The organism is Natrarchaeobius halalkaliphilus (genome assembly GCF_003841485.1).
In the GTDB taxonomy this organism is placed as follows: Archaea; Halobacteriota; Halobacteria; order Halobacteriales; family Natrialbaceae; genus Natrarchaeobius; species Natrarchaeobius halalkaliphilus.
The window spans coordinates 55,678-166,133 of the sequence record NZ_REFY01000002.1; the positions used below are offsets into that span (position 1 = coordinate 55,678).

General features: G+C 62.5%; 117 protein-coding genes, 4 tRNA genes and 1 pseudogene (2 of these 122 only partly in view). 65 read left to right on the forward strand and 57 right to left on the reverse strand.

The features are described 5' to 3' along the window. On the reverse strand, positions 1–67 hold the 5' portion of the coding sequence (locus EA462_RS03740) for a hypothetical protein (protein ID WP_124177240.1). The gene continues 365 nt to the left of window position 1, outside the view; only the first 67 of its 432 coding nucleotides appear in the window; its start codon is at positions 65–67; its stop codon lies off the left edge, out of view. A 179-nt stretch (positions 68–246) separates the two neighbouring features. Between EA462_RS03740 and EA462_RS03745 the strand changes: the two genes are divergently transcribed. From EA462_RS03745 to EA462_RS03765, 5 genes are all read left to right on the forward strand, one after another. Further along, positions 247–1,812: an amidohydrolase gene (locus EA462_RS03745; RefSeq protein ID WP_124177241.1), complete on the forward strand. Its 1,566-nt coding sequence runs from the start codon at positions 247–249 to the stop codon at positions 1,810–1,812. Positions 1,813–1,894: 82 nt separating this feature from the next. Continuing rightward, entirely contained in the window at positions 1,895–2,665 is a 771-nt protein-coding gene (locus EA462_RS03750; RefSeq protein WP_124177242.1) for an ABC transporter ATP-binding protein, read from the forward strand. Beyond that, entirely contained in the window at positions 2,662–3,885 is a 1,224-nt protein-coding gene (locus EA462_RS03755) for an ABC transporter permease (RefSeq protein ID WP_124177243.1), read from the forward strand. Before EA462_RS03750 ends, EA462_RS03755 begins: the two co-directional genes overlap by 4 nt. A 39-nt stretch (positions 3,886–3,924) precedes the next feature. Then, on the forward strand, positions 3,925–4,575 hold the full coding sequence (locus EA462_RS03760; protein ID WP_124177244.1) for a helix-turn-helix domain-containing protein: 651 nt from the start codon (positions 3,925–3,927) through the stop codon (positions 4,573–4,575). Between the two features lie 134 nt (positions 4,576–4,709). Next, positions 4,710–5,039 carry a HalOD1 output domain-containing protein gene (locus EA462_RS03765; RefSeq protein ID WP_124177245.1) on the forward strand — a complete coding sequence of 110 codons (330 nt, stop codon included), beginning with the start codon at positions 4,710–4,712 and terminating at the stop codon, positions 5,037–5,039. A 97-nt stretch (positions 5,040–5,136) separates the two neighbouring features. Here the strand turns inward: EA462_RS03765 and EA462_RS17525 are convergent. Next, positions 5,137–5,235: pseudogene (locus EA462_RS17525) on the reverse strand (Gfo/Idh/MocA family oxidoreductase); the annotation flags it as partial. 220 nt (positions 5,236–5,455) lie between these two features. Between EA462_RS17525 and nadA the strand changes: the two are divergent. From nadA to nadC, 3 genes are read left to right on the forward strand one after another with little or no spacing between them, the layout of a single operon-like run. Beyond that, positions 5,456–6,589 (forward strand): quinolinate synthase NadA, encoded by a 1,134-nt coding sequence (nadA, locus tag EA462_RS03775; protein WP_124177247.1) that lies wholly within the window; start codon positions 5,456–5,458, stop codon positions 6,587–6,589. A gap of 5 nt (positions 6,590–6,594) precedes the next feature. Then, positions 6,595–8,139: an L-aspartate oxidase gene (locus tag EA462_RS03780; RefSeq protein ID WP_124177248.1), complete on the forward strand. Its 1,545-nt coding sequence runs from the start codon at positions 6,595–6,597 to the stop codon at positions 8,137–8,139. After that, positions 8,136–8,957 carry a carboxylating nicotinate-nucleotide diphosphorylase gene (nadC, locus tag EA462_RS03785; protein WP_124177249.1) on the forward strand — a complete coding sequence of 274 codons (822 nt, stop codon included), beginning with the start codon at positions 8,136–8,138 and terminating at the stop codon, positions 8,955–8,957. The genes EA462_RS03780 and nadC overlap by 4 nt, the downstream gene beginning before the upstream one ends. A 63-nt stretch (positions 8,958–9,020) precedes the next feature. Here the strand turns inward: nadC and EA462_RS03790 are convergent, their stop codons facing one another. From EA462_RS03790 to EA462_RS03800, 3 genes are all read right to left on the reverse strand, one after another. Next, entirely contained in the window at positions 9,021–9,764 is a 744-nt protein-coding gene (locus tag EA462_RS03790; RefSeq protein WP_124177250.1) for an arylamine N-acetyltransferase family protein, read from the reverse strand. Positions 9,765–9,921: 157 nt separating this feature from the next. Further along, the gene (locus EA462_RS03795) at positions 9,922–10,179 is read right to left on the reverse strand and encodes a DUF7123 family protein (RefSeq protein WP_124177251.1); all 258 of its coding nucleotides are present in this window, start codon (positions 10,177–10,179) and stop codon (positions 9,922–9,924) included. Then, positions 10,176–10,364 carry a hypothetical protein gene (locus EA462_RS03800; protein WP_243641359.1) on the reverse strand — a complete coding sequence of 63 codons (189 nt, stop codon included), beginning with the start codon at positions 10,362–10,364 and terminating at the stop codon, positions 10,176–10,178. Before EA462_RS03800 ends, EA462_RS03795 begins: the two co-directional genes overlap by 4 nt. Before the next feature lie 409 nt (positions 10,365–10,773). Here EA462_RS03800 and EA462_RS03805 point away from each other — a divergent pair, with 409 nt between their 5' ends. Continuing rightward, entirely contained in the window at positions 10,774–11,112 is a 339-nt protein-coding gene (locus EA462_RS03805) for a ferredoxin (protein ID WP_124177253.1), read from the forward strand. 132 nt (positions 11,113–11,244) lie between these two features. Here EA462_RS03805 and icd read toward each other — a convergent pair whose 3' ends face one another. Together icd and EA462_RS03815 are read right to left on the reverse strand one after the other, a co-directional pair. After that, a complete protein-coding gene (icd, locus tag EA462_RS03810; protein WP_124177254.1) occupies positions 11,245–12,507 on the reverse strand; it encodes an isocitrate dehydrogenase (NADP(+)) in 1,263 nt (420 codons plus the stop codon). Positions 12,508–12,629: 122 nt separating this feature from the next. Beyond that, a complete protein-coding gene (locus EA462_RS03815; RefSeq protein ID WP_207891627.1) occupies positions 12,630–12,953 on the reverse strand; it encodes a hypothetical protein in 324 nt (107 codons plus the stop codon). A gap of 344 nt (positions 12,954–13,297) precedes the next feature. Between EA462_RS03815 and map the strand changes: the two genes are divergently transcribed. Then, positions 13,298–14,194, forward strand: a complete 897-nt coding sequence (gene map / locus EA462_RS03820; RefSeq protein WP_124177255.1) for a type II methionyl aminopeptidase — start codon at positions 13,298–13,300, stop codon at positions 14,192–14,194. Between the two features lie 175 nt (positions 14,195–14,369). Here the strand turns inward: map and EA462_RS03825 are convergent, their stop codons facing one another. After that, on the reverse strand, positions 14,370–14,570 hold the full coding sequence (locus EA462_RS03825) for a DUF7835 family putative zinc beta-ribbon protein (RefSeq protein ID WP_124177256.1): 201 nt from the start codon (positions 14,568–14,570) through the stop codon (positions 14,370–14,372). A 234-nt stretch (positions 14,571–14,804) separates the two neighbouring features. Between EA462_RS03825 and EA462_RS03830 the strand changes: the two genes are divergently transcribed. Beyond that, the gene (locus tag EA462_RS03830) at positions 14,805–15,344 is read left to right on the forward strand and encodes an HIT family protein (RefSeq protein ID WP_124177257.1); all 540 of its coding nucleotides are present in this window, start codon (positions 14,805–14,807) and stop codon (positions 15,342–15,344) included. A gap of 68 nt (positions 15,345–15,412) precedes the next feature. On the opposite strand, the gene EA462_RS03835 is transcribed toward EA462_RS03830, so the two are convergent. Together EA462_RS03835 and EA462_RS03840 are read right to left on the reverse strand one after the other, a co-directional pair. Next, positions 15,413–16,666, reverse strand: a complete 1,254-nt coding sequence (locus tag EA462_RS03835; RefSeq protein ID WP_124177258.1) for a tRNA (N(6)-L-threonylcarbamoyladenosine(37)-C(2))-methylthiotransferase — start codon at positions 16,664–16,666, stop codon at positions 15,413–15,415. A 95-nt stretch (positions 16,667–16,761) separates the two neighbouring features. After that, positions 16,762–17,775: an AI-2E family transporter gene (locus EA462_RS03840; protein WP_124177259.1), complete on the reverse strand. Its 1,014-nt coding sequence runs from the start codon at positions 17,773–17,775 to the stop codon at positions 16,762–16,764. A 115-nt stretch (positions 17,776–17,890) separates the two neighbouring features. Here EA462_RS03840 and EA462_RS03845 point away from each other — a divergent pair, with 115 nt between their 5' ends. Continuing rightward, positions 17,891–18,625, forward strand: a complete 735-nt coding sequence (locus tag EA462_RS03845; RefSeq protein WP_124177260.1) for a DUF547 domain-containing protein — start codon at positions 17,891–17,893, stop codon at positions 18,623–18,625. A 47-nt stretch (positions 18,626–18,672) separates the two neighbouring features. Beyond that, positions 18,673–19,479, forward strand: a complete 807-nt coding sequence (locus tag EA462_RS03850; RefSeq protein WP_124177261.1) for an HNH endonuclease — start codon at positions 18,673–18,675, stop codon at positions 19,477–19,479. Positions 19,480–19,561: 82 nt separating this feature from the next. On the opposite strand, the gene EA462_RS17180 is transcribed toward EA462_RS03850, so the two are convergent. Continuing rightward, positions 19,562–19,729 carry a hypothetical protein gene (locus EA462_RS17180; RefSeq protein WP_165872014.1) on the reverse strand — a complete coding sequence of 56 codons (168 nt, stop codon included), beginning with the start codon at positions 19,727–19,729 and terminating at the stop codon, positions 19,562–19,564. 427 nt (positions 19,730–20,156) lie between these two features. On the opposite strand from EA462_RS17180, the gene EA462_RS03855 reads away from it, so the two are divergent. Together EA462_RS03855 and EA462_RS03860 are read left to right on the forward strand one after the other, a co-directional pair. Then, complete coding sequence (locus EA462_RS03855; RefSeq protein WP_124177262.1) at positions 20,157–23,294, forward strand: adenosylcobalamin-dependent ribonucleoside-diphosphate reductase; 3,138 nt, start codon at positions 20,157–20,159, stop codon at positions 23,292–23,294. Between the two features lie 186 nt (positions 23,295–23,480). Next, entirely contained in the window at positions 23,481–23,669 is a 189-nt protein-coding gene (locus EA462_RS03860; protein ID WP_124177263.1) for an HVO_2523 family zinc finger protein, read from the forward strand. A 64-nt stretch (positions 23,670–23,733) separates the two neighbouring features. Here EA462_RS03860 and EA462_RS03865 read toward each other — a convergent pair whose 3' ends face one another. Beyond that, on the reverse strand, positions 23,734–24,465 hold the full coding sequence (locus tag EA462_RS03865; RefSeq protein WP_124177264.1) for a TVP38/TMEM64 family protein: 732 nt from the start codon (positions 24,463–24,465) through the stop codon (positions 23,734–23,736). Between the two features lie 111 nt (positions 24,466–24,576). Here EA462_RS03865 and EA462_RS03870 point away from each other — a divergent pair, with 111 nt between their 5' ends. Next, entirely contained in the window at positions 24,577–24,999 is a 423-nt protein-coding gene (locus EA462_RS03870; RefSeq protein WP_124177265.1) for a DUF5830 family protein, read from the forward strand. Between the two features lie 122 nt (positions 25,000–25,121). Beyond that, the gene (locus tag EA462_RS03875) at positions 25,122–26,189 is read left to right on the forward strand and encodes a M42 family metallopeptidase (RefSeq protein WP_124177266.1); all 1,068 of its coding nucleotides are present in this window, start codon (positions 25,122–25,124) and stop codon (positions 26,187–26,189) included. A 10-nt stretch (positions 26,190–26,199) separates the two neighbouring features. Here the strand turns inward: EA462_RS03875 and EA462_RS03880 are convergent, their stop codons facing one another. The 7 genes from EA462_RS03880 to EA462_RS03910 form a co-directional block, all read right to left on the reverse strand. After that, complete coding sequence (locus EA462_RS03880) at positions 26,200–26,817, reverse strand: HemK2/MTQ2 family protein methyltransferase (protein WP_124177267.1); 618 nt, start codon at positions 26,815–26,817, stop codon at positions 26,200–26,202. Beyond that, positions 26,817–28,019, reverse strand: a complete 1,203-nt coding sequence (locus EA462_RS03885; protein WP_124177268.1) for a mechanosensitive ion channel family protein — start codon at positions 28,017–28,019, stop codon at positions 26,817–26,819. Before EA462_RS03885 ends, EA462_RS03880 begins: the two co-directional genes overlap by 1 nt. A 121-nt stretch (positions 28,020–28,140) precedes the next feature. Beyond that, positions 28,141–29,040, reverse strand: a complete 900-nt coding sequence (locus EA462_RS03890; protein WP_124177269.1) for a 16S ribosomal RNA methyltransferase A — start codon at positions 29,038–29,040, stop codon at positions 28,141–28,143. Between the two features lie 115 nt (positions 29,041–29,155). Further along, positions 29,156–29,566: a GNAT family N-acetyltransferase gene (locus EA462_RS03895; protein ID WP_124177270.1), complete on the reverse strand. Its 411-nt coding sequence runs from the start codon at positions 29,564–29,566 to the stop codon at positions 29,156–29,158. A 74-nt stretch (positions 29,567–29,640) separates the two neighbouring features. Then, positions 29,641–30,240 (reverse strand): DUF655 domain-containing protein, encoded by a 600-nt coding sequence (locus EA462_RS03900; protein WP_124177271.1) that lies wholly within the window; start codon positions 30,238–30,240, stop codon positions 29,641–29,643. A 45-nt stretch (positions 30,241–30,285) separates the two neighbouring features. Further along, a complete protein-coding gene (locus EA462_RS03905; protein ID WP_124177272.1) occupies positions 30,286–30,642 on the reverse strand; it encodes an RNA polymerase Rpb4 family protein in 357 nt (118 codons plus the stop codon). A gap of 17 nt (positions 30,643–30,659) precedes the next feature. Further along, on the reverse strand, positions 30,660–30,968 hold the full coding sequence (locus EA462_RS03910) for a 50S ribosomal protein L21e (RefSeq protein WP_124177273.1): 309 nt from the start codon (positions 30,966–30,968) through the stop codon (positions 30,660–30,662). Between the two features lie 159 nt (positions 30,969–31,127). Between EA462_RS03910 and EA462_RS03915 the strand changes: the two genes are divergently transcribed. After that, entirely contained in the window at positions 31,128–31,556 is a 429-nt protein-coding gene (locus EA462_RS03915; protein ID WP_124177274.1) for a hypothetical protein, read from the forward strand. Between the two features lie 150 nt (positions 31,557–31,706). On the opposite strand, the gene EA462_RS03920 is transcribed toward EA462_RS03915, so the two are convergent. Both EA462_RS03920 and EA462_RS03925 read right to left on the reverse strand, forming a co-directional pair. Beyond that, complete coding sequence (locus tag EA462_RS03920; protein ID WP_124177275.1) at positions 31,707–31,973, reverse strand: elongation factor 1-beta; 267 nt, start codon at positions 31,971–31,973, stop codon at positions 31,707–31,709. Positions 31,974–31,981: 8 nt separating this feature from the next. Continuing rightward, entirely contained in the window at positions 31,982–32,161 is a 180-nt protein-coding gene (locus EA462_RS03925; protein ID WP_124177276.1) for an HVO_2753 family zinc finger protein, read from the reverse strand. A 289-nt stretch (positions 32,162–32,450) separates the two neighbouring features. Here EA462_RS03925 and EA462_RS03930 point away from each other — a divergent pair, with 289 nt between their 5' ends. Both EA462_RS03930 and EA462_RS03935 read left to right on the forward strand, forming a co-directional pair. Further along, the gene (locus EA462_RS03930) at positions 32,451–33,806 is read left to right on the forward strand and encodes an Nre family DNA repair protein (RefSeq protein ID WP_124177277.1); all 1,356 of its coding nucleotides are present in this window, start codon (positions 32,451–32,453) and stop codon (positions 33,804–33,806) included. 99 nt (positions 33,807–33,905) lie between these two features. After that, positions 33,906–34,142, forward strand: coding sequence for a hypothetical protein (locus EA462_RS03935; RefSeq protein WP_124177278.1), 237 nt, complete (start codon positions 33,906–33,908; stop codon positions 34,140–34,142). 12 nt (positions 34,143–34,154) lie between these two features. Here the strand turns inward: EA462_RS03935 and EA462_RS03940 are convergent, their stop codons facing one another. From EA462_RS03940 to EA462_RS03950, 3 genes are all read right to left on the reverse strand, one after another. Then, positions 34,155–35,252 carry an AI-2E family transporter gene (locus EA462_RS03940; RefSeq protein WP_124177279.1) on the reverse strand — a complete coding sequence of 366 codons (1,098 nt, stop codon included), beginning with the start codon at positions 35,250–35,252 and terminating at the stop codon, positions 34,155–34,157. Positions 35,253–35,318: 66 nt separating this feature from the next. Then, a complete protein-coding gene (locus tag EA462_RS03945; protein ID WP_124177280.1) occupies positions 35,319–35,783 on the reverse strand; it encodes a DUF302 domain-containing protein in 465 nt (154 codons plus the stop codon). A 67-nt stretch (positions 35,784–35,850) separates the two neighbouring features. Continuing rightward, on the reverse strand, positions 35,851–37,212 hold the full coding sequence (locus tag EA462_RS03950; protein ID WP_124177281.1) for an adenylosuccinate synthase: 1,362 nt from the start codon (positions 37,210–37,212) through the stop codon (positions 35,851–35,853). A 244-nt stretch (positions 37,213–37,456) separates the two neighbouring features. Here EA462_RS03950 and EA462_RS03955 point away from each other — a divergent pair, with 244 nt between their 5' ends. Next, positions 37,457–37,762, forward strand: a complete 306-nt coding sequence (locus tag EA462_RS03955; RefSeq protein ID WP_124177282.1) for a hypothetical protein — start codon at positions 37,457–37,459, stop codon at positions 37,760–37,762. A gap of 213 nt (positions 37,763–37,975) precedes the next feature. On the opposite strand, the gene EA462_RS03960 is transcribed toward EA462_RS03955, so the two are convergent. From EA462_RS03960 to EA462_RS03980, 5 genes are all read right to left on the reverse strand, one after another. Further along, a complete protein-coding gene (locus EA462_RS03960; RefSeq protein ID WP_124177283.1) occupies positions 37,976–40,498 on the reverse strand; it encodes a DUF7527 domain-containing protein in 2,523 nt (840 codons plus the stop codon). A gap of 37 nt (positions 40,499–40,535) precedes the next feature. Beyond that, positions 40,536–40,814 carry a UPF0058 family protein gene (locus tag EA462_RS03965; protein WP_124177284.1) on the reverse strand — a complete coding sequence of 93 codons (279 nt, stop codon included), beginning with the start codon at positions 40,812–40,814 and terminating at the stop codon, positions 40,536–40,538. 168 nt (positions 40,815–40,982) lie between these two features. After that, positions 40,983–42,143, reverse strand: a complete 1,161-nt coding sequence (locus tag EA462_RS03970; RefSeq protein ID WP_124177285.1) for an ABC transporter ATP-binding protein — start codon at positions 42,141–42,143, stop codon at positions 40,983–40,985. A 160-nt stretch (positions 42,144–42,303) separates the two neighbouring features. Then, positions 42,304–42,774, reverse strand: coding sequence for a DUF5793 family protein (locus EA462_RS03975; RefSeq protein ID WP_124177815.1), 471 nt, complete (start codon positions 42,772–42,774; stop codon positions 42,304–42,306). A gap of 130 nt (positions 42,775–42,904) precedes the next feature. Beyond that, a complete protein-coding gene (locus tag EA462_RS03980; protein ID WP_124177286.1) occupies positions 42,905–43,084 on the reverse strand; it encodes a hypothetical protein in 180 nt (59 codons plus the stop codon). A 135-nt stretch (positions 43,085–43,219) separates the two neighbouring features. Between EA462_RS03980 and EA462_RS03985 the strand changes: the two genes are divergently transcribed. From EA462_RS03985 to EA462_RS04010, 5 genes are all read left to right on the forward strand, one after another. Beyond that, positions 43,220–43,936 carry a class I SAM-dependent methyltransferase gene (locus tag EA462_RS03985; protein ID WP_124177287.1) on the forward strand — a complete coding sequence of 239 codons (717 nt, stop codon included), beginning with the start codon at positions 43,220–43,222 and terminating at the stop codon, positions 43,934–43,936. Positions 43,937–43,986: 50 nt separating this feature from the next. Next, a tRNA-Gly gene (locus EA462_RS03990) sits at positions 43,987–44,057 on the forward strand. Between the two features lie 261 nt (positions 44,058–44,318). Beyond that, complete coding sequence (locus EA462_RS04000) at positions 44,319–44,813, forward strand: DUF7342 family protein (RefSeq protein ID WP_243641360.1); 495 nt, start codon at positions 44,319–44,321, stop codon at positions 44,811–44,813. Further along, a complete protein-coding gene (locus EA462_RS04005) occupies positions 44,814–45,212 on the forward strand; it encodes a hypothetical protein (RefSeq protein WP_243641361.1) in 399 nt (132 codons plus the stop codon). 376 nt (positions 45,213–45,588) lie between these two features. Next, positions 45,589–46,269, forward strand: a complete 681-nt coding sequence (locus EA462_RS04010; protein WP_124177289.1) for a hypothetical protein — start codon at positions 45,589–45,591, stop codon at positions 46,267–46,269. Positions 46,270–46,435: 166 nt separating this feature from the next. Here EA462_RS04010 and EA462_RS04015 read toward each other — a convergent pair whose 3' ends face one another. The 7 genes from EA462_RS04015 to EA462_RS04045 all read right to left on the reverse strand — a co-directional run bounded on the left by EA462_RS04015 (position 46,436) and on the right by EA462_RS04045 (position 54,429). After that, positions 46,436–47,647, reverse strand: coding sequence for an outer membrane protein assembly factor BamB family protein (locus EA462_RS04015; RefSeq protein ID WP_124177290.1), 1,212 nt, complete (start codon positions 47,645–47,647; stop codon positions 46,436–46,438). Positions 47,648–47,720: 73 nt separating this feature from the next. Beyond that, entirely contained in the window at positions 47,721–48,359 is a 639-nt protein-coding gene (locus EA462_RS04020; RefSeq protein ID WP_124177291.1) for a fibrillarin-like rRNA/tRNA 2'-O-methyltransferase, read from the reverse strand. Continuing rightward, positions 48,352–49,269, reverse strand: a complete 918-nt coding sequence (locus EA462_RS04025; RefSeq protein ID WP_124177292.1) for an NOP5/NOP56 family protein — start codon at positions 49,267–49,269, stop codon at positions 48,352–48,354. Before EA462_RS04025 ends, EA462_RS04020 begins: the two co-directional genes overlap by 8 nt. A 167-nt stretch (positions 49,270–49,436) precedes the next feature. Next, complete coding sequence (locus EA462_RS04030; RefSeq protein WP_124177293.1) at positions 49,437–51,749, reverse strand: amino acid permease; 2,313 nt, start codon at positions 51,747–51,749, stop codon at positions 49,437–49,439. 275 nt (positions 51,750–52,024) lie between these two features. After that, on the reverse strand, positions 52,025–53,152 hold the full coding sequence (locus EA462_RS04035) for a DUF63 family protein (RefSeq protein ID WP_124177294.1): 1,128 nt from the start codon (positions 53,150–53,152) through the stop codon (positions 52,025–52,027). Positions 53,153–53,215: 63 nt separating this feature from the next. Next, positions 53,216–54,022, reverse strand: a complete 807-nt coding sequence (locus tag EA462_RS04040) for an inositol monophosphatase family protein (protein WP_124177295.1) — start codon at positions 54,020–54,022, stop codon at positions 53,216–53,218. Between the two features lie 324 nt (positions 54,023–54,346). Next, a tRNA-Leu gene (locus tag EA462_RS04045) sits at positions 54,347–54,429 on the reverse strand. A gap of 364 nt (positions 54,430–54,793) precedes the next feature. On the opposite strand from EA462_RS04045, the gene EA462_RS04050 reads away from it, so the two are divergent. Next, a complete protein-coding gene (locus EA462_RS04050) occupies positions 54,794–55,690 on the forward strand; it encodes a DUF5794 domain-containing protein (protein WP_124177296.1) in 897 nt (298 codons plus the stop codon). 109 nt (positions 55,691–55,799) lie between these two features. On the opposite strand, the gene EA462_RS04055 is transcribed toward EA462_RS04050, so the two are convergent. Continuing rightward, the gene (locus tag EA462_RS04055) at positions 55,800–56,018 is read right to left on the reverse strand and encodes a hypothetical protein (protein ID WP_124177297.1); all 219 of its coding nucleotides are present in this window, start codon (positions 56,016–56,018) and stop codon (positions 55,800–55,802) included. 219 nt (positions 56,019–56,237) lie between these two features. Between EA462_RS04055 and moaA the strand changes: the two genes are divergently transcribed. Beyond that, the gene (moaA, locus tag EA462_RS04060; protein WP_124177298.1) at positions 56,238–57,248 is read left to right on the forward strand and encodes a GTP 3',8-cyclase MoaA; all 1,011 of its coding nucleotides are present in this window, start codon (positions 56,238–56,240) and stop codon (positions 57,246–57,248) included. Between the two features lie 15 nt (positions 57,249–57,263). Here moaA and EA462_RS04065 read toward each other — a convergent pair whose 3' ends face one another. Genes EA462_RS04065 through EA462_RS04075 form a run of 3 tightly spaced genes read right to left on the reverse strand, consistent with a single transcriptional unit; the run spans position 57,264 to position 60,786 of the window. After that, on the reverse strand, positions 57,264–57,800 hold the full coding sequence (locus EA462_RS04065; protein WP_124177299.1) for a DUF7519 family protein: 537 nt from the start codon (positions 57,798–57,800) through the stop codon (positions 57,264–57,266). After that, a complete protein-coding gene (locus tag EA462_RS04070) occupies positions 57,797–59,812 on the reverse strand; it encodes a DUF58 domain-containing protein (protein ID WP_124177300.1) in 2,016 nt (671 codons plus the stop codon). The genes EA462_RS04065 and EA462_RS04070 overlap by 4 nt, the downstream gene beginning before the upstream one ends. Then, complete coding sequence (locus EA462_RS04075; RefSeq protein WP_124177301.1) at positions 59,809–60,786, reverse strand: DUF4129 domain-containing protein; 978 nt, start codon at positions 60,784–60,786, stop codon at positions 59,809–59,811. The genes EA462_RS04070 and EA462_RS04075 overlap by 4 nt, the downstream gene beginning before the upstream one ends. Positions 60,787–61,025: 239 nt before the next feature. Between EA462_RS04075 and EA462_RS04080 the strand changes: the two genes are divergently transcribed. From EA462_RS04080 to EA462_RS04150, 16 genes are all read left to right on the forward strand, one after another. Then, positions 61,026–61,108: transfer RNA gene (locus tag EA462_RS04080), tRNA-Ser, on the forward strand. Between the two features lie 72 nt (positions 61,109–61,180). Then, complete coding sequence (locus EA462_RS04085; protein ID WP_124177302.1) at positions 61,181–61,702, forward strand: 30S ribosomal protein S13; 522 nt, start codon at positions 61,181–61,183, stop codon at positions 61,700–61,702. Then, on the forward strand, positions 61,702–62,223 hold the full coding sequence (locus EA462_RS04090; RefSeq protein ID WP_124177303.1) for a 30S ribosomal protein S4: 522 nt from the start codon (positions 61,702–61,704) through the stop codon (positions 62,221–62,223). The genes EA462_RS04085 and EA462_RS04090 overlap by 1 nt, the downstream gene beginning before the upstream one ends. A gap of 1 nt (position 62,224) precedes the next feature. After that, positions 62,225–62,614: a 30S ribosomal protein S11 gene (locus EA462_RS04095; protein ID WP_124177304.1), complete on the forward strand. Its 390-nt coding sequence runs from the start codon at positions 62,225–62,227 to the stop codon at positions 62,612–62,614. Between the two features lie 4 nt (positions 62,615–62,618). Then, the gene (locus tag EA462_RS04100) at positions 62,619–63,368 is read left to right on the forward strand and encodes a DNA-directed RNA polymerase subunit D (protein ID WP_124177305.1); all 750 of its coding nucleotides are present in this window, start codon (positions 62,619–62,621) and stop codon (positions 63,366–63,368) included. A gap of 136 nt (positions 63,369–63,504) precedes the next feature. After that, positions 63,505–63,589, forward strand: a tRNA-Leu gene (locus EA462_RS04105). A 215-nt stretch (positions 63,590–63,804) separates the two neighbouring features. Next, positions 63,805–64,158 (forward strand): 50S ribosomal protein L18e, encoded by a 354-nt coding sequence (locus EA462_RS04110; protein ID WP_124177306.1) that lies wholly within the window; start codon positions 63,805–63,807, stop codon positions 64,156–64,158. Beyond that, a complete protein-coding gene (locus EA462_RS04115; RefSeq protein WP_124177307.1) occupies positions 64,155–64,598 on the forward strand; it encodes a 50S ribosomal protein L13 in 444 nt (147 codons plus the stop codon). Before EA462_RS04110 ends, EA462_RS04115 begins: the two co-directional genes overlap by 4 nt. Beyond that, positions 64,592–64,990 (forward strand): 30S ribosomal protein S9, encoded by a 399-nt coding sequence (locus EA462_RS04120; RefSeq protein WP_124177308.1) that lies wholly within the window; start codon positions 64,592–64,594, stop codon positions 64,988–64,990. Before EA462_RS04115 ends, EA462_RS04120 begins: the two co-directional genes overlap by 7 nt. Before the next feature lie 12 nt (positions 64,991–65,002). Next, the gene (locus EA462_RS04125; protein ID WP_124177309.1) at positions 65,003–65,197 is read left to right on the forward strand and encodes a DNA-directed RNA polymerase subunit N; all 195 of its coding nucleotides are present in this window, start codon (positions 65,003–65,005) and stop codon (positions 65,195–65,197) included. 3 nt (positions 65,198–65,200) lie between these two features. Next, a complete protein-coding gene (locus EA462_RS04130) occupies positions 65,201–65,386 on the forward strand; it encodes a DNA-directed RNA polymerase subunit K (protein WP_124177310.1) in 186 nt (61 codons plus the stop codon). After that, complete coding sequence (eno, locus tag EA462_RS04135; RefSeq protein WP_124177311.1) at positions 65,383–66,588, forward strand: phosphopyruvate hydratase; 1,206 nt, start codon at positions 65,383–65,385, stop codon at positions 66,586–66,588. Before EA462_RS04130 ends, eno begins: the two co-directional genes overlap by 4 nt. Beyond that, positions 66,585–67,394, forward strand: a complete 810-nt coding sequence (rpsB, locus tag EA462_RS04140; RefSeq protein ID WP_124177312.1) for a 30S ribosomal protein S2 — start codon at positions 66,585–66,587, stop codon at positions 67,392–67,394. Before eno ends, rpsB begins: the two co-directional genes overlap by 4 nt. A 93-nt stretch (positions 67,395–67,487) precedes the next feature. Beyond that, a complete protein-coding gene (locus tag EA462_RS17690; RefSeq protein WP_279387002.1) occupies positions 67,488–67,613 on the forward strand; it encodes a hypothetical protein in 126 nt (41 codons plus the stop codon). A 322-nt stretch (positions 67,614–67,935) separates the two neighbouring features. Continuing rightward, positions 67,936–68,763: a helix-turn-helix transcriptional regulator gene (locus EA462_RS04145; protein ID WP_124177313.1), complete on the forward strand. Its 828-nt coding sequence runs from the start codon at positions 67,936–67,938 to the stop codon at positions 68,761–68,763. Between the two features lie 111 nt (positions 68,764–68,874). Beyond that, positions 68,875–69,714 carry an alpha/beta fold hydrolase gene (locus EA462_RS04150; RefSeq protein WP_124177314.1) on the forward strand — a complete coding sequence of 280 codons (840 nt, stop codon included), beginning with the start codon at positions 68,875–68,877 and terminating at the stop codon, positions 69,712–69,714. Positions 69,715–69,898: 184 nt separating this feature from the next. Here the strand turns inward: EA462_RS04150 and EA462_RS04155 are convergent, their stop codons facing one another. Further along, positions 69,899–70,771 (reverse strand): LolA family protein, encoded by an 873-nt coding sequence (locus EA462_RS04155; RefSeq protein ID WP_124177315.1) that lies wholly within the window; start codon positions 70,769–70,771, stop codon positions 69,899–69,901. A gap of 148 nt (positions 70,772–70,919) precedes the next feature. Beyond that, positions 70,920–71,849, reverse strand: a complete 930-nt coding sequence (locus EA462_RS04160) for a thiamine-phosphate synthase family protein (protein WP_124177816.1) — start codon at positions 71,847–71,849, stop codon at positions 70,920–70,922. A 152-nt stretch (positions 71,850–72,001) separates the two neighbouring features. Between EA462_RS04160 and mvk the strand changes: the two genes are divergently transcribed. The 3 genes from mvk (at position 72,002) to EA462_RS04175 (ending at position 75,113) form a co-directional block, all read left to right on the forward strand. Beyond that, positions 72,002–72,988: a mevalonate kinase gene (gene mvk, locus EA462_RS04165; RefSeq protein ID WP_124177316.1), complete on the forward strand. Its 987-nt coding sequence runs from the start codon at positions 72,002–72,004 to the stop codon at positions 72,986–72,988. Next, positions 72,985–73,737, forward strand: coding sequence for an isopentenyl phosphate kinase (locus tag EA462_RS04170; RefSeq protein WP_124177317.1), 753 nt, complete (start codon positions 72,985–72,987; stop codon positions 73,735–73,737). Before mvk ends, EA462_RS04170 begins: the two co-directional genes overlap by 4 nt. A gap of 77 nt (positions 73,738–73,814) precedes the next feature. Further along, positions 73,815–75,113, forward strand: a complete 1,299-nt coding sequence (locus tag EA462_RS04175) for a hypothetical protein (protein ID WP_124177318.1) — start codon at positions 73,815–73,817, stop codon at positions 75,111–75,113. Between the two features lie 251 nt (positions 75,114–75,364). On the opposite strand, the gene EA462_RS04180 is transcribed toward EA462_RS04175, so the two are convergent. Beyond that, a complete protein-coding gene (locus EA462_RS04180; RefSeq protein WP_124177319.1) occupies positions 75,365–77,683 on the reverse strand; it encodes an APC family permease in 2,319 nt (772 codons plus the stop codon). A 397-nt stretch (positions 77,684–78,080) separates the two neighbouring features. Here EA462_RS04180 and EA462_RS04185 point away from each other — a divergent pair, with 397 nt between their 5' ends. Both EA462_RS04185 and idsA3 read left to right on the forward strand, forming a co-directional pair. Continuing rightward, a complete protein-coding gene (locus tag EA462_RS04185; RefSeq protein WP_124177320.1) occupies positions 78,081–79,433 on the forward strand; it encodes a ribonuclease J in 1,353 nt (450 codons plus the stop codon). A gap of 1 nt (position 79,434) precedes the next feature. Next, on the forward strand, positions 79,435–80,502 hold the full coding sequence (idsA3, locus tag EA462_RS04190; protein ID WP_124177321.1) for a geranylfarnesyl diphosphate synthase: 1,068 nt from the start codon (positions 79,435–79,437) through the stop codon (positions 80,500–80,502). Between the two features lie 784 nt (positions 80,503–81,286). On the opposite strand, the gene EA462_RS04195 is transcribed toward idsA3, so the two are convergent. Next, on the reverse strand, positions 81,287–81,538 hold the full coding sequence (locus EA462_RS04195) for a type II toxin-antitoxin system HicA family toxin (RefSeq protein ID WP_124177322.1): 252 nt from the start codon (positions 81,536–81,538) through the stop codon (positions 81,287–81,289). Then, on the reverse strand, positions 81,539–81,796 hold the full coding sequence (locus tag EA462_RS04200; protein ID WP_124177323.1) for a type II toxin-antitoxin system HicB family antitoxin: 258 nt from the start codon (positions 81,794–81,796) through the stop codon (positions 81,539–81,541). Between the two features lie 120 nt (positions 81,797–81,916). Here EA462_RS04200 and EA462_RS04205 point away from each other — a divergent pair, with 120 nt between their 5' ends. Then, positions 81,917–83,635, forward strand: a complete 1,719-nt coding sequence (locus tag EA462_RS04205) for a glutamate--tRNA ligase (protein ID WP_124177324.1) — start codon at positions 81,917–81,919, stop codon at positions 83,633–83,635. Positions 83,636–83,657: 22 nt separating this feature from the next. Here EA462_RS04205 and EA462_RS04210 read toward each other — a convergent pair whose 3' ends face one another. The 3 genes from EA462_RS04210 to EA462_RS04215 form a co-directional block, all read right to left on the reverse strand. Continuing rightward, positions 83,658–84,566: a carboxypeptidase-like regulatory domain-containing protein gene (locus EA462_RS04210; protein WP_165872015.1), complete on the reverse strand. Its 909-nt coding sequence runs from the start codon at positions 84,564–84,566 to the stop codon at positions 83,658–83,660. A 285-nt stretch (positions 84,567–84,851) separates the two neighbouring features. Next, on the reverse strand, positions 84,852–85,016 hold the full coding sequence (locus EA462_RS17185) for a hypothetical protein (RefSeq protein WP_165872016.1): 165 nt from the start codon (positions 85,014–85,016) through the stop codon (positions 84,852–84,854). A gap of 47 nt (positions 85,017–85,063) precedes the next feature. Further along, a complete protein-coding gene (locus EA462_RS04215; RefSeq protein WP_124177326.1) occupies positions 85,064–85,549 on the reverse strand; it encodes a DUF456 domain-containing protein in 486 nt (161 codons plus the stop codon). 105 nt (positions 85,550–85,654) lie between these two features. Between EA462_RS04215 and EA462_RS04220 the strand changes: the two genes are divergently transcribed. Then, positions 85,655–86,380 carry an SDR family NAD(P)-dependent oxidoreductase gene (locus EA462_RS04220; protein ID WP_124177327.1) on the forward strand — a complete coding sequence of 242 codons (726 nt, stop codon included), beginning with the start codon at positions 85,655–85,657 and terminating at the stop codon, positions 86,378–86,380. A 44-nt stretch (positions 86,381–86,424) separates the two neighbouring features. Here the strand turns inward: EA462_RS04220 and tmcA are convergent, their stop codons facing one another. Beyond that, on the reverse strand, positions 86,425–88,743 hold the full coding sequence (tmcA, locus tag EA462_RS04225) for a tRNA(Met) cytidine acetyltransferase TmcA (protein ID WP_124177328.1): 2,319 nt from the start codon (positions 88,741–88,743) through the stop codon (positions 86,425–86,427). A gap of 275 nt (positions 88,744–89,018) precedes the next feature. Between tmcA and rpl7ae the strand changes: the two genes are divergently transcribed. The 7 genes from rpl7ae to EA462_RS04265 all read left to right on the forward strand — a co-directional run bounded on the left by rpl7ae (position 89,019) and on the right by EA462_RS04265 (position 94,812). Further along, positions 89,019–89,381: a 50S ribosomal protein L7Ae gene (gene rpl7ae, locus EA462_RS04235; protein ID WP_124177329.1), complete on the forward strand. Its 363-nt coding sequence runs from the start codon at positions 89,019–89,021 to the stop codon at positions 89,379–89,381. Positions 89,382–89,392: 11 nt separating this feature from the next. Next, the gene (locus EA462_RS04240) at positions 89,393–89,617 is read left to right on the forward strand and encodes a 30S ribosomal protein S28e (protein ID WP_124177330.1); all 225 of its coding nucleotides are present in this window, start codon (positions 89,393–89,395) and stop codon (positions 89,615–89,617) included. Between the two features lie 4 nt (positions 89,618–89,621). Continuing rightward, a complete protein-coding gene (locus EA462_RS04245; protein ID WP_124177331.1) occupies positions 89,622–90,038 on the forward strand; it encodes a 50S ribosomal protein L24e in 417 nt (138 codons plus the stop codon). Beyond that, positions 90,035–90,499 carry a nucleoside-diphosphate kinase gene (ndk, locus tag EA462_RS04250; RefSeq protein ID WP_124177332.1) on the forward strand — a complete coding sequence of 155 codons (465 nt, stop codon included), beginning with the start codon at positions 90,035–90,037 and terminating at the stop codon, positions 90,497–90,499. The genes EA462_RS04245 and ndk overlap by 4 nt, the downstream gene beginning before the upstream one ends. A 127-nt stretch (positions 90,500–90,626) precedes the next feature. Further along, entirely contained in the window at positions 90,627–91,007 is a 381-nt protein-coding gene (locus EA462_RS04255; protein ID WP_124177333.1) for a DUF7344 domain-containing protein, read from the forward strand. A 280-nt stretch (positions 91,008–91,287) separates the two neighbouring features. Next, on the forward strand, positions 91,288–92,643 hold the full coding sequence (locus EA462_RS04260) for an MFS transporter (RefSeq protein ID WP_124177334.1): 1,356 nt from the start codon (positions 91,288–91,290) through the stop codon (positions 92,641–92,643). 291 nt (positions 92,644–92,934) lie between these two features. Next, positions 92,935–94,812 carry a sensor histidine kinase gene (locus EA462_RS04265; protein WP_124177335.1) on the forward strand — a complete coding sequence of 626 codons (1,878 nt, stop codon included), beginning with the start codon at positions 92,935–92,937 and terminating at the stop codon, positions 94,810–94,812. Between the two features lie 57 nt (positions 94,813–94,869). Here EA462_RS04265 and EA462_RS04270 read toward each other — a convergent pair whose 3' ends face one another. Both EA462_RS04270 and purL read right to left on the reverse strand, forming a co-directional pair. Next, on the reverse strand, positions 94,870–95,469 hold the full coding sequence (locus EA462_RS04270) for a response regulator transcription factor (RefSeq protein ID WP_124177336.1): 600 nt from the start codon (positions 95,467–95,469) through the stop codon (positions 94,870–94,872). 82 nt (positions 95,470–95,551) lie between these two features. Then, positions 95,552–97,774 (reverse strand): phosphoribosylformylglycinamidine synthase subunit PurL, encoded by a 2,223-nt coding sequence (gene purL / locus EA462_RS04275; protein WP_124177337.1) that lies wholly within the window; start codon positions 97,772–97,774, stop codon positions 95,552–95,554. Positions 97,775–97,957: 183 nt separating this feature from the next. On the opposite strand from purL, the gene EA462_RS04280 reads away from it, so the two are divergent. Next, positions 97,958–99,436, forward strand: coding sequence for an ATPase domain-containing protein (locus EA462_RS04280; protein ID WP_124177338.1), 1,479 nt, complete (start codon positions 97,958–97,960; stop codon positions 99,434–99,436). A gap of 18 nt (positions 99,437–99,454) precedes the next feature. Continuing rightward, on the forward strand, positions 99,455–100,489 hold the full coding sequence (locus EA462_RS04285) for a sensor histidine kinase (protein ID WP_124177339.1): 1,035 nt from the start codon (positions 99,455–99,457) through the stop codon (positions 100,487–100,489). Positions 100,490–100,543: 54 nt separating this feature from the next. On the opposite strand, the gene EA462_RS04290 is transcribed toward EA462_RS04285, so the two are convergent. Then, the gene (locus EA462_RS04290; protein ID WP_124177340.1) at positions 100,544–100,942 is read right to left on the reverse strand and encodes a TlpA family protein disulfide reductase; all 399 of its coding nucleotides are present in this window, start codon (positions 100,940–100,942) and stop codon (positions 100,544–100,546) included. A 173-nt stretch (positions 100,943–101,115) separates the two neighbouring features. Between EA462_RS04290 and EA462_RS04295 the strand changes: the two genes are divergently transcribed. Further along, positions 101,116–102,093, forward strand: a complete 978-nt coding sequence (locus EA462_RS04295; RefSeq protein WP_124177341.1) for a PLP-dependent cysteine synthase family protein — start codon at positions 101,116–101,118, stop codon at positions 102,091–102,093. A 124-nt stretch (positions 102,094–102,217) separates the two neighbouring features. On the opposite strand, the gene EA462_RS04300 is transcribed toward EA462_RS04295, so the two are convergent. Together EA462_RS04300 and EA462_RS04305 are read right to left on the reverse strand one after the other, a co-directional pair. Then, positions 102,218–102,790, reverse strand: coding sequence for a DUF5804 family protein (locus EA462_RS04300; protein ID WP_124177342.1), 573 nt, complete (start codon positions 102,788–102,790; stop codon positions 102,218–102,220). A 52-nt stretch (positions 102,791–102,842) separates the two neighbouring features. Further along, complete coding sequence (locus EA462_RS04305) at positions 102,843–104,021, reverse strand: tRNA sulfurtransferase (protein ID WP_124177343.1); 1,179 nt, start codon at positions 104,019–104,021, stop codon at positions 102,843–102,845. Between the two features lie 200 nt (positions 104,022–104,221). Between EA462_RS04305 and EA462_RS04310 the strand changes: the two genes are divergently transcribed. Continuing rightward, a complete protein-coding gene (locus tag EA462_RS04310) occupies positions 104,222–104,905 on the forward strand; it encodes a DUF4336 domain-containing protein (protein WP_124177344.1) in 684 nt (227 codons plus the stop codon). Between the two features lie 193 nt (positions 104,906–105,098). Here the strand turns inward: EA462_RS04310 and EA462_RS04315 are convergent, their stop codons facing one another. Then, on the reverse strand, positions 105,099–106,304 hold the full coding sequence (locus EA462_RS04315) for a methionine adenosyltransferase (protein ID WP_124177345.1): 1,206 nt from the start codon (positions 106,302–106,304) through the stop codon (positions 105,099–105,101). A gap of 187 nt (positions 106,305–106,491) precedes the next feature. Further along, a complete protein-coding gene (gene cyaB, locus EA462_RS04320; protein WP_124177346.1) occupies positions 106,492–107,109 on the reverse strand; it encodes a class IV adenylate cyclase in 618 nt (205 codons plus the stop codon). An 88-nt stretch (positions 107,110–107,197) separates the two neighbouring features. Between cyaB and EA462_RS04325 the strand changes: the two genes are divergently transcribed. After that, positions 107,198–108,190 (forward strand): FKBP-type peptidyl-prolyl cis-trans isomerase, encoded by a 993-nt coding sequence (locus EA462_RS04325; protein WP_124177347.1) that lies wholly within the window; start codon positions 107,198–107,200, stop codon positions 108,188–108,190. 146 nt (positions 108,191–108,336) lie between these two features. Here the strand turns inward: EA462_RS04325 and EA462_RS04330 are convergent, their stop codons facing one another. After that, positions 108,337–108,963, reverse strand: a complete 627-nt coding sequence (locus tag EA462_RS04330; RefSeq protein ID WP_124177348.1) for an RAD55 family ATPase — start codon at positions 108,961–108,963, stop codon at positions 108,337–108,339. A 179-nt stretch (positions 108,964–109,142) separates the two neighbouring features. Here EA462_RS04330 and pyrB point away from each other — a divergent pair, with 179 nt between their 5' ends. Next, entirely contained in the window at positions 109,143–110,078 is a 936-nt protein-coding gene (gene pyrB, locus EA462_RS04335; RefSeq protein ID WP_124177349.1) for an aspartate carbamoyltransferase, read from the forward strand. Continuing rightward, positions 110,071–110,456, forward strand: the 5' portion of a protein-coding gene (gene pyrI / locus EA462_RS04340) for an aspartate carbamoyltransferase regulatory subunit (RefSeq protein WP_243641362.1). Its footprint extends 76 nt past the window's final position; only the first 386 of its 462 coding nucleotides appear in the window; it begins with the start codon at positions 110,071–110,073; the stop codon falls past the right edge of the window. Before pyrB ends, pyrI begins: the two co-directional genes overlap by 8 nt.

A 110,456-nucleotide genomic window follows, 5' to 3' on the forward strand; every position in this document is an offset into this window, starting at 1 on the left:
TTCCCGCGAGAGCGAGAACGAGGAGAACGAACGAGCTGACGATGACGAGGTTTTCACGAGAGACCATGTGAATCGGTACGTGTCGAGATACCTAACCGTTTCCAGTCGGTAAGCGATTTCGGATGCCGGAAAGAGACGATCTGTACCGGCATCAGCATCCACGAACCGGCCGTCGATGCAGACCACGCGCCGGACGCCGCCGTTTCTCCCACAACCGTTTTTGCACTCGCCAGTGGGTTCTCCGACATGACCGAGGCAGCCGACCGGGTATTCACGAACGCGGCGGTCCACACGCTCACGGAACCGGACGAGGAACACGAGGCCGTCGCCGTTCGTGACGGGGAGATCGTTCGACTGGACCGAGACGACGAGATCCGGTTTCTCGAGGGCGTCGAAACCGAAGTGATCGACTGTGCGGGACGAGTCGTTCTGCCGGGATTTATCGACGCACACACCCATATCGAGAACGCCGGTCGGTTTCTCGTTCACGCGGACCTCAGCGATGCGACCGGCTCCGAGGAGTGTCTCGACCGACTTTCAGAGCGAGCCAGTGAAACCGACGACGAGTGGATTCAGGGCTTTGGTTACGACGAGAGCGACTGGGAGGAAACCGATCGTGGCTATCTCACGCGGACCCACCTCGACCGGGTGAGCACCGACCGTCCCGTCGTTGCGCTCCGGATCGACATGCACGCCGCGTCGCTGAACTCGGTCGCCCTCGAGCGCCTGGCCGACGATATTTCCGAAGACGACCTCCGTCGATCGGACGTGACGGGCGAGCCAACCGGGGTGGTCGTCGAAGACGCCGCCGAACTCGTCCGCTCACGGATCGCGCCCGGCTACGACGAAACTCGCGAACTCGTGACGGCGGGACTCGAGTACGCGGCTCGGAAGGGAGTGACTACGGTCCACGACATGGTTCGGCACTCGCGGTCGCCGCGGATCTACCGCGAACTCGAGGCGGCCGACGAGCTTCCAGCTCGCGTGCGGGTCAACTACTGGACGGATCACGCCGACAGCGCGATCGAGGTCGGACTAGTAACGAACACCGGCGGCGAACGCGTCGAGACGGGTGCGATCAAGACCTACACCGACGGCAGTATCGGTGCCCGGACCGCAAAGCTGTCAGAGCCATACGAGCCGGCTGACGAGAGTGAGTCCGATTCGGACGGCGAGTGGGTCGTCACCCCGAACGACCTCCGAGATATCGTCGAGAAGGCCGACGACGGCGGGTTTCAGGTCGCCGTCCACGCCATTGGCGACGAGGCGGTCGAGGCGGCGCTGTCGGCGCTCGAAGCGACGGCGAATCCCGCTTGCTCGCGCCACCGAATCGAGCACGCCGAACTCGCGACGGACGACCAGCTAGAGCGGATGGCCGACGCCGGCATCGTCGCCTCGATGCAGCCGAACTTCCACCGGTGGGCGGACGACGGCGGCCTGTACGACCAGCGTCTCGGCACCTCGCGCAGGCGACGAACGAACCGGTTCCGACGGCTGGCAGAGACCGGCGTATCGCTCGCGTTCGGCTCCGATTGCATGCCTCTCGATCCGCTGTTTGGAGTCCACCACGCCGTCACCGCACCGACCCACGCCCAGCGACTCTCCGTGACCGAAGCGCTTCGGGCCTATACTATCGGCGGGGCGTACGCCGGATTCGACGATAACCGCCTCGGAACGCTCGAGGTCGGAAAGCGGGCGGATCTCGTCGTACTCGAGGAGTCGCCGTGGGACCGTCCCGATCGCATCGACGGGATCGACGTGGCGATGACGGTCGTCGACGGCGAGATCGTTTTCGACGGTGCCACCGCGTAGTGACGGATCATTGGGCGTGACATACACCGATTTGTTCAATTCTCAACCATTATGGGGAAGATCGGTGTAGTGGCCGCACACGATGGCCACGGAACCGGAATCAGGCTCGGCGGCGGTCGCCGCCGACGCCGTTCGTCGAACGTACCGTCTCGCGGAGCCGGTCCACGCGGTCGACGGCGTCTCGCTTTCACTGGGTAAGGGATCGTTTACCGCCGTCATGGGGCCGAGCGGATCGGGAAAGAGTACGTTAATGAACCTGATCGGCTGTCTCGATACACCAGACGAGGGGAGGCTCGAGGTCGGCGGTCGTTCGGTCAGTCAGCTCTCGTCGGCAGATCGGGCCCGGCTTCGCGGAACCGAGATCGGTTTCGTCTTTCAGACGTTCAACCTGATGGCGCGACTCACCGCAGCCGAGAACGTGACGCTGCCGATCGTTTTTCACGATGCGATCGACGAAAATCGAAAAGAGCGGGCGCGAACGCTTCTCGACCGCGTCGGCCTCGGTGACAGGCTCGATCATCGGCCGAGCGAACTCTCGGGCGGACAGCGCCAGCGGGTCGCCATCGCTCGGGCACTCGCGAACGATCCGACGCTCGTCTTGGCCGACGAACCGACGGGAAACCTCGATTCGGAGACGGGTGCGGAGGTCATGGATCGCTTTGTCGAACTCAACCGGCAGGGAACGACCATCGTGCTTGTGACTCACGAGCGAGCGATCGCAGAGTACGCCGATCACGTGGTCCACCTGGTGGACGGGCGAATCGAGGAACTGGAACACCTCGGGACGTCTCGAGACGTGACAGTAACCGCCGGCGAGGAGTCGACGATCAGGGGGAACGTAGACCGACGATGAATCTCCGAGAGAGCCTCCGGATCAGTTGGCGGTCGATCCGCTCGCACAAACTTCGATCGACGCTGACGACGCTCGGCGTGATAATCGGCGTCGCCGCGGTGATCACGTTCATGGTGCTCGGATCGGGATTCTCCCAGAGCATCGTTGGAGACATCGAGGCCGATCAGGAGCCGGTGATGACCGTCCACACGCAAACCGAACCCGAAGATGGCTTCGGTATCATGCCGGTCGATACGCCGATCTACACCGAGACTGATATCGAGGAACTCGAGGAGGTCGACGGCATCGAGTTCGTCGCGCCCGACGGATCGCTCGATCTGGTACAGACCTCGGCTGACGACGAGCAGGTGACGGGCGTTATCGACGCCCACGCGACGACTGCAGATCGATTCGAACACGGCTCGCTCGTCGACGGAGAAACCTTCAGCGGCGACGACGAGGTCGTCATCAACGAGCAAACGAGCCAGCTGTTCGAGGAGAACCTCTCGACCGATGACGAACTCACGCTGACCTTCGAGGACGGGGAGTCTACGACCGTCACCGTCTCGGGCGTCGTCGAAGCCGAACTCGGGGATCAGATGCCGCCCCAGCTGTTCCTCCCCGTCGATCCGTACTACACGACGACCGTCGAAACGCCGGACGGCGACGAGGAGCGTGCCTATCCCTCGCTCGAGATGCGCGCCGAGAGCATCGACGACGTCGACGATGCCCAGAACTCGGTGATCGACTACCTCGAATCGGACTCCCACGCGGCCGAACTCAAGCAATCGGACGACGAAATTCAGGTACAGACCGTCGAGGACGCGATCGATCAGTTCATGGACCTCGTCGATCAGCTCACGGTGTTCATCGGTGCCGTTGCCGGAATCGCACTCGTCGTGGGCTCGATCGGCATCGCCAACATCATGATCGTCAGCGTCACCGAACGAACGCGCGAGATCGGGATCATGAAAGCCGTCGGTGCGACGAAACGAGACGTCATGCAGCTCTTTCTCGTCGAATCCGTTATTCTGGGGATGATCGGCGCACTCGTCGGGGTGGGACTCGGTCTCGCCATCGGCTATCTCGGCGTGAATTTCCTCGAGTGGCCGATGGCGTATCCGATCGACTGGATCGGGATCGCGATCGCCATGGGTGTCGGAGTCGGCGTCGTCTCGGGACTCTATCCCGCCTGGCGGGCCGCTCGCGTCGATCCGATCGAGGCACTGCGTCACGAATGAGCGACCACGTTTCATTGCGATCGGCCTCGAAGAACGAGTATGAGCGACTCGAGGGTCATCGCTGAACTCACGCTCGTCCACCCTGAACTCGTGTTGACGCCGACGATAGAAGCCGTTCCGGAGATGACCATCGAACTCGAGTACCAGGCGATCGCGAGCCCGGAATCGTACTTTCTCTTTTTCGAGGTCTGTGGCAATCATCTCGATCGGTTCGATCGCGCGATCGAGAGCGATCGAACGGTATCGGAACCGACCGCCCTCATCGACGACGACGAGTGTCGGATTTACCGAGTGCGAGTGTCCTCTCTCGACCGACTCGTCCTGCCTCGAGCGGCGGAACTGGGGATTCGCGTCCTCCGTACCGAAGCGGGAAGCGGTGGATGGATACCGACGCTCGAAATCCCCGAACTCGAGGCGTTACAGGAGTTCCGTGCCTACTGTGAACGACGGGAGATCTCGTTTAGCGTCGATCGGCTCTATCACGCCGAGAAGGGCGAACGAGCCGGTGAGTTCGGTCTGACGCCGATCCAGCGAGAGACGTTGCTCGTGGCGTACGAGGAGGGCTACTTCGACGATCCGCGCGGAACGTCGATGGCGGATCTCGCGGAGACGCTCGGCGTTTCCTCCTCGGCAGTCAGCGGTCGTCTTCGGCGGGGGATGGAAACGTTGATCGAGAATACCATACAATAGCTATTTAAGAACACTAGATAAGATCTAACTACAAACATCCTAATCGAATTTAGTACGACAGAACTCGGAACCGGATATAAAACCCGAAATATGCCATCCATCGACTCAACCCGCCGACGAGTGTACACGAATACATGGGGAGCCTCTTGACCCAACACGACCATCGCCCCGTTCACCGGGCCCATTTCGATCCGCTCTCTTCGAACCAGCTCTCGAGTACGATTATCGAAGCGATCTCCACCGTCGAGGACGAGTCACCGCTCGAACTGACCCCGCTGTACGAAACGATCGATCTGGAAGCACTGGAACAACTCCTCACTCATTCGGTTTCAGCCGAATCGAGCGACGATTTCGTCGTCGAGTTCAGCGTCGATAACTGGGACGTGACCGTTATCGGTGACGGCCAGGTACTTATTCACGACAACCCGACTGATTCCGAAACGGCTCGCGAACACGATCGGTGACACGGACGAGAGTCGAGCCGTGCACGACGCGGTCGTCCCTGTCGGGAACTCGAGTTGGAACGTGACGTGTTCGTCGACGTCGTCGAACGGGACGCCACTCGGGTGGCTTCTCGCAGATGACGTGCTTTCCACGTTCGGCGGCCGCGATCGCACAGTTTTTGTGAAACGCGTTAGGTGTCGCGACGTAAATACCTTCTCGGGAGTCGTGGGCGTTGTAGGACCCGCAACGAAAAGGGACAATTGCACGACTGTCCAACTGTCACGGTGACCGACCACTTCGGTTCGATCGAGCAATGACAACTGTTTATCCTCCTCCCCCTCCCGATAGTCCGTACGAAATACTCGATCGGCGCGATCGAAGGAAAAAGTTATTCAATAGACGCCAGTGATATGCGATTACCCACAGGTGACGTAATATGGTCAAGATGGAAACCGCAGAGCTGGAAACCGATTTAAGTCTGTTCAAATACGACAATCTCGAGCAGCTCCCGACGAGATACCGTGAGCTCGATGAAGCCGAACGAACCGAACGCATCGAGGCAGCGCTCGGTGAGCTCGGTGACGACGTCGTGATCCTTGGCCACAACTATCAGCGCCGAGAGATCGTCGAGCACGCGGATTTCATCGGAGATTCCTACCAGCTGTCGAAACAGGCGTCCGAGGCCGACGCGAAGTACGTGATCTTCGGTGGCGTGACGTTCATGGCCGAGTCGGCTGACATTATCACTGCCGACGACCAGACGGTGATCCTCCCGAGTATGGAGGCGTCGTGTCCGATGGCCGGCATGGCCGAAGCCCTCCAGGTTGATGCCGCGTGGGCTGAGATCACCGATGCCGCGCCCGAGGCGAACATCGTTCCGATCACCTACATGAACTCGTACGCGGATCTGAAAGCGTTCTGTGCGAGCCAGGGAGGACTCGTCTGCACATCCTCGAACGCCCACCGTGCTTTCGAGTACGCGTTCGAACAGGGCGACAAGGTCCTCTTTTTGCCGGACAAACACCTCGGTGAGAACACCGCTCACCGACTGGACATGGAAGACGAAATCGTCGAGTGGGACCCCTGGGATTCCGACGGAAAGGACGCCGAAACGGTCGCCGAGCAGGATATCATCCTCTGGGACGGCTACTGCCAGGTCCACGAACGCTTCCGACCGGATCACATCGAACAGATCCGTGCCGATCACGAGGACGCGAACGTGATCGTCCACCCCGAGTGTCGTCGCGAGGTCGTCGAAGCCGCCGATAAGGCAGGATCGACGGCGACCATCTGTGAGACGATCGAAAACGCAGCTCCGGGTGAGACGTGGGCGATCGGTACCGAGATCCACCTCACGAAGCACCTCCAGCGATGGCACCCCGAGGTGAACGTTCTTCCCCTCTGTGGCGACGCCTGTATGGACTGTAACGCCATGCGACAGATCGACCCGAACTACCTGACGTGGGTCCTCGAGGAACTGATCGAGGGCCGAGAACGCAACGTGATCGAGGTCGCACCCGAGGAAAAAGACCTCGCCAAGGTCGCACTCGATCGAATGCTCGAGATCTAACGACGATGACCGAGAGACACAAAACGACGGACGTTCTCGTCGTCGGTAGCGGCATCGCGGGCTGTGCTGCGGCGCTTTCGGCGGCCAGGGCGGGCGCGAACGTCCTCGTCCTTACGAAAGCACAACGCCCCACCGACGCGAGCACCGACTGGGCACAGGGTGGTATCTCGACGACGAGAGGAGACCCCGACGCACTGAAAGCGGACATTCTCGAGGCGAGCGACGACACCGCCGACCCGGCGGCGATCGACGTGCTCGTCGAAGACGCCGACGAGGCGGTCGAAGACATCCTCATCGAGACGCTGGAGATCGCGTTCGACGAAACCGGAACGGGGGCGTACGATTACGCCCGCGAAGCGGCTCACTCCGAAAACCGGATCCTCCACGTCGACGCCGCGACGGGCACGCATATCCTGCGTCCGTTCTTGAACTACATCGACGATCACGACCGGATCGAGGTCAGACAGGACACGGCGGCCCTCGAACTCGTCACTCACGAGGGACGAGTTTACGGCGTCTTGAGCGACGAAACACCGACTGGTCATCCGATCTTCGCCGGTACGACGATCCTCGCGACCGGTGGCATCGGCGCACTCTATACGCGCTCGACCAACCCGGACGACGCGACCGGCGACGGCATCGCGATGGCCGCACTCGCCGGCGCGGACGTCGAGGACCTCGAGTACGTCCAGTTTCACCCGACGGCGTACGACGGCGACGATACGTTCCTCCTCTCGGAGGCCCTCCGCGGTGAGGGAGCGATCCTTCGAAACGGGGACGGCGATGCGTTCATGGTCGACTACCACCCGCAGGCTGATCTCGCGCCGCGGGACGTCGTCGCCCGCGCGGTCGAAACGGAACGCGAGGCGACCGGCGAGGTCGTCCTCGACGTGAGTCCGATCGCGTTCGAGACGGCGTTTCCGAACATCGCAGAGCGCTGTCGAGAGCGTGGCATCGACGGCGACGAGATCCCGGTATCTCCCTGCGAACACTTCCTCTGTGGTGGCATCGACGTCGACGAGAGCGGCCGTACCTCGCTCGGCCGGCTCTACGCCGTTGGCGAGTGTTCCCGAACGGGCGTCCACGGCGCGAACCGGCTCGCGAGTACGAGCCTGCTGGAGGGACTGGTCTGGGGACTTCGTGCGGGTTCTGACGCGGCCGAACGCGACGTCGATGCCGAGATCGTCGAGGCTCCCGAACTCCGCAACAGTGATCCGGACCTTCCCGAACGGTTCGCGACCGAGAAATCGATTCGACTGAAGCGCACGATGGACGAGTATCTCGGTCTCGAGCGCGATCTGGACGAGATCGGTCGTGCGAGCGCCGTACTCAGGCGGCTCAAAGGCGAGGTCGACGCCTATATCCGAACGCGAACGGCGCGCGATCTCTACGAGCTTCGTAACGCGAGCGTTACCGCGCTGCTGATCGCCCGCGCGGCGAGCGAAAACTCGACCTCGAGAGGCTGTCACTACGTTGTCAGCGGTGACGACGATGCCCCGACGGAACCGGAAACGGAGTCGGAGCCGACATCTCCGATCGATGGATCATGACGCTCGTTACCGATACCGACGTCGAACGCTGGCTCCGGGAGGACCTCGGCCACCACGACGTCACGAATCAGGTCCCGGGTGAGACGACCGGTCGCCTCGTGGCGAAAGAATCCGGGATCCTCGCCGGTCTTGAAGCCGCAACCGCCGTCTTCGACTACCTCGACGTCACGGTCCGTGATCACGTGCGCGTGGGATCTCACGTCGACGCCGGTGACGAGATTCTTTCGGTCGAGGGCTCGGCACGCGACGTGCTTCGCGGCGAACGGCTCGTGGTCAATCTGGTGGGCCACGCGTCGGGAATCGCGACCGCAACGCACGCCGCGGTCGACGCCGCTCGAACGGAGTCGACGGACGTCCGAATCGCCGCGACCAGAAAGACGACGCCCGGTCTACGCGGGCTCGAGAAGCGAGCCGTCGTCGCCGGTGGCGGAGATACGCACCGGCTCGATCTCTCCCACATGGTGATGGTCAAAGACAACCACGTCTCCGAGATGGGTCTCGAGGGAGCGATCTCGCACTTTCGCGAGCGCGTCTCCTTTGCGACGAAGATCGAAGTCGAAGTCGAAGCGGTCGACGACGCACCGCGAGCGGCCGAGTTCGGAGCCGATATCGTCCTGCTCGACAACATGACGCCGGAAGAAACCGCAGCGGCCGCCGATGCCCTCAGCGAGTACGAGACTGTGCTCGCGGAGGCAAGCGGCGGAATCGCCCTCGAGGACGTTGCCGAGTACGCCGCGACGGGCGTCGACGTCATCTCGATGGGATCGCTCACCCACTCGGCCTCGTCGCTCGATCTGTCGTTCCGGACGGGAGCGTGAAACGCGACCGGCGAGAGCGTTACACGTCGAGACGGAACGGATCGACAGCAGTCGATTCACGTCTCACATGGTTCGCGTCTCGAGTCCGAACTCATCGGTGAGAACGTCGGTCACCGTCCCCGGCTGAACGTCTCGCCTTTCTCGGGTATCCCCGTTCGTGACAGTGAGCGTCGTCCCCGAAAGCGTTTTTCGCCCGTTCTCAGTCGCGATGCTCACGAGTAATTCGTCGGTGAACGGTGATTCCGGCGACGTGGAGTGGTGTACGGTCATCTCTTCGAACTCGCCTGCGGTTCGGGGCTGCGTATCGAAGCGGTACGATTCTTCCCAGTCTCTTTCAGCCCGCTTCTGTACGACGTATCCGTCGTCGTCGAAGAAGACGCGATACGTCCCGGAGACGTCGGTCCTCTGTGTGCCACCGAGTGGGAGGGGCTGACGGGCGAACGCTCCGAACCCGACGTCAACGACGTGGTCGTCGACGAGGAGTGCGAGGTGATCGTACGCTGGTCCGTACGAGCCGTCGTCGCGAACCGGGCGCGCGGAGACGAACGTCACGTCGAATCCAAGCCTCTCTAGGAGCCAGGCAAACGACCCGTTCAGGTCGTAACAGAGCCCGCCTCCGCCGGAGACGATTCGGGGAACGACGGTACTGGACTGCATCGTCGTACCGTCGTTCTCGAGAACGAACCAGTTCGTAAAGGGGACGGTATAAAGGTGTCGCCGCTGGAGCTCGACGAGTCGGTCGAACTCGGTTTTCGGTCCACGATCGATCTCGACGCCGATCCGGCCGAGATATCGCTTCTCGTCCATACGAAAGTCGCGTACTCGGGAACTAACTGCTTACTGTTCGGCGTCAGGCGGAATCAGTCGTCTCCGTCTGGACGTGATTCGAGGGTTTCGAGTACCTGTTCGACCGCCCTGATCGCCGCTCGAGTTCGTTCGTCGTGACTGATTTTCATAGCCATTCTCACGAGTGCTCGGTTACTCGCCACGTCGTCGCCGACGTGTAGGACCACTTTTCGATCTCGATGTCGTCGACGGTTCCCTGAAGCTTGAGCATCAGTGCACCGATCTCTTTCGGTGAGAGGTCGACGTCGTTCGCGATGAACTTACCTTTGACGTACAGTTCGCCTGATTGGCGCTCGAGTTCGTTTCTGAGGTAGGTCGCGAGTCGCTGTGCTTTCGGAGAACTGTGCTGTCCGGAGGATGTGGCTTGTGTACTCATAGGTGGTTGGGGGTGTGGTTGTGGCCAGCGATCGCGCACGTCCCGTAGACGGCGACGAAGCTGGCGACGGTTACCAGTGAGATCGATACGATACCGGTACCCAGCAGCACGAGTGCCAACAGGGGGAGGATGATCGTCGCCCAGAAGGCACTCGCACGCACTGGTGTGACGACGGACTCACTCATGGTCGACGCCAGTCGTCGAGCGTTGGTGTGAGCCTGGGGATCTGTGTTCGGGGTCGGCAGCATATTTCGTTCCTCGCTCTTCCCTACCCTCTGTACCCCCATATAAAGGACGTATCATTAGCCGTGATTCACACGTTTTCACGACTTTCACCGAGACGATGTCGTTTTTCGTCATTTCACGACCGTAAGCGAGTGAACTAGAACCGGGTAGACCTTTCACAATCCGTTTTAAGACAGTGTTTCCTATCACCAAACACTCGCTGGTAAAACCGGTTCAGCATCTGTATTGATTCGATCATATCCGCTTTCGGTCAGGTTCGGTCGCTCGCGGAGATTTCTCAAGCTCAAAGACTCGTCGAGCCGAGACCGAACCGTAACGCGAAAGGTTGCGCGGTCCAACTCACTCTCAATGAGTGAAGACGGTATTCAGCGCGCAAGCGACGTCGGCTCCGCCGATGCCCCGCCGATCAAAGAGAAACCGTACAAGATCATCTTCGAGGCGAACAAGTGTTTCGGGGCGGGAAAATGCGCCGAAGTCAGTGACAACTGGGAGATGTCGATCGCGTCCGGAATCGCCAAACCGAACACCTACTTTTTCGAGGAAGCGGACCTCGAGCACAACGTTCGCGCTGCCGAAATCTGTCCGGCAAAAAAGGACGAGGGCTGTATTCACGTCGTCGACCGCCGAACCGACGAGGAAATCGCGCCGGACCCAGACGGTGACGGCACGCTGAGCGTCGACTGGTGAACGAGCGTTGGCGACCGGGCCGCGAGGTTCCGCCCAGCCACCACGGCGGCGAAGGTAGACACGAAGCGGCGACCGCTATCCGACTCGAGACACGGCTTCCGAAAAACGACCGTAGCGGTTCGAACGGGGAGATTACGCGACCGACTCGATGTTGTCGACGACTTCCCGAGCGAACTCGCTGGTGGCGAGCTTCTCCGCGTCTTCGAGCTGGCGCTCGAGGTCGTAGGTGACCTTTCCGGACGAGATCGTCTCCTCGACGGCATCACGAACGAGGTCTGCGGCGTCGTTCCAGCCGAGGTACTCGAGCATCATCCGACCCGAGAGGATCATCGCGGTTGGGTTGACCTTGTCCTGCCCTTCGTATTTTGGCGCGGAGCCGTGAACAGGCTCTGCGAGCAGACGACCGTCACCGAAGTTAGCGCCGGGTGCAATGCCGAGACCGCCGATCTGTGCGCCGGCGGCGTCCGACATGTAGTCGCCGTTTAGGTTCATCGTCGCGATGACGTCGTACTGATCGGTCCGGGTCAGCAGCTGTTGAAGCATGTTGTCCGCGATGCGGTCGTTGACGACGACGGCGTCATCCGGCGCATCGCCGTCTCGCTCCTCCCAGAGCGTGTCCTCGGTGATGATCTCGTCGCCGTACTCCTCTTCGGCCACCTCGTAGCCCCAGTCGCGGAACTGGGCTTCGGTGAACTTCATGATGTTGCCCTTGTGAACAAGGGTAACCGAGTCGCGGTCGTGTTCCAGGGCGTAGTCGATGGCGCGGCGGACGAGTCGCTTCGTGCCGAACTCCGTGATCGGCTTGACGCCGATTCCGACGGGACCGTCGTGGATGACGTTGTCGTGACCCATCTCCTCTTCGACGAACTCCTTTACCTGCTCGACTTCGTCGGTACCCGCTTCCCACTCGATACCGGCGTAGACGTCTTCCGTGTTCTCACGGAAGGTGATCATGTCCATCTGCTCGGGAGTGGTGACGGGGGACGGAACGCCCTCGAGGTGGTAGGTCGGCCGGACGTTCGCATAGAGGTCGAGCAGCTTTCGCAGACCGACGTTTAGCGAGCGGAATCCGGACCCGACCGGAGTCGTCAGTGGGCCCTTGATCGCGACGCGGTGTTCCTTGATGGCCTCGACGGTCTCGTCGGGGAGGTTCTCACCGTATTTGTCTCGAGCCGATTCGCCGGCGTAGACGCGCATCCAGTTGATCTCGTGGCCGGTCGCATCCGCGGCAGCCTCGAGTACCTGCTGTGCGGCGGGGCCGACGTCGCTTCCGACGCCGTCGCCGTAGATAATCGGGATAATCGGGTTGTCAGGAACCTCGAGCTGGTCGTTGCTACCGTCTTTCAGCGTGATCTTTTTCCCGTTCTCGGGGACGTCGATCTTCTCGTAGCTCATCTCGTCTGTACGGTGCTTCGATGGGGGTAAAAGACCTACCATTTCCGTCCGAGACGCCGACGAACGTGGCGGTCATCGGATACGAACCGGGTCAGACATCGTAGCGGTCCCGTTACGAACTCTCAGTCCGGTGTACGATCGCCATCCTCGTCCAGGTCGGGTTCGTTCTCGCCGCGGAATCCGCTTCGTTCCGTCCAGTCGGTGACGAGCAGAACCGATCCGGCACAGACCAGAACGATCCCGACGAGGAGTAACACCAGCCCCCATCCAGCAGAGAACCACGACTCGCGACGGCCGACCCACCAGACGGTCACGAACGCGATCGCACACACGATCAGCGCGTTTCCGACGTCGACGAGGTCACGGTCGTCTACGTACGCGAGGCGGACGAGTGCGATCCCCGCCATCACCGCACAGAATACAACGAGTAGCGCGACTGGCGTCATCGTCGCCGGTGATTCACAACCACTCGTGGTAAGTGTAGGGGTTTCAGTCTCGAAGACCGCAGGTCGTCCACGGCGGTGCTGGACCGCTCCCGCGGATCCGGAGTAGAGAAACCGACGCCCCGGATTTCGACAATCGACGTCAGGTAGGTTTATTATCGTCGATTGCGTTATCGAATCCGATGCTCGAACCGGTCCACCACGCTGCGAGGAGATGTCCTCAATGTGATGCGACCCTGTCGAACGTGCAAGGTCTCGACGACTGCCCCGAGTGCGAGTGGGTGGACGTTCGAGAGCCGTGAACCCGGAGCGGAACCTCTTTTTGTTGACCGGCCGAATCCCGGTACATGAGTGAACACGAGGTGGATCTCGAGTCCGAGCAGTACGAAAAACACCGCGAAGCGGGCGAAATTCTCTCGCAGGTGCGCCGGGAGACGGCCGACCGCGTCGAGGTCGGTGCAAGCCACCTCGAAATCGCAGAATACGCCGAAGATCGGATCCGTGAACTCGGCGGAAAACCCGCGTTTCCGGTCAACATCTCGATCGACGAGGAGGCGGCCCACGCGACACCGAAAGTCGACGACGACGCGACCTTCGGTGAGGAGATGATCAATCTCGACATCGGGGTTCACATCGACGGATGGCTCGCTGACACCGCGATCACCGTCGACCTCTCGGGCAATCCAGAACTCGCGGAAGCGTCCGAGCAGGCACTCGAAGCAGCGATCGACGTCATCGAGCCGGGAGTCGAGACGGGCGAGATCGGTGCCGAAATCGAGGACGTTATCGACGGCTACGGCTACAATCCCGTCGTGAATCTCACCGGTCACGGATTAGATCACTGGGAACAGCATACGACCCCGAACATCCCGAACAGAGCCGTCACCCAGGGAACGACCCTCGAAGTCGGTGACGTCGTTGCGATCGAACCGTTCGCTACCGACGGCGGTGGGAAAGTCACCGAAGGTGCGAGCGAGGAAATCTTCGCCCTCGAGCGGGAAGGAAACGTCCGAAACCGTCAGGCTCGCGACGCGCTCGACCAGATCACCGAGGAGTTCCGAACGCTCCCGTTCGCGACGCGCTGGCTCGAGACGGATCGGCCGGAGATGGCGCTTCGCCGGCTCAAACGAAGCGACATCGTCCACGGCTATCCGGTTCTCAAAGAGGACGATGGCCGTCTGGTCAGCCAGAAAGAACACACGATAATCATCACCGAGAGCGGCTGTGAAGTAACGACTGAGTGACATTATCCTCGCCGTAAACGAAGAGGAATCTTGACGCCACGAGCAGACGACGCGAAGCGCCGTCGACGGCGGGATTTTCTCGGTGTTTAAATAGGTGGGGAGGAGGATCGCAACCGCGATCGGAAAACGGGAGACCAGAACTCCGTCGCACTGTCGCGTGTTCGTTCGAGCCTCGTCAAGCGTTATTCATCCGTTGACTCGTCCGATTGCCACACCGTTGACACTCACTGACACGGTAGGGTTCACGGGAGAACTGTGCATTTTCTTCTTTCATACTTTCGGTACGAATCTGTACGGAGACCTCGTGTATCGTCTCGAGTTCACAGCTATCACAGCGTTCAGTCATCCCGTTGAAGGAGTCGTCTGTCGTTGCCATTATCAGATTACTTTTGATAGTGGTATCTTAAACCCATCCTTCATATCGAGCCGTGAGTCGAGTCGTCTCGAGGGAAAAATTATCGCGAAAAAGTTCAGGAGAGAGCGTAATACCGTTTAATTGAGCCGCTGATCGAGTCGTTTAGTTCGATGTCATACATAATAGCTTTCTGCTGTTTGATTCGGTAACTGTCGGAGACGAAATCCGTTTAGTGGTCGCTCGAGAGTACCGAATATGGAGCAGGTGTTCGCACCGTGGCGGATCGAGTGGATCAGACGCGACGACAAGAACGCGGATATCGACGACTGCGTCTTCTGTGAACTGCCCGAACGGCGTGCTGACCGAGACAACCTCCTCGTCGCGCGGAGTGAGCGGACGTTCGTCCTGTTAAACAATTACCCGTACAATCCCGGTCACGTGATGGTGATTCCACGCCTTCACACCGGCGACTACGGTGATCTCACGGACGAACAGTTGCTCGATCACGCCCGCCTGAAACGTCGAACCTTCGGGGCACTCGAGACCGCACTCGAGCCCGATGGGTTCAACGCCGGGTTGAACCTCGGGGACGGAGCCGGTGGCTCGATCAGCGATCATCTCCACACGCACGTCGTTCCCCGGTGGCGCGGCGATACGAACTTCATGCCCGTCCTCAGTGAGACGTCGGTGATCGTCGAGGCCCTCGAGGAGACCTACGACCGGGTTCACGAGGCGTTCGCCCGACAGGACGGTGCCACCGTTCCCGGCGAGCGGTCGGCTGTCGTCTTCGAGTAACCGAGAGTCACGTAGAGCTATCCACTACGCCCGGAGACGAACTCCGTCTTCACGTTCGAAAACGACGATTAGACCGGCTCACCGAAGGCGTACATCGTCTCGTGGGCCGTCACCTCGAGATCGACGAAATCGCCGGGCTCGAGGCCGTATTCGCTCGCGTTCCGGACGATCAGCTGTCGATACGCCGAGTCGCGACACTTGACCGAATCGGCCGTCCCATCCTCGACGACGAGGACGTCCTCGCGGACTTCACCCACCATCTCGGCGTAGGCATCTCCGACGATGTCTCGCTTTGCGGCGCTCATCTCCTTCGACCGTTCCTTTTTGAGCGTTCCACCGAGTCCCTTCATGTCGGCTGCATCCGTTCCCGGCCGCTTGGAAAAGCGGGTGACGTTGACCTTCTCTGGACGGGTCTCCCGAAGCAACGCCATCGACTGGGCGTGATCGCGGTCAGTTTCGGTCGGGAAGCCGACGATGAAGTCGGTCGAGAGCGTCCAGTAGCCGAGGATATCGTCGAACGTCTCGACGACCTCGACGTACTCCGCGACCTGATGCTGGCGACGCATGTCTCCGAGGACATCGTCGCTGCCGGACTGGACGGGTGCGTGCAGGAAGTCGTAGAGCTCGTCGTTTTCGGCAAACACCGTCGCGAGCTCCCCGCGAATGCCGTGGACGCCTTTGGGATTGGCCATCCCCACGCGCACCCGAAACTCCCCGCCGATCGCACAGATCCGCTCTAGCAGTTCGTGGAGTACGCGTTCGCCCGTATCCCAGCCGTAGACGCCGGTGTCCTGTCCCGTGATTCGAATCTCCTTTGCGCCGGCGTGGATCAGTGCGCGGGCTTTCTCGACGTTCTCCTCGATCGGCGGCGAGTCGATCTTGCCCGTCGCCTGCTTCGTGATGCAGTACGAACAGTCCGACATACAGCCGCGAGCGATCGGCAGGATACCGACGACGCCGTCCAGGACGGGATCGGCGTCTGGCGTCGTGGTCGGACACTCGCCGTTGGTGACCGCCTCTGGGACCTCGTCCCAGTGGAGAACCCGCCCGTCGATGTCCGCTCGAGCGAACTCCTCTCCCTGTGCGAGGGCCATACAGCCGGTGATGAACAGATCCGCGGTCTCGGTGGCGAGTTCCTCGGCGCGACGGAGCATGTTTCGTTCGGTCTTTTCGACGACGGTACAGGAGTTCAAGATCGCAACGTCAGCCTCGTCGGGACCGTCGACCCGGTAGTGGCCAGCATCCCGGAGCCGTCGCTCGATCTCGCGACTCTCTCCGCGGTTGGATGTACAACCGTAGGTTTCGATGTGATACCGGGCCATCCCTCGTATTCCTCGTAGAAGCCTCTCGGGCCCGAGACGGCAAAAGCCCGACGGATCCGGTCGGCGTTCGGTGGTATCGGTGGCCGCTCACGAGCTCAGGATTCGGAACCCGAGAGCCGGTCGTAGTGTTCGTCGACGACGTCGATGGTAACGACGAGTGCGCCGATGACCACCGGACCGAAGAACAGCCCCATAATCCCGAAGGCGTAGATACCGCCGAGAACGCCGAGGATGATGATTGCTGGGCTCAGGTCGGCGTACCGGTCGACGACGATCGGACGCAAGTAATCGTCAGCGATACCGACGACGATGGCGCTGTAAACCGCGAGCGCGATCGCCAGCATCGGCTCGCCGGTCGCGAAGAGATAGAGTACGGCCGGTCCCCAGACGAGAAAGGCACCTATCAGCGGAACCAGCGAGAGGACGATCATCACGACGGTCCAGAACGCCGGGTTCGGGATCCCGGTCGCGAACAGCCCCAGGCCGGCGATGGCTCCTTCGATGATGGCGATCAGAACGTGACCGGCCAGGACGGCCCACATGACCTGATCGAGTTCCCCGTAGAAGTCGTCCTGAACGTCCTCGGGCAGCGGCGTCCGATCCCTGAGCCACGCCAACAGCGAATCGCCTTCTTTGAGGAGATAATAGAGCAAGAAAAGCGCCAATCCGATTCCGATTAGCGTGTGCGTGAGCACGCTGAACCACGTCGTCGTCTGCTCGAGTAAGACGGCTCCGATCTGTTCCGCCGAGCCGGCGAGCGATTCGAGAATGTCGACGCTCATGCCTGTTTCCTCCTCGAGACGGTCCTCGATGGCGGCCACTTCGAGATCTTCAGGGTCGATCTCCGCTGCGATCTCTGCGGCGTCGTCGACGACGACGATGGCGACGAGCACGAACGGAACCAAAAAGCCGACGACCGCCACCACGACCAACAAGAGCGCGGAAATCGTCGGTGAAATTACCGTCTCGAGCCGTCGCTGTGCCGGATAGAGGATGAACGCGAGCAACAGCGCTGCGAGAACGTACTGGAGAAATGGAACCACGAGCTGCCAGGAGAGATACGCAAAGATCGCGACCAGAACGAGGAGGAAACCCTTGCGACGGTTCACGGATACTGCTAACTACGTCCCGTCCGATAAACCCAGGCGCGACCTGTTCGAACTCGAGACTGTCGTATGAAGCCGTCACACGATTCAAGGGCCTGGTTCACGGATTACGTTCCGAATGGCGACACAGCTCGATCCACACTCGCTGTCGGCCGACCTCCTCTACTCGGTCAAGACGGAGGGTGACGTCGATTGGTTGTGCGAACAACTCGCCGTGCTCGAACGGCCGCAACTGGAGCGAGCACTCTCGAGTCGGATGGATCGGCTCTCCTTCTGGCTCAACTGTTATAACGCGTACGGTCAGTTACTCCTCGAGGACGAGCCGTCGCTTCTCGACGGCAGCCTGCTCGACCGCTGGCGGTTCTTTCGCCGCGAGCAGATCCGAGTAAGCGGCGTCCGGGTGAGTCTGAACGATATCGAACACGGGTTCCTGCGGAGTTCGAAACTCCGGTGGGGAGGTGGCTATCTCCCACGACCGCTTCCCTCGTCGTTCGAACGACAGTTCCGCCTCGAGGAGTGTGATCCGCGGGTTCACTTCGGACTCGGACGCGAGAGCGGAAGCCACCCCCCAACCGCAGTCTACTCTCCGAACGCCGTCGACGACGAACTCGATACCGTCGTCACCTGGTCGCTCGAGCAGAACGTCGAGTACGATCCCGACGAGAACGTCGCAACCGTTCCACAGCTGTTCAGGACGTATCGCGGTGACTTCGGAAGAAAGCGCGGAATCCTCGACTTTCTCCTGACGTACGACGCGATCCCGTCCGACCGAACGCCGTCTCTCGTCTACCGGGCCGCCCAGAACACGATCGAATTCCCCCTCGAGACGGACGTCGACGATCCGATACCGTGAGACGGACAGTCGGAGTGCTTTTGTCGGCTGACTGTCTTCGCTCGTTCGTGACCCTGAGCGAGCGTGACGGCCGGGACGTCGTAATCGAACGGGACGAGTATACCTGTCGTCGCTGTGGGAAACACGCCGACGACGATCCTCGGGGGTTGCAACTCTACTCCGTCAGCGATCGACCGGCGGAAACGGTCCACGACAGCGCGCTCGTGACCGTTTGTTCTCCGTGTTTTGCGTCACTCGCGTCGGACCCGGATGACGCGTGTTGTCCCGACGAAACCGAACTCTTCTCGCTCGTGCGGGAAACGACCGAACGAGAGGGCGTGGCGGTTTCGGCCGTCGCCAACTTCGCGTCGGTCGCGACGGAACTACCCGGCGAACTCGAGAGAACCACGGCCGATCCGGTGGCGAATACGCGAGTCGGATCGACGTACGTTCGGGCTCGTCGCGAAACGCTGCTTGCCATCGACTCCGTCGATTCCCATCTCGATCGACTCTCCGCCCTCGAGAGCGCGACCTACGGCTTCGAACTCTCCGATCCGCTCGATTCGTTCGTCGAAACGGGGATCAGATTGCAGTCCCAACTCCGAGGAATCGTCTCGCTCAACGAACGTATCGTCGCCGGTCTCGAACACTGTCACGGCTGCTTCGGGGTACTCGAGGACGGGACGTCTCGATGTTCAGCCTGCGCTCTCGAGCGACGAGACGTGGATGACTGGTGCTCGAACTCCGATGACGCGATCGACTTCGAACGATTGTTCACCGCCATCAACGAGACGCTACAGGCGGCCTCCGGAACGACGGAGACGTTGACCGACCGAACGACGACGGTGGCTGAGCGACTTCACGGCGAGCCGTGATAACAAAGTTTCACCAGTGCTGACGTACAACAGACAGCATCAATACCCGGAGCACACGCTTTGTGAGGCGAGAGCCTATCGACTATCCGATATACCCGACCGTGTACAGACCTGCCAGGACAACCGCGGCGACGATACCGAGTCGAACGGCCAGTTTGATGGCGATTCGAATCGCGACGATGGCAACCGCGAACACTGCAAGCGCTGCCAGGGCCAGCAAGACCGTTCCGGACGTAAGTGGTTCGAGCATATTTTACCCCCCGTACCGTAGGGACGTAATCTTTCTGGATATCGTGACAGAGTTTCGATCGTGACTGAGCCGATCAGAGATGTGTTCGACTCGAGCACACAGCGTGCGAAAGAGAAAACCGACGGACTGAACCGCGATTTACTGGACGAGTAGATCACTTTCACGTTCCTCTGAAAATTGTTAAGACCATCGACGCCGTAGGCTCTGATAGACCCCAATGCGGCCCGCTCGAGGGCCGTCGTCCGCTGAACCACGATACGTCACAGAGCCATCTTTGAAAGCGAAGTTGGAATAATACAAGAATAATGGAATAGCTTTATGAGGAATGCATGAATACCGAACCTTCGTCACGAATGATGCGAATTTGGACCGGAACCGACGTCAGAATCGACGTACGACGGCGAGGTTGTACTGAGGTGGCGCGCGCATGAGCAAGAGCGACCTCTCAGCGGAGGAGTTGACGCTGCCGATCAAGCGGACCGAGGGGGAGACACTCGAGGATCGGTTGACGGCTAACGCCTACCACAATATCCTTCCCGCACGATATCTTCGCAAGGATGCTACCGGCGACCTGGTCGAACAGCAAGAGGATCTCTTCGACCGGATCGGCAAGAACATCGCGCTGGCCGAAGCAGCCTACGAAGCCGACAAACAGGGTCTCGAGGTGACTGTTACGCCGGATCAGCTCAAACCGGGACATCCACGACGGGACGAACTCGCGGCGGAGGTCTTCGGTGAGGGGACAGCGGCGGACGACGACGCCGAAACCGCCCTCACGGAGCACAACGTCAACAAGTTCGCCTACGAGACGATCGTTCCCGAACTCCCGGCGGAGGTCCGTGAACACGTCGAGGAAGTCGCGGAGACGTTCACCGACGGTATGGAGACGCTGTCGTTCATGCCGAACTCACCGACGCTGATGAACGCCGGCGACGAACTTCAGCAGCTCTCGGCGTGTTTCGTCATGAGCCCGGACGACGACCTCTCGGACATCCACGAGACCGCAAAGAAGGCCGCGGAAGTCTTCCAGTCCGGCGGCGGCGTCGGCTACGGCTTCTGGCAGCTGCGTCCCTACGGCGACTCTGTCGGCTCGACGGGCGGCATCGCCTCCGGCCCGATCACCTTCATGCGGACCTACGACCAGCTCTGTGAGACCATCGCGCAGGGTGGCACCCGACGCGGTGCCCAGATGGGTATTATGCGCGTCTCCCACCCCGACGTCATCGAGTTCATCCACGCGAAAAACAAGGACGTCTCGTTGGCGCACACGCTCCGGCTGAACGATCCCGACGACTACACCTACACCAGCTTCTCCGAGGCGCTCGAGGAAGCGCGCAGCCTCATCGACGAGGACGGACGCGTTCCGAAACACCTGCGCAACGCGGTCGAAGGCCACCTCTCTAACTTCAACATCTCCGTCGGCGTCACCGACGCGTTCATGGAAGCGCTCCGGAACGGCGAGGAATACACCTTCACCAACCCGCGGACGGAAGAGCCACACATCGCGACCGAGGAGACGAAAGAGATGTACGGCCGCTACGACCTCGACGAGCACATCGAGGTCGGTGAGCCGCTGTCGATCCCCGCCGAACTCATCTGGGAGCGGATCGTTCAGGGCGCACACGAGAACGGTGAACCGGGCGTCATCTACCTCGAGCGAGTGAACAAGGAACACTCCTTCGACGTCGAAGAAAATTCCGACCACAGAATACTCGCAACAAATCCCTGTGGCGAACAGCCGCTCGAGGAGCACGAGGCCTGCAACCTCGGTCACATCAACCTCTCGACGCTCGCGGATTCGGACGCCCCGGACTGGCGCGTCTGGTCCGAGGAACACGCGGAGGAGTACGACTCGCAGGCAGGAGCAGTCGGCGCCTTCCTCGAGGAGGCCATCGACTACGAGGAGTTCGACGAGCGGATCGAGTACGGTACCAGATTCCTCGAGAACGTCGTCACGATGAGCGATTTCCCGGTCGAAGAGATCGAGAAGACCGTCCGCGACATGCGCAAGATCGGGCTGGGAATCATGGGGCTGGCTCAGCTGTACATCCAGCTGGGCATCAAGTACGGCAGCGAGGAGGGCAACGAGGTCGCCCGCCAGCTGATGACCCACATCAACCACGGCGCGAAAGCGACGAGCCACGAACTCGCCACCGAGCGCGGCGTCTTTAACGACTGGGACGACTCGAAGTACGCGAGCCCGACCGATTACCGCGAGTGGTTCGAACACCAGACCGGCAAGGACGCGGACGACTGGGGCGATGGCTTTCCGATCCGCAACCACAACGTGACGACTATCGCGCCGACCGGGACCACCTCGATGGTCGGCAACACCACCGGCGGCTGCGAACCGATCTACAACGTCGCCTACTACAAGAACGTCACGGACGACGTTCAGGGCGACGAGATGTTGGTCGAGTTCGACGACTACTTCCTGCGCACCCTAGAGGCCAACGACATCGACGTCGATGCGGTCAAAGAGGAAGCCCAAGAGCAGATGGCGACCAATCAGTTCGACGGCGTCGAGGGCCTCTCGACGGTGCCGGACGCGATCGGGGAACTGTTCGTCATCACCGCAACCCTCTCCGCCAAACAGCACGCTGCCGTCCAGTGTGCCTGTCAGAAGGGTGTCGACTCCGCCATCTCCAAGACCGTCAATGCGCCGAACGACTCCACACTCGAGGACGCAAAGGAGGTCTTCGAGTGGGTCTACGAGAACGGCGGCAAGGGCGTCACTTACTACCGCGACGGAACCCGCTCGAAACAGGTGTTGACGACGCGCGCGGACAACGCCGACTTCGCTGACGAGACGGAAGCCGCCGAGGCGCTGGTCGAACAGATCGACGAGATCTTCGGCGGACTCGAGGCGTTCCTCGAGAGCGAAAACGTCCAAGACGTCCTCGAGGAGGACGTCTCCGCACTGGTCGACGACGGTCGAAAACCGATCGAGGTCGATTTCACTGAAAAACGCGAGCGACCGGACGCCCTACAGGGAGTCAGCCAGCGCATCGACACCGGCTACGGTAAGGTGTACGTGACGATCAACGAGGACCCTGAGACGGGTCAGCCGTTCGAACTCTTCGCGAACATCGGCCACTCCGGCGGCTTTACCAACTCCTTTACCGAAGCGCTCGCGAAGGTCATCTCGACCTCCCTGCGTTCCGGCGTCGACCCCGAGGAGATCGTCGACGAACTCTGTGGGACCCGAAGCCCGAAAGTCGCCTGGGACAAAGGCGAGCAGATCCAGTCGATCCCCGACGCGATCGGAAGCGCCATGCGCCGATACCTCGACGACGAGATCGACAAGCCGTACCCGACCCAGCAGACGCTCGAGGACGCGGCTGATCCCGGCGAACCCGGCTTCGATGGACCGAAAACCGACGGTGGCGCTGCGGCGGCCGGAGGCGGCATCGACGCCGAGACGCCTGGCGATAACGACACCGACGCGACACAGGACCTCATCGACGCCGGTGAATCTCCCGAGTGTCCGGAGTGCGGGTCGCTGTCGCTGTACTTCTCCGAAGGCTGCAAGACCTGCGAGTCCTGTGGCTGGAGCGAGTGCTGAGCACTCCCGATACGTTCTTTCCCCCTCTCTTTCGGGGCGATCCGTGCGTTTTTGTTCGAGTAGATTTGTGCGTTTTCGTTCGGACGGATCCGAACGCTTCCTATCGGGTGGATACGCTCGGTTGTCGTCGCTGCGAACGACGATCGACCAGTATACTTAGCACCGTCGAGCGAGAACTCGGCTCGTATGGCGTCCACCGGTGATGAGGGGGACGATTCGGGTGAGCCCACAGCGTCCAGCGAACAGGCGACCGCCGATTCGCGGGCGTCGGGACCTGTCTGTCCTCACTGTCAGGCACCGCTGTACAACCGCCACTGCAAGTACGTCTGTCCACAACACGGCGTCGTCATCGATTGCAGCGACCCGTTTCTCTAACCGGGTTCGCTCCGCGGGGCCGCACAGTTAACCTCGAGGCGAAGGTCAAACGCCAAATCGCACGTCAGGCATCGCCCGGTCGTCCGGTTTCTGGCGTTTGGGTCCTCGAGCGGACGACGCGGTAGGCCGGTCCGGCGAGCAAGAGCGTAGCCGCGACCCCGCAGGCGAGCGTTAACGCGAGTCCGAGCCCGCCGAATCCGTCCGTCGTGATCGTCGCCGCCGACGCGCCGACGACGACGCCGGCGATCGTCCACGGGAGCTCTCCGAGTGCCGTCCCGACGACGAGGTGACGAAGTTTGACCCCGCTTAGGGCCGCCGCACACGTCGAGACGTCGGATGGAATCGGCGCGAGCCGTGATACGGTGACGCCGCGTATCGGCCCTGTAGTCCGGTAGTATCGGGTAACGGCTCCACTGATACGGTCAAGCGGTCCCCACGCGGTCTCGAGAGAACTGTCAGCTGTGGCCGAACTCCCGTTCGACGCGACGAACCAGCGAGCGGCCAGAAAGACGGGAACGACCGTTACGACGACGCCGACGATGGCGATCGGAACGCCGAGGGCGATCCCGTAGCCGTAGCCGACGACGATCGACAGCGGCGTCGTTGGCCAGGCGAACAGCGGTCGAACGAGGTAGAGCCCGGCGACGGTGAGAGCGAACAACCCCGGATCGGCCGCCAGTGACTCGAGGAACCCGGCCATCGCTGCAGGCGAGACGAGCAAGCCGGCGGTGACGATCGCGGCGACGAGTAGCAGGCCGACGAACGCCCGCCTCGAAACCGACGCTACCAGCGACATCGCCCGGAGTTTTTCCTCGAGTACCGAAGCTCTTGTGCTCCGTCTCGCGGTACCCAATTCGAGAGTGGATCGACGCAACGTTTATTCGATCCGAGCCGACAGCACCTATCGATGGACCGCGAGGGGAACGATCGACGAGAGCGCCGGAACGATCGAACGAACCGAGAGGAGCGCGCTCACCTCGATGACCGTGTTCGACTGGGACTCGCCTTGCTCGAGCGTCTCGAGCACGAGTCGCTGTCGCTGGCCGACGTCGTCGACCGTATCGAGACGGTTACGGCCGACCCGACGGTAACCCGGACGATTCTCGACGAAGCCGAGCTTCGGGGAATCGTCGAGCGCGACGACGGTATTGTCCGGCCGAAAAGCCGCCAGTACGTCCGCTTCGGACGGGACGTGATCACGAAAGAGGGCGAGTTCTCCTGTCGGCGCTGTGGCTCGAGTCTCTCGACGGGCTACTTTATCGATCTGGAGGCGGGCGAACTCGGTCCGTTCGGCTCGTCGTGCGTACGGAAGGTAACGGGTCGGGAATGACGGGACGGAGAGCGAGACGCTACGACGGCGACGCACAGTGGGAGGCGATAGACCGAGGCTGTCGGCGGCGGAGACGAACGTGACCGACAACGTATGTAGTCGAGCCGCCAACAGATTCCCGTATGACGGCAACTCCGTTCGATCTCGATCGCCTCGAAGAGCTAACCGAGACGAGTGGCGTCCCAGGCTACGAAGACCGGGTGCGCGAACTCGTCGTCAGGGCGTTCGAAGAGAGCGTCGACCGAGTCCGAACCGATGCGATGGGGAACGTCGTCGGAACGCTCGAGGGTGAATCGGACTACTCGGTCGCCGTCGCGGCCCACATGGACGAGATCGGCTTTATGGTCCGTCACGTCCGCGGCGACGAGGACGGCTTTGGCTTCCTCGAACTGGACGCACTCGGCGGCTGGGACGCCCGCGTACTGAAAGCTCAGCGCGTGACGATCCACGCCGAGGACGGCGATCTTCCGGGCGTTATCGGATCGCCTCCCCCACACACGCTCGACGAGGAAGATCGTGAGAAGATCCCCGAAGTGGAGGACGCGTTCGTCGACGTCGGACTCCCCTACGACGAGGTCACAGAACGCGTCTCGCCCGGTGATCTCGTGACGATGAATCAGACCACGAAACTCGTCGGTGAGACGATCACCGGCAAAGCGCTCGACGACCGGGTCTGTCTGTTCGCCATGCTCGAGGCCGCCCGGCGGATCGACGATCCCGCCGTCACGATTCACTTCTGTGCGACGGTTCAGGAGGAAGTCGGCATCCGCGGCGCTCGTGCGCTCGGCGTCGACGTCGATCCCGACCTGGCGATCGCACTGGACGTCACCGTCGCCAACGACGTCCCCGGGTTCAAACGGGGCGAACACGTCACCGAACTGGGTGAGGGGACGGCGATCAAACTCAAAGACTCGAGTGTCATCACCAGTCCCAAGGTTCACCGTCGGATGACAGCCGTTGCCGAGGAGGCGGGGATCGATTGCCAACTCGAGATCCTCCCCGCCGGAGGCACCGACACGGCGGGGTTTCAACACACCGCCGGGGCGAAACCCGTCGGCGCGATCTCGGTACCGACGCGGTACTTACACACCGTTACGGAAACGGCCCACGTCGACGACGTCGCGGCGACGATCGATCTCCTCGAGGCGTTCCTCGAGACCGAAGACGGCGAACACGAGTATACGCTGTAACGGCCGCTCGTCAGCGAACCAGTTTGAGGATCGACAGCGTCTCGAACGGAAACGACTCCTCAGCGAGAGCGACGGCGCTGAATCCCTCCCGTCCGGCTCGCTCGACGACCCCGTCGACGCCGGTGAGGCTGCTGACCAGCAAATAAACGACGCCCGCGGGCGCGAGCACCCGGCCGACGTCCTCGAGAAACGGGTCGATGACGGCCCGGCCGTCTTCCCCGCCCGAGAGCGCACGCTCCATCCAGTCGTCCCACTCGGTATCCGGCTCCGTCGGGAGATAGGGTGGATTGAACAGGACGGCGTCGAAGACGTCGTCCGCGAACGCAGAGACCAGGTCGGCACGAACCGCCTCGAGTCCGTCCCGGCGAGCCTGTCGAACCGCGTGAGGGTTCAGGTCCGAGGCGATCACGCGCGCGCTCGTCTCGCTTGCGACGCGGCTGGCGACGTAGCCCGACCCGGTCCCGACCTCGAGGACGAGCCGTCGATCGTCGGGACGACCCGTCGTCCGCCCGCGTTCGCAATCCCGGTCTCGGTCTATCCCCTCACAGGCGGCCTCAGCGAGCAGCTGCGAGTCCTCGGCCGGCTGGTAGACGTCCGTCTCGAGACCGCGTCGCTCTCCGAGATCCATTATCCGTCCTCCGGTTGCGTCATCCGATACTCTCGTGGTTCGGTCGGTTCGTCCGCCGATGCATCCGAGTCGCTTCGAGGCGATACGTCGTCCTCCGAGTCGCTTCGGCCGTCGTCGGTGGCGTCGACGTGGACCGCGGTCCCGTCTCGACCGGAAAGTTCGCGCTGGGGGAACGGAATGCCGATATTCTCGTCCTCGAATCGTCGTTTGATCGCGCCGATCGCCGCGGTTCGAGCCTTCCAGCGACGTTGTGAACTCGGATTGTCGATCCAGAATCGGACCCCGAGAACGATGGCGGAGTCACCGAAGCGCTTCGTGACGACCTGCGTTCCCGGTGCCGAGAGCGAATGCTCGAGCTCGGAGACGGCGGCTTCGGCCAGTTCGCCGGCCCGTTCGACGTCGCTGCCGTAGTCGACGCCGACGTCGATCTCGATCCGAAGTCGACCGCGTTTCGTTCGATTAGTCACCATGCTCGAGGCGACGAGATCGTTCGGGACCATCACGTACTCGCCGTCGAAAGAGCGGATTCGCGTATTGACGATCGAGATGTCGGTGACGATCCCCTCTCTGTCCTCGACTTCGATCCAGTCACCGATCTCGAACGGCCGGTCGAACATCAGGACGAACCCGGAGAGCACCGTCCCGAGCGTCTGTCGGGCGGCCATTCCAACGACGATTCCGAGGAAGCCAGCCCCGACGAGAAGCCCGCTCAGATCGTCGATCCAGACGCCGAGGACGACGACGAGCGAAACCGACCAGATGATCACCTGTGCGATCCGATGAGAGATTTCGCGCTGGTGATCGGTGACCGCCGACGCCGAGCCGAGGAGTTCGTCGAGGATTCGCTTGACGAACCGACGGAAGATCAGCGTTCCGACGATGAGGATGAACGACACGACTGCGCGAGCGAGTATCTGCCCACCCATGTCGAGTTCGTCGTAGCCCTGACGGAGCGTTTCGGTCTGGTCCCAGACGCCGATGACGACAGCGAGTGCCACCACGAACGTGGCGGTGAGAAGTACCGTCGACGCGATGTCGCCGTAGAGCGGTTTGGTCCGCTCGCTGATCCACGACTGCACCCTCCGATAGGAAAGAAGAACCAACAACAGGAGCGTCGCCGCTCCGACGGTCACCGCGACCTTGAGCTCCGTCGTCTCGACGGATCGAGCCAGCCAATCGAGCCCCGCCAGCACCTCAGACATGGGATATCTCGTCTTTCAGCCTGTCGTTCGCGCAGCTTTGAGTATCCGTCGGTCGGTGCTTCTCGGGAAAGCCGAGGCCATTTGTCGACACGTCTGGAATCCGTTCTCGACGGCCTCTAGGTCAGTTCGATCCGTCGGGCGAGTCGACGGTGAGTGCGAGCTGTGTCAGTTCGGCAAACGCCGCGGGCGACATCGCGTCGGGTCGCTTTCGGAGGACCGCTTCGTCGGTCGCTTCGACGACCGCTTCCGGATCGGAGAGTCCCGAGATGTGTGCCGTATTCCGAATGCCGTTGCGGATCGTCTTGCGCCGCTGGGTGAACAGCGCCTTGACGAATCGAAAGAAAAAGTCCTCGTCGTCGACCTCGTAGTCCGGTTCGGCGGGAACGGCGCGGATCACCGCGCTCTGGACCGCCGGCTGCGGGGAAAACGCCTGTCGAGGGACCGTCTCGACGAGTTCGACGTCGGCATAGTGCTGGGTCGACACCGAGAGTCGACCGTACTCGGACGTTCCGGGTTCTGCGACCATTCGTTCGGCGAACTCCCGTTGGAACATCAACACCAGCGGACGCTGTTCGGGGAGCAGTCGGAACGTAATCTCGCTCGAGACGCCGTAAGGAAGGTTCGACACCGAAGCGCTGAACTCGGGAAGAGCGACCTCGAGAGCGTCGCCTTCGATCACCGTCAACCGGCCGGCGTCGATCTGCTCAGCGAACTCCTCGCGTAAGAACGCAGCCAGGTCGGGATCGCGCTCGACGACGGTTACCCCTCCGTCGACGGATCGGTCCCCCTCGTCGCGATCGGCTCCGGTCCCACCGTCGCCGGCCGCCGCGAGCAAGCGATCCGTCAGCGCTCCCGTCCCGCCGCCGATCTCGAGGACGTGTGACGTGTCGGCGTCGATATCGGTCAGATAGGTCGGTAAGCGATCGAGCACGCGATCGTCGACCAGAAAGTGCTGGTCGCGGTCCGGATTGCCACGAACGCCCGCCCTGGCGATCAGCGCGTCAGGATCTCTCGGTTTCATTACCGGGGGTTCGGAAGCGACGGGTGTAAACGCACCGTCTCGTGGCTGGAGGATCGCACCGCGACGGCCGTGCGTGATCTGCACCCGTCGCCTACTCGAACTCACTGCGGTAACTTCACAGCGGTTTTTCGATGACGTATCCCCACCGTTCGTACTCTCGGTCCTCGTAGTACTGGTGGACGTCCGCCTTCTCGAGTGGGGATGCCAGTGCAACGTACTCACAGTCGTTGTCCGCCGCCCACTCCTCGACGAACTCGATAAGTGCGCTCCCGTGTCCCTCGCCCCGTCGAGGTTCGTCCACGACGAGGTCGTAGAGCCAGGCGTGGCAAGCGTGATGGAGAACGTCGCGAACGAGGACGCCCGCGACGCCGACGAGTTCGTCGTCTTCGAACCGGCCGAACAGGTGGTAATCGTCGTTCTCCGTCCACTCGAGGATATCCTCCGGATCGGCGTCGCTCCAGAGCTGTCGGAGGATCGCCACCGCAGCATCGCGCTCGGATTCGTCCGCAAGCGTTCGAATCGTCATGAAGCGACGTGGACGCCGACGACACAAATACGTTGTCGGGGTGTGGCAGTCGTTCGCAAAAAGCGCAGTAGTGGCTACTGGGTTCGGTCCTGTTCTTCGCGGCGACCGACGAACGTCTGGTACTTCAGATCGTCGTCGCGCAGTTCCTCGAGAATGCGCTCGACGAGGATATCGTCGGGATCGTGCAGCCCGGAGACTCGCTCCGTGAGTTCCTCGAAGCTTTCGAAGGGTTTTCGCTTTCGTTCGTCGAGGATACCGTTTCGAAGCTTCTTGCCGATCCCGGGCAACAAATTCAGCTGGTGAAGGCGCAACGTAATCGGCTGAGCGTCGTTATAGAAGTCGACGAATCGTTCTTCGTCCTCCTCGACGATATCCTGGACGACGTACTCGAGTTCCGTCTGTGCTCCGGAGGACAGGTCGTCGTACTCGACTCGGTGTGACTCGGTGACGATGTCGCGCTCGTCGGCCGGCTCGACGACGACTTCGCTACCGATCGTGAGGCGTTCGTCCTCGTCGAAGGCGACCTGATAGAGCTGAAAGTCGTCGATACCGAGAGCGTACCCTGCCGGGGACTTTTCGTACTGCGGTCGTCCGTCGTCCGACAGACCATGTGCAAGGTAATCCAATACGACCGCGCGCCGAACGTCCATCCCGTCGCTGTCGGCTTCGCTCATTGTCAGCCGATACGGCGACGGCACACTTAAAGAGTTGGCTCGATTTCAGGCGTACCGCGCGACGGCGTTGAGTATGTCGTCGAGTTCGTCCCCCGACAGCGAGTACCGCTGCTGTGCGTAGACCGATCGAAGCTCGTCTCGGTTTCTCGGGAGCAGGTTCGCGATCTTGTAGGCGGTCGGCTCGTCGACTTTCTCGAGTTCGCGGAGGTCCTCGACGAGCTGTTGGGCCTCCTCGGGCTCGAGATGGGTGAACCGGTTGACGTGCTCGATCGCTCGTGCAAGCTCGTAGGGGAGCTCGCGGTCCTCGTCCAGTGCGCGCTCGGATTCGATGTCGGCGAGAAGTTCCTTCGTTTCCGACACCGTAAGGAACTCCTCGTCGACGATCTCTTTGAAGATCGTCATTCAGTATACTCTCCGTCTCAGACGCGGTCTTCCGACCGGTCCTGTGCGCGCAGGTGGGCTGCTGTGACGATCAGGGTCTTTTCCTTACCGCCGTCGGTGATCTGAACCTTGAACGCGTTCCCCTGTTTGCCGACGACTTCGCCGGTCTGGCCGTCGAAGCGCGGGTGGTATCGGCCCTTGTGGACGCTCGGGTCGATCTTCAGGTGAACCATCTCACCGGTTTCGTACTGCTGAATCGCACGCTGTGGTGGGGACGTTCCCCGATCTCGAGGATCGTTCGATAGCTTGTTCCGCGTTCCCTGACGAGGGCCACTGGAGTTGGGCATAGTCGTACGACCCTCTTACTTGGTGATGGTTATAAAACGCACGTTCCGCGCTCGCCGGCCACGTTACTCTACGTCGGCCGGACGAACCGGTTCGTACTCCGGGAAAACGACTCCGACGGAACGGAATTCTCATCGGCCTCGAGCGATAACCCCTCACCAATGCGTCTCGAACTCCGCGTCTGTCAGCACTGTCTCGACGGCGACCACGCAGGCCATCACAAATCGACGTTGTTGCAGGACATGGTCAACTGCGCTGAGCGAATCGAGGAGTACAAACACGTTCTCGATCTCGATGCGGTCCACATTCGGACGGTTCGAGACGACGAGCCTGGCAAGCCGGAGGCGCTTCCCGTCGTCTCCGCGACGATCCAAAACGATCAGATCGTCCTGAACGATACGCAACTCGTCGCGGAAGGACAGGACGGACACATGCTCCTCTATGCCCATCCGGACGACATCCTGACGGTGCTCGCCGGCAACGTCGACGAGATCAGCAAGGCGGTCAACGAAGACGTGACCGTCGAGCTGTCGGATCCGGGCGCGAAGATCGTCTCTCAGGCGAATCTCGGGGCAAACCGCGACCGGTAGCGTCTCGAGGTTCCATCACTCACAGAGTTCGACGCGTCCCGTTCGACGTGTGTTCGAACGGTTCGAAATCGGCAGTCACTCTAGGGCGTCCGCTCCCGCGAGGCTCCAAATCGATAGCGCGAAAAACGAATCAGCGATGTAGCGTCGGCGCTAGATGCGGCCGACGTTCTCGACGCCGACACTTTCGACGCCGTCGACTTCGGTGAAGTTCTCTTCGACGGTCTCCGTTCCACCCGAGCCGTCCGGGACGATCACGGTGGGATAGAGCGCAACGAGGCCGAAAGCGACTTCTTCGCGTTCGACGCCGTTGATCTTTGCACCCTCGGGGAGAGAGCTCTCGAGACGCTCCTGGAGCACATCGAGGTCGATTTCGGGACTATTCGGCATTACCTTGATTTTGGCGGCTACTTTTCCCATCGTAGAGATCAGGGTCCGGTGAACCCACACTTGGAGCACTCGTAGAGGTTGCTTTGCTTTCGGCACTTGGCACAGCGGTATATCTGGGCACCACAGTCCGGGCACTTGAACGCGGCTGCGTTCGTCCCAGCGATGTTGATCCCACAGGAAACGCAGGACCGAATCTCGCGGTCGTCCGTCGTACTCATACCCACCTCTTCCCGCTCGCTGTTTTTAACCGTTGTCTTTCGGCGGTTCGGTGATGACCGTTCGGGGATCCGACGACCGGGATCGATGTGATCGGTAGCCGAGTCACTGGTAGGGGTATTTTCCGAGTCAGAGAACGCAGTTATAGTTCTTTATTAGCTGAGCAAATAATTCGAGTACGGCCTGCTGCCGGTGGTAGTGCCCGATCGCCGGACTGGCCGTGCCTCTGACACTTTCTCGGTTACAGCGCAGTCTCAACATTCAAAACCGACCGAGCCGTACACTCTGTGAATGCGCCTCGACGACTATATCGAGGAACTCGAACCCGACGAGGAGGCCGAGCGTCGCCGCCTCGCAAAGGAAAAATCCTACGCGATCACGGACCATCTCGAGGACGTCAGAACTCGATTCGACGACGCACTGAGCGGCGACACGCTCGTTGGCTCCACCGCGCCGTCGATCTTCGTCGGACGTTCGAACTACCCCGATATTCCCGTCGGGTTGCTCTCTCCGGTCGGGGACGAGGACGCTGCCGAGGAGTACGTCACCGACGGAAACTGGTACCGACAGGGGTACGCCATCGACGACGTGCTCCAGCGTCGAACCGGCCTCCTCAACTCGAGCAAGCGCGCGAACGTCGATTCACCCAGCATCGCGAGTCGGTTGACACCGTCCGTTCACGACGCGTGGGACGGGTTCGTCGGCGTTCAACGCGAGGTCGCGATCGCAGGACGGCCGGTCGACCTGGAGATCGGGCTCGACGGGACGCCGGATATCGGACTGGACGCGGGAGCCGACGTCGCGACGCCGCGCGGACCGCGCGCCAGTGCCAGAAACGCCGAACTCCGAGAGAACCCGTACGTTCCGACGCAGGTCAAAAAGACCCTTGAGGATGACGACTGGCAGGCACAGGGGGCGATGACCTACCTCTACCGGCGCGGCTTCGACGTCTACGAGATCAATTCGATCCTCTCTGCGGGCGCACTCGGCGAGGCGAAACAGCGTCGACTCGTTCCCACCCGGTGGTCGATCACGGCGGTCGACGACACCGTCGGTCAGTTTTTGCGCGGGCGAATCCGAAACGAGCCGAGTATCGACGAGGTACAGGTCTGGGCAAACGAGTACGTCGGAAACCGGTACTGGATCGTCCTCGCGCCCGGTCGCTGGGAGTTCGAACTCGTCGAGATGAAAGCACCGGGGAGCATCTGGAATCCCGATCCCCACGACGAGGTCTGGATGGCGAGCGCAAGCGAGGGCTACGAGGGGCGCTCGGGTTACGTCGAGGAAACGGCGGGAGCGTACTACGCCGCCCGGCTGGGCGTTCTCGAACACCTCGAGTCGATCGGCAGACAGGCGAAGTGTCTCGTCCTCCGGGAGGTGTCCGACGATTACTGGGCACCCGTCGGCGTCTGGCAGGTGCGCGAGAGCGTCCGAAACGCCTTCGACGGTCCACCGGGTGGCGCACGCGGGCTGACCGACGGAGAGCGATCGGCGCTCGCGGGCGAACACGGACGCGCCGAAACGTTCCACGACGCCGTCACAGCAGTCGCGACCCAGCTGCCGGTTTCGTTCGAGCGTCTCAAGCGCAAGTCAGAGCTGGCCGCGGGACTCCAGTCGAGTCTCGACGCCTTCGGACGGTCGTCGTGAGCGCGCCGGAACTGGCCGATCAAATCCGTCTCGGAGGAGTACTCGAGCGGGCGCGTATTCGAGGGAACTCCTTTTGTAGACCGAGAACCGAGCGAACGTATGCCACTGCCCGGGGACGTTATCACGATTCTCGCCGCGTTGTTCCTGTTGTTCGGCATTCCGGCTATTCTGTTCTCGCTGATTTTCCTTTACACCGGATACATCCGATACGACGCGAATCGATATCTCGAGCAACTCGAGACGGAACAGGGTGAAAAGTCAGTCGAATCCGGAGGGGCGACGGAGACCGACAGGACGAGGATCGAGAGCGAGTCACAGCGGGACGCCGAAAACTGACGACGGGACGTCTTATCCTCCCGTCGTCGGTGACTCCGGCTCCGACTCAGGAAGTGATCCGACGGTGGAGGCCGCCGATCGGTCGCCGTCTCCAGTGACGGTTGTGGTCCGGCTGAACACGGTGATTCCGGCCTTGAACACCGCAAGCAGGACGGGACCGAGAAACAGCCCCATAATTCCGAGCAAGTAGATCCCGCCGATGACGCCGATAATGACGACCGCCGGGTGGAGACCGGAGCCGCGGTCGACGAAGTACGCGCGCAGATAGTTGTCGATCAGCGAGAGGACGGTGACGCCGTAGAGCAACAGCGCGACGGCTGGAACCGGTCCGCTGACGAGCGCGAGATACCCAACTGCGGGTCCCCAGACGAGCCAGACGCCGGCCGCCGGCAAGAATGCGACGACGATCATGACGACAGTCCAGAAGGCGACGTTCGGAACGCCGAGTAGATAGAGGCCGAACCCGCCGAGTACCCCTTCGACGACCGCGACGAGTACGTGGCTCTTGATCACCGCCCAGGTAACGACGTCGATCTCCGAAAACAGCTCCGACCGGACCTCCTCCTCGAGCGGAATCACGTCGGTCAGCCAGGCGATAAACGTCCGGCCGTCCGCGAGCAAGTAGTACAGCAAGAAGACGAAGACGATCAACCCGAGCCCCATCTCGATGCTCGTGTTGACGAGACCGACGAGCTCGAATAACGCGACCTCGATCGCATTCGACAGCGAGGAGTCGATCTCGGCGAGGAGGGCCGATTCGATCGAGTGGACGTATTCCTCATCGAGACCGAGGTCGTCCCGTGCGATCGTCCGGACGCGCTCGATCAGGCTCGCGCCGTCGACGTCACGGAGAAACGAGGCGGCGGTCTGGAGAACGATCAGGGAGACGAGCAAGAACGGAACGACGATCCCGACGACGGCCACCGCCGTAAGCAAGAGCGCCGAGATCCGAGAGCCGACCCGGCGCTCGAGCCGTGCGTGGACGGGATGCAGGACGAACGCGAGGAACGCAGCGGCCATCACGTACTGTAACAGCGGAACGATCATGAGCGCCGCAATCGCTCCGAGCGCGAGAAGCAAGACGACGAAGAAAGTCGTTCGAACGTTCATATCCCGTGGTGCGGGCACTGGGACCTAAACGTTGACATTTCTTTTCGGACGGACGACCGCGGTGCTCTATTCGCCCGTATCAACGGTGTCCAGGCGTTCGAACGCCTCAGCCGTCAGATCTCCGGTTGTGTCGACGATCTCGTCCCAGACGTCGTTGTCGGGTGCGATACCGACCAGACGTGCAATCTTCATAATCGAGACGTGATACACGCGCTGTTTGCCGGGTTCTTCCTCCCAGATAATCACGTTGCACGGAAAGAGTCCACCCATGCGCATCGTCTCCTCGAGCGTCCGATCCGCGATCTCGGGATTACAGGCACCGAGAACGTAGTAGGGGTCGCGGTCGGCATCGACTTTCTCGTTCAACAGCTCGGACGGCGAGAACTCGACGGGGATTCCGAAACCGGTTTCCTCACAGACCTCGCGCACGTGTTCGATCGCGTCCTCGTGAGCCATCTCGAGGACGGCCTGTTTCTCACCGATATCGTCGGGATCGATCTCGGACGGATCGATCGGAAGGGACGTACCCATACGCACGGCTTCGTCCTCGATTGACTAAAACGAACCTACAGTGTGGCTTCGAGAACGAAGCCGGGGATTACTCGTAGGGGTTTTCGACGATGACGGTTTCACCGCGACCGGGGCCGACGCCGACGGCGTAGACCGGTGCGCCGAGTTCGTCCGAGATGTACTCGAGGTAGGTACGCGCGTTCTCGGGAATGGCATCGTAGCCCTCGGCGGCGACGGTTTCCCAGTCGACGTCCGACCAGCCTTCGAAGGACCTGAACATCGCCTCACACCGGCCCCACTTTTCGGTGGTGGCTGGCATCGTCAGCCGCTCCTGTCCGTCGTACTCGTAGGCGTGACCGACCTGTATCTCCTCGAGACCGGCGAGGACGTCGATGTGGTTGATCGCGAGCCCGGTAAAGCCGTTCGCGCGGGCGGCGTGGCGAAGCATGGGCATATCGAGCCAGCCCACGCGTCGCGGGCGGCCCGTGACGGTGCCGTACTCCCCACCCTCGTCGCGGATGTACGTCGCGAGTTCCTCGTCACTTTCCTCGGTCGCACTCGAGTCGTACTCGGGCGTCTGGCCTTCGACACCGCCGAGTTCCGTCGGGAGCGGTCCCGTTCCGACCCGCGAGAGGTATGCCTTGACGATGCCGATGACCTCTCCCTGGCCGACGACTGTCGGACCGAGTCCGGTCCCGACGGTCGCACCGCCCGCAGTCGGGTTCGAGGAGGTGACGTACGGATACACCCCGTGGTCGATGTCGAGGGAGGTTCCCTGTGCACCTTCGAGCATGACGTTGTCGCCGGCGTCGATGCGCTCCTGGAGGAACGTCCCACAGTCGACCGCCATCTCTTCTTCCTCGAGTCGCTCGCCGTACTCGCGGTAGGCTTCGTAGATGGCGTCGATGTCGAACGCGTCTCCGGTTTCCGTTCCGAAGACGTCCTCCGCGAGAGATTTCTTCTGTGGGACGACGTACTCGAGACGCTCGCGAAGGATTTCTGGATCGAGCAGGTCGCCAATCCGGACGCCGCGGCGGCCCGCTTTGTCCTCGTAGGTCGGTCCGATGCCACGACCGGTCGTTCCGGCGGCGAGGTCTTCTTTTTCGTCCTCTTCGATTCCGTCGAGTGCACGATGATACGGGAGAATAACGTGGGCTCGCTCTGCGACCCGAACGTCGGGATCGAGTCCGCGCTCGCGGAGCGTATCGATCTCGTCGAACAGCGTCTCGGGGTTGACGACGCAGCCGTTTCCGAGCACGCCGATTTTCCCCTGAACAGCACCCGAGGGAACGAGCGACAGTTTGTACTCTTCGTCGCCGTGGACGACGGTGTGTCCTGCGTTGTCGCCGCCCTGATACCGGGCGACCACATCAGCGGCATCGCCATAGAGGTCGACGACACCGCCCTTGCCTTCGTCGCCGAGTTGCGACCCGACGATTGTGACGGTCATAACAGCGGCGGATTCTTTCCGGGCCGATAAACCGATTACGGTCTGAGCGGGAGACCCGCACGAGAATATGCACGGACCTGCACACTTCGCCTCGAACCGACGAACTCGCGATATCCACGGTTCGTGATCGAACGACTCGAACGGAAACGTTAACTACTGGCAAGAACGAGACTTCCGGTAGAAGCGGTCTTCTCAATCTTCGAGAGTAACTTTTAAAAGGCCCAAAGACAAGTTAACAAATGCCATGATAGACCGGCTAGAGAAGGAAGTCGATATGCTGGAACGACATCTCCAGGTCCTGCGGATGGTTATCGAAAACGAACCGATCGGGATCGTAAAGATGTCGAACGAGACTGGATACCCCCATCACAAAGTTCGATACTCGCTTCGCGTTCTCGAAGAGGAAAACCTCATCGAGCCCTCCAGTCAGGGAGCGATCAAGACCGAACGCACTGCCGAGTTCGTCGACGAGCTCGACGGAAAAATCGATGACATCATCGACAAATTAGAGGGAATGAAGATCGAAGACGTCGCGGAAATCGAAGGATAGAACTCGTATACCGGCCAGGTGCTGTGTCGTATCGGAACGCTTTGGATGTGATACAGTGACACTGCGTGGAATAATACCGCTTTTCCTCCACGCGTGATCGGTATTCGACGCGTAAGCCGTTCGAGAGCGCAAGCGAGAGAGCGATCGGTCCTGGTCGGTGATTGCTGTCGGTTTCGAATTTCAGGAATCTAACGCCACCGGCGACAACGCACCTTAGAGTTCTGGGACGTTCATGTGGAATCCCTCGGAACGGGACTCGACGAGACAGAGGTGATAGCCCTGCTTTCGAGAGAGGTTGACGAAACTCCGTTTCGAGCCACGGCTCAGGAGGCCGCCGCTGGTCGCTTGTTCGGTCACCTCGAGCGCGCCCGGCTCGAAGTAACTCGAGGTGACGACCATCGCCGCGGCCAGGTCGGGATAGTTGGCTTTGACTGCCGACGCGGCCGCTTCCATCTCCTCGAGCATCTCCCGCGTCGCGGGTTCGCGCGAGTCGTTCAAGTTCACCAGGACGAGCGGGTTCCCCATCTTGTCGTAGGCGACGACGTCGAACTCGATCTGATCTGGAACGTGTTCGGTGTCGTCGTCTTCGAGGGAGATGGACGCGTGCAGTTCCGCCCGGTCGATCCGCGGAAGCGCGTCGTAGAGGTCGGCAAGCCCGTCTGCGTGACCGGTGTCACGGATTTCGAAGAGAAGGACGTCGGTGAGCCAGTCGACGAACCGGTACTCCATCGACGACGTGAGAAACTCCTCGTAGGACTGGCCGGTGACGGCGACGTCCGTGGCGTCGAACTCGGTGTGGTGTTCGATTCGTAAGTTCGATGCGACGTCGCTCGGCGTCGCGTTACCCTGGTGGGCCCGCTCAAGCGTCGGCTTGCTCTTCGAGACGTAGCGAACGAACAGGTTCGTTCCGGAGAGTGCCTGCTGTGGAGGTAGCTGCGTCGAGGCGTCCGAGACGCCCGAGTGATCCGTTCCATCCGCTTGGCGAATTCGTTGGAGCTCCGCCTCGAGTTCGTCGATACGCGACTGATAGCGCTCGACGGTCGCGGACAACTCCCGGTTCTCCGCCCGAAGTCGATCGCGCTCGGTTTCGAGTTCGTCTAGACTCGTCTCGAGTTCCGATCGACGTTGCTCGAGGGCCTCGATCCGCTCGGCTCGCGGATCAGACGCTCCCTCGGAATCAGACTGACTTTCCCGTGGAGTTTCGGTCCGCTGGATACCGGCCGTCCCCGTTTCGTTCGGGTGGGATCCGTTCGTTCGTGCGGCCCCAGACGAACTGGCGTCGCGCCCGCTCGAGTCCGAACGTTGAGTATCTGATCCCCCCTCCGAATCCGGTTCGGTCGCCCGCGAGGTGGCGGTCGGATGAGTCGGACGAGAGCGACCGTTCGACGAGCGGCGGGAACGATCGGCTCGACCAGGGGGTTCGGTCGCTCCACCGGCGTCCGAAGATCCCACCGAATCGGTGTTGTCCGGATCGATAGAGGGAATGCTGCGGGTCGATCGCCACTGCGCTTCTTCCTCGAGCCGTTCCGTGAGAACGGCCTCCTCCTCGTCCGACTCGGGTTCGGACCCGGACGCATCCTCGGTGTCAGTCGTCTCCGATGACGATTCCGGTTCCGAATCCGATGGCGGACCGTCGTCGCGCGAACTGTTGGGTTCGGTGTCCAGTCCGGATTCCGACCGGTCGCTCGCACCGTCCGACGATTCGACCTCGGTTTCGGTCCAGGAAATATCGCTCCTTTCGAGCGCCTGAGCTTTCGCCTCGACTTCGTCGGGGGCGAGTCCCGACCCCCTTTCGGCGGTCTCCTGCTCGCGGTCTGCGGCGTCGACGCCGTTCTCACCGGTCTCCGGTTCCTCGTCCGTCTCGGTGGCTGGTTGCGATCGTTCGTCGGACGGCTCAGTCGACTCCGCTGACGTCCGATCGGCGGCCGCAATCCCGTTCGTCTCCTCGTCGTCTTCGGTCGAAGCGTCGAGACTACGGGGTGGTTCATCGGTCGTGATTTCGCCCGTCTCTCGATCCCTCGAGTCCGTCTCGTCGAGTCCAGGGACCTCGAGGCCGTCGAGCGACGACTCCGCCGAGTCGCCACCGGTTTCCGTCTCCTCGGTCGACGGTTCGTCCGTCTCGGCCGAACGTGAGTCGCCCGAGGAGACGGAAGCCGAGTCGGACGAGCCGGCTGTCGAGTCGGGTTCTGCGTCGGTCGGTTCCGGAACGTCGGTAACCTCGATGTCGACATCGATCACCCGATAGATTCCGACTTCCTCGTTCGCTCGCTCGAAGGCCTCGTCGCCGGTGACGAGTCGTTCGGCGTTACCGATGTAGGCCGCTGCCATCCGGCGACCGCCGTAGTAGACGGCGTAGTAATCGCCGCTGAGAACGTTCTCGCTCAGGTCGATGTAGCCGGTAAACGAGCCGTCCTGAAGGGTGCCGTCGACTTCCGCGAGCGGGGTCTCGTTCGTGTAGTAGCTGGCGCGGGTATCGCCGCCGCGTTCGTCCATCGCACAGAGAAGTGGAAGCGATGAATGGGGCGCTTGATAGACGGTACCCGAGCCGCCGTCGAAGTCATCGATGTCGCCGTCGAAAATGCCGACAATGCGGCCGTTGAGCATGAACAGCCACGCCCCGGCTCCGGAGATAGCGCCCGAAAAACCACGATCAGCGAGATCAGAGAGGCCGCGGTAGCCGTCGCTGAACGGGCGAGAGTCCCATTGCTCGACGCGCTTTTTCGTGCGCGAGTGCATAGTTTAACAAGCGGGATACAGAACAAATACGTTTCGCCTAGATCTTCGACTCGGCGTCCTCGGCAAGTTCTTTCATTCGCTTGCCAATTCTGCCGGCGCTCGAGAACTCGTCTTCGGTCATCGCAGTCGCGAGCGAGTTGCCGAGGACGAATACGGCGTGTTTGTGTTCGCTTTTCGATTTATGTACGTGTGATGGATCGACATCGAGTTGATGGTACTCGTCGAAGAGGCCGTCGTCGACTTCCTCGCGCTCCGAGAAGTATTCCATGATGACGACGAGTTCTTCGTGGAGCTCGAGAAGTTCGTCCTTGTGCATGGACGCGTGTACGAACGGTCTCGGCTTAAGGGTTGTGTGCGCACCGATCGCAAAACCGTCGTAGACGTCGTGTAGAGGGGTATAAATCACCACCCGCGTTCGTGTCGGTCGCGGTCCGAAACTGTGCCGGCCGCCGGTCCGGCAAGGAGTGGCAAGTCGATGGAACGCTCAGTCCGATGGAGTCGCCGCACCCTTCCCTCGCTGGCCAGCGGGGAACCAGGCGAGTTCGTGGTCTGCAGTAACGCGAACGGCGACGCGTTCGTCGAGGTCGATCCGGTCGGAGTGGTTGTGCATGCACTCGATCGTCTCGTTCGAATCGAGTTCGACCCGGTAGAGGACCGTCGGGCCGAGGTACCGACGGTAGACGACGCGACCGTTGGCCTGAGACTCGTCGGCCGGAAACGCGGTCACGTCGTCCGGTCGAACGAGGAGGTCGAGGTCGGTCCCGTCGTACTGATGGGCGAGACCGTTGACGTCGTCGCGAAGAACGCGTCCGAGGGCGGTGTCGACGTGATCGCCACGAACCTCTCCCGAGAGAAAGCTCGCGTGACCGAGGAAGCCGGCCACGAAGCGCGATTTCGGCTCTTGAAAAACCCGTTCCGGCGTTCCGATCTGTTCGATGTTGCCGTCGTTCATGACGGCGACCCGATCGGAGATCGACAGCGCTTCCTCTTGATCGTGCGTCACCGAGATCGCGGTGACTTCGGTCTCCTTGATGATTCGACGAACCTCCTCGCGCATTTCGACGCGGAGATCGACGTCGAGATTCGAGAACGGCTCGTCGAGCAACAGCATCTCGGGTTCGGGGGCGATCGATCGTGCGAGGGCAATTCGCTGCTGTTGGCCCCCCGAAAGCTCTTCGGGATAATGGCCGCCGTGGCTCTCGAGACCGACGAGTTCGAGCAACTCCTGGACGCGACTCTCGCGTTCTTGTTTCGTCCACTCCTGTAAGCCGAATGCGACGTTCTCACGCGCAGTGAGATGTGGGAAGAGGGCGAACTCCTGAAACACGACCCCAACCTCTCGCTCGTCCGGCGGCACGAACTGTCCGTCCCCGGCGACAGTCTCGTCCTCGAGTCGGATCTGTCCGCCGTTCGGATCCTCGAGGCCGGCGATCAATCGGAGCGTCGTCGTCTTTCCACAGCCAGATGGCCCGAGCAACGTGAGGATCTCACCATCGCGAACGGTGAGTGAGAGACTCGAGATGACGGTCTCCGAACCATAACGCTTCGCGACCGTGTCGAGTTCGAGAACGACGTCGTCGGTCGATAGCGTCGATTCTCGAGTCGGTTCGTCGGCCGTCGTCGTGAGTAGTCGTCCGTTCCCCATTCTCGACCTCCGGCGTCCGCCGGCGTTCATTTAGTTTAGGGGTGCCTAAATCACTTATAGTTGCCGGTACGGGCCAACCCGCTGGGAACGAACGCTACCTGACTTCCGCCGGAGCGCCGGTCGACCGGGTGTCGGTTTGAAGGCGAACGTCGTCAGAACCTCACAGCTCGACGCCGCTGGGGATCAGGCTGTGCTGGCGAAGCAGGCTCCCCTCGTCGTCGTAGACCAGGAAGGTACGTTTATCGTAGGTGACGAAGTGGTCTCCCTCGAGGCTAATGGTAACCTCGTACCTGCCACCGTCTTCGTCCGTCGCTTCGCCATAGCCTCGAGCGGCGCGGATGAACAGCAGGACGTCTTCGGCGTCCTCGTTGAGCTCGAGGATGAACTCTCCCGTGACCCGGTTGGTCACGCTGACGACGCCCGGGGCGTCGGTTCCGAACGGTTCCTGAAGCCGAAGAGCGACGTCCGTCTCGCTTGCATCCAGTATGTCGCCGTCGAGACCGGTAAGGCGCTCGCGAAGCATCGTCGATGGGCCCGTGAAGTCGATCGATACCGATGGTTTACTCGGTTCGGCGTCCGTTTCGACCCAGTCGACATTGCTAACGTCTAACGTGAAATGCTCGCGCCTCATTCCGTATCCCTCGGTTAGTACTCCCATCGTATGAACGTAACGCACGATCAGTGCGATCACTGATACGTCCGGGAGATTTCACCGACTGCAAGGAACGCAGACGGGGGTGCCGAGAGCGATCACCTCCTCCTTACATTCGGCGAGCAGCCAACCGATTTAAGACGAGGACGTTCGTGACCCCCTCCTGTACCGCGACACCGATCGAAACGACGTCGAGACGATCCTGAAAGGGACGGTCCGTGAGTACCTCGAGCGCTACGATTCGAACCTTGAGCCGGCGGAGTTCTACCGACTGCTCTACGTCATCCACCGCGGTTTCCGAGGGCGAGACGGCTACATACGGAACGCTGTTCTATTACGCGGCGCTCGTCGTGTGAGCGAACGGCGTCACGTCCACCGACCGCCAGTCGAACGCTTTTTGCGAACGCCGCGAGGATCTCAGACAATGGGCGACCGCCAGGACCGATCCGACGACCGCTCCCGGCGAGATACCGTGCGAGACACCTACGACCGCATCGCGAGCCACTTCGCCTCGACTCGAGAGTACGCCTGGCCCGAGGTCGAAGCCTTCGTCGACCAACAGACAGCCGTCGACGAGGGTATCGGACTCGATCTGGGCTGTGGAAACTGTCGACACGCCGAGTTGCTCGCGGCGCTCGATGGCGTCGGACCCGTCGTGGGTCTCGACGTTAGTCGCGGTTTGCTCGAGACGGGACGAAAGCGAGCACGCGAACGCGAGTTCGCCGTCGGACTGGTCCAGGGAGACGCCGCGACGCTGCCGCTGGTCGATGACTGCGTCGGAGTCGGAATCTACGTCGCGACCCTCCATCATCTGCCGACTCGCGAGAGTCGCCGGCGCAGTCTCGACGAACTCGCACGGGTGCTCGCCCCCGGCGGTCGCGCCCTCGTCAGCGCCTGGTCGACGGCTCACAGCTCCTTCGACGAAACGGAAGGCTTCGACACGACGATCGAGTGGACGCTTCCCGACGGCGAGACCGTCGATCGGTTCTACCACATCTACGCCCCCGATGAGTTCGAAGCCGATCTCCGAGCGAGCGACCTCGAATTGCTCGAGTGGGAGCTCTCGAGCGGGAACTGTTATGCGACGGTGGCCGGGGACGGTGGCGGCGGTGAAGTGGATGCGCAGTCGGTCGATTACTGACTCGAAATGAGAAGAGTCTTAACTTGGCCGCACCCAAACCCAGACACGGAGCGCGGATGGTCTAGTGGTAGGACCTGAGCCTTCCAAGCTCATGGCCCGGGTTCAAATCCCGGTCCGCGCATTACTGCGGCGAGCAATACTGCGAGCAGCAGGAATCGCCACCGGGATTTGAAGCACGCGAGTCGCAGCGCGAACGGAGTGAAGAAACCGAGAACATCGTCCTCGTACCCGAACCGTCAGCGAAACACCTCAATCCTCGGCAGCGCGTTTCCTACCGAGACCATCGACGCAAGCTCGTCGATCGAATGCTATCCGAGGGAAAAGATCCGAAGCGATCGAAATCGGCGACGAGGCGAAACACACCGACGATTGGACGGACGAGATGCCGGGAGTCGACCGCGTGATTTCGGTCGCGTTGACGATCGAGCAACCGCGGACGGCGGACTGGATCGCGGAGCAAGCGGCGGTATCACCGACGACGGCACGGAGTCACCTCGAGCGGTTGGTCGATCTGCATATCTTGAGTGCAGTCGAACAGCGAGGTGCGAAGACGTACTACCCCGATGCCGCGTACCAGCGGTTCAAAGAAGTATCACAGTTGATCGAGGAACACACTCGCAACGAGATCGAGACGATAGCGGTCACCGCAAAGGAGGATATCGAGGAACTCAGGGAAACGTACGATGTCGAGAGCCCGGACGAACTGCGGAAACTCGCGACGGCCGAAGACACCTCCTCGACGGAGGCACGAGAGTACTTCAAAAAGGCATCCGAGTGGGACTCGCACTTACACACGGTCTCGATAGCGGAGGAAGCGCTCGAGCGATACGAGAAATTCAGTGACCACTACCAACCGTCGGTGGATTCCGCTGTATAAATGTCTCTCGGCGCATTGCTGGCAGACGGCGGATCCGACCCGATCGGTCTCTCCGGTCGTCGTGGTCGGATCTTCGAACAGTTACGGATCAATCTGAACCACCATCCCGCGACTGAGACGGTTGTCGTCAGACCGACACGCGACCAGAAAGACCGGAAACTCGTCGCGCAGTTCGATACGCAGATATTGGTCGATGGACTGGCCGACGCGGACGAAGTCAGGCTCGAGATCAACTGGTGGACGCACCCGATCGGGACCGACGACCAGCTCAAATTCCACTGTATCGAGTCGTCGAGCTACGATTGCGGCTGGCACCGACAGCCGCATCCGGAGGAGTCGGACATCCCGTTCGACCACTTTCAGCAGCGAGCCTCGCCGGAGAGCGACTACCAATACTAGGGGGTCGACTTTCTGGAAGACACTCCCGTCGGACTACTGTGGGAAGTGACGCGAACACGACTTCCGAGGATTATCCGGGCTCGGTACGATCCTGATACGGAGTTTTGATAGTCGTCAGCTACTGCGTCGTGAATCTCCCAGTGGCGTTCCATGCCGCGTCTCCCGATGAACCGCAACATTCACTCACGAACCGTATCAGGTGTCATTCCACGAGTTCGTCGTCGGTCGGGGGTGTCATAGAACCGTCCCACTGTATTCATCCCCTTCTACAGCGAATACACTGATGAGTAGGTCTGCTTATTGACCGAACAACATAGAACAAATAACGGTTTGACCTTTGAGAAGACACTTACTTGTCTACAATGTCTTATGTGCTATGAACCGCCGTGAGGTCCTTGTTACGATGGGAATATCTCTCAGTACTCCTCTCGTCGGTTGCCTCCAAACTAGCAATATCGGAAGTGAAAACGAAGAACAGGGATACGAAGAGTGCTATTTCATCGAGATACAATATGAATGGTTCCCTCAAGACATCAAAGACGAAGTTGACATTGCACTTGAAGAAGGGAGTTATGAAACTGACACGTTACTGTTTGCTGAAGCTGTTGACGTTGAAGAGTCGCATCTGGTGGTAAACGACACTCCATACAAACCGGTCGTTGAGACTACAAACGAGACACAAGCTCTCGAACTCCACGAAGTGGACGTTATTCGGACGCCCGATCCGAGAATCATCCGCGTCCGAAACGACGGCGACCGCAAACATGAGGTGCATGTGGAATTAACAAATGGAGAATCGTTCGTTGATGAAACCATCACTCTGGAGTCGGGAGAAGAAACCGAACTCGAAGCAACCGACAGGTTCGGCACGTACAACCTCTCCGCTCGAACGCTTACCGGGCACGGTACTGAAGAACACGGCTACCGGTACTCAATTAGTGATTCGACTCGACACGCATACGTCACGGTAGCTGAAGAAGAGGTACGGGTCAGTCATACCGAGTCCGACCTTGAACCATGTTCGTGGGATGTCACAGGGTCCGACTTTCCCAACTAATACCTAATATTCGATGCTATCACAGGTGACATTTTGATTGGACTTCCTGTTCAGTATATGCCTTGTACTTACCGAATCTGTTGATAAGGTAGCAAAGGTATTCGAACCGTTCTATGACACCTTCGAGTCGCAGTGTGAACGGAGTGAGCGACCGTCTCGCCCCTTGCTATGTTTCCTCGAGTGCGTAGAGGTGGCCGTCTTCGCTGCCGACGTAGACGGTATCGTCGACAACGGCGGGCGAACTCGCGACGCCGCCGTCGGTCGAAAACCGCCATCTAGTTTCGCCGTCGACCGCCGAGAGCGCGTAGACGTGGCTGTCTTCGTTTCCGACGTAGAGGGTGTCACCGACGACGGCCGGACTGCTTCGGATCTGCTGGAACCCACTGCTCGACCAGTAGTGAGTCGCGGGATCGTCCGGTCCCTCACCCTCGGTTTCCGCGCTCTCCGGCGAGAGCGCGTAGATCCTGCTGTCGAAACCTCCGACGTAGACGACGTTCTCGAGGACGGCGGGACTGGCCGTTACTGATCCCTCGGTGAGGAACGTCCAGCGGATTTCGCCCGAGTCGGCGTCGATGGCGTAGACGTGGTCGTCGTTGCTACCGACGTAGACGACGCCGTCGGCAACGGCCGGTCTGCTCTGAATCCAGTCACCCGTCTGGACCGCCCAACGCTGTTCGTCTAGCTCGCGGTCGATCGCGTACAGGGACTGGTCCCCGCTTCCGACGAAAACGGCGTCCTCGGTGACGGCGGGTGCGCGCTGTATCGACCCGTCGGTTTCGAACTCGCCCAGTTCCTCTCCGTCGTCGGCCGAAAGCGCGTACAGAACGGTGTCCGTGCTGCCGACGTAGACCGTGCCATCGACGACAGTCGGGCTGCCGGCGATCATGCCGCCGGCTCGAAATTGCCAGACCTCCTCGCCGTCGTCGGCCGAAAGCGCAGAGAGAGTGCCGTCCTGGCTGCCGACATAGACCGTGCCATCGACGACTGCCGGACTACTCGTGACGGAGTCACCGGTCGTGACGCGCCACTCCTCGTCACCGTCGTCGGTCGAAACCGCGTACACCGTTCCGCCGTTGGTGCCGACGAACGCGGTTCCATCGACGACTGCGGGGCTACTGTAGACGGGGTCCTCGGTCGGAAACGACCAGCGGGCCTCGACGCCGCCCGTTGGCCCCTGTCCGGGTGCCCGGCCGGTGTTCGCGGCGTCGAACTGAAACGTCGGCCAGTCCTCGCTGGCGTCCGGATCGCCTGGATCGACGTCGACCTCGACATCGTCCGATCCGTCTCCGTTCGAACCACCGAGACAACCGGCCAGACCGACGGCGCACGCCGTTGTGGCTCCGCGAAGGAAGCCGCGTCGATCGCGTACAGGTCTCATTTCGGTTACAACAGTCTCCGCAGTAGAGCCATATAGGCTTCCTGTTGTCCTACGGCGTCGCCGGCCGGTGGCGCTAGCGCGACCGGGCGACGACCGCAAGGTGATCCGCGTGGTACGGCTCGAGTCGTCGACGCTCGAGAATCTCGTATCCCTCATCGAGCTCCGTTTCGACGTCCGTAAAGACGTCCTCGGGATCGCGAGTCACGTCCTCGCTGCGAGCTTTGACGGCGAGCAGCAGTCTGCCGTCGTCCGCGAGGAATCGTCGATTCTCGAGGGCGACGCGGGCCTGCCCACGGGTCGCGACGTCCTGAACGATCGCGTCAACGTCTGCTTCGACGACGTGTGCGTACGTCGCCGGCTTGCGGGCGTCCGCGAGCAGTGGAAAGAGCCGCGGTCGAGACGCCGCGGCATCGAGTAAGTCCCTGGCCGGACGGGCGGCGAACTCGACGGCGTACGTCGGGCCGGCGAAGTCCGCGACGTGACTCACCGTCGTCCCGCTCGCAGCACCCAGATAGAGCACCGTTTCGTCGCCTCGAAGCCCCGTCTCCATTCCGAGTTCGAACATCGCTCCAAGTTTGGATCGGTCGGGATTCCAGGCGCGCCACTCGCCATCGGTCGGCTCGCCGTAGACCGCCTCGCCACGGGTAGCGAGTCGATCCGATCCGTCGAACGTCCGTCGTTCGACCCCCTCGGGAAGCGTCGGTTCACTCATCACCATCACCGCCGTTCGCATCAGCGTCCGCGGTGCGTGCCTGTATCGCTTCGATCCGTTCGTTTAGTTCCGCCTCGAGGTCGGGCCTTGGCTCGCCCGAATAGTGATCGACGCGGGCCGCGATAGCGAGCTTTCCGGCGAGCGCGCGTGCTGCTGACCCTCGGTGGTCCGGGTGAGTTCCCCGGACTGCGTCGTGGACGTAGATGATCCCGTGTTTGGGCGAGGGAGCGTGTCCCCGGAGATGAGCGAACAGGGCGTCTTCCGCGCCGAGAACCTGTATCGTCCCGCTCGGTTTTTTCGCGAGGGGTTCGAGGCCGCCGGCGAGCGAGATCAGTCGGGCCGCGAGCACCGGACCGGCCAGGGTAGCGAGGTTCGGTGCGACGACGGGGGTTCGTCGTTCGACGAACCGACGGAGGTCTTCGGCTTCGTCAGCGAGGTCGGTTACGCGGGCCGCGAGCGAGTGAATCGGTCGTTCGTCGGGACCGAAATCCGGCGAAGGAACGGTATCGGTACTATTTCTACCCGATCGATCCACGAGCGTTCGTGCATACTCGACGCCCGTTCCCGACTCCGAATCGACGGATCCACCCCACTCCGCGAGGCGCTCTGCGAGTTCGTTCGCCGTCCGATCGCAGTCGTCCATCGCACGGACGGCGTGGACGAGCTGGCGGTCGTCGGCTGCCTCACGCTCGGTGACCGTCGCTCGAGTCGCCTCCGTCGTCGCGTTCTTGAGCGCGTCGTAGTACGCCGGTTCGTCGTCGACGAAGCCGGCTTCGACGGCCAGTGCGGGCCACTCACGGGGAGTGGATGTCTCGCCCTCACGTATCGCCGCGACTGCCGACTCGAGATCGGCGCGATCGGGGTCGACGTCGACGAACCATCCTGCGTCTGCGGATGGGCTCTCGTTCATGATTCACCGTAGCGGACGGCATCGTATATGCGTTCCCGAACGCGACGACCCCTCGAACCGGATCGAGAAGACTCATACGGACTGCTGTAAGTCATTTCCGGAGCGATCGGGGCCGTCCCGCGGTCGCTCCGGTAAACAGTTACAGCAATCCGTATCAGGGACGAAAATCACCGACCGAGGAGCCGGTCGCGGAGCGATCGAGACGTCGGTCGTTCAGCGAGCAGGACCGAACAGTCGACTTCGGTGACGACATCATAAGCGAGCGATCCCCTCAGCAGCCGCGAGAGGAGACCGCGTTCGGTCGCTCCGATGACGAGCAGCGTGTGATCGTTGGCCGCCGCTGCGATCGCGTCTTCGACGTTTCCGGAGGTGTCGATTCGGATCGCCGCGTCCGAGAGATCGTGATCGGTCGCCCATTCGGTGAGGAAGGCTTCGCCCGTATCTTCGTCTTCTTCGTCGTCGACGACGTGTAAGAGCGTGATCTCCGAGCCGGCCTGATCGCGGAGATACCGGGCGACCTCGGCGCTCAGGTCGGAGTCCGGCCCGCCGGCGGTCGGCACCAGCACGCGATCGGTCTGGAGCCCGCGGTCGTTGAGGACGAGAAAGTCACACGGCAGATCGTGGGTGAGTTCGTCGAGCGGCCGTTCCGCTCGTCCGGCGGACCACGGTCGGCCCGGCCCCCAGCCCATGACGACCGTGTCGGCCTCTTTTCGCCGTGCGACGTTGAACACTTCCTCGAACGATCGGTGCGAGACGACCGTTCGGATCTCGACGGGAACGTCGAGCGTCTCCGTGCTTTCACGGACCTGCGCCATCAGCGCCTGTGACTCGTCGTCGATGCGTCGAACGTGCTCGGAGCCTTCTTCCAGCGGTGTCTGGTCGGGCACTTCGACGATGTGGACGGCCTCGACGCGTCCGTCGTTCGCGTTGGCAACGATGCTCGCGAGCGAGAGAAGCGGTGCCTCCGTTCTGGGATTCGAAACCGGAACGACGACCGTATACTCGTCTCTCCCGGACGGTTTGGCGACGTTGGCGGCGGAGACGGCCGCATCCGGCATTTCGTCGGACCGCGAGAGAATGTAGTTGCTCAGCACGCCCTCACGGTCGGTTTCGTGGCGAGCGTAGATGCCGTACCAGATTACCGCACCCACGACGAACAGGAGACTCAACGCGATCTCGATCTCCTCCATAAACCCGATCAGCCCGAGCGAGAGGACGATCCCGAGGATCGGAGTGATGGGGTACAGCGGGACGGTGAAATCGGGGTCGTACTCCGGAACGTCGGCCTCGCGAAAGACGATCAGCGCCGCGTTGATGAGCGCGTACACAACCAGATGGAGCACGCTCGCCGCCTTCGCCAGCACCTCGAGCTGGCCGCCGAGGACGACGATGAACAGCAAAATCATGGCACCCGTGACGGCGATCGATCGGTACGGCGTTGCGAACCGCGGATGAATCTCGTTGAGCCAGCCGGTGACGATCTTATCGCGCCCCATCGCGAAGTTGATCCGCGCCGAGGCGAGGATCGAGGCGTTTGCGCTCGAGGCCGTTGCGAGCAGGGCCGCGAGAGTGATCGAGGTCACGCCGATCACGCCGAGGTTCCCCTCGAAGACGATGCCCGCGGCGTCGGACATCGGCGTCTCTTCGCTGAGCACGTCGTAGGGGATGATTCCGACGAGCAGACCGACGAGGATCACGTAGATGACCATGACGACCGCGACGCTGCCGATGATGGCGATCGGGAGATTTCGACCGGGATTCTCGAGTTCCTCACCGATCGTCGCGATCTTCGCGTAGCCGAGATAGGAGACGAACACGAGCGCCGCGCCCGGGAGCACTTCGTCGAATCCGAGCGGTGCAACGGTCCCATCGACCATCACCGTTCCCCAGTCGAACGAGAAGAAACCGACGACGGCGAATATCGTGAGGATCACGAGCAACAGCGAGACTATCGCGGTCTGGATGCCGCCAGTTTCTTTCGCGCCCATGTAATTGACCCCGACAAATGCGACGCCCGCGATCAGCGCGCCGATCTGAATATCCGAGAGTATCAGCGGGCCCAACACGATAGTCGGCAAGAGCGCGACCTCCCCGAGGCCGGGCACGGGCACGACGACGCCGTCGAGAAGCGTTGCGAGGTAGCCGCCGAATCCGATACAGTAAAACGCGCTGGCGAAAGCGAGTCCCATCCAGTCGCCCATTCCGGATATCGAGCCGAACAGCGGGCCGAGTGCACGATTGATGTAGTAGTACGCGCCGCCGGCTTTCGGCATTGCAGTCCCGAGTTCGCTCACGGAGAAAGCGTTCACCATGGCGATCAGTCCGCCGATGACGAACGAGAGGACGACGATCGGGCCGGTTTCCTGTGCGGCGACGCCGGGCAGCACGAAAATGCCCGCACCGACCATCGTTCCGATACCGATCGCAAGCGCCGAGACCAGCCCGAGGTCTTTGGCGAGTTCTTCCTCAGCTCCCGTCATTCGACCCACCCCGTTATCGGCCATTCACAAACGGAGACTGAATGATTCAACGTAAATAGACGAGCGAGCGCACATTCGGACACAGTATTTGGCACAAAAATCACACCCATTCAATAGAACGCCGAGGTCCTAACCCGGGTGGGTGAGTCGGTTGACTGTTCACGAACATAGTGGATGAAGTCAGACACACTCCTTAAACCATTTGTTAACGGAATTTCTCCACCATCGAACTGACGTGAGTTGTTTCGTGTTCGACTCGAGCGTCGAATCGAACGCTAGACTCCGAAGGTGGCTCGAAGCATGTCTCGAGTTCCGGGTCCGAGTCCGACGGCGACGACGGTGATCATCAAGAGGATGGCGTACCGTGGGCTGTCCTCGAAGACCGTTTCGTCGAAGATCCAGATGACGACGACGGCGGCTGCGAGTTTCACGAGTAAGAACGGCCAGGCAGCACCGGTAACGTCGACGACGCTCTGGGGGAGCATCGAACCGGTGACGTTGACGATCGCTTCGTTGACCGGATGCTTCGGAATCAGGTTGTGACTGTGGCCGAACGCGACCGCCCAGTCGAGACCGATAACGTTCGCGACCCCGTCGACCGCGTGCGCCCAGATGACGACGATCCCCATGTACCGCGTGCCACGATTGATTCCCGGAGCGAACTGCTCGATCGCGAGCCAGGTGATCCCCGTCGCGATGGTCGCGCCGACGAGCGTCGTCAACAAAAGTAGGGGATAGAACGTCGCATACGGTTCGACCGCCGCGATGTACCCGAGATAGCCGACCGTCACCGCAACCAGCCCCGTTCCGATCGCTGCGAGCGGATACTCGTATCCCGAGACGGAGTCGTTTTGTTCGAGCCAGACCGAGACGACGACTGCGACGAGCGTCACGAGAAAGACGGTGAAGTAGATCAGCGGACTGATCAGAAAGCCGGACCACGGCAACTGGATGGCGAGTTCACCGGTCTCGCGGTAGGCGGCCACGTTCGCGTCCTCGACGACCCGCAACGCGCCCCCGAACAACATGAACGGGAACAGCGCGTAGAATCCCGCCCGGTAGCGGTCGATCGCGAGCCGCTGGACGAGAAGAACGATTCCGGCCAGAAAGAGGATCAGCGTCGGAATGTAGCCGGCATAAGAGACGAAGGTGTATCCCGGGGACGCGGTCGGTCCGGCGTCCGCGCCCGCCTGAGCACACTGGACCTGTTCGCCGCCGGCCCACGCGATGCAGCCCCAGCCGTGTGCATCGGCGACGACCGGACCCCAGTAGTACTGCCAGATCAGATCGACGTACACCCGTTGTGGAAACGCGATCGCGGCGAGTGTCACGACGGCCGCGAGAAGGCCGACAGTCACGGCCCAGACACGAGCCGGACCGTAGCGCTCGACGTACTCGTACATACCCGATACCCGTTGCGGGTGGCGCTTACCGTTTCCGGTTTTCTCTCCGGAAACGCGCGTCGGTCACTCGCCGTCGATCGCTCGAGCCGCGGCCAGTACCTCGTCGTGAATCTCGCCGTTCGAGGCGACCAGCCCGCGACTGTCGTGACGCCACCGTTCCCCCTCGAGGTCGGTGACGATGCCCCCCGCGTTCCGGATCAGGCCGACCCCGGCGACGGTATCCCACGGGTTCGTTCGCAGGTTCGTGACGGCACCCTGGAGGGCACCCGAAGCGACCATTCCGAGCTCGAGTTGCGTACAGCCGTGTCGACGGAGATCACCGAAGCGCGTAACCAGTTCTCGCGTCGCACGGGCGTACTCCCCGCGCCGGTCGAAGTCCCACCAGAACGTCGGGCAGACGATCGAGCGCTCGGGGTCCGTTCGCTGACTGACCGACAGCGGGTCGCCGTTCAGGAACGCCCCGTCGGGACCGGACCGATACGTATCGGACAGTGCCGGACAGACCAGCGCGGCACCGACCGGTTCGCCGTCGACGACCGCCGCAACGGCGGTCCCGAACGCGGGAGTGCCGTCGACGTAGTTGTTCGTTCCGTCGATCGGATCGACGATCCAGGCCGGCCCCTCGTCCGGAACCCGTTTCAGCGCGTCGTTCTCTTCACCGACGACCGGCTCGTCCGGAAACGTCTCGCGGATACGCTCGGTGACCGCGACCTGTGCGTTCCGATCTGCGTCGGTTACGACGTCGGTTTTTCCCGCCTTGGTCTCGACTTCGAGAGGCGTTCGAAAGGAATCGATCGCGATCGCGGCACCGTTCTCGGCAGCCCGAACGGCGACATCGGCTCGCCGTCGATCCGACCCGTGAGTGGTCATTGGAGCACCTCGAGTGGCCGACGTGAAAAGCGGTTGGATACCGACGGCCGATCGCGACGGCGGTGCGGGTCGGACGGTTCGGCGGCTGCACTCGAGGAGTTTCGACAGGGGCGGCTCGACACGCGAACGAGACGGGGACGGACTATTGTAAGCCATTGCCGGTGGGACCGCGACCCATCTTGCGGTCCCAGCGGTAAACCGTTACAATAGACCGTACGAGACGTCACAGTCGTTTCGGGTCACAGCGTCCAGAAGCTTTGCGAGGGAAGATCCCGCGTAGGACCTTCTGCATTTTCACTCGGCACGGTGTGTGCCTCGTTGCAATGCGAGGGGAGGGAATCGAACCCACGAACTCCTACGAGAGCGGATCTTGAGTCCGCCGCCGTTGGCCGCTTGGCTACCCTCGCACGCAGCCGGAGATACGACGGAGGCGTTTGAATACCCTACGATTTCCGTCGCGGCCTCGTACACTGTCGCACTGATCCGGGTAGTACTGTCGAAAACCCGAATAATCGTGGAATCGATTCTCACACAACGTTTATTGACAGTCCCGTCCTCGAATCGAGTATGTACGCTGTGAGTTCCAGCGATTCCCGAACCGGTGGTCAAACGAGCACTGACGCCACCTCGTTCTTTACATTCGGGAACCTGACTTTCAAACTCACAGCGCGGGGCCGCAATCGGACGAACTGGTGGCATCCCAGCCAACCGGGTCGACATCGTCCACACCATTCCCCGCCGGCCTGGGGTCACGGCCATCGTCCGTGAGCGATGAGTACGTCACAACACCCCGTTGCACTCCGTCTCGAGCGGATCGTCGGCGGGAACACCAGACTGCTCGCGTTAGTGATGATGCTGCCGTTGATCGACGGCGTTTTTCCGGCGTTGATCCTCGCGGGTGCGCTTGACGACCCGCTGGGGGCCGTCCAGGTCGGGTTGTTGATCTTCGGTGGAAGCGCGACCGTCGCCGTCATCCTCGCTGATATGACCGGCACGCCGCGAGAGCAGGCCACGATCGTGCTTCTGGTGGGGATCCCGTTGATCCTCCTCGCGGCGATACAGGCGGCGCTCGCGCCGGCGATCGGCAGCGTCCTCGACGACACGATCATCGAACGGTTCGCCGCGCTGGTCATCCTCGCTATCGCCGCGAAGACGGCGAGTGCGACGATCGGCGAGTATCTGCCGAGTCCGGCGATCATCATCGCGCTCGGACTGGTCGCCAGTATCGATCTCAACGGGGCCACGCTCGCCGTGATGGACGACCCTGCTCTCGTCGCGAACGCGACGCTCGCAGCGGTCGTCGGAGTCGGCTTCGCCCTGGCAGTCGCCCTATCGGGGCCGTATCTCCGCGAGTACATGGACCTCGATCGGTTCCGCTTCGGGAGCGCGGTCGCACTCGGCCTGTTGCCGCTGTCCCTGCTCGGGTTCGCTTTCGGTCAGGCACCCCTCGCCGCACTCGTCGTCGCCGCGCTGTTCGCACTCGACCTCTCGTTCGGTGACGACGACTCAGAGAGTGACGACGACGGCTTTTTCCCCGCCGTCGGAACGGGACCGCTGGCCGACAGCGGGCTTCCGGGATCGAACGCGAGCGAGTCCCCGTCCGACGACGTGGACGGCTCGAGCGACGACGATCCGACCGAGACCGACGAACGAGCGCCGTGGCTGTAGCCGATAGTCCTCGCACGGAACACTGTCGAACACCGATCAAAAACACGCGTTCCGTCTGCGACAGCGTTCGGGGGAACCGGATCGCTACGTCCACGCGCGGTGATCGACGTCAACTCACCCGGTAAGGATTCTCGTCGTCCGCTTCGCCGTCGTTCCCCTCGCCGCTCGAGTACGGTTTTCGTGCCGTGATGGTGACCGTCGCTTCGGGGTCGTCCTCGTCGGTCCACGGGCTGTCGTAGGCCGAAATCTCGAGGTCGGTGACGTCCCAGCCGTCCGCTTCGATCAGTTCGACGAGTTTGCGCTGATCCGCGAGCATGTCGTCGTCCATGCGTGTCCGTTCGGTAACCGTCGAAGTAGCTCTTCTGCCGGCTCCGCCGTCCGTGATCCTCGATGATCGTTGGTCTCCCGTGGCACCGACCGGCCTCACTCGTTCCGAGCAGAACGGACGGATCGTGTCAGATAGTCACCCCGAATTCGAAACCAGTATCGGTTACGCAAACCGCAAATACCCGGCGAGTTTAAGCGGATCCACCTGCAACCGACTGCTATGCTCACCGACGAGTTCGGACGCGAAGTGACCGGCGTCCGCGTTTCTCTCACCGATCGGTGTAACTTCGACTGTGTCTATTGTCACAACGAGGGGTTGGGGGATACGCGGGGACCGATGGACCCACAGGACGACGAGATGGATACCGAAGACGTCGTCCGGTTTCTCGAAGTCGTAGCCGAGTTCGGCGTCGACGCGGTCAAGTTCACCGGCGGCGAGCCGATGCTTCGCCAGGATCTCGAGGAGATAATCGCCCGAACGCCCGACGAGATGGAAGTCTCGATGACGACCAACGGGACATTCCTTCCCGGCCGTGCGGATGATCTCGTCGACGCCGGTCTCGAACGGGTCAACGTCTCTCAGGACGCCCTCGACCCCGACGACTTCGCCGCGGTTACAAAAAGCGGAGCGTACGACAAGGTGCTCGAGGGCGTCGACGCGGCCCTCGAAGCGGGACTCGAGCCGGTGAAACTCAATATGGTCGTCTTCGAACACACGGCGGGTTACGTTCCGGAGATGGTCGATCACGTGGCAGAAAACGACGGGCTTCAGCTCCAGTTGATCGAGTACATGCCCGAGCTGACGGGCAAGCCGGAGTGGAACATCGAGATCGAGCGCGTTCACGACTGGCTCGCAGAACGAGCAGTCGATATCGAGCACAGGGAGATGCACGACCGACGACGGTACTGGGTCGCCGGCAGCGACGACGAGGGGACCGAGCGATCGCGTGAGGATCCGGGCGTGGGAATGGTCGAGATCGTCGACCCCGTCGAGAATCCGACCTTCTGTGCGAACTGCCACCGCGTCCGGGTGACTCACGAGGGGTATCTCAAGGGCTGTCTCAACCGCAACGACGACCTCCGAACGATGGGCGAGATGACGAACTCCGAGATTCGGGAGGCGTTCCGAGAGACCGTCGAAAACCGGGTTCCTTACTACGGGGAGTACATGATCAAAAACGCCGACGGCGAGTGGGAACTAAACGAGAAGTACCTCGACGCTCCCGCCTGACCTGCCGATCTCTCATCAACGACGCGTACCGAGTGCGAGCGTCGCGAACGTCCCCGCGAGCAACAACAACACGAGCGCGCCGACCGGTTGACCGGAAGCGGCGACGGCGTATACGCCGTATCCGATCGTGACCGTCGTCAGGCCGATAAGCAGACTCGAGACGGTCTGGACGATCTCGAGGCGGCGAGTGTCCGCCTCGCGCCCGAGCTGTCTACCGAGGTCGACGGCGCTTCCGGCCAGGTCCCACGCGACGACGACGCAGACGGTCGCGAGTAGCGTAAGCTCGATACTGGACCCCTCGAGGCCGGCCACGATCACGCCGGCGAACGCGGCCAGCGATCCCAGGTCGACGACGAGATCGCGGTTGAACGGCTGTTCGGCGCCCACTCCGGCGAGGAGTGAAACGAGCCCAACGAGTGCGAGTGCGCCGGCGGTCGTCGACGTGAGCGCGACGATCACCGTCGCGAGCGCGACGGCGGCGATCGCACCCCCGCTGGCGACGAGCGTCGGCCGGCGGGTGATCTCGACCCGGGAGCCGGTGGGGTCGGTCATCGACGACCACCACGAGTCGCCGCTGCTCTGCGGGCGAACAGCTCGTCGATCGATTCGGCTTCGTTCCAGTCGGTAACGGAGATTCCCGCTCGCTCGAGGTCGAACTGCCGGATTCGTCTCGCGACGCGAGAGAGCTGCTGGCCCGTCGTTCGTTCCGCCGTCGGGTTCGGGCTCACGACCGTCAGGGCGTGGCCGTGCGATGCGAGACGGCGAGCGATGACGACGCTCCCCCGGTCGCACAGCGGCGTGAGAAAGACGATCTGCGTTTCGGCGGCGAGTCGCCGCCGAAGCGCCCGTAACTGCGTTATCCATCGGGCTTCCCGCTCGGGCGGTACCGGCGAGAACTGCGGGTGCGTCGCGAGCGCCTCGCGGAGTCGGATCCGGTGGCGGTTCCCGGACGAGGGTGGAATCCAGCAGACGTCCGCGTCGCCGGAATCGTCCGCCCCGTCGACGGGACGGGACGTCGGCCCGATCGCTGCCAGTCCGACCGTGTCGCCCGACTCGAGGAGGGTACCGGCGATCCGAGATGCGGCGTCGGTCGCGCGGGAGACGGCGTGGGTCGACCCGGTCGACGACGCGAGATACGCGGCTTCGCGTGCGTCGACGAGGACGACGACGCGGGCGGCACGCTCCTGGTGGAACTCGATGGTCGCGAGTTCGCCGGTCCGCGCGTGGCGGTTCCAGTCGATCCGGTTGAGCGGGTCGTTCCGGCGGTAGTCCCGGACCGAGTGAAACTCCGTGCCCGAACCGCCGGTCGCCGTCGTGAGCCGACCCGAGAACGTCGTCGACGCGGCCTGCAACGGAACGGGAGATTCGATGGGGCGGAGGAGCGGCTCACAGACGAGCGTCGTCGACGCGCCGACGTAGAACGCCTTTTCGGCCGATCGGGAGGGGTCTCGCGTCACGACGAGTGCGGGATCGAACTCGTGGGTGCCACACGCGGCAGTCACGGTGTACTCGAGGGTGGCTCGTTCGCCGGGACGCAACGCGGTGGCGAGCCTGGCCGACCCATCGGTGACCGAAAGCGCGGCGGGAACGCCGTCCACGACTCGAAGATCCAACAGCGGCCGCTCGCCCACGTTCGTAATGGAGACGGTAACGTCGACCTCGTCTTCCGGTTCGGGCGCATCGTCACTCACCGTCCGTTCGATCTCGAGCGTCGGCGTGGGCGGTCTGGCGGTGAGCGCAAAGCCGGCGTATCCGATCCCGACGACGCCCGCCAGGACGACGGCGGATGCCTCGGCAACGGCACCGATCCCGATCGCCGCCAGCGCGACGACGCCGATTCCGGTCCAGTGGCCGGTTGCTCGCGCCGGGATCCCATCGGCTTCGCCGTCGGCCAGCCGTCGTTCCGTGGTCCGAACGTCGACGGTGTCGTCCGAAGACGACCGCTCGTGACCGTGAAGTCGAGCGGTTTCCGGTACGTTCCGCTCGTCGAGTCCGGTGTATCCGATGCTGGCGATTTCGGCCCCGGTTCGACGGATCGCCAGGTGATACGGATCGTCTCCGCGGACGCGATCGACAACGTGCTCGCGAACGGATCTCGAGGGTCGATCGAGTTCCTCGGAGAGAAATGCGGCGGCGATCGGATCGGTCGTCCACGACCCGTCGTCGACGGCGGCGCGTGCCTCCGCCTCGGAAGCCCCGCCGAATCTCGAGATGACGGCGATCGCGGCCTGTCGGAGCCCGCCGACGGTCCGTCGTGCGACGAACGTCCCGTGAGATCGAGTTGCCGTGAACTCCTCGATCGCATCGGTGAGCGAGTCGCCGGGGACGGGTGTAGGATGAGGGCGTTCCGGATCCGGCGTTCGCTGACACGTTCGAGCGTCACGCCGACGGGAGAGACTGACCAGCGCACCACAGAGCGAGGCGAATCCGACGAGACTCACGACCGCTTGCGTTACGGTCAGCGTTCCGGTTCCAGTAAGAATCGCGATCGCCGTGACGAACGAGGCGACGGCGACCAGGATAGGGACCGGTCTGATTCCGGAGTCGAGATCACTCTCGGTCATTTCGTCACACCCGAGCGGTCCTGGTCACGCTTCGTCGGATCGATCGCGTCCCGGCCATCGACGTCAGAGACCGTCGGTTCGGCGTACTCGTCTTCGATTCGGCGCAACACCGAAATCGCACGGGACTCCACGTCGTCGGTCGTCTCTCTGTTCCCGTAGCGAACCTCCTCGAACAGCGACGTGAGTTCGTCCACGTGTTCGGGGCGTACTCCCGCATCGACCGCCACCGTCGCGAACTCCCCCGGCGTGCTCGAGGCCGGTCGATCGACCTCGAGCGGTCGCGTCATCTCGAGCCAGGCCCGATAGACCTCGTTGTCGAAGTCGTCGCTCGATTCGATCCGGTCGGCCGCGCGGCCGGCGGCCGCACCCACTTCGGCTCGATCCGAATCGGACGCGTCACTCGGTCCGTCACCCGGTTCGCTCTCGTTGCGTTTCGTTCGTCCGTCGCGGTCGCTCCGGAGGAGACTCCCGACGAAAATCGCGGTGAGAACGGCGAGAACCACGAGCACCGGTCCCGTCGAAAACGGTTGCCGCTGTTGATCGTCGCCCTCGCCCGGCTCACCGCCGAGGCTGTCGTTCGTCTCCGGTTCGGACTCCTGTAGCGGAACCGACTCCCACAGATCGAGGCGCAATAACAAATAGGAAATCCCAGCCAGCACGAGCGAAACCACGAGGACGACGGCGATCAGCTTCACCAGATCCCGACGGTGGCTGATCAGATACCACGCGGCACCCAGTGCGAGCAAGATCAACAGCGCGTAGGCGAGGTATTCGACTATCGCCGGCACTTCGAGGGGCGCAGGATCCGTCGGTTCGTGCTGGGGGACGCCAGTCGGAGAACCGGAATCGCCCTCACCGACGCCGCCGCTTCCGTCCGGTTCGGTCGGGGATCTGATCGTCGCCGCAGCCATCGCGATTGCGGCGATACCGACCAGCGCGACGACGATCCGAACTGCACCTCGAGTCCGAGACATCTACGACCTGTTAATTGATCGAACGGTGATATACTGTTCGTTCTCCGGTATCGGTGATCGGACGCGACCGGCGGATTCACCGTCGGCGGTCGGCGCGGGTCGGTCGCTGCCGTGTGACTGAGAAACGATCGCGTTCGGTCGTTTCGTTGCGCTTAAGTACCCGACGGGGGTAGAATCGGATGCGATACGTGTAGGGGATGTGGTCCCCGAGTCCGCGAGGGCGACGATAGAAACACGGTGTCGTGGTAGCCAAGCGGCCCAAGGCGCATGGTTGCTAACCATGTGGCGTCAAGCCTCCGGGGTTCGAATCCCCGCCACGACGTCGGATACTCGGACCGGTGATTCCGCCGGTCGCGTTTGCAACGCGCGCACACCAGACACACATACACGACACATGAGCGAGGAAGAACCTCAAGAACAACAGGACGACGACGACCTTCGGTACTTCGTTCGCATCGGGCAGACCGACCTCGATGGGACGAAGACCATCGAGCGCTCGCTCTCGGAGATGAACGGGATCGGCCGACGAACCGCCCGTATCATCGCCGAGGAAGCGGACGTGGACCGAACGGCGACGTTCGGTCGACTCGACGACGACGTCATCGACGAGGTCGTTTCACTCGTAGAGAGCTACGCCGACGAAGTCCCGAACTGGCTCAACAACCGCCAGAACGACTTCTACTCCGGCGAGACCACCCACGAAATCGGCAACGATCTCCAGTTGAGTCGGCAACACGACATCAACCGGATGAAAATGATCGATTCCTACAAGGGTTCCCGACACAAGCGCGGACAGAAGGTCCGCGGACAGCGAACCAAGTCCACCGGCCGAACGGAGGGCACCATCGGGGTCAACGTCGAAGAGATCCGCGAAGAACAGGCAGAGGAAGCCGCTGCCGAGGAGGATGACGAATAATGCCTCTCGGAACCGATACCAAACAGTACGAGACGCCGAACCATCCCTACCAGGGCGAGCGAATCGCCAGCGAGCACTCGTTGCTCGATCGGTACGGCCTCACCAACAAAGAAGAACTCTGGCGGGCACAATCCGAGCTTCGCTCGTACCGACGCGAGGCTCGAGACCTGCTCGGCCAGCCACAGGACGACGAAACCGTCGTCCGGCGCTCCGAGGAGTTCCTCGGACGGCTCAAACGCGCCGGCATCCTCGACGAAGCTGACGACCTCGGAAACGTCCTCTCGCTCGAAATCGAAGACGTTCTCGAACGACGACTCCAGACGGTCGTCTACCGAAAGGGGCTCGCGAACACGCCACAGCAGGCACGGCAGTTCATCACCCACGGCCACGTCGTGGTCGGCGCACAGCGCCACCGGGTCCCGTCCTACGTCGTCGACGTCGACGAAGAGGATCTCGTCGCGTTCGACGAGAACAGTCCACTCGCGGACGAACTTCACCCGGAACGAGCGGAGGGTCAATAACATGAGCCAGGACGACGACAAATGGGGCATTGCCCACGTACACGCATCGTTCAACAACACCGTCATGACCGTCACCGATCTCACGGGCGCGGAGACGATCGCGAAGTCCTCCGGCGGGACTGCGGTCAAGCAAAACCGAGACGAAGCGTCGCCGTACGCGGCGATGCAGATGGCCGAGTCCGTCGCCGAGGAGGTCAAAGCGGCCGGTATTACGGGCCTTCACGTGCACGTTCGAGGCCCCGGCGGAAACCTTCAGAAGTCACCCGGACCCGGCGCACAGGCGACGATTCGTGCGCTCGCACGCTCGGGAATCGAGATCGGTCGTATCGAGGACGTAACTCCGATTCCACACGACGGATCGCGCGCTCCGAAAGGAAAGGGCGGCTACTAACACCATGACAGAAGCGTACGACGTCGAGTTCGTCGAACCCGGTGACCGCAAGGCGCGATTCCTCGTTCGCGGCGTAACGCCAGCGTTCGCCAACGGCATCCGGCGGGCGATGGTCGCGGACGTCCCGACGATGGCGATCGATACCGTCCGGTTCGTCGAGAACTCGTCGGTCATGTTCGACGAGCAACTCGCCCTTCGACTGGGGCTCGTGCCGCTTTCGACCCCGCCCGAAGGCGAGTTCGGAGACGAAGACACCGTCACGCTCTCGATCGACGTCGAAGGGCCGGGAACCGCCTACTCGGGCGATCTCGTTTCGAGTGACGCACTCGTTCAGCCGGCCGACGAGAACGTTCCCATCATCGAACTCAAAGACGGCCAGCGTCTCGAAGCCGAAGCGGATGCCGTCCTCAATCACGGCAAGGACCACGCCAAACATCAGGGCGGTGTGGCCGTTGGCTATCGACACCTCCAGCGCGTCGAGGTCGTCGGTGATCTGTCCGAGTTCGAAGAGTCCGAGAGTCACATCGTTCGTGGCGTTATCGAGGACGACGGAGAACTCGTCGTGAGCGACGAGTTCGACCACGATCTCGCGAATCGCTATCCGGGCAAGGAACTCGAACTCGAGGACGTTCCGAACGCGTTCGTGTTCCACGTCGAAACGGATGGCTCCACGACCGTCGAGGAGCTGGTCACGCGATCCGTCGACACGATCGAAGCACGTGCGACCGAACTCGAAGAAGCAGTACAGCTATAACGAATGATCCGACGTCCCCGACCCACACGAAACGATCGATCCGCCGGTACCACGAGCGACGAGGCCGGCCAGCGATCACTCGTTGAAACTGGAATCGAAAGGGGTTTGAAGGGGCGAAGGATACGTGGAAGTGCGAGCAGGGATAGCCAAGTCTGGCCAACGGCGCAGCGTTCAGGGCGCTGTCTCGTAGGAGTCCGCAGGTTCAAATCCTGCTCCCTGCATTTTTCCGGCTCGATCGACCGAAGAGCCGTGAAAATGGAACGGACAGGTTTGAGCCACGGAAGGCGTAGCGGTCGAGCATCCGCGAGACCGACCGTCTCCCGGCGGTTCAAATCCTGCTCCCTGCATCGCTTTCACTTCTCGCAGATCGATTCCACAGACGCTCGAGAGGGTAGTTTCTCGCCGTCTCGAGGATTGCAGTATTTGGAGAAAACCAATGAGTAGCAAGACTAATCCGAGGCTCAACGATCTTATCGCCGAGCTGAAGTCGACGTCCCGCAAAGCGGACGCCGACGTCTGGCGTGACGTTGCGGATCGACTCGAAAAGCCCCGGCGAACCCACGCGGAGGTTAACCTGGGTCGCATCGAGCGATACGCACGCGAAGAAGAGACAGTCGTCGTTCCCGGCAAAGTGCTGGGATCCGGCGCACTACAGAAGAACGTCACCGTCGCAGCCGTCGATTTCTCTTCGTCAGCCGAGACGAAGATCGACCAGGTTGGCGATCCAGTACCGCTCGAGCAGGTGCTCGAAGAGAACCCAGATGGCGCAAACGTTCGGGTGATTCGATGAGCGTCGCAGAGTTCGACGCCGACGCCGTCATCGACGCCCGCGACTGTATTCTCGGTCGCGTCGCCAGCGAGGTCGCCCAGCGCGCACTCGACGGCGAACGCATCGCCATCGTCAACGCCGAGGACGCCGTCATCACCGGCGACAAAGAGGACGTCTTCGAGACGTACCGAACCAGACTCCAGATGGGATCGGACAGCGGTCCCTACTATCCGCGTCGACCGGATACGATCTTCAAGCGATCCGTTCGAGGGATGCTTCCCTACAAGAAGCCCCGCGGTCGCGAAGCGCTCGACGGCGTTCGCGTCTACGTCGGTAACCCCTACGAGGGCGACCGAGACGCCGAAATCGTCGAGGACACCTCGCTGGATCGACTCTCGAACATTCGCTTCGTCCACCTGGGCGAAGTCTCCGAACAAATCGGTGCTAACGTCACATGGTAACGAACACGAGTGGAAAGAAAAAGACCGCCGTCGCCCGCGCAACCGTCAGCGAGGGCGAGGGTCGGGTTCGAATCAATTCCAAGCCAGTCGAACTGGTCGAACCGGAAATGTCCCGTCTCAAGATGCTCGAGCCGTTCCGCATCGCGGGCGACGAGCTTCGAAGCGAGATGGACATCGATGTCCGAATCGAAGGCGGCGGAATTAGCGGACAGGCAGATGCCGTCCGAACCGCCATCGCTCGAGGGATCGTCCAGCACACGAACGATGCGGAGCTTCGTGACGCGTTCATGGAGTTCGATCGGTCGCTGCTGGTCAACGACGTTCGCCAGTCCGAACCGAAAAAGTGGGGCGGCCCGGGCGCTCGGGCACGCTACCAGAAATCGTACCGCTGAGGTGATTCAAGTATGATGGTACCGGTTCGGTGTTTCACCTGTGGTAACGTCGTCGGCGAACACTGGGAAGAGTTCGACGAACGAGCGAACGAGGGCGACGAGGATCCCGAGAAGGTACTCGACGAACTCGGCGTCGACCGCTATTGCTGTCGGCGTATGCTCGTCAGTCACGCCGATCTGGTCGATGTCGTCTCCCCATACCAGTAACTCATGCAACAACAACACCACAACCGCTACGAGAAGGCACGTATCCTCGGTGCGCGAGCGCTGCAGGTGTCCTACGGGGCACCGGTGCTGATCGAGACGGACCGGACTGAGCCGATTCTGATCGCCGCCGAAGAGTACGACGCTGGTGTGTTGCCGTTCACCGTCGATCGAGGGAAATCCAGACAATGACGCTCATCACTGACGTCCGACTCAGGCGGATCCTCGACTCGCGCGGGAACCCGACGGTCGAGGCAGACGTCGTTACGGAAAGTGGCGGCTTCGGTCGTGCAGCGGCACCGAGCGGTGCCAGCACGGGCGAGTACGAGGCTATCGAACGGCCACCGACGGAAGCGATCGCCGCGGCTCGTGAACACGCCGTTCCGCGACTGATTGGCGAAGCCTACGCCGGTAATCAGCGCGAGGTCGACGCGATCTTGCGCGCCGCCGATGGGACGGACGACTTCTCGGAGATCGGCGCGAACAGCGCAGTCGCGATCTCCATGGCGGCCGCGAAAGCGGGTGCCGACGTTCTCGGTGCCCCGCTGTTTCAGCACCTCGGTGGTGCGTTCCGCGGTGACAACTTCCCCATCCCGCTTGGCAACGTCGTCGGTGGAGGCGAGCACGCCGCGGACGCGACGGATATCCAGGAGTTCCTCGCAGCACCCATCGGCGCACCGAGCGTCGGGGACGCGGTCTTTGCGAACGCTGCGGTCCACGCGGCCGTCTCGGATCTCCTGACCGAACGCGACGTCCCCTGTGGGAAGGGTGACGAGGGAGCGTGGGCTCCGTCGATCGACGACGGCGAGGCGTTCGAACTCGTCGACGAAGCCGTCTCGCTCGTCGAAGACGAGGTCGGCTTCGAAATCTCGTTCGGACTCGACGTCGCAGGTGCGGAGCTCTACGACGCCGGTTCCGGAACCTACGAGTACAGCGATACGAGCCGAACCACGGACGAGCAGATCGAATACATCGCTGACCTCGTCAGAGAGTACGATCTGGCCTACGTCGAGGACCCACTCGACGAGAACGATTACGAGGCGTTCGCGGACCTCACCGACGAAGTCGGTGACCGGACGCTGGTCTGTGGAGACGACCTCTTCGTCACGAACACGGATCGGTTGGCCGACGGAATCGACGTCGGCGCGGCAAACAGCATCCTGATCAAACCGAACCAGATCGGGACGCTGACCGACGCGTTCGACGCTATCGAACTCGCGACCGCACACGGCTACGACTCGGTCGTCTCCCACCGCTCGGGCGAGACCGAGGACGCGACGATCGCACACCTCGCCGTCGCAACCGACGTCCCCTTCATCAAGACGGGTGCCGTCGGCGGCGAGCGAACTGCAAAGCTCAACGAGCTCATCAGAATTGCAGACGACGCGACATGACAGATAACGACGCAACCCAGGAAGGGCTCGACGCCGCCGAAGAGGAGATCGAGGAGGAGCCAGCCGAAGGGGCTGGCCCCGCCGCCGAACCCGACGAGGACGTCGAGCCAGCGGACGCACAGCCCGCCGAGGCCGAGGCCGGAGCGGCCGACGCCGACGCAGAATCAGCGACCGAGGACGAGGATGCCGGACCCACGCTCGACGACGACGTGATGTCCGACGAGGAGGCCGACCTCCTCATCCCCGTCGAGGACTACCTCGGTGCCGGTGTTCACATCGGTACCCAGCAAAAGACCGCGGACATGGAGCGGTTCATCCACCGCGTCAGAACCGACGGCCTCTACGTCCTCGACGTCTCGAAGACCGACGGCCGCATTCGAACCGCCGCGGACTTCCTCGCGAACTACGCACCCGAACAGATTCTCGTCACCTCGAGTCGACAGTACGGTCGCTTCCCGGCCGAAAAGTTCGCAGAGGCCGCCGGCGCTCGTGCCCGAACCGGCCGGTTCATCCCGGGAACGCTCACCAATCCGAAGTACGACGGCTACATCGAGCCGGACGTCGTCGTCGTCACGGACCCGATCGGTGACGCCCAGGCCGTCAAGGAGGCCATCACGGTCGGCATCCCGGTCATCGCGATGTGTGACTCGAACAACCAGCTCAGTAACGTCGACCTCGTCGTTCCGACGAACAACAAGGGTCGAAAGGCCCTCTCGGTCGTCTACTGGCTGCTCGCCAACGAGGTTCTCGACCGCCGCGGTGCCGAACCCTCGTACTCGCTCGAGGACTTCGAAAGCGGCATCTGATCGCGGATTTCGGAGCGCTAGTTTTCGCGGACGATTCGGTTCGGGGCGTCTCGAGAGCGAAGGAGTTACGTCTCCGCCGCCGGAATCCAAGCTATGGCCGATATTCTGTTCGAGTTCGAAGAGGGAAGGCTGCCGCCGGTCGTGTTGTTCGCGACGGCAATGCTGATCGCAATCTTCGCGATCGGCATCCCGGTTCGGGTCCTCCTCGGACTGTTCTGATCCGGAACTCGATCGACGACAATCGCTGTCCAGACGCGTCTCGAGCGAATCGAACGTCAAATCGGTCGTACTGATAGGGATTAGCGACGCAACTCATAGTTTCATACTTCACCAGTAGTTGAGAGAGAGAGGAGTTTGCTGAATATCGGGCACGAGTCTTGCACTAGATATTGGCCCGATTAGGTCTGTTGTGATCGGTCAGTCCAGCGGGTATTGGTACCGGAATTGCCATCGATAGTTCTGGTATCTGTCAAGCACACTGTGATATTACAGCCCTATCTGCTTCAGAAGACGTAATATCGTCCCCGTGCGAACAACTGTCATGGAGTCGTCCATCGAGGAAATCGAATTTATCGCCAGCTCGAAACATCGCGTTGGGGTTCTTGAGGCACTCACAGAGGGAGACCATGATCGAGGCGACCTGAAGTCGAGGACCGGAGCCCATTCCTCGACCATCGGACGTGTACTCAGTGACTTCGAAGAGCGGCGATGGATCGAACGAAATGGGCCGACGTATGAACTGACCCCGCTTGGTGAATTCGTCGCCGACCAGTTCGCGGACCTGTGCGACGCGATGGATATCGAAGGAAAGCTCCGGGATGTCTGGCAGTGGCTTCCGCGGGAAATGGAGGGGTTTTCACCGGAGTTGTTTGCAGATGCCGTTATTGCCTATCCACCCACTGGATACCCGTACGAACCCCTCGAACGGGTCATCCAACTGTACGAAGAGAACAACTCACTCCGCGGATTTGGGTCGACAATATTCAAAGGGGCTGCGTACGAGGTGTTCACTCGAGAGGCTCTCGACGGGATGGAAACGGAATTCATATACCCCGCAACGTGCCTGTCAGCGATCATCAACTGGAATCCCGAACTATTCCAGCAAACGGCCACCCTGGAACATTGCAACATCCTCGTTCACGACGACCTCCCCGACAGGCGACGGTGTGGCATCGATATCTTTGATGACCGTGTCGCGATTTGCTGTCACGATCCAGAAACCAGGGCCTTCCGTGCATGGTTCGATACTGCTGCACCCGAGGCCAGAGAGTGGGCGAAATCTGTCTTTCAGGAGTACCGCAGCGAGGCTCGGCCAGTCGACGAGGAGGTGTTGGCCACACCGGTGCCGGAGCAATTTACATCGCCATAGAAGACCAGACCGATGCGTCTATGCGGTTCGGTTGCACGCCATGCAATATTTCACTAAATAGTCTCATTATCGTACATCTCGTCGTCCCACGTGCAGAAAGGTGATCGACCCATGGCCGAAATCACAGGATCCGACACGGGAAATAAAATCGAAACAATCACGTCCCCGGATGGGACCGAAATTGCCTACAAACGAACCGGGAGTGGACCGCCGCTCGTGCTCGTCCACGGTGCGGACGTCGACCACAGGTTCTGGGACGTCTCCGGAGTGCGACAATCCCTCGCGGAACACCACACGGTCTACGCGATGGACCGTCGCGGCCACGGCGAGAGCGAGCACCCCGACGAGTTCGAACTGGACCGGGAGTTCGAGGACATTGTCGCGGTCGTCGACTCGATCGACGAGCCCGTGCATCTTGTCGGGGAGTCCGGCGGCGCGTTCTCCTCGCTGGAGGCCGTCTTGCGAACCGACAACGTCCGTACACTGACCCTGCACGAACCCCCCGTTCCGGGGTTCGAAGACGCTCCCGCCCGCGAGGGCTTCGAGACGATGGTCGACATGTTGGACGAGGGGGACCGCGATCGGGCGCTGGCGACCTTCCTGGAAGGGCCCGCTGGGGCCACGCCGGAGGAAGTCGAGCAATTGCGCAATCATCCCATTTGGCCGGAATACGTGGCGACCTTCATCGAAACCGTGATCCCCAAGATGGAGGCCGAAGCCGAAGCCGACTACCAGTTCGACCCGGACCGGTTCGCACAGCTGACCGTCCCGACGCTGCTGTTGGCCGCCAGCGAGACCGCCGAGTGGCTTCTCGACGCAACGGACGCGGTCGCCGACGCGCTCCCGAACGCCCGCGTCGTCAGCATCGACGGATACGGCCACGGAGCAGTCGCCAGCGCACCGGACTGGTTCACGAGCGAAGTACTCGTATTCGTGCGTGAATCGCACTGACGGTTCAGCAACCGTCTCCGACCTTCCACAGGGTCCGTTTTTGCTGACTATAGCCTCTAAGTCTTGTACGACGATTCCAACACGTCTATTATCTATCACACTGGGAAGTATGAGAATCGACGCTAATCCCTATGATCGATGGAACACAGATCCGTCCGCTCGAGTAGATCGAGTCCCGACCAGATCACGACGGACAACCTGTCGAACCGGCAACCGTAGTCGCCAGGGCTTGCTCGTCTCCGTCGACATCCGGCGTGAGTTCGTACCGGACGTCCCCGCAGTGCCAGACGAGAGTCGTCCCCATCGGCGTCGAGACGAACGAGCCGTCGACGTCGCCGACGCTCTCCTCCAGAACGTCCTCGGGATCGTACGTCGGAGGCCGTTCGGTGATGCGGCCCTGTAGCGAGTCGTCGGCGAGCTCGTCACCGTCCCGGTAGAGGAACTGAACGGTCGCATCGCCCTCGAACTCGTTTGCCGTTACGAGCTCGAGGTCGAACGCCTCGGGCGGGGTCGGCTCCGCGATCGGAAACGGAACGGCGTCGGCAGCCTCCGCGAACGTCGAGACGTCGTCAGATTCGGCGGGTTCGTAGATATCGGTTCCGTCCGGCGGGTCGAACGTGAACCGCTCGTCGGGGATCGGCTCGTCGAATCGAACGTTCTCGTAGGTGACCGTCCGGACAGTGCGCTCGCGCTCTATGACGTGTTCGTGTGGGTTTTCGTGTTCGGTGACGATTCGCTCTTTGATCGGAAATCCGGCCTCGACGTCGATCCACCACGTCGTCGTCCGACTCGCGTTCGACGCGTCCGCTTCGGAGTCCGGTCCCAGCACGTACTCAGTCTCACCGACGAGGACGCTCACGCCGTCGCCCGCGGGAGCACCGGCCGCCGGCTCGATTTCGACGACGTGCGTTTCCCGGTCGTCGATCACGTCGGCAACGAGCGCCTCCGCGTCGGGCTCGGACTCGAGGACGTCAACCAGGGCGGCACCCGCAACGGCGAAAGCGACGACTCCCAGAACGGCGACGATCGTCATCGACGGACCGTGCGCGATGGACATTAACGGATACGTGATTGTTACCGAACACGAAACATGATTCTGGCGGTTCCGGCGGTCTGGACGGTCGCTCGAGCGTGTTACCGGGTAACCGATCCGATTTTAGAACCGAGATAGTTGACCGACGGGACGGATCAGTGTGCGTTCTCGCTCACTCGTTTGTGGCTGCAGCTTCGAGCAACTCGACGATCAGTTTCGCCGCGTCGCTGGCCGCGGGTCCGAACACGTACGTCGTCGGCTCGATGCCGAACGCGCCGCGGTGGTAGGCCACGCGCGGAACGCGTCCGCGGTCACGGAACCGCTCCTGGAGGTGCGCGCGACGGTCCTCGTAGTCGGCCTCGAACTCGAGAGGGTCGATCCCGGCGGACCGGGCCGCCTCGAGTATGGACTCGTCCGTCGCGACGTTGATCGCACCTCGAGTCCGGGAGTCGACCGATTCGGCCGCGAGAACGGCCGTCGCGACGTGTTTCGATGCGCCAAACTCGGGGTTCGCCGGGATTTCGATCCGACGGCCCACGGCGTAGATGCGACCGGGGACAGCGGCAACGTCGGTTTCGTCTCGAGGGTTCGACAGCGCCATCCCGATGTTCGTACCGACGTTGGGGACGTAGTCGGCCATCTGCGGCGACGATGCGAGCGTTCGAGCGGCCGTGCGAACGTCCCCCAGAACGTCGCGTTCGGCTCGGACGTCGGGATCGAGCCCGCGAACGCAGAGATCACAGCCGAGTCCCTCGAGTTCGGGCATCGTTTCTTCGTGGAGATCACAGATGGGGCCGCGGTCCTCAAGAGTTCGAACGAGCGAAAGGAGTTCCGAAAGCGCGTCGTAGCCGTCGAACTCGCCGCTTGCGAGTCCGTCAGCGATTCGATCGACGGTCGCGACGGTCTCCGGATCGTCGCGGAACCGATCGTCGCCGCCGCCGTCGCCGCTTACGTACTTGCTGACCGCGGCCTGAGTGACCCCGAGATTCGCTGCGATCTCCCGTTGGGTCATGTCCCGCTCAGCCAGTCGGGTCGCGAGCATCGCACGGACGGTCGGGAGAAAGCGATCGACCACGAGTTCGCTCGGCAAGACGAGGGACATAACGCCGGATTCGAACGTCATCGGTATAAGTCCGCCTACTGCGGGAGGGTCGCGTCGACGGCTACGGGGTGCTCGAGGGGAATGAGACGGTTTCCGACCTCGGCGTAACTCGAGAAGACAGCTATTAACCGTCGTCGTGCGAACGCCCGACTATGACACTCTCGAGCGCTCCCGGCAAGGTGTACCTGTTCGGGGAGCACGCGGTCGTCTACGGCGAGCCGGCGGTTCCCTGTGCGATCGAGCGACGGGCTCGGGTCGGCGTCGAGCGACGGAGCGACGGTAAACTGCGCGTTCACGCAGAAGACCTCAGTCTGGACGGGTTTACGGTCGAATACGGCGCTTCGGCCGACGACAGACCCGACGTGGACGTCCAGGAATCGTTGCTGACGGCGGCGACGCAGTACGTCGATAGCGCGATCGAGCAGGTTCGGGAGGTGACCGGCAAAGCGGAGATCGGATTCGACGTGACGATCGAAAGCGACATTCCGCTCGGCGCGGGCCTCGGTTCGTCGGCTGCGGTGGCCGTCGCCGCGATCGACGCCGGGACGCGTGCGCTCGGAACGACGCTCGAGGCCGACGAGCTCGCTGAACGCGCCTACCGTACCGAACACGAGGTACAGGAGGGACAGGCTTCGCGCGCCGATACGTTCTGCTCCGCGACCGGCGGCGCGGTCCGCGTCGAGGGCGACGACTGTCGATCCATCGACGCACCCGATTTGCCGATCGTGATCGGGTTCGACGGCGGTGCGGGCGATACGGGCGAACTCGTCGCTGGCGTCCGGAGGGTTCGCGAGGAGTACGAGTTCGCAGCCGACACGATCGAAGCTATCGGAGACGTGGTCAGAAACGGCGAGGACGCACTCGCTGCCGACGACGTCGAGGAACTCGGCCGGCTGATGAACTTCAACCACGGCCTCCTGTCGGCGCTCGGCGTCTCCTCGAGGTCGCTGGATACGATGACCTGGGCGGCGCGGGACGCGGGTGCGCTGGGGGCAAAGCTGACCGGTGCCGGCGGCGGCGGCTGTATCGTCGCTCTCGACCCGACGCCGGAGACCCAGACAGCGCTGTCGTTTACGCCGGGTTGTGAGGACGCCTTCCGAGCAGCGCTCGCCGACGAGGGGGTCAAACGGCTCGAATGATCGTCCTGAAACTCGGGGGGAGTGCGATCACGGACAAGGACCGTGCGGAAACCCTCGACGGCGAGGCGCTCGAGTCCGCATCCGACGCGATCGCGACCGCACTCGAGGCGTCCGCCGAACCGGGTAACCCGAACCTCGTCATCGTCCACGGCGGCGGGAGCTTCGGTCACGCGAACGCGAGCGACCACGGCGTGACGACGACCGAGGGATCACACGACATCGATGCAGTCCACGACATCCACGGCGCGATGAAGACCCTGAACGGGTTCGTCCTGAGCAGGCTCATCGAGCGCGACGTTCCGGCCGTTCCGGTACATCCGTTTTCGACCGCCTCTCGCGACCAGAGCGGTCGACTCGAGTTGCCGACCGGCCAGGTCGAGACGATGGTGTCCGAGGGGTTCGTTCCGGTTTTGCACGGCGATCTGGTCTCTCACGCCGAACGGGGTGTGACGGTCGTCAGCGGCGACGAACTCGTCGCGGAGCTCGCTCGAGCTCTCGAGGCGGACCGCGTCGGTCTCTGTTCGACCGTTCCCGGCGTCCTCGACGACGACGATGTGGTGATCGAACGGATCACGACGCTGGAGGGGGTCGCGGACGTCCTCGGTGAAAGCGAGTCGACGGACGTAACGGGCGGGATGGCCGCGAAGGTCGCCGCGCTGCTCGACCTCGATGCCGAGGCGACAATTTTCGGTCTCGACGAACTCGAGGCGTTTCTCGCGGGAGAGCGGCCGGGAACGACCGTTTACTGACGCTACAGACCGATCGTGTTTCGCGACGATCGGGAACCGAGGTGGTTTTCCGTGGACGCGAGAAGGTCGCGACAGTGATGCACTCGAGGCGAACACTCCTCCGAACCGGCTGTGCGGTCGGGTTGCTGAGCGTGGCCGGCTGCGCCGCTCCGCGAGCAGGTCTCACGGGACACCGCCGAAACGCCGGCGTTCCCGATCCGGCCGATCCGAGCTACCGCGAGTGGCTGCCGGCCGCCGAGGAAACCGATGCGATCGATCAGGACGTTCCGATCCGGTACGTCGACGTCGAGCGCGCCCTCGAGCGGGGGAATACCCTCTCGAGGGGGGTGGCCGGATCGCTGTTCGAGTTCTGGGCCGTCGGTGACTGGTTTGGCCACGAACTCGCGGCGCTCGATGGAATCCTCGTCCGTAGCGATAGTCCGCTCACCGTGATCTACGCCGGCGATATCTCCCGTCCCGACGCACGGGACGAACTCGAGGAATCGGGCTACGAACACCTCGAGGGCGACGCACCGTGGTCGGTGTTCGTCCGATGGGATCAGCCCCGACTGATCGGCGTCTCGGAGGCGGGCGTCGTCCAGACGTCGATCGACGCGGCGGTCGACGAGCCACTTGACGGTGCACTCGAGCGCGTCGGAACGTTCCTCGAGACGAAAGCGGGGAACCGAACCCGTCGCCACGAAAGCGACGACGTTTTCGAGCGGCTGACCGACCGACTCGGGGCCGGAATCCGCACGACGGTTCCACTCACGCCGCCGCCGTGGCTGCCCGACGGCGGCCGGTGGGGGACGGCCATCGACGGCACCGACGACGGCTCCGTCCGACGAGCAACGGCGGTGGTTCCAGCGAACGGAGACGCGAGTCCGGGCGAGACGGCCGATGCTCGGGAGACGGACGGGGGATCGATCGAAGACGATCTGGCCGAACACATCGGTGAGGCCTGGAGCGGCGATCCGAGCGTCTACACCGCCAGTTCGACGGTCGAGGGAAGTGTTCGACGAGCCCCAGACGAGGCTCCGACGTCGATCGATGAACTGGTCCCACCGCGGGTGACGATCGAGTTCGAGTACGACGACGACGAATCCGCCGGGATCGTCAGCCACCGGACCGGAACCCCCCTCGAGACGGATCGGCTTACGGTCGCCGTCGACGGCCAGACCGGCGAGAGCCTCGCGCTCAGTGGGGAGACCTTCGAGGCCGGGGATCGGTTCGCGATCCGCGGGCTGCCGGCGACCGCGCTGGTTTCGCTCGGATACGATCTCACCGACGTGACTGCGGTAACGATCGCGAGCTTCGTGGGCCCGGGCCAGCCCGCGGATGGCGAAGAACCCGAATCAGAACCGGAACCGGAGCCCGATCCACTGGATACCGAGTGAGACGGTCTGCTGTGAGTTACCGGTTCGATCGCGATCCGTCTGCGGCTGAACCGTAACCCGATCAGCAATCCGTCCGAGCAAATCGATCGGCTCCGACTACCGTTTCGTCCTCGGTCTCGAGGGATTCAGATCCCGTTTTCGAAGGGCGAAGGCCTTGTTCACGACGGGTCGGTGACCCTACCTTCGAGCGGGCGTCGTCCCGATTCTCGGACGGACGACGTCCCAAGGACCACCGTTCGAGTTCGAATCCGCTATTCGAAGAGCAGGCGGTCGAGGACCGGTCGCAGGAACGAGCCGCGGCGGGTCTTCTTCGAGTGGACGAGCAACACCGGCTGGTCGATCGCGGCGGCGAGGCGATCCGAACGCTGTTCGACGACGATATCCGGCAGCCGTCGATGGGTGACCGTACTCAACATAACGATGTCGGATGACTCGAGTTCTCGCGAGAGATCGTCGACCACGTCGGTCGTCCGAACGACTGCGGATTCGACCGGAACGGTACAGAGATCGTCCAGATCGTCGTGGTACTCCTCGATCGTCTCGACCAGCTCGTCGGGTGCGTCCTCGGAGACGGCAAAGATGAACCGAACGCGAGCGTCGAGGATGTCGGCCATCGCGTCGGCCAGTTCGACCTTGAGCGGATCGTTGAACGGACTGCGGTCGGTGACGACTGCGATCTCGTCGACGTCGGTTCGCTGTTCGTGCTGGACGAAGACGACGTCGCAGGGCGCGTGTTCCATGATCCAGTCCGTGTCCCGACCGAAGAGCGTACCGAGACGGCTCGTGGCTTCCTGACGAGCGAGAACGAGATCGGCTCCCGTTCGATCAGCGAAGTTGACGACCGCGTGGCGGGTATCGTGGCTGACGATCTCGCCGACTTCGACCGGAACCTCGAGATAGCGAACCAGCTCGTCGGTTCGGTCTTCGAACTCGAGATCCGCCTCCGAGACGTCCCTGGCGGCGGTGTCGAGTGGTACCTGATCGGGAACCTCGTCGAACCGCACGACTCGGATTCGACCACCTCGGCGGCGAACGATCGGTGCGGCCATCTGGATCAGGGCGTCTTCTTGCTCGCGGCTGACGTCCTGTCGGATCGGGATGAGGACCTCGTAGCGGTCGTCGCGCTCGAGTTGCTCTTCGGTGTCGCGGACGAACTGTTTGCCGGCTTCACGCCGAGCGAGACCTTTGGCGACGCCCTCCCGATCGATTCGATCCTCGGCGTACAGTTTGAACCAGACCAAACCAATGATAACGATGGCGATCGAGCCGACGATCTCGCGGGTTTCCATGTGATAGATGATGAACACGCCCGAGACGATTCCGAACAGCTGTACCCAGGGATAGCCCGGCGTGTGGAAGTCGGGATCGTACCCCTCGAGGTCGCGTTCGCGAAACGCGATCAGGGCACCGCAGACGAGGATGTAGACGAGGATCTGGAACGCGCCGGCCATCTTCGCGATCTCGTCGACCTCCTGTGTTGCGACGATGAAGATGATGATCGCGCCGGTCGTGAGGATCGCGACGGAGGGCGTATTGAATCGCGGGTGGATGTACTCGAATTTCTTCAAGAAAAGGTCGTCACGGCTGAGCGCGAGCGGATAGCGGGATGCGGTCAGGATTCCAGCGTTGGCGGTACTGACGAGTGCGAGCAGCGCGGCGATGATGATCGTCACGACGGCGAGAAAGCCGACCGGGAAACCGCTACCAAAGCCGGGTACTGACATGCTCACCCCGCCGAAGAGTAGCTCGGTTGCGAGAGCCATCGGTTCTTCCGAATCAGCCAGTTGGTCCCCGTCCATCACCCCGACCAGGACGAACACGAGCAGCGCGTAGAGAAAGCTGGTCGCGATCAGCGAGCCGAGGAGTCCGAGCGGCAGGTTCCGCCCGGGATTTTCGATCTCCTCGGCAACGGCCGCGACCTTGGTCACGCCCGCGTACGAAACCAGTACGAGCGCCGTCGCGGTCAGAATCCCGTCGAGTCCATCGTCGAAGAAACCGTCGAAGTTCGCCGCCTCGACCTGGACGATCGAGGCGGCGACGAACCCCGAAAGGATGATCAACATGACGATAACCATGATCAACTGGAGTCCGCCGGTCTGTTTGACTCCGACCAGATTGACGGCGATGAGAACGAGTGCGAACGTGATCCCGAGCGCGCGAACGCCGGGAATCGGCAGCGTCGCGCCGATGGCAGGGATCGCGAGATCCCACGTCGGGAGCGAATAGACGAAGTTGATATAGAACATCCCGCCGTACAGCGCGAGCGATCCCTTGAGCATCAACATGAGCCAGGTCCCGAGACCGGCGATCGTCCCGAACGACGGTCCCAGTCCGCGTTCGATAAAGACGTAGTCTCCGCCGGCTTCCGGCATCGCCGTCCCCAGTTCGGCAATGCTCAACGCCGCCGGAACGACGAGAATCGCCGCGATAACGAACGCGAGGATCACCGCCGGTCCGGCCTCGGCCATCGCGATCCCCGGCAAGATGAAAATGCCGCTCCCGATCATCGCCCCCATGCTGATCGCGATCACGGCGAACAGCCCGAGGTCTCGCTCGAGATCCTTTGTCATTGGGTGGCGCTTTCGAACGGAAGTTTAGAAACCTTCGCATTTCGGAACCGATTGTATCACAACGAGTATGGAAATTAAAACTCAGGCAGTATTGCCCCCTTCTATTGAACATTCAGGCTGTTCCTATCCCCGCTAACACGTTGGCCGAGTGTCCTGACGATCGAATCGGGCCGAAGCGCCGACCAACCCACTGTGTTTTTAACACCCGGGCGTGTAGTGGCGAATAGCGAGACCCGCGGGCAAGTGCGTTCGGACCCACATCGTGGGCTAACGGAGGATTCCTCCGGAGCGCATAGCGGGATGGCCGACGAGCTGTAAGACGCCGGGGCCCACGAACCGGGAGTCCGCGGACCGTTTCGATGAGAGTCCACGACGCGACTTTCAGTGCTACAGAACAATGGAAATAGAAATTGCAACGATAGGCGGATACGAAGAAGTCGGGCGGCAGATGACTGCCGTCCGCGCCGGTGAAGACGTCGTCATCTTCGATATGGGTCTGAACCTGTCACAGGTTCTCATCCACGACAACGTCGAAACCGAGCGGATGCACAGTTTGGACCTGATCGACATGGGTGCGATCCCGGACGACCGCGTCATGTCGGATCTCGAGGGCGACGTTAAGGCGATCGTTCCGACCCACGGTCACTTGGATCACATCGGCGCGATCTCGAAACTCGCACACCGGTACAACGCGCCGGTCGTCGCGACGCCGTTTACGATCGAGCTGGTCAAACAGCAGATCGAGGGCGAACAGAAGTTCGGCGTCGAAAACGACCTGATCAAGATGGACCCCGGCGAGACGATGTCGATCGGTGACTCCGGTAACGTCGATCTCGAGTTCGTCAACGTCACCCACTCGATCATCGACGCGATCAACCCGGTCCTCCACACTCCCGAAGGTGCGATCGTCTACGGACTGGACAAGCGAATGGACCACACTCCGGTCATCGGTGACCCGATCGACATGAAGCGATTCCGCGAGATCGGTCGCGAAGGGGAAGGCGTCCTCTGTTACATCGAGGACTGTACCAACGCGAACAAAAAGGGACGAACGCCCTCCGAAAGCGTCGCTCGCGAACACCTGCGGGACGTCCTCTACAGCATGGAGGATTACGACGGCGGGATCGTCGCTACGACGTTCTCGAGTCACATCGCTCGCGTGAGCAGCCTCGTGGAGTTCGCGAACGACATCGGCCGGCAACCGGTTTTGCTGGGACGGTCGATGGAGAAGTACTCCGGAACCGCAGAGCGCCTCGACTTCGTCGACTTCCCGACCGACCTCGGCATGTTCGGTCATCGAAAATCCGTCGACCGAACGTTCAAACGGATCATGAACGAGGGCAAGGAGAACTTCCTCCCCGTCGTCACGGGCCACCAGGGCGAGCCACGCGCGATGCTCACCCGGATGGCTCGCGGCGAGACGCCGTACGAACTGGACAACGGCGACAAGGTCGTCTTCTCCGCTCGCGTGATCCCCGAGCCGACCAACGAGGGCCAGCGCTACCAGGCCGAAAAACTCCTCGGAATGCAGGGCGCTCGCATCTACGACGAGATCCACGTTTCGGGCCACCTCAACCAGGAAGGCCACTACGAGATGCTCGACGCGCTCCAGCCACAACACATTATTCCGGCACACCAGGACCTCAAAGGCTTCTCGGGGTACGTCAGCCTCTGTGAGAGCGAAGGATACCAGCTGGGTCGAGACGTCCACGTCACGCGAAACGGCAACCTCATCCAGCTCGTCGAGTGATATGACAAGTCCCAAGGCACGGGAAGAAGCGGTGCTCGAGGCGGTCCGAAAGCGCCGTGATCGGGTCAACGCGGCGATTCCCGAGGATCTGCCCATTCAACCGCCAACGCGGCTGTACGAGGCGTCTCGCTATCTACTCGATGCCGGCGGTAAGCGCCTCCGGCCGACCGTCCTGTTAACGACGGCGGAGGCGCTCGCAGACGTTCAGCCGCTCTCGGTCGACTACCGTGGGTTTCCGACTCTGAGTGGCGCGGAGCCGGGATCCGTTTCGAAGATCGATATGATGAACGCCGCCGTCAGCGTCGAGGTTATCCAGTCGTTTACGCTGATCCACGACGACATCATGGACGACGACGACCTCCGCCGTGGTGTCCCCGCCGTTCACAAGGAGTACGACCTCGAGACGGCCATCCTCGCGGGTGATACGCTCTATTCGAAGGCGTTCGAGATCATGCTCGATACGGGTGCAAAGCCCGATCGAACCGTCGACGCACTCGAGGTCCTCGCGACGACCTGTACGAAGATCTGTGAGGGCCAATCCCACGACGTCTCCTTCGAAGAGCGTGATGACGTCTCGACCGAGGACTACCTCGAGATGGTCGAGCAGAAGACCGCCGTCCTCTATGCGGCCTCGGCGTGCCTGCCGGCCATCCTGATGGAGGCCGACGCCGAGACGATCGACGCACTGTACGGCTACGGCCTCGACATCGGCCGCGCGTTCCAGATTCAGGACGACGTCCTCGATCTGACCGTTCCGAGCGAGGAACTCGGCAAACAGCGAGGAAGCGACCTCGTCGAGAACAAACAGACGCTGATTACCGTCCACGCCCGCGACCAGGGCGTCGACGTGGACTCCCTGATCGATACGAACGACGTCGACGCCGTCACGGAAGCCGAAATCGACGACGCGGTCGCAACGCTCGAGGAGACCGGCTCAATCAGCTACGCCAACGAGATGGCGCGAGAACTCGTCGAAGACGGGAAAGCGCGACTCGAGATCCTCCCGGACAACGAGGCACGAGAGCTGCTGTTCGAACTCGCGGATTACCTGATCGAACGGGGCTACTGACCGCTCGTCGATCGATTTTTCGGACCGCCGTCTCTCGAACGGCGGCGTCGACCGTACACAGGGTTTTGATCCGCCGTCTCCGGTTGTTTTCGCCGTCATACGGATTGCTGTAACTGTTTACCGGAGCGACCGCGAGACGGCGCCGGATCGCTCCGGAAATGACTTACAGCAGTCCGTATCAGTCCGGCCCCGTCGAAGTGTACCCTCGAGTCGCCGTCGAAAGCGAGAGCATTCCGATGCCGGCGACGCAGTCGGGACAGTACGACTCTGTGACAGTGCTGTATCGATCGGCGAGTTCGCCGCAGGGGACCGCCCCCACTGTCGTCGGCTCGAGGCCCCGCTTCGTGGGTGGTGGCGGCGGACGAGGCAGCTATCGTCGCAGGGTCGATCCCGCGGGTGTTCGCTCACCAGTCGTGAATCGAATCGCGAGCGCTCGAGAGCGACTGGGCACTCGAGACGCCGTCCGATACCGCAACGGGTTCCCGAAAGCGCGTGCTGGTCGAACGCGATACTGTACCGTCGTGCGAGACCGTTTTGTCTCGGTAGGAGTAACGAAAGCATGGCAGCCAAACTGCGAAGGTTTGTAAGCCACCCGTCCCGGGTGTCTTCAGCAACCGGGGCATTTCGTACGCATGCCCCCGCGTCCAATTTTGGAGCGCGTGGCTTCCATCGTAATAGATGCACTGACTATTACCATGATTACTGGTGTTTGCTGTCGGAAATAGAACTCCGGGGTGGAAGACATCAGAGCAGTCGTTCGACAGAACGGTTTGCACACCCTCTATCAGGCGTGTTCGTCGATCCAGCGACACCATTCGTAGAAATCGTCCGCGCCGCACTGCTCGGCGATCGATCGCATAGTGCCGGTCGGGATATCGTCCTCGGATTTCATCGGGACCGTTACGATACGAACCTCGTCGGTTTCCGGGTGTTCGTACCGGAGTTTCAGGTGACTCCCCGTTCGTCCCGATCGTCGAAACCCGTGGTTTTGCAGGACTTTCGCGATTTCACGGCCAGAAAACGACGTTCGGACCATTCACTTCATAAAGTCAGGGAGCGGTTTGTCGTCCGTCGCGTCGGGATCGAGCCCCCACTCCCTGAGATCGTCGTCAGTAACCGGCTCGCCGCCACCCTCGTGAAGTGCCAGCGCCTCCGCAAGCATCTCGAGCGCTTTAGCTTTCGTCTCACCGAACGACGCAATTCCGGTCTCGAGATCCCTGGCGGTGATACTGCCGTCATCCTCGCGGATGAACTCGACCCCCTCGGATCGGTCGTCTCGAGCCGTACTTGCCATATAATGTACAGTAGTACGAACATGCTGATAAACGTTCGCACCAAAATACCGAGCGATCGATCCCTCGAGTCCCGGCCGACACCGCGGGGGTTTTGGTCCGGGCACGAATACCCACGGCTAATGAACGACGATCTCCGCGAGCGAATCGAGCGCGAGGCCGAAAAACACGCGCTGTTGAACGCCGTCAAACACGAGAGCGACGCCGACGTCGGTGCGATCATGGGACCGTTGATGGGCGAAAACCCCGACTTCCGCCCCCACGGAGACGAGATCCCGGGCGTCATCGGCGGCGTCATCGGTCGGGTCAACGACCTCTCTTACGAGGAAAAGCGCGAGCGACTCGAGAAACTCGCACCCGAAGAACTCGCGGAGATCGAAGCCGAGGACGAAGAAGACGAACACGACCTGCCCGATCTTCCCAACGCCGAGGAGTACGACGAGATCCGGATGCGCTGTGCGCCCAATCCCAACGGCCCGTGGCACGTCGGCCACGCCCGGATGCCCGCCGTCATCGGCACCTACCGCGACCGGTACGACAGCTGGTTTTGCGTCCGTTTTGACGACACCGACCCCGAGACGAAGCGGCCCGATCTCGAGGCCTACGACGCGATCCTCGAGGATCTCGACTACCTCGGCTTCGCACCGGACGAGGTGTACCGCGCGAGCGATCGCCTCGAGACGTACTACGAGCACGCTCGCGAGCTGATCGAGCTGGGCGGAGCCTACACCTGCTCGTGTTCGGGCGAGGCGTTCTCCGAACTGAAAAACGCGGGCGAGGCGTGTCCACACCGGGACAAGGACACCGAGACGGTGCGCTCCGAGTTCGAGGCGATGATCGACGGCGAGTACGAGAGCGGCGAGATGGTCCTGCGCGTGAAGACGGACATCGAGCACAAGAATCCGGCACTACGTGACTGGGTCGCGTTCCGGATGATCGATACGCCTCACCCGCGGGAAGAAGCCAGCGAGTACCGGTGTTGGCCGATGCTCGATTTCCAGTCTGGCGTCGACGATCACCTGCTGGGAATTACGCACATCATCAGGGGAATCGACCTGCAGGACTCCGCGAAGCGACAGCGCTTCGTCTACGACTACTTCGACTGGGAGTACCCCGAGGTCGTCCACTGGGGTCACGTCCAGCTCGACGCCTACGACGTGAAGATGAGTACCTCGACCATCTCGAGGCTGATCGAGGCTGGCGAACTCGACGGCTGGGACGATCCGCGCGCGCCGACGCTCGCGAGCCTTCGTCGGCGCGGAATCCGCGGCGAGGCCATCGTCGACGCGATGGTCGAACTCGGTACCTCGACCAGCGACGTCGACCTCGCGATGAGTTCGATCTACGCGGCCAACCGCGATCTGATCGACGACGAAACCGACCGACGGTTCCTGGTCCGCGACGGCAACCAACTGCCAATCGGCGGGAGTCCACCCGACGAGGCCACCCCGCCGCTTCACCCCAGCCACGAGGACCGCGGCGTCCGCGAGATCCCCGTCGGTGACGCCGTCCTCCTCGAGCCCGAGGACCTTCCCGGGCGCGAGGAGCGCATCTGGCTCAAGGGACTGGGCTGTTTCCAGTACACCCGCGATACGCTCCAGTACACCGGCGAAGGGATCGACGTGGTGCGCGAGGGTGACGTCGACGTCGTCCACTGGGTTCCCGCACGCGAGAGCGTTCCCGTCCGGATGCGGACGATGGACGGCGACGTGACCGGTCGAGCGGAACCCGGCGTTGTCGACCTCGAGACGGACGAGGTCGTCCAGTTCGAACGCGTCGGCTTCGCCCGGGTCGACCGACACGACGACGAAGAGACGATCACCTACTACGCACACCCGTAGCGACGTCACCGGGATCCTCTCGTTACTGTGACTCGAGCGGGACTATCAGTTCCGTCGTTCGGCCGAACCGAGCGTCGACGCCGCCGCGGAGCGACTCGTATCCCCGGGCGGTCGCCGTCACCGGGTGGCGACCGTGCTCCAGGTCGATCTCGAACGATCCGTCGTCGTCGACCGACACCGGTTCGCCGGCGATCCGGACCGACGCCTCGTCGAGTTCGTCGCCGCGCTCGTCGACGACGCGTCCGAGAACGCGACCGGTCCCCGGAATCTCGCGATCGCCCGACTCGAGTTGCACCCAGGCGATTTCGGATCCGTCGGCGTCGACGTACACCGTCTGGGTTCCGTCGGCGTAGCCGGCAGCGTCCGTTACCCGAACGTCCCACCAGCCCTCGCTCACGGCGAACCCGGTGTTCCAGCTACCGGAGTCGGGAATCGCCCCCTCCGGCGCGCTCGCCTCGTAGGTGTCGTCGCCGTAGATCGTCACGTGACACGGGATGGTCGAGCCGCCGTCGACCTCCGTCGCGTAGACCTGTAGCTCGCCGGTCTCGTCGCCCCACTCGCGGTAGAGCGGGACGTCCGCCGATACCGCCTCGCCCGGATCGATCTCGAGTCGCCTCGTTCGTTCGGCGTAACCGTCGGCTCGCACCTCGAGGACGCGCTCGCCGGAGACCGATACGGCAGATCGGTCGGTTCCGTCCGAGTCGGCGGGATCGACCGTCAGCTCGTACTCTCCGTCCTCGTCGGTGGTCGTCGTCGCGTCCCCGAGCGAGACGGTTGCCTCCGCGACCGGATCGTCAAAATCAGTGATCGTCCCCTCGACGAGAGTGTCGTCCGGCTCCGCGGCCGCCGTTGGCGCGGACCCGGCCACACCGAAGAGCGAGAGACCCGCGAGGGCCGTCCGATTCAGGATCGTCCGTCGATTGTACGTCATACAGTGATCACCCGGAATGGGTTCGAACATTCGACCATAGGCTTTCCGGAATCGCCAACGTTAGGCCGCCGAGACCGTCAGGAACGGAAGATAGTCACGCATTCGGACGGGCGGAAGGTGTCTCTCTCGCAACCGGCCTCTCGAACGTACTCTCTCGTCGTCGATTCCCTACAAACGGAATTTTCAGGCTTATTCTCCCAATACTTCGAAAATCAAAGTGACTTTGGAAATCGAAGTTGTGGCCGAACTCCAGACGTCGACGGACGCGAGGTTCGAGAAGCGACGCTACTCGAGCAACTCGTCGGCGCTGTCGGCGAGGGGATCGGCAACCACGCCGTCCGTTCGCCCGAGAACGCGGGCGTGAGCGGCGCAGACCCGCCGGTTATCCGTCCAGGGGATGTGAAGTTCGACGACCGCGGGGCGATCGCAGTCGTCCTCCGCACAGTCCATACTGGTTCGAACGCGGGCCGAGAGTTCAGTGTTTCCCCGAGAGCGGTCTAGAACAGGACGACGGCGACGGCGAACCCGAACAGGATCGAGAGGGTCAACAGGAACTGTACGGCCGTGGAGGCGAGAACGCCGACCGTCGCGTACAGCGCGGACTGAGTGCTGTGATCGATATCGCCGCCGCGGGCGTACTCGAGGACGAAGACGGTGCCAAAGAGTCCGACGAGCAATCCGAGCGGTCCGGTGACGATCATGAGCGCGATTCCAACGACTGCGGCGCTGCCGGTGGTCGTCCAGGACGCGCCGCCCGCCCGCGCGGCGATCGACCCGCCGACGAACTCCGCGAGCAACGTCATCACGCCGAGGGCCGTGAGAACGGCGAGTGCCACCGTCCCGGGATCGGTGTAGCCCGAGTGCCACCAGTAGAGGTAGAGCCCCGATAGCGAGAACAATCCGCCGGGTACGAGCGGAATCAGCGTCCCGACGATGCCCGCCACGAGCAGCGCGACCGCGAGGATCGTGACCGCGTCGATCATACGCTCGGTTGCCCCCTCGCGGTCAAAGCCGTATCGCCTTCGAGTTGCTCGAGAAACATCGAAACCGCTATCCTCCTCCTCCGTCTGCGACCGAACTGTGAGCAAATGACACGGGGAGCGATCGTCGTCGGCGCGTCCTCGGGAATCGGTGAGGCGCTGGCCCGAGCGCTCGCGGCGGAGGGCTACGAGGTCGGGATGGCGGCCCGTCGGCGAGAGCGGATGAAACGGATCGGTGCCGAGTTACCGACCCACACCGCGGTGGCGAAGATGGACGTTTCGGACCCCGAAGACGCCCGTGACGCGTTTGAAGATCTCGCAGCGGCGATGACGTCGATCGATCTGGTCGTCATCAGTGCCGGCGTCGGTCATCTGAACCGGGGCCTCGAGTGGGAACCCGACCGGGAGACGATCGACGTCAACGTTCGCGGGTTCACGGCGATCGCGACCGCGGCGATGGCGCACTTCGAGACCCAGGGCGGCGGCCACCTGGTCGGCATCTCCTCTGTGGGGGCGGTCTTCGGCAATCCCGGCGCGCCGGCCTACAGCGCCTCGAAAGCGTTCGTCTCGACCTACCTCGAGGGGCTTCGCGGCCGACAGGCCGATCGGGAGGCGGACGTGACGATCACGACCGTCGAACCCGGGTTCGTCGACACCGAGATGGCGATGGGCGACGACCTGTTCTGGATGGCATCCCCCGAAACGGCGGCGAGCCAGATTGTCCGTGCGATCCGGCGCGAGCGCGACCACGTCTACGTCACGCGGCGGTGGCGACTCGTCGCCTGGTTCCTGAAAGCGACACCCGATCGGCTCTTGCGACGGGCGCTTTCCTGACCACAGCGAGAGCGTGTTTGCGATCACGGCGACGGTCTCGCCCGTCAGTTCTCCGACGAACCCGTCCGGTCGAACCGATCGCGGACCGCAAGCGCCGTCTTCGTTCCGTACCGGTCGACTAAGGGACGGAACGCCTCGCCCAGCGCACGCATACACTGTCCCCGTGACTGGTACCCGAGGCGGTCCGCGACGGCCGACGGGTCTCGCCCCTGGAGGGCGCGCAGGACGAGAAGCCGTTCTTCGCGGTCGCACAGTCGAATCTCGTCCGGATCGTCGAGAAAGTACCGTACTGCGAGTCGACGAAACGGGCGGGGAGCCACCTCGAACAGTCCCGGACCGTAGGCCGCGCCGGCGACGACGCGCCACTCGTAGTCGGTCAGATCGATCCCGGGAGTCACGTCGCCGCCGACGCTTCGCAACGCCTCGCGAGCCACGTCGGCCTCGAGGTCGGAAAGCGCATCGAGACACTGCGAGGGGACCCGTCGGACGAACTGCTCGGCGTGTCGATCGGACAGTTCCCGGCCGGCCTCGCTCGTCGGGGAGAGCATGAGTGCCGAGTACTCGCCACTGGCATCGTTTCTAGTCGTCGAGACGTGGACCGTCCGGTAGCCGTTCTCGCGCCAGAACGCGAGCAGCTCCGGCGTCGCGCCGAACCCGGTTCCGAGCCAGTCGATCGCATCGGCCGCGGTGAACTCCCGACGAATTCGCTCGAGTAACGTCGATCCCAGCCCCCGCGAGCGAACGGCGTGGTGGGTCGCGATGCGAACGATTCGGACGCCGGCCGGCTCGCCAGCGTCCTCGTCCCGGAGCTGGCTCGCGAGCACGTCCGGAAGCATGTTCCCCCGAACCCGCCCGCCCTCGTACATCATCGCCCGCGTCTCACTCGAGAGGCGTCCCTCCCGAGCGAGCAAGGCGACGCTCACGACGTGGCCGTCCTGAACCAGCGCGCGCGTCTCGAGGTTGGGGGCGTCCAACAGCCGGGCCAGATCGTTCGGCTCGGTGCGGTAATGTGCGAGCACGAGCAGTCCGAACAGCTCCCGCAGGAGGCGTTCGTCCGCGAGCAGGTCGTCGGGCTCGAGACGGCGGTAGGTCACGGAGTCGGGCGTCGCCCCCGCGACGAGCGAGTCGACCGCGGGTCGCGCGTCGAGGAGCAGGGCACGAAACGCCCACACCTCGATCGGATCGCCTCCGGCGTACCGGATCGGCTCGGTGAGCGTGCAGTCGGTGACTGCGTGATCGCTTTCGGCCAGTCGATCCCGAAAGCGAACCGAAAACCCTCTGCCCGCCCCCTCGTAGCCGTGGATGGTGGTCGCGAACGCGACGGCGTCGGCCGAAAGCAGCGACTCGAGCCGGGGGACGGGGAGCGCGGCCGCCTCGTCGACGATGACGATATCCGCCGTCTCGAGTTCCTCGATCGCCGCGGCCGCCTCGAGAAATCGAACACACCCGCCGGCGGTCGTCTCGAGTCGCCGGTCGCGGTCGATCGTCGTCGCCTCGAGCGTCTCGCAGAGTTCTCGTGTCCGCTCGAACACCTCGCGGGCGTTTCGCCAGCCCGGCGCGGTGACGAGCACGTCCGCGCCGTCTGCGGCGAGCGCTCCCGCGGCCAGCCCCGCGGCGCTGGATTTGCCGCGGCCGCGGTCGGCCTCGAGCACGACCGCGCGTTTCCCCCCTTCGTCGTCGGCCGCCACGAGCGATTCGAACGCCCCGACGGCCTCGAGCTGGTCGCCACTCAAACAGGCGTCGGCAACGTCGAGCGGAAACCGCTCGAGCACCGGCCGCGCCCCGATCGCTTGCTCGGAGTCCGTCGGTCCGTTCGAATGGGTCGTCCAGCGCGGTGGCGGGTTCGTCACCCCCGTCGACCCGACCGTGCCCGCATCGACGTCGACGATGGCGATTCCACGGTGCTCCCGCAGGGTGTCGACGAGCCGGCCTCGAAAGCGGCCGGTGACGTCCGCGATCGAGAACGGCGGAACCGCAAGCGACTCGTCGAACTCGCCGTGATGGTCCGGCCAGTCCTCGAGCGCCGGCGTCAGGAGAACGAGGAGGCCGCCGCCGTCGACCGCGCCGACGACCGACCCGAGCGCGTTCGGGCGCAATCCCCCGTGAGCGTCGAGCGCTACCACCGTTCGCGTCGTTCCGAGAAGCTCACCCGCGTTCGCCTGTCGCCGGTGTTCACACCGGAGTCGGTCGTCGGGTCCGACGAGCGTCGTCGCCGTGATCCCGACCGGCAGCGCCTCGAGGACGGCCTCGAGGGAATCGTAGCCACGGCTTCGATCGCCCGCGAGCACCAGCAGTCGGCGTTCGTCGTGCGCCGTCGCCTCCTCGAAGAGCGTCTCTGAGAGCGCAACGAGATCGGCGGTCATACGACATATCGGGTGACCCCGAAGTAATAGCTTGATCGTTGGACCCGGCTGTGTGCGGGCCGGCACGGATCGCCATCTCTCCGTGCGCCTCCATCCCACGGCCTCGTGCGTTTGAACACGCTTTTAAGGGGGGCAACGCTACTCCGTACTACACCCTACGCGGGGTTGATGATGCTCCTAGCCTCACAGGACTTCCGCCGACGCGTACTCGGCCCGGGACCCAGCCCGGACGGCAGGGGAGTGCGAGCCCGCGCGTAGGAGAAGGTGAACAACCAATGTCAGTCTACGTAACAACCGATATCCCAGCCGACCTCGCAGACGATGCCCTCGAGGCGCTCGAGGTCGCTCGAGATACAGGACGAGTAAAGAAAGGAACGAACGAAACCACGAAGGCGATCGAGCGCGGCAACGCCAATATCGTCTACGTCGCAGAGGACGTCTCGCCCGAGGAGATCGTCATGCATCTCCCGGAGCTCGCGGACGAAAAGGGCATTCCCGTGGTCTTCATCGAGACCCAGGACGACGTCGGCCACGCCGCTGGCCTCGAGGTCGGCTCGGCCGCCGCGGCGATCGTCGACTCCGGAGAGGCGTCCGGTGACGTCGAGGACATCGCCGACAAGGTCGAGGACCTCGACTGAGGTGACCGAGAATGAGTGCTGAAGAGGAAGAAAGCAGCTCCACGCCCGCCGAGGTCATCGAGATCGTCGGCAAGACCGGCATGCACGGCGAAGCCATGCAGGTCAAATGCCGAATCAAGGAGGGCGAAAATCAGGGACGTATCATCACCAGAAACTGCCTCGGACCGGTCCGCGAAGGGGACGTACTCCAGCTTCGCGAGACCGCTCGCGAGGCCGATTCCATCGGAGGACAATAGCACAATGGTCGAGAAACGAACCTGTGACTACACCGGGGAAGACATCGAGCCCGGAACGGGCATCATGTACGTCCGTAACAACGGCACCGTGCTCCACTTCGTCGACTCGAAGGCGGAGAAAAACTACAAGCTCGGACGCGAACCCCGCGATCTCGAGTGGACCGCGCAGGGACGCGCCAGCAAGGGTCCAACCGAGGTCGAGACGGAACCCGACGCGGACGAAAAAGAGGAAGACGCCGACGAGGACGAAGACCTCGAGGCAGACGACGAGCCAGCGGAGTCCGAGACGGCCGACGACGAGGACGAAGCAGTCGACTCCGACGTTGACGCCGACGACTCCGACGCTGACGCTGATGCTGATACCGAGAGCGACGAAGCAGTCGAACCCGACGCCGAAGACGAGGCTGAAGACGAACAATGAGCGGGCACGAACGAACCTTCGTGATGGTGAAGCCGGACGCGTTCGCACGCGGGCTCGTGGGCGAAGTCGTCTCCCGACTCGAGGAACGCGGCCTCAAACTCGTCGCAATCAAAGTCGAGAACATGCCTCGCGAACGCGCCGAGGAACACTACGGCGAACACGAGGACAAGCCGTTCTACGACGACCTCGTCGAGTTCATCACCTCCGGACCCGTCGTTCCGATGGTCTGGGAGGGACAGGACGCGACTCGACAGGTCCGGCAGATGATCGGTGAAACGGACCCGCTCGAGGCCGAACCCGGAACGATCCGAGGTGACTACGCACTCGACCTCGGGCGAAACGTCGTCCACGCGGCCGACCACGAGGACGAGGGCGCGAACGAACGGGAAATAGGACTCCACTTCGACGACGACGAACTGGTCGACTACGACCAGCACGACACCGGCTGGCTCTACGAGTAATCCTCCACAGCAGATCGTGTTGGATTTAACACACGTACTATTCTAGGTAGACGTAACATCTAATGTGTCGGCTGCAGTAGAGGGCGCTGGTGGTTTCGAATGGTAACTCACGGTAGGTGGTCCCTGAATGCGTGAAACGAAGCGGGAATCAGCGACACTCCGTGCCGAGATGACCCCGTCGTTAGACCTCGTTTTTGACCTCCTTTCGAACCGTCGCCGCCGATACGCGTTATACTGTCTGTACGATCAACCCGACGACGCCGCCACGATCGAGGACGTTACGGAGACCGTCGTCTCGCTCGAAACGCGAGACACCGGTCCCGAACCGAGGTCGGAAATCGACGAGCAGAAACGACAGATTCGGACGGAGCTCCAGCACGTCCACCTGCCGAAACTCGAGAATGCCGGCGTGCTCGAACACGACCAGCGAAGCGGGACGGTTCGGTACTGGACCCAGCCGACGCTCGAGGAATGGCTCGAGCACGCACGGCACAAGGAGCTGATCTAAACCGTTCTCCGGGCGGAAGATGACTGACTCGTCGTCGAGAGACAGCTGGCACCGTCGCTGGTCCCGGGCCGCACAGTCCGAACCCCGTGACGAGGTACCCTCATCCGGAAACCGGTGAACGGGACCGCCGGACGTCGGGCGATATCGATCCGAGACGGCCTTCACAGCCGGTCACGCGAGGAATCGGAATCGTGTGGCGTTCGCTACCGTCGAATCGATCGGACTCGAAACGTGAACATCGTTTCGAAATAACTTTTTGCTCGCTTTCGAAAGAGTCGTCGTGAACCAGGATCGACGTCAGTTCTGGGCTCTCTATTTCACCCGATTTGCCGAGGGCTTTGGATTTATCACGCTGGTAACGCTGCTGCCGTACTACATCAACACGCTTCAGCCGACTGACACGACCGTCCTCGGGCTGACGATCAGTGCGGGCCTCATCGTTGGCCTGTACACGACGGGCTTTACCTTCGCCCAGACCGTCGCGGTTATTCCGCTGGCCTGGGCCGGCGACCGCTTCGACAAACGGACCGTGTTGCTCGCCGTTCTCGGGGCTGGTGCCGGGGTGTATGCACTGTTTCCCGTCGTCGACTCGAGCGCCTCGTTCATCCTCATCCGGGCGCTCCAGGGAGTCATCATCACCGGCGCGGGACTGATGAGCCTCTCGCTCGTGGGCCAGATCGCCGCGACCGGAACGCGTGCGAATTTTATTGGGAAGTCAAACGCGGCGTACTTCGCGGCGTCAATCGTCGGGAGTCTCAGTGCGGGCGCACTCTACGAAGCGTTCGGTTTCGGGCCGATCTTTGCGATCATCGTCTGTATCACGATCGTCGCCTGGCTCGCGGTGGGTCGCTACCTCGAGGCCGACGAAACCCGTGTCTACGGATTTCCGTTCAGCGAACTCGCACTCAACAGCCGTATTCTGACGCTCTCGAGTTTCAGGCTCCAGTACGCGTTTTCGGTGACGCTCGTTCGAACGTGGATTCCGATCTTTGCGGGCGTCTCCGCGGCACAGGGTGGACTGGCCTACGGCGGCCTCGCCGTTGCACTGACCGTCGTCGCAGAGAAGTTCACGAACATGTGCTGTCAGCCCTTTACCGGTCGACTGTCCGACGGTTACGGACGGGCGCTGTTCATCTTCGCCGGTGGCGGAGCGTACGGACTGATCGCGCTGGGCGTCCCGTTTTCGTCCGCCATCGGGGCCGCGCTCTCGCTTCCGTCGTCGATCGTCGTCTCTCTTCCCGACGTTCTCGTTGGCGCGTCGCTCCCCGCGGTGGTTTCCGCCGAGACGATTCCGGCACAGCTTACGCTTCTCGGAGACGTCTCACCCGCCTTCTTCCCGCTCATCGCGCTCTCGGGCCTGCTCGGAATCGCGGACAGTTTCCGCGAACCGGCGAGTATGGCGCTGTTTGCCGACGAAGGAACCGAAGAAGGCGGCGTCGCAGCGAGTTTCGGCATCCGAGATCTCGTCTGGCGGCCCGGAAGCGTCATCGCGCCCTTGCTCGGCGGCTGGCTGATGTACGAGGTAGGGATGGAGTCGGTCTTCTTCGTCGGCGGAGCGTTCGCACTCACGGGAGCCATCTCGTTTCTCATCATTCTCATCTGGTTACACGGCAGGCGTGCACTGATCCAGTGGTGATCGCACGGCGGCCGCTCTCTCGTGCGGATTCGTGGCATACGATCGCGGTGTCGCTGTCGCGTTCGTCACCGCTCTCGTCTCGACGAATAATCGGAACGGAGTCTTTATTATCCCACAAGGAATTCGAAAATATGTGTCACAAATCCGTATCGTCGACTCTCTGATCGGCCAAGACACTGAAATACGGGCTTCGCAAAGTAGTTCTTGACTGCCGGCGATGCACTCACCGAACACCGACGCTTGGGGAGAGACGGGCGAGTGGTCAGCGCCGTCAGCGGCTGGTGAGAGCACGTGACGCGGAGATCGATTCCCGTCGTCGATCGCGTCACTGATGCCTTCTTTGCGCTCGATACGGACTTTCGATTCACGTACGTCAACGACCGCGCCGAAACCCTGTTGAAACGCTCTCGAGGCGAACTGATCGGTCGAGTGATGTGGGACGAGTTCCCACAGACCGTCGAAACGCAGTTTCCAGACGGCTTCCACCGGGCGATGGACGAACAGGTTCCCGTCTCGTTCGAACTCTATCACGCCCAGCTCGAGACCTGGTTCGAAGCCCGGGCCTATCCCGCCGAATCCGGGCTTTCGGTCTACATGCGCGACGTTACCGAGCGAAAGCGCCAGGAGACGACGATCGCACAGCACGCAGCAGTCGTCGAGGCCGTCCACGACGGCGTCGTTACGCTCGACCGAAACCGAGAGATCGTCACGGTCAATACCGCGATGGAGTCGCTTCTCGGCGTCGATCGCGAGGAGATCATCGGGGAGCACATCGAGATCCTTCCGGAACGAGCCGCGATCGACGATTCGGACGCCGTCGAGATCGGACGCGCGATCACCGACGTCGATATCGGAAGCGCAGAGGCGCGCCAGATCGACGTTCCGTTCACCGACGCCGACGGCGTCGACCGAATGGGGGAGTTTCAGTTCGTTCCGATCGAAGACGATACGGCGACCGTCGCAGGCGTCGTCCGCGACGTCACCGACCAACACGAGTACGAACGCGTGGCGGCATCGCTCCACGAGGTCACACGGTGGCTCCTAGAGTCCGACGACCCTCAAGAGATCTGTGCCATCGCCGTCCACGCCGGGAGCGATCTGCTGGATCTGCCGATCAGCGGTGCTTGGCTGCTCGACGAGGAACACGGCTATCTCGACCCCGTCGCGGGAACCGCCGGCGCGCACGACGAGTTCGGCGGTCTCCCTCGATTTCATCCGAACGACGGCCTCGCCTGGGACGTTTTCGAAGCCGGGTCGACCAGACGGTTCGACGATCTGGAATCCGTCGACGGAACGTACAATCCGGGGACGCCGGTTCGCTCGGAGATCATCGCGCCGATCGGCACCCACGGCGTCTTGATGACGGGCTCGCTCGAGCCACACCAGTTCGACGACACCGACGTCGAGTTAGTTTCGACGCTCACCGAGAACACGCGCGCCGCACTCGATCGAGCGAACCGCGAGAGCGTCCTCCACGAGCGAACGGCCGAACTCGAACGCCAGACCGAGCGCCTCGAAGGGGTGGCAAACGTGCTCTCGACCGATCTCAAACGACAGCTCGAGTCGGTTTCCGACGCGCTCGAGGACGATCCGGGCGAAAGTTGGGAGTTCCCGCTGGCGAACGATTCGGTCGAACCGACGCTCGATCGCATCGAACGTCTGGTCGACGACGTCCGGGAGTTCGCTCGCAACGCCTCCACCGTCCGTTCTCGCAGTCGAGTTCAGCTAGACCGTGTGATCGAAGAAGCGGCCGAAGCGTCCCGATTCGACGACCGCCACGTCTTCGTCGAGGAACCCTCGACGCTCAGGGCTGATCCCGATCGTCTCATCTATCTCCTCGAGACGGCGTTCGACGATATCGCTGCTCGAGCCGACGGAGCCGACGTCACGGTTCGCGTCGGGTTGATGGGAATCGACGGTGATGACTGGCCGCGTGGCTTTTTCCTGGCCGACGACGCGTCCGAGACGCCGCCACCCGCAACCGATCGGCTGTTCGATCCGACAGCGGATTACGAGACGGCAATCGGCGGCCTCGGACTCACGCTGGTCCGGGCAATCGCCGAGGCACACGACTGGCAGATGGTGGTTCGATCGCCGGAAAACGCCGAGACCGAGACGCGGATCGAAATCAGGGACGTGACCACGATCGAGGCGGTCGAGGGAGGATAGCGTCGGACGTGACCACGATCGAGGCGGTCGAGGGAGGTCGACGGCAGTCGAAACCGTTCAATCATCGGTCCTGTCTTCCGTCGATTGTTGCTGGCTGATATCCATACAGAGCTGTCGATAGCCGTCCCCGTCGGCCAGTTCCGAGGTCGTTTCCTCGAGGCGGACGCGTAATACGGCGATCCGATCCTCGAGTCGTGCGTACTCCTGGCTGGTGAGGCGTTCGGCCTCGGTTTTCCGTCCGTCGAGCAACACCTTCTTTGCCGAGACGGCGAAGAACTCCTGTAACTGTTCGTCGTAGGCCGACCGAAGCAACAGCCCTTCGATAACCTCGATCAACTCCGCTTTCGAAACGGGTTTGACGAGGTAATCGTCGAACCCCATACTGACGATGTCGAAGTCCGGTTCTATCGCCGTTACCATCGCGATCCGGCAGTCGAGACGCTGTTCGCGGATCGTCTCGAGAACGAGATCGCCCGACAGGCCCGGCATTCGTCGGTCGAGTAACACGACGTCGATCCCTTCGTCGATGGACTCGAGCGCCTGATTCCCGTCGTAGGAGATCTGGACGTCGTATTCGTCCTCGAGTCGCGACGCATAGAGGTCCGCGAGGTCGGGTTCGTCTTCGACGATGAGGACGGACGAGTGATCGGTGGCCATCAACGGGTTCCTCCGGTATCTCGTTTCGAGGTGCGTACCGTGAGTACATTAAAATATCGGGTCTTCGGGGGAAAACGAGTCGCTACTCGAGGCCGTCTTCGATCGTCGAGCGCAGCGACCGGATCTCGCTCGCCGTTCTGGAGAGCGTTCGGTCACCGACGGTGCACTCGAGAGCACCCTCGTCAGTCGGCGCTCCGAGCGAGACGACCGGCGCGACGCCCTCGAAGGCGTCCCGGACGTCGTCGGGCGCGGTCGTCTGGATCAGCGCACGACCCGGCTGTTCGTGGAACAGCGCGTCGGCGCAGTCGTCGCTCGAGCCCGCCTCCGGGATCGTGACCGCGAGGCCGGCGTCGTCGGAGATCATTTCCGCGAGCGCAACGGCGAGGCCACCGTGGCTGACGTCGTGGACGGCGATCGTCTCGTCGGCGTTCGCCACCGAGGTTAGTGTCTCGATGATCGCGGCCGGCCGCTCGGGCAGGGCGGGGAACCGGTCGCCGCCGTCGAACTGAGCGAGGTACTCGGAGCCGCCGAGCCCGATCTCCCCGGCCTCGAGGGCGGAGTCACCGATCAACAGCAACTCGCCGCCAGCGGTCGCGTCGACCGAGAGCGCCGGCGCATCGTAGCCCGCTTTGGTCCCGACGAGCGCGAGCGTCGGCGTCGGTGGGATCGGTCCCGCGACGGAATCGTTGTACAGCGAGACGTTCCCGCCGACGACGGGCGTCGAGAGAGTCTCACACATTTCCGCGAGCCCGTCGACGATTCCGGTGAATCCGCCGTAGACATCGGGCTTTTCGGGGTTTCCGCCGTTCAGGCAGTCGACCGCAGCGAGCGGCGTTGCACCCTTGGCCGCCACGTTAGTCGCGTTCTCGAGGGCGATCGCCCGAGCGCCGTCGACGGGGGCAGCGCTGGTCCAGTTCGGCGCGCCACCGGTCGAGATGGCCAGTCCCTGACCCGCTTCGCGAACCGCGATGATAGCCGCGTCGTCGCCGGGTCCGACGGTCGTCCGGATGCCGACCTCGTGGTCGTACTGGCGGTAGACCCAGCGTTTCGAGGCGGTGTTCGGACTCGAGACGACGGCGTCGAAGGCCGCCTCGAGATCGGTCTCCGGCCGATCGGATTCGGGTTCGGCGGGTTCAGTGGCGGGCAGATCGTTCATCGGTGCGCCTTCTCCGAGGAACTCCGCGTCGACGTCGACGACCGCCTCGCGGCTCGCGGAGTCGTCTTCATCGCTCGAGTCATCTCCCGTCTCGCTCCCGTCGAACGTACAGACGTAGTTTCCGTCGGTGACCTCCCCGATGACCGAACAGCCGAGATCGAACCGATCAGCGATCGCCGCGACGCGCTCGACGTTGTCCGGTTCGACCTCGTAACACATCCGCTCCTGGGATTCGGCCAGCAGGATCTCGAGGGCGTTCATGTTCGGTTCTCGCTGGTGGACGCGATCGAGTTCGATGTGTGCCCCGAGACCACCTTTCGCGACCAGTTCGCTCGAGGCACCGCCGAGTCCGGCAGCGCCGAGGTCGCGCGCCGATTCGATCAGTCCCTCGTCGACGAACACTTCGTTGGCCTCGATGAGGAGCTTTTCCGCGTACGGGTCTCCGACCTGAACTGCCGGCCGGTCCTCGGTCTCTGCGTCCTCCGCGAGGTCCTCGCTTGCGAAACTCGCGCCGCCGAGTCCGTCCCTTCCGGTCGCGTTGCCGACGAGGACGAGTTTGTTCCCGGGCTCCTGTGCGAGGGCAGTGACGAGGCGTTCTTCGTTCGTAAGGCCCACACAGGCGACGTTCACGAGCGGGTTCCCCTCGTAATCGGGGTGGAAATCGACGCTTCCCGCGACCGTCGGGACGCCGATACAGTTGCCGTAGTGGCTGATGCCTTCGACGACGCCCTCGAAGAGGTACTTGGAGTGTTCGCGCTCGAACGCACCGAAGTACAGCGAGTCCGCGAGGGCGATGGGGTAGGCCCCCATCGACAGCGTATCGCGGACGATTCCGCCGACGCCCGTCGCAGCACCATCGAACGGATCGACGTAGGACGGGTGGTTGTGACTCTCGATTCCCATCGTGATGTAGGTTCGTTCGTCGGACTCCCCGTCACCCGCGTCGGGCAGTGCGACCACCGCCGCGTCGTCACCGGGCCCGATGACGACCTGCTCTCCCTCGCTTTCGAACGCGGAGAGGAGCGGTCTCGAGGAGCGGTACGCGCAGTGTTCGCTCCAGAGGTTCTCGAACAGCGCCGCTTCCGCCGGCGTCGGCTCTCGCTCCAGTTCGGAAACGACGAGCTCGCGGTCCGAATCGGCAAGACTCATTCGTGTCGGTGATGGAAGCGGGGTAGTAAAGGGGTTTCTATGTGCACGCTCGTGCATGGACGGACACGCTCGTCGGGTGGCTCTGTGGCCGGCGAAAGGGAGTAGTCACCGGTCGAGAAAGACCGATAGATGGGATCTTTCGCAAGGTTATTTTGAGCGGGTCACTTTTTGTGCGTACTACTCATGAGAACGTCGTTACAAACGATCGAAACAGGGGTGGCGGGTCTCGACGAGATTCTTCAGGGTGGTCTTGTCACGGGCAGGCTCTATCTCGTCGTTGGACTCCCGGGAACGGGAAAGACGCTCCTCGGCATGGAGTTCCTTCGAACCGGATTAGAGGCCGACGAAACCGTTCTGTTCGTCCACGGCGAGGAGTCACAGCCGGAGATCCTCGCGAACGCCTCGAGTTTCGGCATCGACCTGTCGGACGCGGAATTTCTCGATCTCGGTCCCGATTCGGACTTTTTCGACGACGACCACTCCTACGATCTGGTCGACTCTCGAGACGTCGAGTCGGAGCAGTTCATCGCGGATATCAGGGCTTCGATCGAAGAGATCAACCCCGACCGGGTGCTTCTCGATCCGATCTCACAGCTCCAGTACATCGAACCGTCCGAGTACCAGTTTCGCAAGCGCCTGATCTCGTTTATGCGATTCCTGAAAGGCCGCGGTACGACGGTAATCGCCACGAAAACGCCCGAGGGGTCTCGCGGGGACAACGAGGTCCGATCGCTGAGCGACGGGATCGTCGAACTCGAGCGCGGGGACGGTGGCCGTCGGATCGCTGTTCCGAAACACCGGGGAATCGGCCAGCGAGACGGAACGCACGGGCTCGAGATTCGCGGCGACGGATTCGAGGTGTATCCGAGCTTGCTGCCTGAAGGCCACCACGACGAGTTCGGGCCGGAGCTCATCTCGTCGGGCATCGAAGAACTCGACGCCCTGTTCGGCGGGGGTCTCGAGCGCGGAACGGCGACGTTCATCAGCGGCCCGACCGGCGTCGGCAAGACCACGACCGGGATTCAGTTGCTCTCGGAGGCCGCCCGAACGGGTGATACGCCCGTCGCGTACCTCTTCGAAGAATCACCGAAGACGTTCATCCACCGTTCGGAGTCGATCGGGATACCGGTAACGCAGTTACAGGCGGACGGTCTGCTCTCGGTCGAACCAGTCGAGCCGCTCGAGTTGTCCGCAGAGGAGTTCGCACAGCGCGTCAAACGGCGAATCGAGACTACCGAAACGAAGACGGTGATGATCGACGGCGTCGACGGATACAAGATATCGATCCAGGGTGACGAGTCGGAACTCGGCCGGAAGCTCCACGGATTGATTCGGTACCTAAAGAGCATGGACGTCGCCGTGATCCTCCTCGACGCGACCGACCAGGTAACCGGCATGCCCAGCGCGACGAGCGCCAATATCAGCTACATCGCGGACAACATCGTCTTTCTCAATTACATCGAGACGGACGGCGAACTTCGAAAGGGAATCGGCGTCCTGAAAAAGCGCGCGGGCACGTTCGAAAAGACGGTCAGAGAGTTCGCCATCACGTCCGATGGGATCACCGTCGGGAAGCCACTCACCGACGTCGTCGGAATTCTCGAGGGAACGCCGACGGAATCGATGACGGTGGCCGACGACGTAACGTACCGGACCGAGTGAGTACAACGGTGAACTGATATGACAACGACCTCCGTTGGCCGAACCGGCCCGTCTACGATACAGCTACTCGTCGACGACGACGCGAACAGCGACGCGCTCTCCGAACTCCTCGAAGAACGCTACTCGGTCATCGGAGCCGACGCCGAATCCGACGGCGACCTCTATCTCGTGGACGATAGTTCCTTTTCGACGCACCGCGACCGGATCGAGGATCTCAAGTCCGGTTCCGGACCGTCTTTTACTCCGGTCGTCCTCGTTCGCCGGAAGGGGACCCGGGTGAACCTCTCGCTTCCGGGCGAGAGCAGCGAGTCCGGCCCCCCGCTCGTCGACGAGGTGATCGATGCGCCCGTTCGAAAAACAGTCCTGTTTCGACGACTTTCGAACCTCCTCGTTCGTCGACAGCAGTTTCGGCGACTCGAAGACCAGAACGACCGTCTAGAACGGTTCGCAAGCGTCGTGAGCCACGACCTTCGGAACCCGCTTCAGGTCGCATCCGGTCGCCTCGAATTGCTCGAGGCGTCGGTCCCCGAGTCCGACCGCGAACACCTCGAGATCGCCCGCGAATCACTCGATCGGATGGACGACCTCATCGACGACGTCCTGGGACTCGCTCGAGCCGGAAAGACGATCGAGGAGACGACCGCCGTCGTCATTTCCGACGCCGCCAGACGCGCCTGGACGGTCGTCGAGAGCGACGCGGCAGATCTGAACGTTCCCGAGAGATCGGCTGCGATCGTCGCTGACGCGGATCGGCTGTCGTCGGTGTTCGAAAACCTCTTTCGGAACGCTATCGAGCACGGACGAAACGACGTGGCCATCGAGGTCGGAGTGACCGACACCGGGTTCTACGTGGCCGACGACGGTCCGGGAATCCCGTCCGAGGAGCGCGAGCACGTTCTAGAGCGAGGATACACCACGTCGGACGACGGAACCGGGATCGGTCTCGACATCGTCACGAGCGTTGCGGACGCCCACGGTTGGACGGTCTCGGTCGGTGAAAGCGACGGTGGCGGCGCTCGCTTCGACGTGAGTGGCGTCGACCGGCCGGAGTGAAACGGTCTCCGTGACGAGCGGAATCCGCACCGGACGGAGACGGTGGGGCTACGATCAGGCCTCAGAGAGCGTGGCGTCGATCTCGTTTGCGAGCCAGACGGCGGGCGGAAGATCCTCCTCTTCGACGAACCGCGTTACTTCCTCGCCGTCGCCGTTTAGCCCATCGGGTGCGCGTTCGACGACGACCGTCGGAATGTACTCGATTCCGTACTCCTCGACGCCGGGGCCCTGCTTGTCCTGGTCGACGGGAATCTCCTCGATGCGATCCGCGGAAACGCCGGCTGCCTCGAGTGCAGCGCCGAGATTCGGAAGGAGTTTCCGGCAGTCCTTACACCAGTCGCCACCCCAGACGCGGTACACCAGTTCGTCGGTGTGCGATTCGAGCGTGTCGACGGCATCCTCGTAGGACGCGGCGTCCCACGCGGGGTTCGGTTGCATGGTCTCGAGACTCATGCCCGCGGGTTAGTCGTCCGGTGGCTTAACGGCCCTGCTTCTGTACCGTTCGTCAAGTGGGCAGGGACGCTCCGTTCCGGTGCTGTCTCAGAAGGGAGCCCGGCGTTCGAGACACCGGCACGACCTGCCTCCGTCCAGCAGCGGTTTACGTCTCGACTGCTTACGCCAGGGCAATGAAGGGAAGTATCCTGGACACGATCGGTTCGCCGCTCGTCCAGGTCGACTCACCGGAAGGGGCGACCGTCGCCGCCAAGGTCGAATCGTTCAATCCCGGGGGCTCGGCCAAGGACCGACCGGCCGTGCAGATGATTCGATCGGCCGAACGCGACGGGGAGATCGAACCCGGAGACTGGCTCGTCGAGCCGACCAGCGGGAATACCGGAATCGGGCTCGCGCTCGTCTGTGCCGCTCGAGGATACGACCTGACGATCGTCATGCCAGCCGACAAATCGGCCGAACGCCGGCGGATAATGGCCGCCTACGGGGCCGAACTCGAGTTGATCGACGGCGACATGACGGATGCCCGCAAGCGCGCCGACGAACTCGAGGCCGACGGAGCGACGCAGCTCGGTCAGTTCGACAACCCGGCCAACCCGGACGCCCACTACCGGACGACCGGCGAGGAGATCGTCGAACAGGTCGACGAACGCGAGGTCGACGCGTTCGTCGCTGGCGTCGGAACCGGTGGCACGATCTCGGGGACGGGCAGACGGCTCCGCGAGGAGTTTCCAGACGTAGAGATCACCGCCGTCGAGCCGGCCCGCAACCCCATCCTCTCGACGGGCGAACCCGGATCCGACGAGTTCCAGGGAATGGGTCCCGGCTTCGTCAGCGAGAACCTCGATCGGGATCTGATCGACCGCGTCGAAACGGTAAAACTCGAGGACGCCGAGGACGAGTGTCTCCGTCTGGCCCGCGAGGAAGGGGTTCTCGTCGGTCAATCCAGCGGCGCGACGAGTCTGGCCGCCCAGCGGATCGCTCGCGAGATCGCCGATCCGGACCTCGAGTGTCCCGAGGTCCCCGGCGCGTTCGACAGTCCGCAGCCGGCCTCGCCCGAGACCGACGGCGGCGAACTCGAGGACTGTCCGCTAGTCGTGACGGTATTCTGGGACAGCGGCGAGCGGTATCTCTCGACCGGCTTGTTCGACTGAGTCTGTTCGACCGAGCCGGTTCGACCGATACGGACTGCTGTCAGTTTGGTCCAGCGGACCGCAACCGCTGGCGGTTGCACGAGATCTGGGCACGACTATTCGCACGAACTCCTGTTTTTCCGTCTCACGGCGAGTATTCGGCCTCGGTGAGCCTGACGACGAGCGTCTCCTCGACGTCGCGGAGGTCGTACTCGGGAAGGTCGCCGTCCACCCGACGGACGTACAGCGGTTCGACGAGCCGGCGGGACGATCTGGAGGGGACGTGCGACTCCGACGCGATGGCTTCGTCCTCGGCGGTCGTCTCCCGTCCGTCGGTCGCCACCGACTCGTCGGACTCGCCGGACGGCGTGGCGGGTTCCTCGAGTCGCTCGAGACCGTAGATCTTGCAGAAGGCGTCTGTTTCGCCCGGATCGATCTCGCCGTTTCGGAGCGCTCGAGCGAGCGAGCGCGAGAGCCACTCCTCGTCGCTGATGCTCGGTTCCTGAACGAGCGCCTCGTCGACGAACCGGGTGAGATACCAGTCGAGATCGTTCAACAGCGAAACGGCCGCGCCGATGCTGACGGTTCGAACCGCGATCGAGTTCTCGAACGGGCGCCGCAGATCGTAGGTCGCGAGCGCGTCGCGCGAGGTCTCGCGCGAGAGGAGTTCATACTGGAGATTACAGTCGGGATCCCCGATGAGACAGACGCGGGTCACTATCCAGTGATGCGGACGGTTTGGTAATGTGGGTTTCGTCTTTATCGGACGGTCACGGCTCGACGAGTTCCGCGTTCATCGCCGCCTCTTCGGCTCGCTCGAGCAGGCCGTCCGGTTCGGCCTCGAGGAGCGGCTCGAGACGAGCGTTCGTCTCGGCTCGATCGGGCGCGACGCGGTTACAGCCGGCGTCGATCGTCGAGTCGGTGTAGGTGCCGATCTCACGGGCCATGGCGACGATCTCCTGTTTGTCCCTGGTGAGCAGCGGCCGGTGGATCGGGAGGGACGTCGCGCGACTGGTCACGCCCAGATTTCGAACCGTCTGACTCGATTTCTGTCCCACCGCTTCGCCGGTGACGATGCCGTTTGCGTCGACGCGTGCTGCGAGCGTCTCGGCGGCGCGATAAAAGAACCGACGCAGCGAGAGCATCCGACCTTCCTCCATCGACCCGACGAGGAGCTCGACCACGTCGCCGCCGGGAATGCGGTAGACCTGTGCATCGAAATTGGGGGCATACCCAGACAGCGTTCGGACGGTTTCCATCGCCCGCGCTTCGTGATCGACCCCACCGTAGGCACCGAGATCGACGTACGCCGGAACGATCGGACAGCCTCGTTTCATGATCTCGTAGGCGGCGACCGGCGAATCGATCCCGCCGCTCACCAGTGCGATCACCGGCTCCTGGCTCCCGAGTGGGAGCCCACCGGGTCCGGCAACCGTCTCGAGGTAGACGAACGCGAAGTCCTCCCGAACCTCGACGCCGAAGGTTAGATTCGGATCGTCGAGATCGACCGCGGGCTCGAACTCGTCTTCGACCGCCTCCCAGATGGCCGTCCCACCCTCTCGAGCGAGATCCTCGCTGGTGTACGGCAGGCGCTTGTCCGCCCGTCGCGCGTCGACCGCGAACGTTCCGCCGTCGTAGCGTTCTCGTGCCGCCGTCTCGAGAGTCGCCAGAATCTCGTCTTTTTCGGTGCTCGTCGTCAGAACGGAGCTCGCTGAAACGACGCCGAACGCGTCGGTGGCAGCGTCGGTTGCGGCCTCGACGTGTTCTTCGTCGGTGTGGACCAGCGGCCGGTTCCACCGTCGTTCGACCTCGCCGGGAATCGATCGGTCCTCGAGGAGGGCCGTGAGGTTCTCCGCGAGAATGTCCTCCATGTACCGCTTGACGGTGTTACTTTTCGTGTTGACGTCCCCGTGGCGGACGAGGACAGTATCGGCTCCCGGCGGATGCATGGTCGGGGATAGACGACCCGAGCTATAAGGGGATTGCGAGGGCGTGCTGGTGGATTTTCGGGCTCACCCGATCGACCACGAGCCGGAACGCGATATCGACGGGCGCATCGAGCGCTCGGACGAGACCGTTACCGACGGTATCCGCTGATTGGAACGGGTTGACAGGACATATATCGACGGTCGGTGACGTGACTGTTAGAATGCTCACACGACGAGGCGAACGGTTCTTTACGTACGAGGAGCCGCTCCGATTTTTCGGCGTCGAACTCGGCCGGATCATGTCGGTGATACGGCTCTCGAGTGGCGGACTCTTCGTCCAGTCGCCGGCCGAGTTGACCCCCGAACTGAAAGGCGCGCTGGACGAGCTCGGCGAAGTTCGGTTCGTCGCGGCGACGAGCAAGCTCCACGGCCACCTCTACATGGAGCAATACAGGGAGGCGTATCCGGACGTCGAACTGCTCGCCGCACCGGGTCTCGCCGCGCGTCGGACCGATCTTCGGTTCGATCACCTGCTGGGCGATGTGCCGGACCCGCGATGGAGTACCGACGTCGATCAGGTCGCGATCGACGGCCACCGGTGGCTGACCGAAGTCGCCTTCTTCCACCGACCGAGCCGGACGATCGTTCTCGGTGATCTCGGCTTTCATATCGACGAGAGTAGTCCGCTGAAAACCCGCCTCGTCGCCCGCGGCTTTCGAATGTACAGGCGGCTCAGTCCGCCGATCGAGGTGCGTCACACGATCGCAAACGAGGCGACGTTCCGACGGTCGATACGGGACGTCCTCGCCTGGGAGTTCGACCGCGTCGTTCCCGGCCACGGCACGATCATCGACTCCGGCGGGAAACGGGCGGTTCTCGAGGGATACGACTGGCTGCTCGAGTAGTCGTACTCGACCGTTACCGCACTCTCGATCGAGTCTCCTTGCGAACTGTCGGACACCACGGTCGGTTCTGGCTGCTCGGGTGCGATCGATGAGTGAATCGTTTCAACGACTGCGATAGTGTCTCAACGATTGTGAAGGTCGAACGTAGCGCTGCTCGAGGTGAAGCCGACCGGTTTGGCCCGGAAGCCGGCCGTCAGAACGTCGAGAGTTCGCCGTCGATGACCCGACGGGTGATTCCGGTGACGTCGGCGAGTTCGCGGTCGACGATGGCTTCGACTTCGTCGTCGACGTCGGAGAGGGAGACGCCGTCGGCGGTGACGACGTGGACGTCGGCCACGTGTGGTTGATCGATCGGACGGCCGATCTGGCTGAGAAGCCGCACTCGAAGGTCGCGAATGCCCGGAACCTCCTCGACGACGTTCTCTGCGATTTCCGTCGAGAGCAGGTTGTAGATCTTCCCGATGTGGTTGACCGGGTTCTTGCCGCTGGTGGCTTCCATCGACATCGACCGATTCGGCGTGATGAGGCCGTTCGATCGGTTTCCGCGGCCGACGGAGCCGTCGTCTCCCTGCTCGGCGGAGGTCCCGGTGACGGTGAGGTAGATCGAACCCGACTCGTAGTCGTCGGCCGTGTTGACGTGGACGTCGACCGCGCGGTCCGTGTGTTCGTTAGCGACCGCCGCCACGAACTCGCGAACGGTTTCGACCGCATCCGCGTAGGCGTCCAGATCGTCGATGTGCTCGTCGATCATCGCCGCGGCGACCGTCACGTCGATCTTGTCGCCTTCGCGTTTGCCCATGAGCTTCACGTCGGGACCGAGATACGGATTGTCGGCGGCGAACTCGCCGTTGAGCCGACGTTCGGCCTCGTGAACGATCCGCTCGGTCTCGGTCAGTGGTGCGTGGCCGACGCCGAAACTGGTGTCGTTTGCCATCGGGACGCGGACTTCGTCCTCACCGAAGACGTCCTGCAGATCGCCGCTGCCCTCACCGAGTTTGACGTCGACGACGATCTCTTCGCCGTACTCGAGCTGGGGAATCGTTTCCTCGATGTACTCTCGAGCGGCACGCAGTGCGATCGTCTCGGTCGGAATCGTCTGCCCGTCGTAGTGTTTGGTCGCGCGGCCAACGATCAACAGATAGATGGGATCGACGACCTCGCCGCCACCGAACGCGGGTGCGGCCTCGCCCGCGACCAGCTGGGTTTCGTCGGTGTTGAAGTGAAGCACCTCGCCAACTCGCTCGAGGTACGCGCGGGCGAGTGCGCCGGCGACGCTCTCGGCAACGCCGTCACAGATCGAGTCGGGATGTCCGATCCCCTTTCGTTCGACGATTTCGACTTCCTGATCCTCGACTGCCTGACGGTCGATCGGCTCGACTCGAATGTTCCGCTCGCTCATTACCGGGTCTTTGCGGAGCGAAGTTCTATAACTTGCGGAAACAGATTCGGTCCGGAAAATTCTTGGTAGTAATACACCGGCGGATCGCCAGTGCAATGGGGCGCTCATACGGTCCGCTGTAACTGTTTACCGGCGCACTCGGAACCCGGTCCCCGAATACGCCGGTACTGACTTACAGCAGACCGTATCACGACTCGAGCGAAAGCTCGAGATAGGAGGTCCGGATCTGGTTCGTCGGATCGAGTCCGATCAGCTCGAGAACCGCGTAGGCACCGTCGCGAGCGGGCTCGAGGTCGGTTTCGGCCTCGACGTCGGTTTCGACTTCGAGGAACTCCCCCACGCCGTCGACGGTATCGAGCGTAATCGTGTACTCGCGATCTGATGTGGTGGCGTCGAAAGTAGTGGTGTCGGGAGTGGCGTCCGCGGGTGTCTCGAGGACGTCCACGAGTCGGATCACGAACCGTTCTCGCTCCTTTCGGACGGTCGCGGCGGCCTCGAAGCCGAGATTCGTCAGGATCCCGGCCACGGTCTCTCGGCTGGCCACGGTCGTCTCGAGTTCCTTTCGGGTCTTCGACTCGTCGTCGACGAGCGGGCCCTTGTAGGTGAGCCTGGTTTCGTTGGTCCCCTCGGTCGGACGTTCCGTCCGGATTCGGAGCGCCTCGTCCGTGTCGGGAAACGAGCGGTGTGGCGCGTCGTAGTAGCTGTCGGTCTGGACGACGGTCCCATCGGACGCCACCTCGAGTTCCTCGAGACGCGACCGGACGGAGGCGAGATCCGCGGGGACCTTGACTTCGACCTCGTACATGTTCATCAAGAGGGTGGTCGATCCTAAGTATCGGTCGCTCTCGAGCCAAAGCGTCGTACTTAAATGTCGACGGCGGGACGTACAACGTATGACCGAGGAACAGGAGGCCGAGCTAGAGGAGCAGGCCGATGACGTCGATGAAGAAGTAGATGAAACCGCCGACGAAGCCGACGGGCTTCAGAACGGCGATTTCGTCGAGATCGAGTACACCGCGTACACCGTCGAGGGTGAGCAGCTGGTCGACACGACCGACCCCGACGTCGCGGAAGAGGAGGGTGTCGACGCCCAGGGCCAGGAGTTTAAACCCCGAACGATCAGCCTCGGAGAGGGCCACATCTTCGAGGGCGTCGAAGAAGCGCTAACCGGGAGCGAGGCCGGCGATTCCGGAACCGTTACTATCGATTCCGAAGACGCCTTCGGAGAGTACGACGCCGACAACGTCGAAACCGTCAGCGCCGAGAAGATCGCTGAGGACGACCGCCATCCCGGCGCGAACGTCCAGATCGATGGCCGACAGGGCTACATCAGCACGATCATCGGCGGCCGCGCTCGCGTCGACTTCAACCACCCGCTCGCGGGTGAGGACGTCGAGTACGAATACGAGATCGTCGACGTCGTCGACGACCGCGAACAGCAGGCTGCCGGCCTGTTCGAGATGTACCTCGGCCTCGAGCCGGAGCTGTGGATCGAGACCGACGAGGTCGAAGAGGAAGTCCCCGTCGAACCCGACGAGGACGGCGAGAGTTCGGAGGAGCCGGACGAAGGCGACGAGCCAGCCGAGCCGGAGTTCGAAACGGAGGTCGTCGAGAAGGAGACGCTGTATCTCGAGGCGACGCCCCAGATGACGATGGACCAGCAGTGGATGATGGGCAAACAGCAGATCGGTCAGGACATCATCGAAAAGATCGGTGTCGACCGCGTCATCGTCCAAGAAGTTATCGACGGGATGGGTGGCATGGGAATGCCCGGAATGATGGGCGGCATGGGCGGTATGGGCGGCGGCGATATCGAGGAGGCACTCGAGGACGCCGACGTCGATGCCGACGAGATCGTCGAAGAGCTCGAAGGCGCAGAGGAGTAAGCGACGACGCACTCGAGTTCGACTACTGTCGTTTTCGGGGCCGAGGGTTCGAGTGGACGATCACGGAAGCCAACGACCGAGCGACCGCTTCGACGGCCAGACTCGAAGCGGAAACTCCAGTCACCTTCCCGGAAACCGAGGCGGGATCACGCGATATCGCGACTCGTGTCGATCGCGACTTCTTCCGTCAGTTCGAGTTTGACCGTGTCGGTCGGCTGATCGCCGTGGCGAAACTTCGGCACCGTGAGATGGTTCTCGAGTTCCGTCCCCGCGATTTTCGTCCGGAGATCGAACACTGCATCCACGGCGTGATGGGTTCGAACCCTGTTTGCAGGCACGGTATCGCCCTTCAGACAGTGTACCACCGCGAGACTGTCGGTCTCGAGCATTCGGGACTTCAATTCGTTGAGAAAGGTGGTGTACTCGTCGGTGTCGGCGCGTTCGAGGACGTCCATCGTATCGATGATGAGGTTTGCACCGTCGGGCAGCGCTTCGATCAGCGTGGTCGCCTCCTCGAGGGGAGAGTCTCCCGTGATGTGTCGAATCGTCGGGCTGCCGACTGACGAGGGGGAGCTTTCGATCGCATCGCTGATGGCCTCGTCGGAGCGCTCGGTCGAGAGGTAGAGCGTTCCGCGTGCTGCGGTGAGTTCGTACAGCAACAGCTCGGACTGGCTGGCCGGGCTGGCGGTGAACGCGACGACACAGCCCGGCGGAAGTCCGCCGCCCAATTTACGGTCCAGCACGTCGATCCCGGTTTCGAGGCGCTCTCCCATTCAGATGTGGTGGATTTCTCCAGTGGCCGCATAATTCTTTGCCTTTGATTCCGGCCCAAAACGAACGGTCGGCGGGACTCGAGAGGCTGTCGGGGAACACTCGCCCTCGCGAGCGAAGTGTTATATAATCGACTCCGAATGGAGGGATTGAAGGGGAACGCAAGAGCGTACACGAACGAATGCGACACGAACATCTCATCACGAGCAAACAACTCTCGCGGGCCGACATCGAAACCGTTCTCGATCACGCTGCAGCGATCGATGCCGATCCCGAAATCGTCGCAGGTCGCCACGCGGGAACGCTGCTCGGGCTCCTGTTTTTCGAGCCGAGTACGCGGACGAAAATGAGCTTCGAGACCGCGATGAAACGTCTCGGTGGCGACGTCGTCGACATGGGTTCGGTCGACTCCTCGAGCGTCAAAAAAGGCGAGACGCTCGCGGATACGGTCCGCGTCATCGACGGCTACACGGACGCACTGGTGTTGCGCCACCCGAAACAGGGAGCGGCGACGATGGCGAGTGAGTTCGTCGACGTCCCGCTGTTGAACGCGGGCGATGGCGCTGGCCATCATCCGACGCAGACGCTGCTCGACCTGTACACGATCCGGGAGAACGCCGGGCTCGACGACCTCACGATCGGCATCATGGGCGACCTGAAGTACGGACGAACCGTTCACTCGCTCGCCTACGCGCTGACGAACTTCGACGCACATCAGCATTTCATCAGTCCGCAGAGCCTGCGGCTTCCCCGAGAGGTCGTCTACGATCTCCACCAGGCGGGCGACGGTGCGGGCGTTCGCGAACACGAAACACTCGAGGAGATCCTCCCGTCGCTCGACGTCCTCTACGTCACGCGGATCCAGCGCGAGCGGTTCCCGGACGAAAACGAGTACCAACAGATCGCGGGTGAGTACCAGATCGACCTCGAGACGCTCTCGGTTGCGGGTGACGAGCTGACCGTGATGCACCCCCTCCCCCGCGTCGACGAGATCGCATCGGAGATCGACGACACCGAGTACGCGGCGTACTTCGAGCAGGCACACAACGGAGTTCCGGTTCGAATGGCGCTGTTGGATCTGCTGTTGGAGAGCAACGGAGGTGACACCGGTGAGTAACGATCACGAACTCCGCGTCAGCAAGATCCGGCACGGAACCGTTATCGATCACGTTCGCGCGGGTCAGGCGCTCAACGTTCTCGCGATTCTGGGGATCGACGGCGGCGACGGGGAGGAGGTTTCGGTCGGTATCAACGTTCCGTCCGATCGGCTGGCGCGAAAGGATATCGTCAAGGTCGAAGACCGAGAGCTCAGCCAGGACGAGGTGGACGTTCTCTCGTTGATCGCACCCGACGCCTCGATCAACATCGTTCGGGAGTACGAAGTCGTCGAAAAACACCGCGTCGAACGTCCCGACGCCGTCGAAGGCGTCCTCTCGTGTCCCAACCCGGGCTGTATCACGACGGGTGGCGAGCCGGTGACGTCCCAGTTCGAGGT

Bases quoted from the DNA above. Each gene is read 5' to 3' on its own strand.
- EA462_RS03745 (WP_124177241.1), top strand. From the start codon at position 247: ATGACCGAGGCAGCCGACCGGGTATTCACGAACGCGGCGGTCCACACG.
- EA462_RS03750 (WP_124177242.1), top strand. From the start codon at position 1,895: ATGGCCACGGAACCGGAATCAGGCTCGGCGGCGGTCGCCGCCGACGCC.
- EA462_RS03755 (WP_124177243.1), top strand. From the start codon at position 2,662: ATGAATCTCCGAGAGAGCCTCCGGATCAGTTGGCGGTCGATCCGCTCG.
- EA462_RS03760 (WP_124177244.1), top strand. From the start codon at position 3,925: ATGAGCGACTCGAGGGTCATCGCTGAACTCACGCTCGTCCACCCTGAA.
- EA462_RS03765 (WP_124177245.1), top strand. From the start codon at position 4,710: ATGGGGAGCCTCTTGACCCAACACGACCATCGCCCCGTTCACCGGGCC.
- nadA (WP_124177247.1), top strand. From the start codon at position 5,456: ATGGTCAAGATGGAAACCGCAGAGCTGGAAACCGATTTAAGTCTGTTC.
- EA462_RS03780 (WP_124177248.1), top strand. From the start codon at position 6,595: ATGACCGAGAGACACAAAACGACGGACGTTCTCGTCGTCGGTAGCGGC.
- nadC (WP_124177249.1), top strand. From the start codon at position 8,136: ATGACGCTCGTTACCGATACCGACGTCGAACGCTGGCTCCGGGAGGAC.
- EA462_RS03790 (WP_124177250.1), bottom strand. From the start codon at position 9,764: ATGGACGAGAAGCGATATCTCGGCCGGATCGGCGTCGAGATCGATCGT.
- EA462_RS03795 (WP_124177251.1), bottom strand. From the start codon at position 10,179: ATGAGTACACAAGCCACATCCTCCGGACAGCACAGTTCTCCGAAAGCA.
- EA462_RS03800 (WP_243641359.1), bottom strand. From the start codon at position 10,364: ATGAGTGAGTCCGTCGTCACACCAGTGCGTGCGAGTGCCTTCTGGGCG.
- EA462_RS03805 (WP_124177253.1), top strand. From the start codon at position 10,774: ATGAGTGAAGACGGTATTCAGCGCGCAAGCGACGTCGGCTCCGCCGAT.
- icd (WP_124177254.1), bottom strand. From the start codon at position 12,507: ATGAGCTACGAGAAGATCGACGTCCCCGAGAACGGGAAAAAGATCACG.
- EA462_RS03815 (WP_207891627.1), bottom strand. From the start codon at position 12,953: ATGACGCCAGTCGCGCTACTCGTTGTATTCTGTGCGGTGATGGCGGGG.
- map (WP_124177255.1), top strand. From the start codon at position 13,298: ATGAGTGAACACGAGGTGGATCTCGAGTCCGAGCAGTACGAAAAACAC.
- EA462_RS03825 (WP_124177256.1), bottom strand. From the start codon at position 14,570: ATGGCAACGACAGACGACTCCTTCAACGGGATGACTGAACGCTGTGAT.
- EA462_RS03830 (WP_124177257.1), top strand. From the start codon at position 14,805: ATGGAGCAGGTGTTCGCACCGTGGCGGATCGAGTGGATCAGACGCGAC.
- EA462_RS03835 (WP_124177258.1), bottom strand. From the start codon at position 16,666: ATGGCCCGGTATCACATCGAAACCTACGGTTGTACATCCAACCGCGGA.
- EA462_RS03845 (WP_124177260.1), top strand. From the start codon at position 17,891: ATGGCGACACAGCTCGATCCACACTCGCTGTCGGCCGACCTCCTCTAC.
- EA462_RS17180 (WP_165872014.1), bottom strand. From the start codon at position 19,729: ATGCTCGAACCACTTACGTCCGGAACGGTCTTGCTGGCCCTGGCAGCG.
- EA462_RS03855 (WP_124177262.1), top strand. From the start codon at position 20,157: ATGAGCAAGAGCGACCTCTCAGCGGAGGAGTTGACGCTGCCGATCAAG.
- EA462_RS03860 (WP_124177263.1), top strand. From the start codon at position 23,481: ATGGCGTCCACCGGTGATGAGGGGGACGATTCGGGTGAGCCCACAGCG.
- EA462_RS03865 (WP_124177264.1), bottom strand. From the start codon at position 24,465: ATGTCGCTGGTAGCGTCGGTTTCGAGGCGGGCGTTCGTCGGCCTGCTA.
- EA462_RS03870 (WP_124177265.1), top strand. From the start codon at position 24,577: ATGGACCGCGAGGGGAACGATCGACGAGAGCGCCGGAACGATCGAACG.
- EA462_RS03875 (WP_124177266.1), top strand. From the start codon at position 25,122: ATGACGGCAACTCCGTTCGATCTCGATCGCCTCGAAGAGCTAACCGAG.
- EA462_RS03880 (WP_124177267.1), bottom strand. From the start codon at position 26,817: ATGGATCTCGGAGAGCGACGCGGTCTCGAGACGGACGTCTACCAGCCG.
- EA462_RS03885 (WP_124177268.1), bottom strand. From the start codon at position 28,019: ATGTCTGAGGTGCTGGCGGGGCTCGATTGGCTGGCTCGATCCGTCGAG.
- EA462_RS03890 (WP_124177269.1), bottom strand. From the start codon at position 29,040: ATGAAACCGAGAGATCCTGACGCGCTGATCGCCAGGGCGGGCGTTCGT.
- EA462_RS03895 (WP_124177270.1), bottom strand. From the start codon at position 29,566: ATGACGATTCGAACGCTTGCGGACGAATCCGAGCGCGATGCTGCGGTG.
- EA462_RS03900 (WP_124177271.1), bottom strand. From the start codon at position 30,240: ATGAGCGAAGCCGACAGCGACGGGATGGACGTTCGGCGCGCGGTCGTA.
- EA462_RS03905 (WP_124177272.1), bottom strand. From the start codon at position 30,642: ATGACGATCTTCAAAGAGATCGTCGACGAGGAGTTCCTTACGGTGTCG.
- EA462_RS03910 (WP_124177273.1), bottom strand. From the start codon at position 30,968: ATGCCCAACTCCAGTGGCCCTCGTCAGGGAACGCGGAACAAGCTATCG.
- EA462_RS03915 (WP_124177274.1), top strand. From the start codon at position 31,128: ATGCGTCTCGAACTCCGCGTCTGTCAGCACTGTCTCGACGGCGACCAC.
- EA462_RS03920 (WP_124177275.1), bottom strand. From the start codon at position 31,973: ATGGGAAAAGTAGCCGCCAAAATCAAGGTAATGCCGAATAGTCCCGAA.
- EA462_RS03925 (WP_124177276.1), bottom strand. From the start codon at position 32,161: ATGAGTACGACGGACGACCGCGAGATTCGGTCCTGCGTTTCCTGTGGG.
- EA462_RS03930 (WP_124177277.1), top strand. From the start codon at position 32,451: ATGCGCCTCGACGACTATATCGAGGAACTCGAACCCGACGAGGAGGCC.
- EA462_RS03935 (WP_124177278.1), top strand. From the start codon at position 33,906: ATGCCACTGCCCGGGGACGTTATCACGATTCTCGCCGCGTTGTTCCTG.
- EA462_RS03940 (WP_124177279.1), bottom strand. From the start codon at position 35,252: ATGAACGTTCGAACGACTTTCTTCGTCGTCTTGCTTCTCGCGCTCGGA.
- EA462_RS03945 (WP_124177280.1), bottom strand. From the start codon at position 35,783: ATGGGTACGTCCCTTCCGATCGATCCGTCCGAGATCGATCCCGACGAT.
- EA462_RS03950 (WP_124177281.1), bottom strand. From the start codon at position 37,212: ATGACCGTCACAATCGTCGGGTCGCAACTCGGCGACGAAGGCAAGGGC.
- EA462_RS03955 (WP_124177282.1), top strand. From the start codon at position 37,457: ATGATAGACCGGCTAGAGAAGGAAGTCGATATGCTGGAACGACATCTC.
- EA462_RS03960 (WP_124177283.1), bottom strand. From the start codon at position 40,498: ATGCACTCGCGCACGAAAAAGCGCGTCGAGCAATGGGACTCTCGCCCG.
- EA462_RS03965 (WP_124177284.1), bottom strand. From the start codon at position 40,814: ATGCACAAGGACGAACTTCTCGAGCTCCACGAAGAACTCGTCGTCATC.
- EA462_RS03970 (WP_124177285.1), bottom strand. From the start codon at position 42,143: ATGGGGAACGGACGACTACTCACGACGACGGCCGACGAACCGACTCGA.
- EA462_RS03975 (WP_124177815.1), bottom strand. From the start codon at position 42,774: ATGAGGCGCGAGCATTTCACGTTAGACGTTAGCAATGTCGACTGGGTC.
- EA462_RS03985 (WP_124177287.1), top strand. From the start codon at position 43,220: ATGGGCGACCGCCAGGACCGATCCGACGACCGCTCCCGGCGAGATACC.
- EA462_RS04000 (WP_243641360.1), top strand. From the start codon at position 44,319: ATGCCGGGAGTCGACCGCGTGATTTCGGTCGCGTTGACGATCGAGCAA.
- EA462_RS04005 (WP_243641361.1), top strand. From the start codon at position 44,814: ATGTCTCTCGGCGCATTGCTGGCAGACGGCGGATCCGACCCGATCGGT.
- EA462_RS04010 (WP_124177289.1), top strand. From the start codon at position 45,589: ATGAACCGCCGTGAGGTCCTTGTTACGATGGGAATATCTCTCAGTACT.
- EA462_RS04015 (WP_124177290.1), bottom strand. From the start codon at position 47,647: ATGAGACCTGTACGCGATCGACGCGGCTTCCTTCGCGGAGCCACAACG.
- EA462_RS04020 (WP_124177291.1), bottom strand. From the start codon at position 48,359: ATGAGTGAACCGACGCTTCCCGAGGGGGTCGAACGACGGACGTTCGAC.
- EA462_RS04025 (WP_124177292.1), bottom strand. From the start codon at position 49,269: ATGAACGAGAGCCCATCCGCAGACGCAGGATGGTTCGTCGACGTCGAC.
- EA462_RS04030 (WP_124177293.1), bottom strand. From the start codon at position 51,749: ATGACGGGAGCTGAGGAAGAACTCGCCAAAGACCTCGGGCTGGTCTCG.
- EA462_RS04035 (WP_124177294.1), bottom strand. From the start codon at position 53,152: ATGTACGAGTACGTCGAGCGCTACGGTCCGGCTCGTGTCTGGGCCGTG.
- EA462_RS04040 (WP_124177295.1), bottom strand. From the start codon at position 54,022: ATGACCACTCACGGGTCGGATCGACGGCGAGCCGATGTCGCCGTTCGG.
- EA462_RS04050 (WP_124177296.1), top strand. From the start codon at position 54,794: ATGAGTACGTCACAACACCCCGTTGCACTCCGTCTCGAGCGGATCGTC.
- EA462_RS04055 (WP_124177297.1), bottom strand. From the start codon at position 56,018: ATGGACGACGACATGCTCGCGGATCAGCGCAAACTCGTCGAACTGATC.
- moaA (WP_124177298.1), top strand. From the start codon at position 56,238: ATGCTCACCGACGAGTTCGGACGCGAAGTGACCGGCGTCCGCGTTTCT.
- EA462_RS04065 (WP_124177299.1), bottom strand. From the start codon at position 57,800: ATGACCGACCCCACCGGCTCCCGGGTCGAGATCACCCGCCGGCCGACG.
- EA462_RS04070 (WP_124177300.1), bottom strand. From the start codon at position 59,812: ATGACCGAGAGTGATCTCGACTCCGGAATCAGACCGGTCCCTATCCTG.
- EA462_RS04075 (WP_124177301.1), bottom strand. From the start codon at position 60,786: ATGTCTCGGACTCGAGGTGCAGTTCGGATCGTCGTCGCGCTGGTCGGT.
- EA462_RS04085 (WP_124177302.1), top strand. From the start codon at position 61,181: ATGAGCGAGGAAGAACCTCAAGAACAACAGGACGACGACGACCTTCGG.
- EA462_RS04090 (WP_124177303.1), top strand. From the start codon at position 61,702: ATGCCTCTCGGAACCGATACCAAACAGTACGAGACGCCGAACCATCCC.
- EA462_RS04095 (WP_124177304.1), top strand. From the start codon at position 62,225: ATGAGCCAGGACGACGACAAATGGGGCATTGCCCACGTACACGCATCG.
- EA462_RS04100 (WP_124177305.1), top strand. From the start codon at position 62,619: ATGACAGAAGCGTACGACGTCGAGTTCGTCGAACCCGGTGACCGCAAG.
- EA462_RS04110 (WP_124177306.1), top strand. From the start codon at position 63,805: ATGAGTAGCAAGACTAATCCGAGGCTCAACGATCTTATCGCCGAGCTG.
- EA462_RS04115 (WP_124177307.1), top strand. From the start codon at position 64,155: ATGAGCGTCGCAGAGTTCGACGCCGACGCCGTCATCGACGCCCGCGAC.
- EA462_RS04120 (WP_124177308.1), top strand. From the start codon at position 64,592: ATGGTAACGAACACGAGTGGAAAGAAAAAGACCGCCGTCGCCCGCGCA.
- EA462_RS04125 (WP_124177309.1), top strand. From the start codon at position 65,003: ATGATGGTACCGGTTCGGTGTTTCACCTGTGGTAACGTCGTCGGCGAA.
- EA462_RS04130 (WP_124177310.1), top strand. From the start codon at position 65,201: ATGCAACAACAACACCACAACCGCTACGAGAAGGCACGTATCCTCGGT.
- eno (WP_124177311.1), top strand. From the start codon at position 65,383: ATGACGCTCATCACTGACGTCCGACTCAGGCGGATCCTCGACTCGCGC.
- rpsB (WP_124177312.1), top strand. From the start codon at position 66,585: ATGACAGATAACGACGCAACCCAGGAAGGGCTCGACGCCGCCGAAGAG.
- EA462_RS17690 (WP_279387002.1), top strand. From the start codon at position 67,488: ATGGCCGATATTCTGTTCGAGTTCGAAGAGGGAAGGCTGCCGCCGGTC.
- EA462_RS04145 (WP_124177313.1), top strand. From the start codon at position 67,936: ATGGAGTCGTCCATCGAGGAAATCGAATTTATCGCCAGCTCGAAACAT.
- EA462_RS04150 (WP_124177314.1), top strand. From the start codon at position 68,875: ATGGCCGAAATCACAGGATCCGACACGGGAAATAAAATCGAAACAATC.
- EA462_RS04155 (WP_124177315.1), bottom strand. From the start codon at position 70,771: ATGTCCATCGCGCACGGTCCGTCGATGACGATCGTCGCCGTTCTGGGA.
- EA462_RS04160 (WP_124177816.1), bottom strand. From the start codon at position 71,849: ATGTCCCTCGTCTTGCCGAGCGAACTCGTGGTCGATCGCTTTCTCCCG.
- mvk (WP_124177316.1), top strand. From the start codon at position 72,002: ATGACACTCTCGAGCGCTCCCGGCAAGGTGTACCTGTTCGGGGAGCAC.
- EA462_RS04170 (WP_124177317.1), top strand. From the start codon at position 72,985: ATGATCGTCCTGAAACTCGGGGGGAGTGCGATCACGGACAAGGACCGT.
- EA462_RS04175 (WP_124177318.1), top strand. From the start codon at position 73,815: ATGCACTCGAGGCGAACACTCCTCCGAACCGGCTGTGCGGTCGGGTTG.
- EA462_RS04180 (WP_124177319.1), bottom strand. From the start codon at position 77,683: ATGACAAAGGATCTCGAGCGAGACCTCGGGCTGTTCGCCGTGATCGCG.
- EA462_RS04185 (WP_124177320.1), top strand. From the start codon at position 78,081: ATGGAAATAGAAATTGCAACGATAGGCGGATACGAAGAAGTCGGGCGG.
- idsA3 (WP_124177321.1), top strand. From the start codon at position 79,435: ATGACAAGTCCCAAGGCACGGGAAGAAGCGGTGCTCGAGGCGGTCCGA.
- EA462_RS04195 (WP_124177322.1), bottom strand. From the start codon at position 81,538: ATGGTCCGAACGTCGTTTTCTGGCCGTGAAATCGCGAAAGTCCTGCAA.
- EA462_RS04200 (WP_124177323.1), bottom strand. From the start codon at position 81,796: ATGGCAAGTACGGCTCGAGACGACCGATCCGAGGGGGTCGAGTTCATC.
- EA462_RS04205 (WP_124177324.1), top strand. From the start codon at position 81,917: ATGAACGACGATCTCCGCGAGCGAATCGAGCGCGAGGCCGAAAAACAC.
- EA462_RS04210 (WP_165872015.1), bottom strand. From the start codon at position 84,566: ATGACGTACAATCGACGGACGATCCTGAATCGGACGGCCCTCGCGGGT.
- EA462_RS17185 (WP_165872016.1), bottom strand. From the start codon at position 85,016: ATGGACTGTGCGGAGGACGACTGCGATCGCCCCGCGGTCGTCGAACTT.
- EA462_RS04215 (WP_124177326.1), bottom strand. From the start codon at position 85,549: ATGATCGACGCGGTCACGATCCTCGCGGTCGCGCTGCTCGTGGCGGGC.
- EA462_RS04220 (WP_124177327.1), top strand. From the start codon at position 85,655: ATGACACGGGGAGCGATCGTCGTCGGCGCGTCCTCGGGAATCGGTGAG.
- tmcA (WP_124177328.1), bottom strand. From the start codon at position 88,743: ATGACCGCCGATCTCGTTGCGCTCTCAGAGACGCTCTTCGAGGAGGCG.
- rpl7ae (WP_124177329.1), top strand. From the start codon at position 89,019: ATGTCAGTCTACGTAACAACCGATATCCCAGCCGACCTCGCAGACGAT.
- EA462_RS04240 (WP_124177330.1), top strand. From the start codon at position 89,393: ATGAGTGCTGAAGAGGAAGAAAGCAGCTCCACGCCCGCCGAGGTCATC.
- EA462_RS04245 (WP_124177331.1), top strand. From the start codon at position 89,622: ATGGTCGAGAAACGAACCTGTGACTACACCGGGGAAGACATCGAGCCC.
- ndk (WP_124177332.1), top strand. From the start codon at position 90,035: ATGAGCGGGCACGAACGAACCTTCGTGATGGTGAAGCCGGACGCGTTC.
- EA462_RS04255 (WP_124177333.1), top strand. From the start codon at position 90,627: ATGCGTGAAACGAAGCGGGAATCAGCGACACTCCGTGCCGAGATGACC.
- EA462_RS04270 (WP_124177336.1), bottom strand. From the start codon at position 95,469: ATGGCCACCGATCACTCGTCCGTCCTCATCGTCGAAGACGAACCCGAC.
- purL (WP_124177337.1), bottom strand. From the start codon at position 97,774: ATGAGTCTTGCCGATTCGGACCGCGAGCTCGTCGTTTCCGAACTGGAG.
- EA462_RS04280 (WP_124177338.1), top strand. From the start codon at position 97,958: ATGAGAACGTCGTTACAAACGATCGAAACAGGGGTGGCGGGTCTCGAC.
- EA462_RS04285 (WP_124177339.1), top strand. From the start codon at position 99,455: ATGACAACGACCTCCGTTGGCCGAACCGGCCCGTCTACGATACAGCTA.
- EA462_RS04290 (WP_124177340.1), bottom strand. From the start codon at position 100,942: ATGAGTCTCGAGACCATGCAACCGAACCCCGCGTGGGACGCCGCGTCC.
- EA462_RS04295 (WP_124177341.1), top strand. From the start codon at position 101,116: ATGAAGGGAAGTATCCTGGACACGATCGGTTCGCCGCTCGTCCAGGTC.
- EA462_RS04305 (WP_124177343.1), bottom strand. From the start codon at position 104,021: ATGCATCCGCCGGGAGCCGATACTGTCCTCGTCCGCCACGGGGACGTC.
- EA462_RS04310 (WP_124177344.1), top strand. From the start codon at position 104,222: ATGCTCACACGACGAGGCGAACGGTTCTTTACGTACGAGGAGCCGCTC.
- EA462_RS04315 (WP_124177345.1), bottom strand. From the start codon at position 106,304: ATGAGCGAGCGGAACATTCGAGTCGAGCCGATCGACCGTCAGGCAGTC.
- cyaB (WP_124177346.1), bottom strand. From the start codon at position 107,109: ATGTACGAGGTCGAAGTCAAGGTCCCCGCGGATCTCGCCTCCGTCCGG.
- EA462_RS04325 (WP_124177347.1), top strand. From the start codon at position 107,198: ATGACCGAGGAACAGGAGGCCGAGCTAGAGGAGCAGGCCGATGACGTC.
- EA462_RS04330 (WP_124177348.1), bottom strand. From the start codon at position 108,963: ATGGGAGAGCGCCTCGAAACCGGGATCGACGTGCTGGACCGTAAATTG.
- pyrB (WP_124177349.1), top strand. From the start codon at position 109,143: ATGCGACACGAACATCTCATCACGAGCAAACAACTCTCGCGGGCCGAC.